Source organism: Promicromonospora xylanilytica (assembly GCF_054782895.1).
Genome location: NZ_BAAGRP010000001.1, coordinates 227775 through 343117, shown reverse-complemented (window position 1 = coordinate 343117; position 115343 = coordinate 227775). Strand labels below are relative to the sequence as shown.

Annotated in this window: 93 protein-coding genes (2 of these 93 cut by a window edge); 48 read left to right on the top strand and 45 right to left on the bottom strand. The window is 73.0% G+C overall.

The genetic code is table 11. The features are described from left to right. The 4 genes from ACYVK7_RS01480 to ACYVK7_RS01465 all read left to right on the top strand — a co-directional run. Positions 1-984, top strand: the 3' portion of a protein-coding gene (locus ACYVK7_RS01480; protein ID WP_460885899.1) for an outer membrane protein assembly factor BamB family protein. It extends 693 nt beyond the left edge of the window; the window shows 984 of its 1677 coding nt (coding positions 694-1677); its start codon lies beyond the left edge, outside the window; the stop codon is at positions 982-984. Between the two features lie 32 nt (positions 985-1016). Next, on the top strand, positions 1017-2669 hold the full coding sequence (locus tag ACYVK7_RS01475; RefSeq protein WP_460885898.1) for an outer membrane protein assembly factor BamB family protein: 1653 nt from the start codon (positions 1017-1019) through the stop codon (positions 2667-2669). A 60-nt stretch (positions 2670-2729) separates the two neighbouring features. Continuing rightward, positions 2730-4418, top strand: coding sequence for a PQQ-binding-like beta-propeller repeat protein (locus tag ACYVK7_RS01470; RefSeq protein WP_460885897.1), 1689 nt, complete (start codon positions 2730-2732; stop codon positions 4416-4418). Positions 4419-4507: 89 nt separating this feature from the next. Then, positions 4508-5293: a deoxyribonuclease IV gene (locus tag ACYVK7_RS01465; protein WP_460885896.1), complete on the top strand. Its 786-nt coding sequence runs from the start codon at positions 4508-4510 to the stop codon at positions 5291-5293. Between the two features lie 3 nt (positions 5294-5296). Here ACYVK7_RS01465 and ACYVK7_RS01460 read toward each other — a convergent pair whose 3' ends face one another. Next, positions 5297-5848 (bottom strand): TetR/AcrR family transcriptional regulator, encoded by a 552-nt coding sequence (locus tag ACYVK7_RS01460; protein ID WP_460885895.1) that lies wholly within the window; start codon positions 5846-5848, stop codon positions 5297-5299. A gap of 139 nt (positions 5849-5987) precedes the next feature. On the opposite strand from ACYVK7_RS01460, the gene ACYVK7_RS01455 reads away from it, so the two are divergent. Beyond that, positions 5988-6548 carry a hypothetical protein gene (locus tag ACYVK7_RS01455; protein ID WP_460885894.1) on the top strand — a complete coding sequence of 187 codons (561 nt, stop codon included), beginning with the start codon at positions 5988-5990 and terminating at the stop codon, positions 6546-6548. A gap of 2 nt (positions 6549-6550) precedes the next feature. Further along, positions 6551-8017, top strand: a complete 1467-nt coding sequence (locus ACYVK7_RS01450; protein WP_460885893.1) for a dihydrolipoyl dehydrogenase family protein — start codon at positions 6551-6553, stop codon at positions 8015-8017. On the opposite strand, the gene ACYVK7_RS01445 is transcribed toward ACYVK7_RS01450, so the two are convergent. Beyond that, complete coding sequence (locus tag ACYVK7_RS01445; RefSeq protein ID WP_460885892.1) at positions 8006-8890, bottom strand: DNA/RNA non-specific endonuclease; 885 nt, start codon at positions 8888-8890, stop codon at positions 8006-8008. The two genes, ACYVK7_RS01450 and ACYVK7_RS01445, sit on opposite strands and share 12 nt — an antisense overlap. 95 nt (positions 8891-8985) lie before the next feature. Between ACYVK7_RS01445 and ACYVK7_RS01440 the strand changes: the two genes are divergently transcribed. Together ACYVK7_RS01440 and ACYVK7_RS01435 are read left to right on the top strand one after the other, a co-directional pair. Further along, positions 8986-11673 (top strand): phosphoenolpyruvate carboxylase, encoded by a 2688-nt coding sequence (locus ACYVK7_RS01440; protein WP_460885891.1) that lies wholly within the window; start codon positions 8986-8988, stop codon positions 11671-11673. 105 nt (positions 11674-11778) lie between these two features. After that, on the top strand, positions 11779-12543 hold the full coding sequence (locus tag ACYVK7_RS01435; RefSeq protein WP_460885890.1) for a sirohydrochlorin chelatase: 765 nt from the start codon (positions 11779-11781) through the stop codon (positions 12541-12543). Positions 12544-12600: 57 nt separating this feature from the next. Here ACYVK7_RS01435 and ACYVK7_RS01430 read toward each other — a convergent pair whose 3' ends face one another. The 8 genes from ACYVK7_RS01430 to ACYVK7_RS01395 form a co-directional block, all read right to left on the bottom strand. Next, entirely contained in the window at positions 12601-13533 is a 933-nt protein-coding gene (locus ACYVK7_RS01430) for a 5'-3' exonuclease (RefSeq protein WP_460885889.1), read from the bottom strand. Between the two features lie 51 nt (positions 13534-13584). Further along, positions 13585-13989: a fluoride efflux transporter FluC gene (locus ACYVK7_RS01425; protein ID WP_460885888.1), complete on the bottom strand. Its 405-nt coding sequence runs from the start codon at positions 13987-13989 to the stop codon at positions 13585-13587. Then, entirely contained in the window at positions 13986-14453 is a 468-nt protein-coding gene (locus tag ACYVK7_RS01420) for a fluoride efflux transporter FluC (RefSeq protein ID WP_460885887.1), read from the bottom strand. The genes ACYVK7_RS01425 and ACYVK7_RS01420 overlap by 4 nt, the downstream gene beginning before the upstream one ends. Before the next feature lie 50 nt (positions 14454-14503). Next, positions 14504-14965, bottom strand: a complete 462-nt coding sequence (locus ACYVK7_RS01415) for a universal stress protein (RefSeq protein WP_460885886.1) — start codon at positions 14963-14965, stop codon at positions 14504-14506. A 24-nt stretch (positions 14966-14989) separates the two neighbouring features. After that, the gene (locus ACYVK7_RS01410; RefSeq protein WP_460885885.1) at positions 14990-16012 is read right to left on the bottom strand and encodes a sigma-70 family RNA polymerase sigma factor; all 1023 of its coding nucleotides are present in this window, start codon (positions 16010-16012) and stop codon (positions 14990-14992) included. Positions 16013-16106: 94 nt separating this feature from the next. Then, positions 16107-18302 (bottom strand): SpoIIE family protein phosphatase, encoded by a 2196-nt coding sequence (locus ACYVK7_RS01405; protein WP_460885884.1) that lies wholly within the window; start codon positions 18300-18302, stop codon positions 16107-16109. A 96-nt stretch (positions 18303-18398) separates the two neighbouring features. Beyond that, the gene (locus ACYVK7_RS01400) at positions 18399-21428 is read right to left on the bottom strand and encodes a helix-turn-helix transcriptional regulator (RefSeq protein ID WP_460885883.1); all 3030 of its coding nucleotides are present in this window, start codon (positions 21426-21428) and stop codon (positions 18399-18401) included. 122 nt (positions 21429-21550) lie between these two features. Then, positions 21551-21796 carry a hypothetical protein gene (locus ACYVK7_RS01395; protein WP_460885882.1) on the bottom strand — a complete coding sequence of 82 codons (246 nt, stop codon included), beginning with the start codon at positions 21794-21796 and terminating at the stop codon, positions 21551-21553. Between the two features lie 296 nt (positions 21797-22092). Here ACYVK7_RS01395 and ACYVK7_RS01390 point away from each other — a divergent pair, with 296 nt between their 5' ends. The 5 genes from ACYVK7_RS01390 (at position 22093) to ACYVK7_RS01370 (ending at position 27097) form a co-directional block, all read left to right on the top strand. Then, positions 22093-22797: a hypothetical protein gene (locus tag ACYVK7_RS01390; RefSeq protein ID WP_460885881.1), complete on the top strand. Its 705-nt coding sequence runs from the start codon at positions 22093-22095 to the stop codon at positions 22795-22797. 152 nt (positions 22798-22949) lie between these two features. Beyond that, a complete protein-coding gene (locus ACYVK7_RS01385; protein WP_460885880.1) occupies positions 22950-23321 on the top strand; it encodes a YciI family protein in 372 nt (123 codons plus the stop codon). Further along, positions 23309-24571, top strand: a complete 1263-nt coding sequence (locus ACYVK7_RS01380; RefSeq protein WP_460885879.1) for an RNA polymerase sigma factor — start codon at positions 23309-23311, stop codon at positions 24569-24571. Before ACYVK7_RS01385 ends, ACYVK7_RS01380 begins: the two co-directional genes overlap by 13 nt. Positions 24572-24693: 122 nt before the next feature. Continuing rightward, positions 24694-24879: a hypothetical protein gene (locus ACYVK7_RS01375; RefSeq protein WP_460885878.1), complete on the top strand. Its 186-nt coding sequence runs from the start codon at positions 24694-24696 to the stop codon at positions 24877-24879. A gap of 256 nt (positions 24880-25135) precedes the next feature. After that, complete coding sequence (locus tag ACYVK7_RS01370) at positions 25136-27097, top strand: penicillin-binding transpeptidase domain-containing protein (protein WP_460885877.1); 1962 nt, start codon at positions 25136-25138, stop codon at positions 27095-27097. A 63-nt stretch (positions 27098-27160) separates the two neighbouring features. On the opposite strand, the gene ACYVK7_RS01365 is transcribed toward ACYVK7_RS01370, so the two are convergent. The 5 genes from ACYVK7_RS01365 to ACYVK7_RS01345 form a co-directional block, all read right to left on the bottom strand. Next, positions 27161-27628 (bottom strand): hypothetical protein, encoded by a 468-nt coding sequence (locus tag ACYVK7_RS01365; RefSeq protein ID WP_460885876.1) that lies wholly within the window; start codon positions 27626-27628, stop codon positions 27161-27163. Between the two features lie 226 nt (positions 27629-27854). Next, positions 27855-28301 carry an SHOCT domain-containing protein gene (locus ACYVK7_RS01360; RefSeq protein ID WP_460885875.1) on the bottom strand — a complete coding sequence of 149 codons (447 nt, stop codon included), beginning with the start codon at positions 28299-28301 and terminating at the stop codon, positions 27855-27857. 100 nt (positions 28302-28401) lie between these two features. Then, entirely contained in the window at positions 28402-29067 is a 666-nt protein-coding gene (locus tag ACYVK7_RS01355; protein ID WP_460885874.1) for a response regulator, read from the bottom strand. Then, the gene (locus tag ACYVK7_RS01350; protein ID WP_460885873.1) at positions 29064-30524 is read right to left on the bottom strand and encodes a sensor histidine kinase; all 1461 of its coding nucleotides are present in this window, start codon (positions 30522-30524) and stop codon (positions 29064-29066) included. Before ACYVK7_RS01350 ends, ACYVK7_RS01355 begins: the two co-directional genes overlap by 4 nt. An 89-nt stretch (positions 30525-30613) precedes the next feature. Further along, a complete protein-coding gene (locus ACYVK7_RS01345; RefSeq protein ID WP_460885872.1) occupies positions 30614-31849 on the bottom strand; it encodes an amidohydrolase in 1236 nt (411 codons plus the stop codon). Positions 31850-31995: 146 nt separating this feature from the next. Here ACYVK7_RS01345 and ACYVK7_RS01340 point away from each other — a divergent pair, with 146 nt between their 5' ends. Beyond that, positions 31996-34068, top strand: coding sequence for an NAD(+) synthase (locus ACYVK7_RS01340; RefSeq protein WP_460885871.1), 2073 nt, complete (start codon positions 31996-31998; stop codon positions 34066-34068). 94 nt (positions 34069-34162) lie between these two features. Next, positions 34163-34912, top strand: a complete 750-nt coding sequence (locus ACYVK7_RS01335; RefSeq protein WP_460885870.1) for a copper resistance CopC family protein — start codon at positions 34163-34165, stop codon at positions 34910-34912. A 10-nt stretch (positions 34913-34922) separates the two neighbouring features. On the opposite strand, the gene ACYVK7_RS01330 is transcribed toward ACYVK7_RS01335, so the two are convergent. Next, positions 34923-36320, bottom strand: coding sequence for an MFS transporter (locus ACYVK7_RS01330; RefSeq protein WP_460885869.1), 1398 nt, complete (start codon positions 36318-36320; stop codon positions 34923-34925). A gap of 275 nt (positions 36321-36595) precedes the next feature. Here ACYVK7_RS01330 and ACYVK7_RS01325 point away from each other — a divergent pair, with 275 nt between their 5' ends. Further along, a complete protein-coding gene (locus ACYVK7_RS01325; protein WP_253872310.1) occupies positions 36596-36877 on the top strand; it encodes an HU family DNA-binding protein in 282 nt (93 codons plus the stop codon). Between the two features lie 70 nt (positions 36878-36947). Here ACYVK7_RS01325 and ACYVK7_RS01320 read toward each other — a convergent pair whose 3' ends face one another. The 3 genes from ACYVK7_RS01320 to ACYVK7_RS01310 all read right to left on the bottom strand — a co-directional run bounded on the left by ACYVK7_RS01320 (position 36948) and on the right by ACYVK7_RS01310 (position 42062). Next, positions 36948-39536: a flippase-like domain-containing protein gene (locus ACYVK7_RS01320; RefSeq protein ID WP_460885868.1), complete on the bottom strand. Its 2589-nt coding sequence runs from the start codon at positions 39534-39536 to the stop codon at positions 36948-36950. Between the two features lie 107 nt (positions 39537-39643). Next, on the bottom strand, positions 39644-40423 hold the full coding sequence (locus tag ACYVK7_RS01315) for a CPBP family intramembrane glutamic endopeptidase (RefSeq protein ID WP_460885867.1): 780 nt from the start codon (positions 40421-40423) through the stop codon (positions 39644-39646). Between the two features lie 130 nt (positions 40424-40553). Next, positions 40554-42062 (bottom strand): S10 family peptidase, encoded by a 1509-nt coding sequence (locus ACYVK7_RS01310; protein ID WP_460885866.1) that lies wholly within the window; start codon positions 42060-42062, stop codon positions 40554-40556. Positions 42063-42175: 113 nt separating this feature from the next. Here ACYVK7_RS01310 and ACYVK7_RS01305 point away from each other — a divergent pair, with 113 nt between their 5' ends. The 4 genes from ACYVK7_RS01305 to ACYVK7_RS01290 are packed head-to-tail and all read left to right on the top strand — an operon-like array spanning position 42176 to position 44853. Next, on the top strand, positions 42176-42874 hold the full coding sequence (locus ACYVK7_RS01305) for a hypothetical protein (protein WP_460885865.1): 699 nt from the start codon (positions 42176-42178) through the stop codon (positions 42872-42874). Further along, entirely contained in the window at positions 42867-43169 is a 303-nt protein-coding gene (locus tag ACYVK7_RS01300) for a transcriptional regulator (RefSeq protein ID WP_460885864.1), read from the top strand. The genes ACYVK7_RS01305 and ACYVK7_RS01300 overlap by 8 nt, the downstream gene beginning before the upstream one ends. Beyond that, positions 43166-44014 (top strand): ABC transporter ATP-binding protein, encoded by an 849-nt coding sequence (locus ACYVK7_RS01295; protein WP_460885863.1) that lies wholly within the window; start codon positions 43166-43168, stop codon positions 44012-44014. The genes ACYVK7_RS01300 and ACYVK7_RS01295 overlap by 4 nt, the downstream gene beginning before the upstream one ends. Then, positions 44011-44853 carry an ABC transporter permease gene (locus ACYVK7_RS01290; RefSeq protein ID WP_460885862.1) on the top strand — a complete coding sequence of 281 codons (843 nt, stop codon included), beginning with the start codon at positions 44011-44013 and terminating at the stop codon, positions 44851-44853. Before ACYVK7_RS01295 ends, ACYVK7_RS01290 begins: the two co-directional genes overlap by 4 nt. A gap of 20 nt (positions 44854-44873) precedes the next feature. Here the strand turns inward: ACYVK7_RS01290 and ACYVK7_RS01285 are convergent, their stop codons facing one another. The 3 genes from ACYVK7_RS01285 to ACYVK7_RS01275 form a co-directional block, all read right to left on the bottom strand. Next, entirely contained in the window at positions 44874-47237 is a 2364-nt protein-coding gene (locus tag ACYVK7_RS01285; protein ID WP_460885969.1) for a heavy metal translocating P-type ATPase, read from the bottom strand. A gap of 141 nt (positions 47238-47378) precedes the next feature. After that, complete coding sequence (locus ACYVK7_RS01280) at positions 47379-47687, bottom strand: heavy-metal-associated domain-containing protein (protein ID WP_460885861.1); 309 nt, start codon at positions 47685-47687, stop codon at positions 47379-47381. Between the two features lie 31 nt (positions 47688-47718). After that, positions 47719-48090: a metal-sensitive transcriptional regulator gene (locus tag ACYVK7_RS01275; RefSeq protein WP_460885860.1), complete on the bottom strand. Its 372-nt coding sequence runs from the start codon at positions 48088-48090 to the stop codon at positions 47719-47721. A 153-nt stretch (positions 48091-48243) separates the two neighbouring features. Here ACYVK7_RS01275 and fdhA point away from each other — a divergent pair, with 153 nt between their 5' ends. After that, positions 48244-49464 (top strand): formaldehyde dehydrogenase, glutathione-independent, encoded by a 1221-nt coding sequence (fdhA, locus tag ACYVK7_RS01270; protein WP_460885859.1) that lies wholly within the window; start codon positions 48244-48246, stop codon positions 49462-49464. Positions 49465-49551: 87 nt separating this feature from the next. Here the strand turns inward: fdhA and hemL are convergent, their stop codons facing one another. The 6 genes from hemL to hemE all read right to left on the bottom strand — a co-directional run bounded on the left by hemL (position 49552) and on the right by hemE (position 56409). Next, the gene (gene hemL, locus ACYVK7_RS01265) at positions 49552-50931 is read right to left on the bottom strand and encodes a glutamate-1-semialdehyde 2,1-aminomutase (RefSeq protein WP_460885858.1); all 1380 of its coding nucleotides are present in this window, start codon (positions 50929-50931) and stop codon (positions 49552-49554) included. Beyond that, positions 50928-51875: a porphobilinogen synthase gene (gene hemB, locus ACYVK7_RS01260; RefSeq protein ID WP_460885968.1), complete on the bottom strand. Its 948-nt coding sequence runs from the start codon at positions 51873-51875 to the stop codon at positions 50928-50930. The genes hemL and hemB overlap by 4 nt, the downstream gene beginning before the upstream one ends. 50 nt (positions 51876-51925) lie before the next feature. Continuing rightward, positions 51926-52756 (bottom strand): uroporphyrinogen-III synthase, encoded by an 831-nt coding sequence (locus ACYVK7_RS01255; protein WP_460885857.1) that lies wholly within the window; start codon positions 52754-52756, stop codon positions 51926-51928. Further along, positions 52753-53799 (bottom strand): hydroxymethylbilane synthase, encoded by a 1047-nt coding sequence (gene hemC, locus ACYVK7_RS01250; RefSeq protein WP_460885856.1) that lies wholly within the window; start codon positions 53797-53799, stop codon positions 52753-52755. Before hemC ends, ACYVK7_RS01255 begins: the two co-directional genes overlap by 4 nt. Before the next feature lie 86 nt (positions 53800-53885). Next, positions 53886-55298, bottom strand: a complete 1413-nt coding sequence (locus ACYVK7_RS01245; protein WP_460885855.1) for a protoporphyrinogen/coproporphyrinogen oxidase — start codon at positions 55296-55298, stop codon at positions 53886-53888. A 25-nt stretch (positions 55299-55323) separates the two neighbouring features. After that, positions 55324-56409, bottom strand: a complete 1086-nt coding sequence (gene hemE, locus ACYVK7_RS01240; protein WP_460885854.1) for a uroporphyrinogen decarboxylase — start codon at positions 56407-56409, stop codon at positions 55324-55326. Between the two features lie 49 nt (positions 56410-56458). Between hemE and ACYVK7_RS01235 the strand changes: the two genes are divergently transcribed. From ACYVK7_RS01235 to ACYVK7_RS01225, 3 genes are all read left to right on the top strand, one after another. Continuing rightward, positions 56459-57913 carry a glutamyl-tRNA reductase gene (locus tag ACYVK7_RS01235; protein WP_460885853.1) on the top strand — a complete coding sequence of 485 codons (1455 nt, stop codon included), beginning with the start codon at positions 56459-56461 and terminating at the stop codon, positions 57911-57913. A 145-nt stretch (positions 57914-58058) separates the two neighbouring features. Next, complete coding sequence (locus ACYVK7_RS01230; RefSeq protein ID WP_460885852.1) at positions 58059-59438, top strand: hypothetical protein; 1380 nt, start codon at positions 58059-58061, stop codon at positions 59436-59438. 248 nt (positions 59439-59686) lie between these two features. Further along, positions 59687-60502 (top strand): hypothetical protein, encoded by an 816-nt coding sequence (locus tag ACYVK7_RS01225; protein ID WP_460885851.1) that lies wholly within the window; start codon positions 59687-59689, stop codon positions 60500-60502. 7 nt (positions 60503-60509) lie between these two features. Here ACYVK7_RS01225 and ACYVK7_RS01220 read toward each other — a convergent pair whose 3' ends face one another. Further along, positions 60510-61817 carry a CoA transferase gene (locus ACYVK7_RS01220; RefSeq protein ID WP_460885850.1) on the bottom strand — a complete coding sequence of 436 codons (1308 nt, stop codon included), beginning with the start codon at positions 61815-61817 and terminating at the stop codon, positions 60510-60512. Positions 61818-61906: 89 nt separating this feature from the next. Here ACYVK7_RS01220 and ACYVK7_RS01215 point away from each other — a divergent pair, with 89 nt between their 5' ends. The 7 genes from ACYVK7_RS01215 to ACYVK7_RS01185 all read left to right on the top strand — a co-directional run bounded on the left by ACYVK7_RS01215 (position 61907) and on the right by ACYVK7_RS01185 (position 72363). Further along, on the top strand, positions 61907-62731 hold the full coding sequence (locus ACYVK7_RS01215; RefSeq protein WP_460885849.1) for a DUF5926 family protein: 825 nt from the start codon (positions 61907-61909) through the stop codon (positions 62729-62731). Positions 62732-62926: 195 nt separating this feature from the next. Then, complete coding sequence (locus tag ACYVK7_RS01210) at positions 62927-63724, top strand: glycosyltransferase family 2 protein (RefSeq protein WP_460885848.1); 798 nt, start codon at positions 62927-62929, stop codon at positions 63722-63724. Positions 63725-63763: 39 nt separating this feature from the next. After that, positions 63764-64882, top strand: a complete 1119-nt coding sequence (locus tag ACYVK7_RS01205) for a diacylglycerol/lipid kinase family protein (RefSeq protein WP_460885847.1) — start codon at positions 63764-63766, stop codon at positions 64880-64882. Between the two features lie 26 nt (positions 64883-64908). Beyond that, complete coding sequence (locus ACYVK7_RS01200) at positions 64909-69240, top strand: hypothetical protein (protein WP_460885846.1); 4332 nt, start codon at positions 64909-64911, stop codon at positions 69238-69240. A 10-nt stretch (positions 69241-69250) separates the two neighbouring features. Further along, a complete protein-coding gene (serS, locus tag ACYVK7_RS01195) occupies positions 69251-70522 on the top strand; it encodes a serine--tRNA ligase (protein WP_460885845.1) in 1272 nt (423 codons plus the stop codon). An 81-nt stretch (positions 70523-70603) separates the two neighbouring features. Continuing rightward, on the top strand, positions 70604-71407 hold the full coding sequence (locus tag ACYVK7_RS01190) for an HAD family hydrolase (protein ID WP_460885844.1): 804 nt from the start codon (positions 70604-70606) through the stop codon (positions 71405-71407). A gap of 104 nt (positions 71408-71511) precedes the next feature. Beyond that, a complete protein-coding gene (locus ACYVK7_RS01185; protein ID WP_460885843.1) occupies positions 71512-72363 on the top strand; it encodes an HAD family hydrolase in 852 nt (283 codons plus the stop codon). Between the two features lie 89 nt (positions 72364-72452). Here the strand turns inward: ACYVK7_RS01185 and map are convergent, their stop codons facing one another. After that, positions 72453-73229, bottom strand: a complete 777-nt coding sequence (gene map / locus ACYVK7_RS01180) for a type I methionyl aminopeptidase (RefSeq protein WP_460885842.1) — start codon at positions 73227-73229, stop codon at positions 72453-72455. Positions 73230-73506: 277 nt separating this feature from the next. On the opposite strand from map, the gene ACYVK7_RS01175 reads away from it, so the two are divergent. From ACYVK7_RS01175 to ACYVK7_RS01165, 3 genes are all read left to right on the top strand, one after another. Further along, on the top strand, positions 73507-74901 hold the full coding sequence (locus tag ACYVK7_RS01175) for an ABC transporter substrate-binding protein (RefSeq protein WP_460885841.1): 1395 nt from the start codon (positions 73507-73509) through the stop codon (positions 74899-74901). A 179-nt stretch (positions 74902-75080) separates the two neighbouring features. Then, positions 75081-76022: a carbohydrate ABC transporter permease gene (locus tag ACYVK7_RS01170; protein WP_460885840.1), complete on the top strand. Its 942-nt coding sequence runs from the start codon at positions 75081-75083 to the stop codon at positions 76020-76022. Further along, positions 76019-76945 carry a carbohydrate ABC transporter permease gene (locus ACYVK7_RS01165; protein ID WP_460885839.1) on the top strand — a complete coding sequence of 309 codons (927 nt, stop codon included), beginning with the start codon at positions 76019-76021 and terminating at the stop codon, positions 76943-76945. The genes ACYVK7_RS01170 and ACYVK7_RS01165 overlap by 4 nt, the downstream gene beginning before the upstream one ends. Positions 76946-77031: 86 nt before the next feature. Here ACYVK7_RS01165 and ACYVK7_RS01160 read toward each other — a convergent pair whose 3' ends face one another. Both ACYVK7_RS01160 and ACYVK7_RS01155 read right to left on the bottom strand, forming a co-directional pair. Then, a complete protein-coding gene (locus tag ACYVK7_RS01160; RefSeq protein ID WP_460885838.1) occupies positions 77032-77583 on the bottom strand; it encodes a methylated-DNA--[protein]-cysteine S-methyltransferase in 552 nt (183 codons plus the stop codon). Positions 77584-77648: 65 nt separating this feature from the next. Beyond that, on the bottom strand, positions 77649-79271 hold the full coding sequence (locus tag ACYVK7_RS01155; RefSeq protein WP_460885837.1) for an AlkA N-terminal domain-containing protein: 1623 nt from the start codon (positions 79269-79271) through the stop codon (positions 77649-77651). Positions 79272-79418: 147 nt separating this feature from the next. On the opposite strand from ACYVK7_RS01155, the gene ACYVK7_RS01150 reads away from it, so the two are divergent. Beyond that, entirely contained in the window at positions 79419-85049 is a 5631-nt protein-coding gene (locus tag ACYVK7_RS01150) for a hypothetical protein (RefSeq protein ID WP_460885836.1), read from the top strand. Positions 85050-85092: 43 nt separating this feature from the next. Here the strand turns inward: ACYVK7_RS01150 and ACYVK7_RS01145 are convergent, their stop codons facing one another. The 7 genes from ACYVK7_RS01145 to ACYVK7_RS01115 form a co-directional block, all read right to left on the bottom strand. After that, positions 85093-86127, bottom strand: coding sequence for an alpha/beta hydrolase (locus tag ACYVK7_RS01145; protein WP_460885835.1), 1035 nt, complete (start codon positions 86125-86127; stop codon positions 85093-85095). Next, the gene (locus ACYVK7_RS01140) at positions 86124-86885 is read right to left on the bottom strand and encodes an LppM family (lipo)protein (RefSeq protein ID WP_460885834.1); all 762 of its coding nucleotides are present in this window, start codon (positions 86883-86885) and stop codon (positions 86124-86126) included. Before ACYVK7_RS01140 ends, ACYVK7_RS01145 begins: the two co-directional genes overlap by 4 nt. A 65-nt stretch (positions 86886-86950) precedes the next feature. Beyond that, positions 86951-87814: an LppM family (lipo)protein gene (locus tag ACYVK7_RS01135; RefSeq protein ID WP_460885833.1), complete on the bottom strand. Its 864-nt coding sequence runs from the start codon at positions 87812-87814 to the stop codon at positions 86951-86953. Between the two features lie 105 nt (positions 87815-87919). After that, positions 87920-89224 (bottom strand): MFS transporter, encoded by a 1305-nt coding sequence (locus tag ACYVK7_RS01130; protein ID WP_460885967.1) that lies wholly within the window; start codon positions 89222-89224, stop codon positions 87920-87922. A gap of 73 nt (positions 89225-89297) precedes the next feature. After that, positions 89298-89948, bottom strand: a complete 651-nt coding sequence (locus ACYVK7_RS01125) for an ArsR/SmtB family transcription factor (protein WP_460885832.1) — start codon at positions 89946-89948, stop codon at positions 89298-89300. Between the two features lie 342 nt (positions 89949-90290). Continuing rightward, the gene (locus tag ACYVK7_RS01120; RefSeq protein WP_460885831.1) at positions 90291-91052 is read right to left on the bottom strand and encodes a sulfite exporter TauE/SafE family protein; all 762 of its coding nucleotides are present in this window, start codon (positions 91050-91052) and stop codon (positions 90291-90293) included. Then, positions 91049-91762 (bottom strand): FadR/GntR family transcriptional regulator, encoded by a 714-nt coding sequence (locus ACYVK7_RS01115; RefSeq protein WP_460885830.1) that lies wholly within the window; start codon positions 91760-91762, stop codon positions 91049-91051. The genes ACYVK7_RS01120 and ACYVK7_RS01115 overlap by 4 nt, the downstream gene beginning before the upstream one ends. 106 nt (positions 91763-91868) lie before the next feature. Here ACYVK7_RS01115 and ACYVK7_RS01110 point away from each other — a divergent pair, with 106 nt between their 5' ends. The 3 genes from ACYVK7_RS01110 to ACYVK7_RS01100 are packed head-to-tail and all read left to right on the top strand — an operon-like array spanning position 91869 to position 95826. Then, positions 91869-93200 carry an SLC13 family permease gene (locus tag ACYVK7_RS01110; protein WP_460885829.1) on the top strand — a complete coding sequence of 444 codons (1332 nt, stop codon included), beginning with the start codon at positions 91869-91871 and terminating at the stop codon, positions 93198-93200. A 5-nt stretch (positions 93201-93205) separates the two neighbouring features. Then, positions 93206-94402: a CaiB/BaiF CoA transferase family protein gene (locus ACYVK7_RS01105; RefSeq protein ID WP_460885828.1), complete on the top strand. Its 1197-nt coding sequence runs from the start codon at positions 93206-93208 to the stop codon at positions 94400-94402. Continuing rightward, positions 94399-95826, top strand: coding sequence for a carboxyl transferase domain-containing protein (locus tag ACYVK7_RS01100; RefSeq protein WP_460885827.1), 1428 nt, complete (start codon positions 94399-94401; stop codon positions 95824-95826). The genes ACYVK7_RS01105 and ACYVK7_RS01100 overlap by 4 nt, the downstream gene beginning before the upstream one ends. 49 nt (positions 95827-95875) lie before the next feature. On the opposite strand, the gene ACYVK7_RS01095 is transcribed toward ACYVK7_RS01100, so the two are convergent. Next, positions 95876-96670 (bottom strand): sulfite exporter TauE/SafE family protein, encoded by a 795-nt coding sequence (locus tag ACYVK7_RS01095; RefSeq protein WP_460885826.1) that lies wholly within the window; start codon positions 96668-96670, stop codon positions 95876-95878. Beyond that, positions 96654-97211, bottom strand: coding sequence for a chloramphenicol phosphotransferase CPT (gene cpt / locus ACYVK7_RS01090; RefSeq protein WP_460885825.1), 558 nt, complete (start codon positions 97209-97211; stop codon positions 96654-96656). Before cpt ends, ACYVK7_RS01095 begins: the two co-directional genes overlap by 17 nt. Before the next feature lie 118 nt (positions 97212-97329). Between cpt and clpB the strand changes: the two genes are divergently transcribed. Continuing rightward, positions 97330-99975 carry an ATP-dependent chaperone ClpB gene (gene clpB, locus ACYVK7_RS01085; protein WP_460885824.1) on the top strand — a complete coding sequence of 882 codons (2646 nt, stop codon included), beginning with the start codon at positions 97330-97332 and terminating at the stop codon, positions 99973-99975. Positions 99976-100298: 323 nt separating this feature from the next. Then, entirely contained in the window at positions 100299-101321 is a 1023-nt protein-coding gene (locus ACYVK7_RS01080) for an ArsR/SmtB family transcription factor (protein ID WP_460885823.1), read from the top strand. Here ACYVK7_RS01080 and ACYVK7_RS01075 read toward each other — a convergent pair. Both ACYVK7_RS01075 and ACYVK7_RS01070 read right to left on the bottom strand, forming a co-directional pair. Further along, a complete protein-coding gene (locus ACYVK7_RS01075) occupies positions 101299-103248 on the bottom strand; it encodes a septum formation family protein (RefSeq protein WP_460885822.1) in 1950 nt (649 codons plus the stop codon). The genes ACYVK7_RS01080 and ACYVK7_RS01075 overlap by 23 nt on opposite strands. Positions 103249-103393: 145 nt before the next feature. After that, positions 103394-104218: an exodeoxyribonuclease III gene (locus ACYVK7_RS01070; RefSeq protein ID WP_460885821.1), complete on the bottom strand. Its 825-nt coding sequence runs from the start codon at positions 104216-104218 to the stop codon at positions 103394-103396. Between the two features lie 318 nt (positions 104219-104536). Here ACYVK7_RS01070 and ACYVK7_RS01065 point away from each other — a divergent pair, with 318 nt between their 5' ends. The 5 genes from ACYVK7_RS01065 (at position 104537) to ACYVK7_RS01045 (ending at position 110900) form a co-directional block, all read left to right on the top strand. Further along, positions 104537-106057, top strand: a complete 1521-nt coding sequence (locus tag ACYVK7_RS01065) for an ABC transporter substrate-binding protein (RefSeq protein WP_460885820.1) — start codon at positions 104537-104539, stop codon at positions 106055-106057. A 25-nt stretch (positions 106058-106082) separates the two neighbouring features. Continuing rightward, a complete protein-coding gene (locus ACYVK7_RS01060) occupies positions 106083-107030 on the top strand; it encodes an ABC transporter permease (protein WP_460885819.1) in 948 nt (315 codons plus the stop codon). Next, positions 107027-109651 carry a dipeptide ABC transporter ATP-binding protein gene (locus ACYVK7_RS01055; protein WP_460885818.1) on the top strand — a complete coding sequence of 875 codons (2625 nt, stop codon included), beginning with the start codon at positions 107027-107029 and terminating at the stop codon, positions 109649-109651. The genes ACYVK7_RS01060 and ACYVK7_RS01055 overlap by 4 nt, the downstream gene beginning before the upstream one ends. A gap of 26 nt (positions 109652-109677) precedes the next feature. Then, the gene (locus tag ACYVK7_RS01050) at positions 109678-110355 is read left to right on the top strand and encodes an alpha/beta fold hydrolase (RefSeq protein WP_460885817.1); all 678 of its coding nucleotides are present in this window, start codon (positions 109678-109680) and stop codon (positions 110353-110355) included. Between the two features lie 125 nt (positions 110356-110480). Further along, the gene (locus ACYVK7_RS01045; RefSeq protein ID WP_460885816.1) at positions 110481-110900 is read left to right on the top strand and encodes a rhodanese-like domain-containing protein; all 420 of its coding nucleotides are present in this window, start codon (positions 110481-110483) and stop codon (positions 110898-110900) included. Between the two features lie 105 nt (positions 110901-111005). On the opposite strand, the gene ACYVK7_RS01040 is transcribed toward ACYVK7_RS01045, so the two are convergent. Beyond that, positions 111006-111755 carry a response regulator gene (locus ACYVK7_RS01040; RefSeq protein ID WP_460885815.1) on the bottom strand — a complete coding sequence of 250 codons (750 nt, stop codon included), beginning with the start codon at positions 111753-111755 and terminating at the stop codon, positions 111006-111008. Further along, positions 111752-113077 carry a sensor histidine kinase gene (locus ACYVK7_RS01035; protein ID WP_460885814.1) on the bottom strand — a complete coding sequence of 442 codons (1326 nt, stop codon included), beginning with the start codon at positions 113075-113077 and terminating at the stop codon, positions 111752-111754. The genes ACYVK7_RS01040 and ACYVK7_RS01035 overlap by 4 nt, the downstream gene beginning before the upstream one ends. Before the next feature lie 194 nt (positions 113078-113271). Here ACYVK7_RS01035 and ACYVK7_RS01030 point away from each other — a divergent pair, with 194 nt between their 5' ends. The 3 genes in view from ACYVK7_RS01030 to ACYVK7_RS01020 are tightly spaced (each overlapping or abutting the next) and all read left to right on the top strand, a layout consistent with a single transcriptional unit that may run on beyond the window. Further along, positions 113272-114273 carry a Bug family tripartite tricarboxylate transporter substrate binding protein gene (locus tag ACYVK7_RS01030; protein WP_460885813.1) on the top strand — a complete coding sequence of 334 codons (1002 nt, stop codon included), beginning with the start codon at positions 113272-113274 and terminating at the stop codon, positions 114271-114273. Continuing rightward, positions 114270-114875, top strand: a complete 606-nt coding sequence (locus ACYVK7_RS01025; RefSeq protein ID WP_460885812.1) for a tripartite tricarboxylate transporter TctB family protein — start codon at positions 114270-114272, stop codon at positions 114873-114875. Before ACYVK7_RS01030 ends, ACYVK7_RS01025 begins: the two co-directional genes overlap by 4 nt. Continuing rightward, positions 114868-115343 carry the beginning of a tripartite tricarboxylate transporter permease gene (locus ACYVK7_RS01020; protein WP_460885811.1) on the top strand. 1027 nt of this gene lie beyond the right edge of the window, so only the first 476 of its 1503 coding nucleotides appear in the window; it begins with the start codon at positions 114868-114870; its stop codon lies off the right edge, out of view. Before ACYVK7_RS01025 ends, ACYVK7_RS01020 begins: the two co-directional genes overlap by 8 nt.

Genomic DNA, 115343 nt, shown 5'->3' with positions numbered 1-115343 from the left:
ATCGACGTGCGAGGCGTCCGGTGCACCGACGAGGGCGAGTGCACCGGGGTCGTGACAGGGGGCAGGGACCTCGTGCTCCGGGCCGAGGACGCGGCGACCGGCGCCGAGCGCTGGAAGGTGACGCTCCCGTTCCGGGCGGCGGACGCCACGCAGTGCGCCCGTACCTTCGGCGGATCCTGGGGCAGCTCGGAGACCCGCCTGGTGTTCAGCGGAGAGATCGCGCCGGACGCCTTCGGCGGCTGGCCGCTGCCCGACCGCATCGACCTGAACGGTTGCGGCATCCAGGCGGGCGTCACGCCGGACGGGGCGGTGCTCGGCACGGAGGCCGAGCCGGGCAGGGGCGGCGTCACCAGTCTCGGCGGGGGCCGGTACGCGGCGGTGACCTTCGAGGGCGTGGCTCGTGCCACCGTGCACGCCGCCGACGGCGAGGTGGTCGGCGAGATCGCCGGCTATCCGCTCGTCCCCCGGGCCGTCGACGAGGCCGAGCCGACGCTGCTGTTCGGGGTGGACGAGCCCGCGCGGCGCCTGCGGGCCTACGGACCGGACGGCGCACCCCGGTGGGACATCTCGCTGCAGTCGGGCGGCCAGGACTTCCTCGCCCAGGTGGGCGAGACGGCCGTGGTCACGACCGGGGCGGGCGGCGTGCGCGGCCTGGACGTCGCCACGGGGGCGGAGAAGTGGGCCTGGGACGGTGCCTCCGGGGGCGACGGCGGGTACTTCGGCAGCGCCTACGTGGCGCAGGCCTTCACCGACGGGGAGTCGGTGCTGCTGCTGATCGAGAGCGACACGGGTGGCGCACGGAGCCTGGTCGCGCTCGACGCGGAGTCCGGAGCCGTGGTCTGGGACCGGCGCGGTGACGGTGCGATCTCCCCGGCCGAGCCGACGGACGGCGGCCCCGTCGAGCAGGGGATCGTCGGCGAGCTGGTCGCTGTGGACGGCCACCTGCTGGAAATCACCCACGTCGGAGTCCGTGGCCTCGGGTGAAGGGGGAGGCCATCCGGCATACCCTCGACCGCATGGCACGCGATCCGGACCAGGGCGGTGCGTTCGTCTTCGACCTGGTCGACGACGGTGCTGCTGATGATCACAAGGCACCCCTCGCCGGTTCCGGCACGGACGGCGGCGAGGCACCGGACGGCGAGGCGGGTGCCGCGGCGTCGGGCCGGCCGGGCGGCCGGGCGCGAGTCCTCGCTCCGGTCGCCGCGCTCCTCGCGGTCGCACTCGGCACGGGGTTCGTCGTCGACGGCCTGCGGGAGGATGCCCGGAGGGAGCGGATGCGCGACGTGCCAGGGGGCATCGTCGACGTGTCGTCGCCGCTCGTGGAGAAGTGGACGTGGGAGGGCCCCGTCGGTTCGGCCCGGGCGATCAGCGAAGGACGGGAGAACGAGGTGGCGCTGGTCGGTGACCTGCTCACGTTCGTGTCCGACGGCGAGCTGGTCGCGCTCGACCCGGCCACGGGCGGCGTGGCCTGGACGGCCCCGCTCGGTGCCGACCCGGACTGCGGGCCGGCGGGTGCAGCGGGCTGGAGCGAGGTCAGCACGTCGACCCTGGTGTGCTTGTCCGGGCCGGCCGAGGACCGGGAGGCCATGGTGGTCGGTCCGGACGGTGTGGTCGCGGCCGGCCGGCCCCTTGCCGGGGCGGACGAGCGCCGGCACGGGCACGCCCGCCCCGGCCCGGACGGCCTGGTGCTCCGGGCGAAGCGGGTGGGACCCGAGCCGGTGGGCGGCCTCGGCGATGCCGACTGCACGACGACGACCGGGGAGTGCGTCGGTTCGGTGGAGGCAGGCCGTGACCTCGAGCTCCGGGCCGAGGACGCCCTGACCGGCGAGGAACGGTGGAGCGTCACCGTGCCGTTCCGCACCACCGAGGCCGGCCACTGCAACAACTGGTCGGGCAGCTCGTGGGACGGGTCGGACGCCATGGCGGGCCTGGACGACATGATCGACGCCGACGCGTTCAGCGCCCACATCACCGGTCGGCTCGTGCAGCTGTACGGCTGCGGCATCGAGGCCGCCGTGACGGCGACGGGGGTGGCACTGGGCCTCGACATCGAGCCGGGCACGGGCGCGGTGAACAGCCTCCGCGCCGGTGGGTACCTGGCGTTCCGGTACGAAGGCGAGATGCGGACCACCCGCTACACGGCCGAGGGCAAGGTGGACCGTGAGCTCGACGGGTACGTGTTCGAGCCGTGGACCGTGGACGAGCCGGGGCCTGGCACGCTCCTCACGGCGGTGGACGGGGAGCGGCTGCGGGCGCTGGAACCGGACGGCACGCCGCGCTGGGAGACCGAGATGCCCACGGGCGCCCAGGGGTTCTTCGCGCAGGTAGCTGCGACGGCGGTCATCGGGACCGGCACGGGGACGGTGTACGGGCTGGACCTGACGACCGGCGAGGAGCTGTGGACCTGGAACGGTTCGGACCGCGGCGACGGACGGACCGACGGCCTGTACGTGATGCGGGGCTTCACCGACGGGCAGTCCGTGCTGCTGGTCACGCAGAGCGGATCAGGCGGTCTCGGCCTGGTGGCGCTCGACCCGCTCTCCGGCGAGGTGGTCTGGGAGCAGGAGGCGTCCACCGACGTCGGCGACGCGGCGTTCGCCGTCGGACTGGTCGCGGTCGACGGGAACCTGCTGGAGATCGCCCCCGACGGTGTGCGCGGGCTGGGCTGAGCGGCCGCGGCTCGTTCGTTTCACGTGAATCGGTGACCGGCTCGGCATACTCTCGGCCGCATGGCACCTGATCCGGAAGAGGACGGCGCACTCGTCTTCGACCTCGTCGACGACGACGCGGGTGCCGGTGCGTCCTCGACCCAGGTGCCGGCTGATGCGGCGGAGGCGACGGGGGCCGGCCCGGGCGGCCTCGAGGACGAGGCACAGGCGGGCGGCGGTCCCCCGGCCGGTGCTGTGCCCGGCGACGGCCTTCGGGCACGTCTTCGCCTGCTGGCTCCGGTCGCGGCGGTGCTGGCGATCGTGCTGGGGACCGGGTACGCGCTGGACGGCGTGCGCGACGCCGCACGGATCGACCGTGTGCGTGGGGTGCACGGCGGGGTGGTGGACGTGTCCTCGCCGCTGACGGAGCAGTGGGCGTGGGACGGCGGAGTCGGTTCCGGCGAGATCGACGGCGAGGGCGGGTTCGCCCAGGTGGCGGTGCTCGGCGGCCTGCTGGTGTTCGTGTCGGACGACGAGCTGCTCGCGCTGGACGCGTCGTCGGGGGCCAGGGCGTGGGCGGTCCCGCTCGGCGAGCAGCCGGAGTGCGGTCCCGCCGGCTACCCGGGGTGGGAGACCACGGTGACCTCGACCGTGGTGTGCGTCCAAGGTGCCGACGCGGACCGCGAGGTCGTGGCGGTGGGCCCCGAGGGCAGGCCGTCACCGCCGCGTGCCCTCGACGCGGAGGACCTCGACCGGTACGGGGCTGCCCGGCCAGGGCCCGGCGGCACCGTGCTGCGGGCTCGGCGAGTCGGCTCCCAGTCCAGGCCGGAGCTCGCGGGCGCCGCGTGCGCGCCGGCGGGCGAGTGCACCGGAACCGTCGACACAGGCCGGTCCATCGGCGTCCGGGCGGAGGACGCCGTCACCGGTGCGGAGCTCTGGACGGTGTCGGTGCCGTTCGTGCCCACACCCGCGGGGGAGTGCGCCGTCCCACCGAACCGGAGGTGGGCCCCGGCGGGGGATCCGACGACCAGTACCGGCCGCGCCGTGGACACCGAGGCGTTCGGCGCCCAGATCACCTCCGTTCGTGTGGACCTGTACGGCTGTGGCGTCAATGCCTCCGTCACACGGGACGGCGTACTGCTCCGCGGCGTGAGCGAGCCGGGAGACGGTCAGGTCGCGAGCCTCACCGGTGGCGGCCACATCGCGTCGTCGTACAGCTCCGAGACGTCGGGCATCCTGTACTCCGCCGCCGGCGACGTCCTCGCGACGGTCCCCGGGCGTCCGTTCGAGGCGAGCGTGGTCGACGGCGCCGGCACGCTGGTCGGCGCGGTGGGGAACGGGTCCCGCCTGCGTGCCTATGAACCTGACGGGACACCGCTCTGGGCAGGGTCCTACGAGTCGAGGTTCGTGTGGTTCGCTGCCGAGGCAGGCGAGACGGCGGTGCTCGTGGACGGCGGCGGAACGGTCCACGGACTCGATGTCGTCACGGGTGACGAGCGGTGGGACTGGATCCCCGCTGAACGTGTCGACGCCACTCCGCTCTCGAACGTGTTCCGGTACCGCGCCTTCACCGACGGGCGGCAGGTGCTCCTGTATCTGTTGGACGAGGAGGTCGGCGCACGACTCGTGTCGCTCGACGCCGTCTCGGGCGACCTCGTCTGGACCGAGGCCATGGTCGACGTCCTGGACGGGTGGCCGGACGCCTCGCTGGTCTCCGTCGACGGCCACCTGCTCGCGGTGACGCCGGGGGGTGTGCGGGGCCTCGGCTGACCGTGCCAGCCGCCCGGCCCCCCGGAACCCCCGGGCGCTGGGCCGCGCCGGCCGCCGTCGTGTCGGTGTGCCGTTCTATGGTGGGGTCCATGGTGAAGATCGGCGCGCACGTGGACCTGACCGACGCGATCGGTGCGGCGAAGACGCTCGGTGCGAACACCGTGCAGGTGTTCCTCAGCGACCCGCAGGCATGGAAGGTTCCCGACCTCCCGTACGAGGGCGGCGCGGAGGCGCTTCGGGCCGACGCGGTGGCCGCTGACCTGGACCTCTACGTGCACGCCCCGTACGTGATCAACGTGGCGTCCACCAACAACCGCATCCGGATCCCGAGCCGCAAGCTGCTGCAGCAGATCATGGACGGTGCCGCCGCGATCGGCGCCAAGGGCGTCGTGGTGCACGGCGGGCACGTGACCGCGAAGGACGAGCCGGCCAAGGGTTTCGACAACTGGCGCAAGGCGATCGACGCCCTGGAGACCGACGTGCCGGTGCTCATCGAGAACACGGCGGGCGGGGACTACTCCATGGCGCGCCGCCTGGACCGGATCGAGGCCCTGTGGGCGGCCGTGACCACGGCGAACGGCGGGGACAACGTGGGGTTCACGCTCGACACCTGCCATGCGTGGGCCGGTGGCATCGACCTCGCCACGGCGGTCGACCAGATCAGGGCGATCACGGGCCGCATCGACCTGGTGCACGCGAACGACTCCCGCGACGTCGCCGGTTCCGGTGCCGACCGGCACATCAACTTCGGCAAGGGCCTGATCCCCGAGGACCTGCTGGTGGGCGTGATCGCGGCAGCCGGAGCTCCCGTCATCTGCGAGACCAAGGGCGACATGGCGCCCGATATCGCCTGGCTGCGCGAGCGCCTGGGCTGATTCTCAGGCAGCGGCGCAGCGAATGACCGCCTGGCAGCTGCGCAGGAACGACGCCGCGATCCTGGCCGGGTCCCCCAGGTAGCCGGCGACCATGACCCCGTCGCGGAGCAGCATCAGGTCGTCGGCGACCGCGGCGGGATCAGCCGGCTCGAGCGGTGCGACCAGCCGCACGAAGGCACTCGCCCACCAGGCGCGGTGGGCGTCGACCACCTTACGGACGGCGCTGTCCGGATCGGGGTACTCAGCGGCGGCGTTGATGAACGGGCAGCCGCGAAAGCCAGGCGTGCAGGCGGCGGCTCCGGTCCCCTCGGCCATCAGACGCAGCGTCGCGTCGACGTCCCCGTCGCCGTGGGCGATGGCGGCGTCGACGCCTTCTCGTTCGAGCTCCGCGCGGCTCTCGAGGTAGGCGACGATCAAGGCGTCCTTGCTCTGGAAGTGACGGTAGAACGTCACCTTCGTGGTCCCGGCGCGGTCGATGACCTTGTCGACGCTCACCGCGCGCAGCCCCTGCGCGTAGAACAGCTCGTTGGCCGCCTCGATCAGACGGTCTCGCACGGACCCTTGCACGGTCGCGATCATACGTGCCCCATCCCCCTTCTTTCCGACTTCCTCTTGCCGACGGAACCGCGTGCTGTGTACTGTCACCTCGGTAGAGTAACTAGTCAGTCTACCTAGACATCTCAAGGGAGATCTCATGTCCATCACCGCGGAATCCTCCGCCGTCGCCACCGCTACCTCGCTCCGGAACCTGTACCTCGTCCGGTTCGGCTTCGCCATCGTCTGGGCGGCCGGGATGTTCGTCGTCGGCAAGAGCCTCGGGCCGGTCACCATCGCGCTGCTCGTGCTCTACCCGCTGTTCGACGTCGCGGCGGCCGTCGTCGACTTCCGGTCCTCGAAGACCGCGCGGCCCACGGTCGGCCTGTACCTCAACATGGCGCTCAGCCTGCTCACGGCCATCGGCCTGGCCGTAGCGGTCACATCGGGGATCCCCGCGGTGCTGCGCGTGTGGGGTGCCTGGGCGATCACCGCGGGCCTCGTGCAGCTCGTCGTCGCGATCCGGCGCTACTCGCTCGGTGGCCAGTGGGCCATGATCCTCAGCGGCGGGATCTCCGTGCTGGCGGGATCGAGCTTCATCGCCATGGCAGGCGGGCCCCGGGCGATGCTCACCTCGGTCGCCGGGTACGCGGTCCTGGGTGGCGTCTTCTTCCTCGTCTCCGCGCTGCGCCTGAACCGCGTCGCCAAGAAGGGCAGCTGACCATGACCGAGAACATCTTCGACGTCGTGGTCATCGGCGCGGGCCCGGTCGGCGAGAACGTCGCCGACGGCGCCGTCCAGGGCGGCCTCACCGCGGCGATCGTGGAGAGCGAGCTCGTCGGCGGCGAGTGCTCCTACTGGGCCTGCATGCCCACCAAGGCGCTCCTGCGTGACGCCGCCGCGCTGCGCGCCGCTCGGAGCCTCCCCGGGGCGGGTGCCGCCGTGACCGGCACGCTGGACGCGGCCGCTGTGCTGGCGCGCCGCGACGCCTTCGCCTCGCACTGGCACGACGACGGCCAGGTCACCTGGCTGGGCCAGGCCGGGATCTCGCTGTTCCGCGGCGTCGGGCGCATCAGTGCCGCCCGCACCGTCCAGGTCGAGGGTCCCGACGGCCACATGACCACGCTCGGGGCGCGGCACGCCGTCGTCATCGCAACCGGCAGCAGCGCTCGCGTCCCGGACGTCCCAGGGCTGGCGGAGGCCGCGCCGTGGACCAGCCGGGAGGCCGCGGCGGCCCAGGCCGTGCCGGAGCGCCTGGCGGTCATCGGCGGCGGCGTCGTGGGAACCGAGATGGCCACCGCGTTCGCGGCGCTCGGCGCGCAGGTGACGCTGGTCGCCCGGGACGGTCTGCTGCCGGGCGTGGAGCCGTTCGCGAGCGACCTGGTGACCGAGGCCCTGAAGGCGAAGGGTGTGGCGCTGCACCTGCACGGCGAGCCCGGCAGCGTCCACCGCGACGCGGCAGGGACGGTGCACGTCACCCTCACCGACGGCACGCCGTTCGACGCCGACGAGGTGCTGATCGCCACCGGCCGCACGCCGAACACGGGTGCGGTCGGGCTGGACCGCGTCGGACTCACGCCCGGGGACTGGCTCCGGGTCGATGATTCCTTGCGCGTGCTGGGCGCCGACGGGACGCCGGTCGGCGACGGCTGGCTCTATGCGGCCGGTGACGTCAACCGCCGTGCTCCCCTGACCCACCAGGGCAAGTACCAGGCCAGGGCGCTGGGAGCCACACTTGTCGCCCGGGCGAGCGGTGCCCCGGTGGACAGCTCGCCGTGGGGCAGGCACGCCACCACCGCCGACGAGCGCGCCGTGCCGCAGGTGATCTTCAGCGACCCGGAGATCGCCACCGTCGGCCACACCGCTGCCTCCGCCCAGGCGGCCGGACTGCGGATCCGTGCGGTCGAGTACGACCTCGGGGCCGTCGCGGGCGCCGCCCTGCACGCCGACGGGTACACCGGACGCGCGGGCATGGTCGTCGACGAGGAGCGGAAGGTCGTCGTGGGCTTCACCGTGGCCGGACCCGACGTCGCGGAGCTACTGCACGCCGCCACGATCGCCGTCGCCGCCGAGGTGCCGATCGACCGGCTGTGGCACGCCGTCCCCGCCTACCCGACCGTGAGCGAGGTCTGGCTCCGTCTCCTGGAGACCTACGGACGTCCGGCTCGCGACCCCGGGTCAGTGGGGTGAGGGGAGGGCGATCTGGTCGGGCGTCCGGATCTCCGACCAGGCACGTGCTCGCGGGAGGCGGTGGATCGTGATGTCGGTGGGCCGGGTGCCCGCCGGCTCGCCCGGCCGGGCCGGAGGCGGCACCGCGAGCACGTCCGCCGCCGGCAGGGGGCCGAGGCCGAGGCGGGTCAGTGCCCCGACGTCGGCCACCGGAACCTGGTAGGTACGGAACGGGCCGAGAGGCGGGATGTCGTCCCGGGCCAGGGCCTGGGCGGTGATCCTGTGGAGCTGGGCGTCGTCGAGCTGGGGGGTCTGGTCCAGCACGAACGCCGTGGACCGCAGCACGCCGCCCGGCCCGACCCACGCGACGACCTTCCAGAACAGGCGCGGGATGTGGACGCCGCGGTAGGGCGGGTCATCGGCGGCGAGGACGGGCCCGGTCTGCACGGCGATGCGGTGGTCGTGGGCGGCGGCGTACGCGAGCACGTGGTCCTCGAGCCCGTTCCACAGCTCCTTGGACTGGTTGAACCTGTTCACCTGCGGTGCGGCGTTCGGGTAGGTGAACGTGTCGAGATTGGCTCGCGCGGCGGTCTCGGCGTCACCCCAGACGGGATCCAGGCGGCGGACGAGGTGACCGCGGTCGAGGGGGTTGCCCGTGTACAGCTCGTTGCCCGCCTGCTCCGCGCTCGAAACCCGGGCATCCAGGCGCCAGCGCCCGGTACGGCGCAGGGCGAGGAGCGCCGCGCCGTCGACCACGCAGGCCGTGGCCACCGCGAGCCGCCGGCCCGGGTCGAGCAGCACCGAGAAGTGGGTGTAATCCAGAACACGTACCTCGACGGGCGGGACGGGGAGAGGGACGGTGAAACCGAGGAACTCTGCGTCGTAGCCGGTCACAGACAGACAGCCAACCAGAGTCGGAGAGGTCATGACCAGACCAACAACCGGACACGATGAACGGACATTGGCAATCTGGTCCTAGGCTCTAGCCCGTGAGTGAATCAACTCAGACCGTTCGCGGCAACGCCCGGCACGAGGTACCCGACCCGCTGCGCGAGGATGTGCGCCTCCTGGGCGGACTTCTCGGCAGAATCCTCCGTGAGGACGGGGGCCAGGATCTGCTGGACGACGTCGAACGCCTCCGTGAGCTGACCATCCGTGCCTACGGCGACCCGTCGCCGCACGCCCTGGACGAGGCCGCCGACGTCGTGGCGTCCTTCTCCGTGGAGCGCGCCGAACAGGTCGCCCGTGCCTTCACCTGCTACTTCCACCTCGCGAACCTCGCCGAGGAGTACCACCGGGTCCGCGTCCTGCGCTCGCGGGAGGCCGCGACGACCACCGGGCCCGCCGTCATCGAGGACACCATCCCGGCGGCGTTCGCCCAGCTCACCGAGGAGGTGGGCCGGGAGGAGGCGCTGCGCAGGCTCGGCGAGCTCGAGTTCCGGCCCGTGCTGACCGCCCACCCGACCGAGGCCCGTCGCCGGGCGATCAGCGGCACCATCCGCCGTCTCTCGGACCTCCTGGCCGAGCGGGACACGCGGCGCCCCGGCGGGGTGACCCTCGCGGAGAACGAGCGACGCCTCCTCGCCGAGATCGACACGATGTGGCGCACCGCGCCCGTGCGGACCAGCAAGCCCTCGGTGCTCGACGAGGTCAAGACGGTCATGGGTGTCTTCGACGCCGTGCTCGTCGACGTCTTCGGCGACGTGTACCGGCGCCTCGACGACTGGCTCCTCGCCGACGACGCGGGCCGTGCCACGCCCGTCGCCAAGCCGTTCGTCAAGCTCGGGACCTGGATCGGCGGCGACCGCGACGGCAACCCGAACGTCACCGCCGAGGTCACGCGGCAGGCGGCCACCCTGGCCGCCGACCACGCGCTGGCGGCGCTGGAGCGGCTGGCGATCGAGACCGGGCGCAAGCTCACGCTCGACGCCGAGGGCACCGTGCCGTCGTCGGACCTCAACGCGCTCTGGCAGCGGATCCGGCAGATGTCCGGCGACGTGGCCCGGCGGGCCGAGGCCGCATCACCGAACGAACCGCACCGCGCCGTCATGCTCGCGCTCGCCGAGCGGATCGCCGCCACCCGGTCGCGCGACGCCGACCTCGCGTACGCGAACGCCGAACAGCTCGAGGCGGACCTGATGGTGGTGCAGGACTCGCTGGTCGCGGCGGGGGCTGCCCGCGCCGCCTACGGCGACCTGCAGCGCCTGGTCTGGCAGGTGCAGACCTTCGGATTCCACCTGGCCGAGCTGGAGGTGCGGCAGCACTCGCAGGTGCACGCCGCGGCGCTCGCCGAGATCCGCGAGTTCGGGGTGGGCGGCGCGCTCAGCGACAAGACCCGCGAGGTGCTCGACACCTATCGTGCCCTCGGCGCCATCCAGCGCAGGTTCGGCGAGCGTGCCGCGCGCCGGTACATCGTGTCGTTCACGCAGGCTCCCGAGCACCTCGCCGCCGTCTACGAGCTGGCGGCGTTCGCCTTCGCCGACGACCCCGAGGCCGGGCCCGTGATCGACGCGGTCCCGCTCTTCGAGACCTTCGCGGACCTGCAGAACTCGGTGCCGATCCTGGACTCGATGCTGGAGCTGCCCGTCGTGCAGAAGCGGCTGGCCGAGAACGGCCGGCGCGTCGAGGTGATGCTCGGCTACTCGGACTCGTCCAAGGACGTCGGCCCCGTCGCGGCGACCCTCGCCCTGCACGACGCGCAGTCGCGGATCGCCGAGTGGGCGCGCAACAACGACCTGAAGCTCACCCTGTTCCACGGCCGCGGCGGTGCGCTCGGCCGCGGTGGTGGCCCCGCCAACCGGGCGGTGCTCGCCCAGCCGCCGCACTCGGTGGACGGCCGGTTCAAGCTGACCGAGCAGGGCGAGGTCATCCTCGCGCGGTACGGAGACCCGGTCATCGCGTCCCGGCACATCGAGCAGGTCGCCGCGGCGACGCTGCTGGCCTCCGCGCCGTCGGTCGAGACCGTCAACGAGGCGGCGACCACGAAGTTCGCCTCGCTCGCCGCCGACCTCGACGCGACGTCCCGTGCCCGGTTCCACGAGCTGGTGAAGGCTGACGGGTTTCCGCAGTGGTTCGCGCAGGTCACGCCCCTGGAGGAGGTGGGGCTGCTGCCGATCGGGTCGCGTCCCGCCAAGCGGGGGCTCTCGGTCAACTCGCTCGACGACCTGCGCGCGATCCCCTGGGTCTTCTCCTGGTCGCAGGCCCGCATCAACCTGGCCGGCTGGTACGGCCTGGGTACGGCGCTCGCCGCCTGCGGTGACGTGGAGCTCCTGCGGGCGGCGCGCAAGGAGTGGCCGCTGTTCGAGACGCTGCTCGACAACGTCGAGATGTCGCTCGCCAAGACCGACGAGCGCATCGCCGCGCAGTACCTCGCGCTGGGTTCGCGCGACGACCTGGCGGAGATGGTGCTCGACGAGCTGAGCCTGACCCGCGAGTGGGTGCTGAAGATCAGCGGCAACGAGTGGCCGCTGGCCTCCAAGCGCGTGCTCGGCCGGGCCGTGCAGCTGCGGTCGCCGTACGTCGACGCCCTCTCGCTGCTGCAGGTGCGCGCGCTGCGTGGCCTGCGCACCGGGTCCGACGGCGGGTCCGCGGTCGACGGCGACTACGCCGGCCGCCTGCAGCACCTGCTGCTGCTCACCGTGAACGGTGTCTCGGCGGGCCTGCAGAACACGGGGTGAGGTGAGCGGCCGGAGCGCTGCGGTGAGTTCGGTCGGTCGACCGACCGCACGGAGGTCGACGGACCGAACTGGCCAAGGGTGGATCCGGTGAACGAGGGAGAGACGATGAGCGCGGCACTGGTCGGTACGTCACACGGGACCGACGATCCCGCTGGTCAAGCTGCCGTACGGGCCGTGCTCGCCGGTATCCGGGCGGCACGTCCCGAGCTCGACGTGCGTGAGGCGTTCGTGGATGTCCAGCAGCCCGAGGTCGGCGACGTGCTGGCGGCCGCGGTGCGTGACGCGGGTAGCGCCGTCGTCGTGCCGCTGCTGCTGTCCACGGGGTACCACGTGCGCCACGACATCGCGCAGGCCGTCGCGGCGGTCAACGCCGCCGGCCCCGGCCCCCGCAGCCCCGGCAGCGTCCCTGTCGCGGTCGCGGCCGAGCCGCTCGGGCCGCACCCGCTGCTCGTCGACATCCTCGCCGACCGGTACGCCGCCGCAGAGGCGGCGCACGGGCCGTTCCGGTCCGACGACGTGGTGGTGCTCGCCGCCGCCGGGTCCTCGGTGGCGGCCGCCGCCACCGCCGTCGAGGAGGTCACGAGCGCGCTGGCGCAGCGTCTGGGGCGCCCCGTGACGCCGTCGTACGGGGCGGGAGCGGAACCGCGCGTGCCCGCCGCAGTGGCCGCGGCGCGTGCCGGAGCCACGCCCGGTGCACGCGTGATCATCGTGTCGTACCTGCTGGCGCCCGGATACTTCCTGGACCGCGTGCTGGAGGCGGGCGCCGACGTGGTGACCGATCCCGTGGCCGGCCAGGCCAGCGCGAAGGACGCCGACCCGCGCCTGGTCCAGGTGGCGCTGGACCGCTACGACGCGGCGGTCAGCGCGTGATCCGCGTGCCGGACGTAGCCACGGCGTGACCGGCGCGCCTGACCCGTCCGTTGACGCTCACGCCCAGCCGAACGCCGTCCGTACCCGCTCGACGCTGGAGCGCAGGCCCCACTGCGCGGTGAGCGCGTCCAGCGCCCCCGGGTCGGCGGGTGCGCTCGGCACCGCGGGATCGAAGGCCGGCAGCGGCACGTCCCGCGCCACCTGCACCACGACCGGAGCGACCTGCAGGTAGGCGTCGGCCTCCTGGAGGCGACGACGCTGCGTGGTGGTCAGTCCCTTGTCGCCCGCGTCGCGCGCCGCGAGGATGCCGGCCAGCGTGCCGTACTGGGCGAGCATCTTGGCGGCGGTCTTCTCGCCGACCCCTGGTACGCCGGGGAGGCCGTCGCTCGGGTCACCCCTGAGCGTGGCCATGTCGGCGTAGGCCTGGCCGGAGGCGACGCCGTACTTCTCGGCAAGCCGCTTCTCGTCCACCACATCGGGGTCGCGGATGCCACGTGCGGGATACAGCACGCGCACCCCGGCGGCGTCGTCGACCAGCTGGAACAGGTCCCGGTCCCCGGTCACGATGTCCACCGGCCCGGTCCGCTGCTCGACAGCACGGGTCGTGAGGGTGCCGATGATGTCGTCCGCCTCATAACCCGGGACGCCCACCCGTGGGATACCGAGCGCCGCGAGCACGTCGGTGATGACGGGGACCTGCGCGCGCAGCACCTCCGGCACCTCCTCGATGCCGGTGGTGCCGGGTACCTCCTGCGCGACGCGGTGCGCCTTGTAGCTCGGGATCGCCTCGACCCGGAAGGCAGGCCGCCAGTCGTCGTCCCAGCACGCGACCATGCGGTCGGGGCCATGGGTCGTGGCGAGCCACGCGATCGTGTCCAGCAGGCCGCGGACCGCGTTCACGGGCATGCCGCTGGGCGCCCGCAGCGAGTCGGGAACGCCGAAGAAGGCACGGAAGTACAACGAGGCGGTGTCGAGGAGCATGAGGCTCATGGGGGAAGCCTGCCACGCGCCACCGACACCCGGCGGCCGGGCGCGAGCAGGTCAGACGAACGCCCCGCCCAGGACCGTGCCCAGCCCGGCCGCCGTGACCGTCAGCGCGAGCGTGCCGAGGGCGTTCGCCAGCGCGAGGCGCATCCGGCCGGACCGGGCCAGGCGTACCGACTCCACGGTTGCCGTGGAGAACGTGGTGAACCCGCCGCACAGGCCGACGGTGAGGGCGATCTGCAGCAGGTGGGCCAGGTCACCCGGCACGCCGCGACCGACGAGCGCGAAGAAGAGCGTCGAGAGCACCCCGATGAGGAACGAGCCCACGACGTTCACCACGAACGTTCCCCAGGGGAACCCGCCGCTGTGCCGGGTGCGGATCTCGCCGTCGACCGTGAACCGGGCGGCGGCGCCGATGCCGCCCCCCACCGCCACCACGAGCAGCTCGACCACCGGGCTCACCGGGCCTTTCGACGCAGGGCGGCACGCGCCGCGATACGGACGCCGCCCAGGCACGCTGCCGTACCGGCGGCGAGCGTGAGCACCACGTACAGCACGGCGAGCCAGCCCGGCCCCAGGGCGAGCAGCTGCTGCGTCTCGAGCGCCAGCGCCGAGTAGGTGGTGAAACCGCCGAGAACGCCGGTGCCGATCCCGAGGCGGATCTTGCGGCGGCGGACCGTCTCGCGGCCCCGCCGGGCGAGGGCCTCCAGGAGATAGCCCAGGGCGAACGCGCCCAGGACGTTGACCACGAACGTGCTGACCGGGAACAGGAGCACCGGGGAGACGGTGCCCGTCGGCGCGACGGAGAGCAGGTTGAGCGGGGCCGTAGCCCAGATGCCGACGAGGTACCGGGCGGCCGAACCGCAGGCACCGCCGAGCGCGACCAGACCGATGTACCGCCAGTCGCGGTGCGGTGCTCGCGTCACCCGGTGTGTCCCCTCGTGCGCGTCCGACAGGTTGTGGAAGAACCTATCGCTCACGGGGCCGACGCCGGTTCCGGCAGCACGACGACGGGGCGCGCCTGGTTGTGGATCAGCCGGCCGGCGACCGTACCGCCCACGACGTTCGTCGCCCAACTGCGCAGACCGGGCCGCCGGGAGCCGACGACGATCATGGCGGCCTCCACCTCGTCGGCCACCCGTCCCAGCTCGGCGGCCGGGTCACCTGCGCCGCGCAGGGCGCACCAGGGCAGGCCGACGTCGGCCATCGCCCTGTTCAGCCCCGCCAGGACGTCGGCCCCGTACGCGTCGGAGGACACCGCGATGTCCGGGTCCACCGACACGGTGAACCCGCGCGAGTCCGAGACGGCGGTCTCGTCCACCCACACGCATACGAGCTCGATCAGGCTTCCACCCAGGGACTGGACGAGCGACGCTGCCCGCCGAGCCAGGTCCGGGTGCTTGTGGTCAACGCCGACCACCACGGATCGCACAGTCACCCTTGTGAGGGTATGGCCAAACGCCTAGTCGAGGTGGCTCGGCAGGCCGAATCGGGAGAACCACTTCTCCGTGTCGAGAAACGTGGTGATGCCCGTGACGTGCGTGCCGTCGTTCTCCAGCACCACGATGCCCCACGCGAAGTGACCGCCCTGGGGGTCGGGCCGGTACTGCGCGAAGCCCGGTGTGCCGTTCACGTGGATGGGCAGGCAGCGCGAGCCCTCGCACCCGAACCCGGGGCCGGTCATCCACGCCTGGATGTTCTCGATGCCTTCCAGCCACATCGCGTACGGCGGCATGTTCATGACCGCGTCCTCGCGGAGCAGGTTGGCCAGGGCCTTCATGTCGTACCGCTCGAACGCCGCCACGTACCGCTCCAGCAGCTCGGCCTCGTCCGCCGACGGCGCGGCCGCGGGCTCGGAGGTGTCCGAGCGGCCAGGTGCCTTGTCGGCGAGCGTGGCGCGCGCACGTTGCAGGGCGCTGTTCACGGAGGCCACCGAGGTGTCGAGCAGCGCGGCCACCTCGGTGGCGGGCCAGCGCAGCACCTCGCGCAGGATGAGTACGGCACGCTGCTTGGCAGGCAGGTGCTGCAGCGCCGCGACGAAGGCGAGTCGCACGGACTCCCGCGCCACGGCTGTGTCGGCAGGATCGCCCGCACCGGGGAGCACGTGCTCGGTCGGGACCGGCTCGACCCACGCATACTCGGGCAGCACCGTCGCCAGGCTCTCCTCCACCGGGTCCACCGCGGCACCGAGGCCCATGGGGCGCTCACGCTTGGCACGGCTGGAGCCCAGCTGGTCGAAGCACACGTTGGTGGCGATCCGGTACAGCCAGGTGCGCAGCGAGGAACGGCCCTCGAACCGCTCGTACGACCGCCACGCGCGCAGCAGGGTCTCCTGCACCGCGTCGTCGGCGTCGAACGCGCCGCCCAGCAGGCGGTAGCAGTAACCGGTGAGCTCGCGACGGTAGACCTCGAGCTGCGCGGAGAGCTCGTCCGCCGCCAGGCTTCCACCGGTGCTGTGCCTAGGTTCTGACGCTGTCTGTGCCATGGATCACACGGTACGCGGCACCACTGACACGCTCCCAGGGTTTCGACCCTGGTCGAAGATGCCGGACCGAAGTTCACCCCGGCCCGACGCACCCTCAGCCCAGGTCGAGCTCGAACCAGACGGTCTTGCCGGTCCGGCGGCTCTCTCGCCGGCCGGCGCGCTCCTGGCCGGTGGCGGGCTCGCCGTGCCGGTCCACCCCCCAGCGGGACGCGAGCCGTTCGAGGAACTGCACGCCACGCCCGCCGAAGTCGGTGACGGTGGGGTCGCGCAGCTCCGGCTGCGCGGTGGACGAGTCCCGCACCCCCACACGCAGGCGCTTCATGTCCACCTCGACGGTGGCCGTGAACGGCGCCTGCCCGTGGTCGACCGCGTTCGTCAGCGCCTCTGACGTCAGCAGCATCACCGTGCGGCGCAGCGGCATCGGCACGCCACAGCTCTCCAGCACGTCGTCGACCCAGATGCGGGCGGGACCCACGTCGCACAGCGACGGGGCGAGCTTGCGTTCCGCAGTGGCCGGCCGGCCGGGGGAGGGCGGCCCGGACGGGGCAGCGGCCCGCACCCGGACGGCGAGCACGGCGACGTCGTCCCGCTGCTCGTCGGAGGAGAGGCGGCGCACCAGGGTGACGGGCAGCGCCGCCGTGGCCGTGTCGCCCAGCGCACCGAGCGTCTTCTGCAGCCGGTTGAGCCACTGGTCGGGGGTGGTCCCGCGCTGCTCGGCGAGCCCGTCGGTGTAGAGCAGGAGCGTGTCACCGGGGTGCAGGGTCGTGACGTGGTCGGTGCGCTTCGCGGTGGGCCGCACGCCCAGCATCATGTCCGGCAGCACCGAGAGGCGCTCCACCGTCCCGTCCTCCCTGAGCACGAGGGGCGGCGGGTGCCCGGCGGTGGACCAGGTGAGCTGGTAGTCCCCCGCGACCCGCTCCAGCCGGGCCACCACGGCGGTCCCGCTGGCGAGCAGCCCCAGGCCGGCGTTCGCCTTGTCGAGCAGGGACAGCAGGGCCGACGGCGACTCGTCATGGCTCCACGCGAACGCCCGCAGCAGCGAGCGGAGCTGGCCCATCTTGGCGGCGGCACGCATGTCGTGGCCGGTCACGTCGCCGATCATGAACATGGTCGCGTCGTCGTCCACGGCCACCGCGTCGTACCAGTCGCCACCGATCTGGTCGGAGCGCGTGGCCGGCGAGTACGTGGCCGCCATGTCGAGGTGCGGCACCTCGGGCAGGCGGCTGAGCATCGCCCGCTGCAGGGTCTTCGCCGACTCGCGACGCTCCTCCAGGAGGCGTGCGCGTTCGAGGGCGTGACCGGTGTAGTGCGCCAGGCCGGTCTGGAGCGCGTACGAGTCCTTGTCCGGCCCGCGATCGCGTTCCCACGCCAGCATGATGACCGCGACGACCACACCGGCCGTCACCACCGGGAGGAACGCCCGGGCGCCGACCCCGGGGTCGCAGAAGTCCCGGGTCGCCGGGAACGCCGAGAACAGCTCGTCGCTCGACCGGAAGAACAGGGGCCGCCCGGTGCGCGCCACCTCGGCCAGGGGGCGGTGGTCGTCCAGCTTGGCCTGTCGCATCCGCTGCGGGAACTGGGGTTCGGCGTGGACGAGCGACCGGTAGGTGATGCCGCGCCCGTCGGCGTCGGCCACGGCGAAAGCGCAGTAGCGCGCGCCGATCCCCGCCGTTCCCACGTCGACGATGACCGACTCCACCTGGTCCATGGTGTTCGCGTTCGCGAAGGCCTCGCTCAGCGAGAGCAGGAACCTGCTGCGGCGGTTGGCCCGGACCGCCGTCTGCTGGATGCGGCGCGCGCGCTCCCGCTCCGCGCGCAGGCGCAGCTCGGCGGTGCAGGCGGCAGCGAGGTCCGCGAGGGAGGCCAGGTCGTCCTCCGACCACTCGCGGGGCTCGCCGACGACGGCGCAGAGCGCGCCGACCGCACGCCCGCGCAGGTCGAAGACGGGGTAGCCGGCGAGAGCGACCAGGCCCATCTCGCGCACGAGATACGTGTCACGCAGCACGGGGTCCAGGCGGGCGTCCGACGACACCACCGGCTCCGCGCGCGTCGCGATCATGGTGGTGAGCGTGCCGGGGTACTCCAGCATTCGCTTGGACTGCAGAGGTTCCGGCATGCCGGAGGCGCCCGGAAGGACCTGGCCCTCGGGGACCATGAAGTACACGACCGCGGCCGGCACCTTGAGGTGACGGCGCACCAGGCGGGCGAAACGGTCAAAGGCCTCGTCGGCGGTCGGCGCACCGAGACCGACGTGCTCAAGGTCCCGCAGCGCCTGGAGGTCCGTCGGCATCTTCTCAGTATTGCGAGAGAAGGGCGCATGCGCGATAGATGTACCGGATGTGTCCCTTTTGCTCCTAGCGGGTAATCTGCGGCCCCCCGGTCATGGTCAGACCTCGAGCAGGCCCCGCTGGTGCGCGAGGCTCACGGCCTCCGCCCGCCCCGAGGCCCCGAGCTTGGCGAGCAGGTTCGACACGTGCACGCTCACCGTCTTGGTGGAGATGAACAGGCGCTCGCCGATCTGTCGGTTCGACAGCCCCTGCGCCACGAGCCCCAGCACCTCCTCCTCGCGCTCCGTGAGGGTCGACACGGTGGCGCGCCGTACCCCCGGCAGGTCGAGCCGCGCTCGCCGGGCCAGGGCACGTACCGCGTCGGCCAGCGGCTCGGCGCCCATGTCCTGCGCCTCGGAGAGCGCCTCGGCCGCCTCGACCTCGGCGGCCTCGCGCTCGCCGGCGCCCAGGAGGGCCTCGGCCCAGCGATACCGCGAGCGTGCGACCTCGTAGCGGTAGCCGAAGTCGAACGCGTTCACGGTGTCCTGCCAGCTCGCGGCGGCGTCCCGCCACAGCGTGCCCGGTTCCGGTTCGGCGCCACCCGCGCCCGCCGGTCCTGGGGCGTGGCCGGCCACGGCGTGCAGCCGGGCGTTCTCGGCGGTCGCGCGCTGGAGCCAGGCGCGGCCCTCGGGTCCGAGCACGCCGCCGCGCGGTCGCCCCCGCTGGGCGGTCTCCCTGGCGATGGCGAGGAGCGAGTCGCCCCGGTCGAGGCGGGCGGCCGCGCGGGCGTCGACGGCAGCGGCGGCGGCGGAACCCGGCGCGCCGGCGCGGCCGGCCGACCGGTCGGACTCCGCCGCGTCCGCCAGGGCGGCGATCGCCAGCGCGGACAACCAGATCCGGCCCAGGAACACCTCGGTCCACACCTCGCCGAGATGGTCCGTGATCCGCACCGCCAGAGCCGCCGCGTCGTCGTACCGGCCCGCCCACGTCAGGGCGTCGACCAGGCAGCCGCCGCCGAGCAGGGCGATCTGACCGTCGCTCCGCCAGTGGTCGAGCAGCGCCTCACCGCGAGCGATCGCGTCCTCGTCGCCCCGGGCTACCGCCGCGTACATCCGGCTCGCGTCCAGGATGTGCTTGGAGGTGGCGGGCACACCGTCGGCGGCGCGTGCCGTGAGATCGCCACGGAAGTAGAGCATGACCTCCCGCAGGATCCGTAGGTTGACGGTGGGCGCGCTCCAGGCCAGGCCGAGCTCCTCCGCCCGGTCGAGCGCGTGCCGCACCCGCTGCTCGGCAGGTTCGAGCTCCCCGGCGTAGAAGCGGTTGGCGGTCGCGCTGTAGAGCGTGCGCATCTCGGTGAGGGCGTCCCCTGCCTCGATGGCGGCCGCGCGGGCCTCGTCGAACAGTGCCGCGGCGCGGTCGGGGTCGGCGACGTCGAGCACCGCGAGCGTCGACAGGGCGGCCGCGAGGGCGCCGGGCTGCCCGACGGCTCGCGCCTCCTCGGCGGCGCGCTCGGCGTGCTCGCGGGCGTCGTCGTCCCGGTCGATGATCATCGAGACGCGGGCGAGCAGGGCATTCGTCCAGATCCGCTCGGGGCTACGCTGCGGAAGCACCTCGAGGGCGGCTCGCAGGTCCGCGATCGCCGCCTCGACCTGCCCTGGTTCCTCGTCCCACGTCGGCAGGTCGAGGTAGCGGTGCACCAGCACGTGCTGCAGGCCGGCCCGCCGCACGGGGTCGTCGACGCCGTCGGCCGCGCGCTGGGTCAGCTTGACCGCGCGCATCGGGTCGCCCGCCCGTGCGGCAGAGTCGCCGGCGAAGAGTGCGACGTCGACCCGGTCGCACCCGAGCCGTTCCTCCGCGTCGGGCACCGACTCCCAGAGGGCCAGCACCTGTTCCCAGTGCCGCAGCTCCTCCTCGGGTGCGAGCAGCCGGCGGGCCCGCAGGGCGGCGTCGCGCGACGCACTCAGCGCCGCGGGCAGGTCGTGTCCCTCGAAGGCGTGGTGCGCGCGCTCGGCCGCGCTGCCGATCGGCATGCCGTCGGGGCCGTCCTGCTCGATCACCGCGAGGTAGGCGCGGTGCACCGCCGAACGCTCACCCGGGAGCAGATCGGCGTAGAGGGCCTCGGCCAGTAGCGCGTGCCGGAACTCCAGGTGGGCCCCCGACACGACGAGGACCTGCTGGGTCACGGCCTCCCGCAGCGCGGCGTCGACGTCCAGCGCGCCCCAGCGGGCGGTGGCGGCCCGCAGCAGCTCCTCCCGCACGCGGCGACCGGCGACCGACGCGATGCGCAGCACCTGCTGCACCTCGGGGTCCAGCCGTTCGAGCCGGGTGCGGAGCACCTCGGTGAGCGTCCAGGGCAGGCTGGCCGAGTCGGGCCCCGCGTCCAGCAGCTCCTCCGCGAAGAACGCGTTGCCCTCGGAGCGCTCGAGCACCTCGGCGAATCCCGTGGCGGCCAGCGGCCGGCCGGCCAGCGCCGTCGTGAACTCGCGCAGCTCGTTCTCGTCGAACGGCCGCAGGTCGATGCGCTCGACGTGCTCCAGCCGGGACAGCTCGGCGAGCAGGGGCCGCAGAGGGTGGCGCCGGTCGACGTCGTCCGACCGGTAGGTCACCACGATCAGGAGGTGCTCCGACCTGGCCCGGGCCGCGAGGAAGCGCAGTACGTCGCGTGTCGACGCGTCGGCCCAGTGGGCGTCCTCGACCACGAGGACGAGCGGCCGCTCGGGCGTGCCGGCCACCGCGAGGCTGCGCGCGATGCCCTCGAAGAGCTGCAGCCGCTCGTCGTGGTCGGCGTCACCGCTCCCGCCGGGCTCCAGGAGCCGCCACAGGGCGGGCCGTTCCGCGACGAGGTCGGACACCCGGGCGGCCGCCTCCGGCCCGGCGGCGCCTGCCTGCAGCTGCGTCAGCGCGTCGGTGAACGGGAGGTACGGGATACCGACCTGACCCAGGTCGACGCAGTGCACGACGACGGCGCTCGCCCCCGCCTGCCCCGACGCCTCGGCGACGTGGCTGATCAGCCGGGTCTTGCCCACACCCGCGTCGCCACCGATCACCACCAGGCCTGGCCGGCCCGCCGAGGCGCGCCCCACCGCCAGCATGAGGGAGGCAACCTGCTCCTGCCGGGAGACCAGAGGGATCGTCGTAGACCGTCGCACCTGACCATCGTGCCACCGGCCACCGACAGTCTCCCCGGCCTTTTGCGCCTCAGTACCGACCTCAGTACCCACGTGGGTACCCGGCCCGGGCCCGGCACCCGCCCCGGGCCCCGTACGCGCCGTCACGCGAACAGGCCGCGGTGGCCGGCGTCGGCCACCGGGCGCATGCCGGCGATGCCCTTCCTGATCTGCTCGGCGCGGTCGGGGCGCGCCCGGTCGGCTGCCCTGCGCGCGGCACGCCGCTCGGCGCGGCGCAGCGAACGCACGTAGCGGTCCGCACCGCTGCTGCCCCTGCGGCCCCAGGCCTTCCGGACCTCGGCCTGCCGGTACTCGATCTCCGCCTCGACGGCGGGTCCCCACATCGACATGATTCCTCCGGATGTCCCCGGCGGGCCGTGCGCCCGTCCGGCTGCTGAGGAAGACACTCGTCCTGAGGTGGGGGTCGCCGGATCGGTCGGTCGGGCAGCCCTGGCGCGCGGGGTACCTCAGAACCTCGTCGCAGGCGTCCCTGAGGTGGTCCCAAGCGGTCTGAGGTACCGCACGGCGGCGGTCTCGAATCGCCACGACGGGCGAGATCCAGGCAGTTCACAGGCGCGCTATTGCGATCTACGTCACACCGGACGCACACTGGAACAAGTAGCGGACCCAATTCGGGGGTGGAATCGTGACCGGAACCGAAGCTGGAACGTACGACATCTTGCCCATGCTGGGTCGCGGGAAGCACCGCAACCCCAAGAAGGGCGCGTGCTTCATGGAGCTCGCATCCTTCCTCGCAGGCGAGAAGTGGAGTGATCACCCCGCCTGTACGCACCCGCTGATCGCGATGCTGGCCCGTGCGGTGAACGACCTCACCGCCGACCACGCCCGCCCGCAGCTCGCGCCACTCATCCCGTCGGTCATCGGCCTCACCAGCACCGATCCACGCTGGGACGTGCGCATCGCACTGCGCGCGGCGCAGACGGCACTCCCCGTGTCCCCCGCCGACCGGCAGCAGACGCTGGCCGTGGCGATCCTCGGGTCCGAGCGCATGCTCGACGTCCTGGAGGACCGTCCATCCGGCACGCTCGCGCCCGAGAGCAAGGACGCGCTCGCGGCGGTGCCGAAGACCGCTGCCTGGGCCGAGCGGTTCTGTGCGGGCACCAGCGTGCGGCCCAAGCGGTTCGTGCGCGACGCCGCGCCGAGCGTGGTGTCCACCGCGGTGCAGGGCATCTCGGAGGCCTTCGTGCCTGACGTCGACGCCCGGCTGCGGGACCTGCTCTCCGCCACGATCGCCGATGCACGCCGCTGGGCGGGCAGCGCGGACGACGAGGCCCGCTCGCTCGACCCGTTGGCGTGGGGCCCGGTGGTGAAGGCGGCACCGACCGCCTGACCTACCAGGCCGAGCAGGGGGAACCGGGTCGGGGCGTACCAGGGGGTCGCCCCGACCCGAGCCGTGTCCGACGAGTTTCACGGTTCTGTCGATCGGGCGCCGTCGAGATCGTCACCCCGGTGTCAGACAGACACCGACCGGAGGACAGAACCATGCGCTACACCATCCTTTTGCACTACCCGGAGATGACCCCGGAAGACCTCGGCGAGGGCGGTTGGGAAGAGGGCGAGCGCGAGTTCGACGCCTACGCCACGGCGCTCGACCAGGCCGGAGTGCTCCTCTCGGCGGAGGTGCTGCAGCCGTCGTCGTCCACCACCACCGTCGCCGTGCGCGACGGTGAGCTGCGAGTCCAGGACGGACCCTTCGCGGAGACGAAGGAGCAGCTGGGCGGCACGTTCGTGATCGACGTGCCCGACCTCGACGCGGCGCTCGCCTGGGCGCAGAAGGCCCCGTCGGTCCAGTGGGGCACCGTGGAGGTGCGCCCGTCGGCCACGCACTTCGAGAACGGGTCGTGGACGCGCTGACCGACCACGACGACGCGCGGGCCGCCGCCGAAGCGGCGGCCCGCACGTCGTACGGCCGGCTGCTGGCGCTGCTCGCCGCACGCGACGGGGACATCCAGCGCGCGGAGGACGCCCTCGCCGAGGCCTTCGAGCGGGCGCTGCGGCACTGGCCGGACGACGGCGTGCCGCACAACCCGGACGGCTGGCTCCTCACCGTGGCCCGCAACCGGCTGCGCGACCTGTACCGCTCCGCCGCGGTGCGCACCGCGGCACCGGCCGCTTCCGGGGCCGAGCCGGTGGCCGCACCCGAAGAGCCCGAGCTCGACGCGATCGGCGACCACCGCCTGGAGCTCCTCTTCGTGTGCGCGCACCCGGCGGTCGAGGCGGGCATCCGTACCCCGCTCATGCTCCAGACCGTGCTGGGCGTCGAGGCGCGGGACATCGCCGCGGCGTTCGCGGTCCCGGCGGCGACGATGGCGCAGCGACTGGTGCGGGCCAAGCGCCGCATCCGGGATGCCCGCATCCCCTTCCGGGTGCCTGACCGCGACGAGGTGCCCGGCCGTCTGCCGCCGGTGCTGGAGGCCGTGTACGGCGCCTACGCGATCGACTGGCGCGGCGCCGCGCCAGAGGTCCGCTCCTCTCTCAGCGGCGACGCGCTCACCCTCGCCCTGCTGCTGGCACACCTCCTGCCGGAGCCGGAGGTCCTGGGGCTGGCAGCGCTGCTCTGCTTCTCGGTGGCACGTGCCGACGCCCGCGAGGTCGACGGCGCCCTCGTGCCGCTCGACGAGCAGGACGTCACGCGGTGGGACACGGCCCTGATCGAGCGCGGGGAGGCGTTGCTCCGGCGTGCGCTCACCGGCAAAGGGCCGACGACGGCTCCCGCCGGACCGCCCGGCCGGTTCCGGCTGGAGGCCGCCGTGCAGTCCGTGCACTGCGCGCGGGCCCGTACGGGGTGGACCGACTGGCCGGCTCTGCTCACCCTGCACCAGGCGCTGCTCCGCGTCGCGCCGACGCTCGGCGGACGGGTGGCGCTCGCCGCGGTGCTCGGGCGGGTGGAGGGCCCGGAGGCCGGGCTCGCCGCGCTGGACGAGATCGCGGGGACGGACCCGGCGTCAGGCAGGTTCCAGCCGTGGTGGGCCACCAGGGCGCACCTCCTGGCGGAGGCAGGCGTCGTCGATGCGGCGCTCGACGCCTACGGCAAGGCTCGTTCGCTCACGACCGACCCGGCGCTGCGGACCTTCCTGGCGGGTCGGGCCGCCTCGGTCGGCTGAGATCTTCACGTCGCTGTCACAAACGGCGAGATCGTCGCTCCCTACCAACGAAACGAGCTCCCGGTACGTCCATGCTCCATGGAGGGCGTCCACCCGAGGGGCCCATGGAACGGGGTTCGACCATGACGACCAGCACAGCAGCGCTCACCGGCAACGACGTGACCGCCATCGAGCGTGACCTGCGACGCATGGAGCTGCTCAACCGGCGGGAGCACATGGTGCGCACCGCCGGTCGTGCGGCACCGATGATCTCGTACCTCAAGCTCGCCACGCGCCCCCGTGACCGCTGGCGGCACCCGGACGCGTGACGTCGAGGGGCGGGGCCGCAGATCCAGGGGGTTCGGCGGCCCCGCTCCATTTCACCCTGGCTTGCCCCGATTCTCCCAAGAGATAACACGTGGCGATCATGCCGACCCCCTTAGGCTCCAAGGCATGAGCGGACACCCTTCACCTCATCTGCCTGCGGACGGTCATGCTCCGGTACCACCTCCGCCAGGTGGGTACGCCACGGTTCCGCCGGTCGAGGGACCGCCACCGGTGCCGCCGGGCGGGGAACCGCCGGCCGTGCCACCGGCCCCGTCGCGGAAGGGCCGCACGGGCGTGATCATCGGCGTCGCCGTCGTGGTTCTGCTCGCGCTCGGTGTCGGTGCCTGGTTCCTGTTCCGCGAGCCTCCCGTACCGGACCCTGAGCCTGCCGCCGAGGAGCTGGCGGCCGCGCTCGAGGCGGGCACGCCGGCGGACTTCCCGCTCGTGCTGGAGACCTCTGCGTCACCGGACGAGCAGTACACCCGCGTGTTCGAGCAGATGCTCGCCGCCGTCGGCGAGGACTCCGGAACGGTCGAGGTCAAGAGCGTCACGCCGATGCGAGAGGGCGACGGCGGCACCGCGACCGCCACCGCGACGCTCGCCTGGACCTGGCCCGTCGCGACGGAAGAGGCCTGGGAGTACGAGACCGTCGCCGAGCTCACCTACCCCGGCCCGTCGGACGGCGAGGCCGGTCAGTGGGAAGCCGTCTGGGAGACCGGAGTGCTGGTCCCCGGGCTGGAGCCGGGCGAGCGGCTGTCCGTCGAGCGCACCGAGCCGGCGCGCGGAGAGATCGTCACGACCACCGGCGAGACGCTCGTGGGGATGACGCCCGTGCATCACGTCGGTATCGACAAGACCCGACCGGGCTGGGAGACGGCCGCGACGGAGCTCGGCGACGTGCTGGGCTTCGACAAGGCGACCACGGACAACGTCGCGGAGCAGGTCCGCTCGGCCGGTGAGAAGGCGTTCGTCGACGTCATCACCATCCGTGAGAACGACCCGGAGTACGACTTCGACGCCGCCATGGCGATCCCCGGTGTGGTCGGGATCCCGGACGAGCTGCCGCTGGCGCGGGAACGCGACTTCGCCAAGGGCGTGCTCGGCTCGGTCGGCGAGGCCACGGCGGAGATCGTCGAGGAGTCGGAGGGCACCATCAAGGCCGGCGACATGGTCGGTCTCTCCGGCCTGCAGGCCGCCCATGACGAGCACCTGCGCGGTGTGCCGGGGCTCGCGGTGACCATCGAGCCCGCGGAGGGCGGCGAGGGCCGCGAGGCGTTCACCATCGAGAAGCAGGACGGCGAGCCGGTGGCGATCACCATCGACCCGGCGACGCAGCTCCGCGCCGAGGCGGCCCTGGCCGACCTCGACGACCTGGCGAGCGCCATCGTCGCGATCAAGCCGTCGACCGGCGAGGTGCTCGCGGCGGCGTCGGGCCCGGGCTCCGAGGGGTACAGCACCGCGACGCTGGGGCAGTACGCGCCCGGGTCGACGTTCAAGATCGCGACGTCGCTCGCCATGCTCCGCTCCGGGATCACGCCGGAGACACCGCTGCCCTGCACCGCGACGATCAACGTGGAGGGCCGCGAGTTCCAGAACGTGCCGGGCTACCCGGAGTCCGCGATGGGCGACGCGGTGCCGTTCCGGACCGTGTTCGCGAACTCGTGCAACACCGGCTTCATCTCGCAGCACCAGAAGATCTCGCAGCAGCAGCTGCACGACGCCGCGGCGTCGCTCGGCCTGGGCGTCGAGCCCGCCGACTTCGGAGCGGCGCTGGCGGTGGGGGACGTCCCGACCGAGGCACCGGCCACCGAGCACGCCGCCTCGATGATCGGTCAGGGCAAGGTGCTGGCCACGCCGCTCGCGATGGCTACCGTCGCGGCCAGCGTCTCCGCTGGGCACACGGTGTCGCCGTGGCTGGTGCAGCCGTCGGGTGAGAAGGCGGAAGAGGCGCCGGCCGGCGATCTGACCGCTGACGAGGCGGCCACCCTGCGCGACCTGATGGGCGGGGTGGTGCAGGAGGGCTCGGCGACGGCGCTGCAGGACGTGCCCGGGATCGTCGGCGCGAAGACGGGCACCGCGCAGTTCGGCGACGGGAGCAAGGCGCACGTCTGGATGCTCGCCATCGCGAACGACCTGGCGGCGGTCGTGTTCATCGAGGAGGGTGAGCTCGGCTCGACGACGGCCGGCCCGGTGATGCACAAGTTCCTCACGGGCAGCTGAACCGCCGGTCGTGCCCGAGCCTGCCGCGATCGGTGCGGCGGGCTCGGCCGGCGGGTTCGCGGATCAGCCCTTGAAGCCGGCTTCCGTGCAGGTGGACTTGTACTCGTCGATGGCCGCCTTGACCGCCGTCGGGCGGGCGATGGAACCGTCGAGCGCCTGGTCGAACGGTGCGCGCACGGCCTCGAGGTGCGCGATGCTGACCTCGTCGGCCTTGCCGATCAGCAGGCCGAGGCTGCTGCTGATGCCGCTGACGACGCCCGTGAGCTCCTCGTCGAGCGGGGCCTGGACGGCCGGCGCGGTGTCCGAGGCGTTCGTGACGATCGTGCCCGTGAAGAACGCGTTGCACGACTCGACGAGGTCGTACTCGCCGGTGCTGACGGGGGCCTCGACGACGGGCGAGGGGGCCTCCTGCGCGACCTCTTCACCCGAGGGGCTGAAGTCGCTGGCCATGTCTTCGAGGGCGGCGCATCCGGACAGCAGTAGTGCACAGGTGACCAGTGCGGCCGTTGCCCAGTTCTTGCTGGTGCTCACGATCTACTTCCCTCACGTCATCGGGTCAGAAAAGTGCGTTCCGTCGCACTCGCCCGCGAGTCTAGCGGCACCGCCGCAACAGGGGGCCAATCGTTGCCGGGTGACTACGGCGCCCGCTCAGAGCCGCCGGACGCGCGCGGGGCGCCCTGGCCACACGAGTGGTCAGGGCGCCCCGCGACTGTCTCGACGGCCGTCGAGCACCCGTCGAGCACCCGTCGAGCGCCTGTCAGCGCCCGTCGTCGGCCGGCGGCTGGTCCTGCGGTGTGGGCGCCGCCGGGGGCGCGTCCGACGCCGTCGGTGCGGCGCTCGGCCCTGTGCCCGGGTGGGCCGTCGGGTAGGGGTCCGCCGAGCGGAGCACGGCGAGCCGGGAGCGGTACTCGGCCTCGTCGATCTCGCCGCGGGCGAACCTGGTGCCGAGCAGCGTCACCGGGTCGGCACCCGCCGCCGCGTGGCCCGCCCAGGGGCCACCCCATCCGCCGCGCGCCCCGCGCCGGGCACGCCGTGCGATCAGGATGATCACTGTCACGAACAGCAGGAACCAGAGCAGCGGGATGATGAAGAAGAACGGGCCGGGTCCGCCCCAGCCGTGGTAGGGCCCGTTGGCGAGGACCTCCGTCGTCGCGGTGAGCATGTCGACCTCCAGCATTCGGTTCGGGCCGGGCGTTCCGGCCACGGCACCAGGCTGCCGCCGTCCGGCGCCGGGGTCGTCGCCCCCGCGTACCTGCCCTCCTACCCCCGTGGTGCCGTGCCGGGGGCGGAGGGCAGGCCGGGTGCTACCCGGCCCAGCCCGGCCGGACGAGACCCGCCTCGTACGCCAGAACCACGAGCTGGGCACGATCCCGTGACCCGGTCTTCATGAGCACCCGCGAGACGTGCGTCTTCACCGTCGACTCGGAGAGGTAGAGCCTGCGCGCGATCTCGTCGTTCGCGAGCCCGCCCGCCACCTCGACGAGCACCTCGCGCTCGCGCGGCGTGAGGTCCGCGAGCGCGGGCACCGGCCGCACCGTGCGCGTCGCCTCGGCGACCTTGGCCAGCAGCCGCCGCGTCACCGTGGGCGACAGGAGCGCGTTGCCCGACGCCGCCACGCGCACCGCTCGCACGAGCTCCGCCGGCTCGGTGTCCTTGACCAGGAACCCCGACGCCCCGGCCCGGATGGCCTCCGTGACGTACTCGTCCAGCTCGAACGTCGTGACGACGACGACGTGCACCCCCGCCGCACGCGGCTCCGCGATGATGCGCCGTGTCGCCTCGAGCCCGTCCAGGCCCGGCATCCGGATGTCCATGAGCACCACCTGGGGCAGGTGGTCAAGGGTGAGGGCCACCGCATCGTCGCCGGTCGCGGCCTGGGCCACGACGCGCATGTCGTCCTCGGAGTCGATCAGCGCGCGGAAGCCACCGCGTACCAGGGCCTGGTCGTCGGCGAGCAGGACGTCGATCATGTGTCTTCTCCGGGTTCGGGTCGGTCGTCCGTCCGTTCGGTGGTCTCCGGACGGGTCGGTCCCACCGCCGGCCGGGGTGCGACGGGGAGCGTGGCCCGGACCTCCCAGCCTGCCCCGTCCGGGCGGGGGCCGGTGGTCAGCGTGCCGCCCGAACCCTCCACGCGCTCGCGCATCCCGAGCAGCCCGTAGCCGGGCCGGCCCGGATCGCCGGACCCCGCGGCCTGCACGCCGTCGTCGGTCACCACCACCTCGACCTCGTCGCCACGGGTGACCCGCAGGGTCACCCGGCGGGCCGACGGCGCGTGCCTGCGCACGTTGGTCAGCGACTCCTGCACCACACGGTGCACGACGCCGGCGACGTGGTCGGGCAGCTCGCCGATGTCGGGTGCCAGCTCGACGGCGACGTCGAGCCCGTCGGCGCGCGCCTGGTCGGCGAGATGCCGCAGTCCGGTGAGGTCCCAGGTCGGGGCGAGGGGGGCGGAGTCGTCCCACTCCATCGGCCTTGCCGCATCGCTGCCGGGGGCCCCGGTCCCGGCCCCGTCGTCGGCCGGCATGCCCGGGGCGGGCGGGCTCGTGCCCTCGCGAACGATGCCCAGCACCGTGCGGACCTCGGCGAGCGCGTCCTTGCTGGTGTCCCGGATGTTGGCCAGGGCCTCCCGCGCCTGCCCCGGGTTCTTCTCCAGCAGGTGCAGTCCCACACCGGCCTGGACGTTGATGGCGGACAGGGAGTGCGCGAGCACGTCGTGCAGCTCGCGGGCGATCCGCAGACGCTCCGAGGCGACGGCGGTGCGCTCGCGCTCGGCGGCGGTGGCCCGGGCAGCGGCCCGCGCCGCCGTCCGCCGCGAGATCCGGTCCCGGGCCGCGCTCGCGATCAGCAGCACGACGGCGAGCCACGCGGCCGCGGCGACCATCGCCTCGATGTTCAGGAACCAGGTGCCGTCGCCGTCCCGCCAGCCGGAGCCCGGTCCCCACTTCTCGTACCGGCGGGGCGGCACGTCGGCCTGGAGCCGTTCGATGCGCGGCGCGACCAGCGTGGTCACCGTGCCGACGGCCCCCGCCAGCAGCGCGGCACCCGACCACGCGATCACGCGGGCGCGGCGCACCTCACCGCTGAGCATGACGCCGGCGAGCACGGCGAGCGGGCCGAGGAAGACGGGCCCCCACGGGTGACCGAGCAGCAGGAAGACGAAGGTGGCCGCGACCGACAGGACGGTGGCGAGCGCAGGACGGCGGGGCAGCAGGAACACCAGCGCCGCCGGCGAGACCAGCAGCAGCAGCGACCCGACCAGGCCGGGTTCCGATGCCCAGGCCTGGCCGCGCGCGGCGCCGATCGAGCCGACGCTGGTGACGACCGCCACCGCCACGGCGACGAACGCACGCGGACGGAGGCGATCGAACGGCCCGGAGGCCGACGGGTCCGTGGTGGTGTCACCCGCAGGTCGGGATGTGCCCAGCATGCTCGAACGCTACGCCGGACGGGCTTCCGCCACGTCGGACCGCGGTGCCGGTGCGTGTCGTACCCGGGTGCCGGCGCCGTGCGGGCCCGTCAGGCGAAGCGGGCCTCCCGCTCGGCCACGCGGCCGGCACCACGCCCGCCGTCGGCGTCCGGGTCCCAGGTGTAGACCTCCGTACCGGTGATGAAGACGCGCTCGGCCCGCGCGGTGGTGTCGAGCGGGTCGCCGGACCAGAGCACGACGTCGCCGTCGAGCCCTTCCTTGATCGCGCCCACCCGGTCGTCCAGGCGGAGGAAGGACGCCGGGTTGGTGGTGATGGCCGCGAGGGCGGTGTCCCAGGGCAGGCCGTCCCGGAGCGCGAACGTCGCCTGGTGCACCAGGAAGTTGATCGGGATGACGGGGTGGTCGGTGGTGATGGCGACGCGGACGCCCGCGTCGGCCATCTTGACCAGGTTGAGGATCGACCGGTCGCGCAGCTCGACCTTGGAGCGCGAGGTGAACATCGGGCCGTAGATGACCGGGATGCCCTTCTCCGCGAGCACGTCGGCCACCTTGTGGCCCTCGGTGCCGTGGTTGATGACCAGCCGGTAGCCGAACTCCTCCGACAGCCGGACCGCCGTGGCGATGTCGTCGGCGCGGTGCGTGTGCTGGTCCCAGGCGAGCTCTCCCGCGAGCACGCGGGCCAGCGTCTCCTTGCCCAGGTCACGCTCGAACGGCTTGCCCTCCGCCGCCGCGGCGTCGCGCTGCGCGGTGTAGTTCTGGGCGTCGACGAACGCCTTGCGGATGACGTTGGCCACCCCGAGACGGGTGGAGGGCAGTTGGTTCCTGTCCCCGTAGACCCGCTTCGGGTTCTCGCCGAGGGCCGACTTGACCGACACCGAGTCGCTGACGACCTGCTCGTCGACGGTGCGGCCGCCCCAGGTCTTGATCGCGACGGTCTGCCCGCCGATCGGGTTGCCGGAGCCCGGCTTGATGACCGCTGTGGTCACACCGCCGGACAGGGCGTCGCGGAAACCTTCCTCGTCCACCTGGATGGCGTCGAGCGCACGCAGCGCGGACCCGTCGGGGCCGGTCATCTCGTTGGTGTCGTTGCCGGCCCAGCCCTCGCCCTCCTCGTGCACGCCGAGATGGCCGTGTGCCTCGACGAACCCCGGCAGGAGCCACCGGCCCTCGGCGTCGATGGTCTCGACGCCGTCGGGTACGGCGACGTCCTGCCCGACGGCGGTGATGACGCCGTCCTCGATGACGACGGTCCCGCGCTCGATGGGTTCGGCGGCGACGGGGACCACACGGGCGTTGGTGATGGCGATGGTGGAGCGAGTTGTCATGGGTACATCATTACTTGAGGTAACGACGGGTCGGTCGCCTGCCGTCGAGCCACAGGGTGCCGGACGCGTCCGCGTGCGATCCGGACGAGCCCATCGGTCCTGGTCTCGACCGCGCACCCGGCGCACGCATCCATAGACTCGAACCCGTGGACTTCTACAACGCCTACGCCCACGGGTTCGCCCGGGTCGCGGCCTGCACCATCCCCGTGGCCGTCGCCGACCCCGCCGCCAACGCCGCGGCGGTCCTCGACGAGGCCCGACGGCTGAACGACGACGGCGTGGCCGTCGCGGTGTTCCCGGAGCTCTGCCTGAGCGGCTACGCGATCGACGACCTGCTCATGCAGGACGTCCTGCTGGAGTCCGTGCTCGAGGCGCTCGCCGACGTGCGGCAGGCGAGCCTCGAGCTCACCACGATGCTCGTGGTGGGGGCTCCCCTCCTCGTGGGCAGCCGCCTGCTCAACGCCGCAGTCGTGGTGCACAGGGGGCGGATCCTCGGTGTGGCGCCCAAGTCCTACCTGCCGAACTACCGCGAGTTCTACGAGAAGCGGCAGTTCGCCCCTGGCGACGAGCACCGCGGCACCCTGAGCCTGCTCGGCGAGGAGGTACCGGTCGGTGCCGACCTGATCTTCCGGGCCGACGACGTCCCCGGCCTCGCCATCCATGTCGAGGTCTGCGAGGACATGTGGGTGCCGGTACCGCCGAGCGCGCTGGCGGCGCTCGCCGGCGCGACGGTGCTGCTGAACCTGTCGGCCAGCCCCGTCACCGTGGCCCGCGCGGAGGACCGCCGGCTGATCGTGCGCAGCGGGAGCTACCGGTGCAACGCCGCCTACGTCTACACGGCGGCGGGTCAGGGTGAGTCCAGCACCGACCTGTCCTGGGACGGACAGACCATGGTCTACGAGGCCGGCGACCTGCTCGGCGAGACCGAGCGGTTCCCCGAGGGCGCGCGCGCCACCGTGGTCGACGTCGACCTGGACCGCCTGCGCCAGGAGCGCCTGCGCCAGGGCACGTTCGACGACAACCGGCGCGGGCTGGGGATGGCCGGCCCCGGACTGAGCGGCGAGGACGGCGAGTTCCGCGAGATCGCCTTCAGCGTGCACCCGCCCCAGGGCGACATCGGCCTGCGCCGCAAGGTGGACCGCTTCCCCTTCGTGCCCGACGACGCGGAGCGCCTGGCCCAGGACTGCTACGAGGCCTACAACATCCAGGTCACCGGGCTCGAGCAGCGCCTGCGGGCCATCGGGCAGCCGAAGATCGTGATCGGCGTCAGCGGCGGCCTCGACTCCACCCACGCGCTGATCGTCGCGGCCAAGGCGATGGACCGGCTCGGCAGGCCGCGGACGGACATCCACGCGTTCACGATGCCGGGCTTCGCCACGGGGGCAGAGACGAAGGACCGGGCCGTCCGGCTCGCCGAGGCGCTGGGCGTGACGTTCCAGGAGCTCGACATCCGGCCGGCGGCGGAGCAGATGCTGCGGGACCTGGACCACCCGTACTCGGACGGCGTCAAGCAGTACGACGTGACGTTCGAGAACGTCCAGGCCGGCCTGCGCTACGACTACCTGTTCCGGCTCGCGAACCACCGCGGCGGGATCGTGCTCGGTACGGGCGACCTCTCGGAGCTGGCGCTCGGCTGGTGCACGTACGGCGTCGGCGACCAGATGTCGCACTACGCGGTGAACACGGGCGTGCCGAAGACGCTGATCCAGCACCTCATCCGGTGGACGGTCGACAGCGGCCAGTTCGCGGCGGAGGCGAGCAGCCCGGTCAACGCCGTGCTGACGGAGATCCTCGAGCAGGAGATCACGCCGGAGCTGATCCCCACCGAGGAGGGCGAGACCCCGCAGTCCACCGAGGCGACCGTCGGGCCGTACGCGTTGCAGGACTTCACGCTGTTCCACGTGCTGCGGCGCGGCTACCGGCCGTCCAAGATCGCCTTCCTGGCCTGGCACGCGTGGCGCGCGCGGGACGCGGGCGAGTGGCCGCCGGGGTTTCCGGCGTCGGGCCGCACGGAGTACGACCTGGCCACGGTCCGGCGCTGGCTCGTCGTGTTCGTGCGGCGGTTCTTCGCGTCGCAGTTCAAGCGGTCGGCCCTGCCGAACGGCCCGAAGGTATCGCCTGGCGGCACGATGTCGCCGCGCGGTGACTGGCGCATGCCGTCCGACGCGGCGGCCACCACGTGGCTGGCCGAGCTGGAGAAGAACGTCCCGGAGGGATGACCCGGTCCTCGCTGCGGGCCCGTTCGTTGCGCTCGTCGCGGACAGGCCGCCACGGGCGGCATCGCCCGCGACGCGGACGAGTATGGTGCCAACCATGCCTGCTGTCTCCGTAGCCCTGGTTCGGCCCGGTAACCGTCGCCTCGCCCGCGTGATCACCGTGTTCGCGGGGGTCCTGACCTTCGCGGCGCTGCTGCTGGTGGCCGGCCCGGCGAGCGCGCACGACCGGCTCCTGTCGTCCGACCCCAAGGACGGCGCCACGCTCGACAAGCCGCCGGCGAGCATCACGCTCACCTTCAGCTCGGTGCCCCTCGACACGGGCATCGAGATCGTCGTCGCCGGCCCCGACGGCACCACCGCGCGGGGCGAGAACATCCAGGTCGACGACGAGGTGGTGACCGCCCAGCTCGCCGACGACCTGCCGGCGGGCGCGTACGACGTCGCATGGCACGTGGTCTCGTCCGACGGCCACCCGATCGACGGCGAGTTCAGCTACGTGGTCGAGGCCGCCGCCGAGCCGGTCGATGAGCCCACCGGTGGATCGACCGGCGACTCCACCGAGGAGCCCGGGATGTCCACGCAGGAGGCCGCCCCCGTCGAGGAGCCCACCAGCGGCGCCGAGGAGTCGGGCCCCGTGTCCGAGCTCGCCGGCGACGGGGACGGCCCCGGCGCGAGCGGGCTGGCCGTGACCGGCGGCATCCTCGCGGCGGTGCTCGTGGTGCTGGGGGTCGTGGTGATGACGCGCCGCAAGATCCTCGAGAACGACAAGCTGCGCCAGGCCAACGAGGCCGACCCCGAGGACCCGGACGCCGACAAGCCCAACGAGAACCACCACCCCAAGGGATGATCCGGAAGGGTCATCGAGCCCGGGCGGCCAGGACCACGGTCACCACGGCGGGTACGAGCAGGACGGCACCCGCCGTGTTGACCGCCTGGAACCCGCCCCAGGCGAGGAGCGGGCCGGCGAGGGCGGCGGAACCCGCGCCGAAGTAGTTCATCAGGGCGTCCGTCGCGCCCTGCAGGGGCAGCTTGACGTGCGGCTCCGCCACGGACGCCAGCACCGCCGACGACGCGATCACGCAGGCCGACCAGCCCAGCCCGAGCAGCACGAGCGCCGCGGCCGTGAGCACCTCGGTGTCGAGTCCTGGTCCGGTGGCACCGTGCCCGGCGTGGGCCCCGGCGTCGGGCACCAGGGTGGCCGCCGTGAAGCCGAGGGCGACCGCGGCGCCCTGCAGCACCATCCCGCCGACGGCGACGCGCAGCGGACCGAACCGGTCGGCCAGCCACCCGAACAGCGGGCTGAACGCGAACATCCCCAGCACGTGCAGGCTGATCACGATGCCCACCAGCCGCAGCGACATGCCGCCGTGCTGCATGTGCACCGGCGTCATCACCATCACCATGATCATCACGCCGTGCGCCACCCCGGTGGTCACCACGGCGAACCGTGCCTGCGGGTGCGCCCACGCCCAGCGCAGCGCGGCGACGGCCCCGGTCCGCCGGGGTTCGGCCCGCGCCGCGTGCCGGTCCCGCCCCTCGGCCTGCCCGACGGCGGTGGTGGCGCTCGCCACGGCCGGGCTGCCCACCGGGTCCCGGTACAGCGCCGCGAGGAGGAGCCCGGCCAGCAGGTAGGCGACGACCGAGAAGAGGTACGGCCCACCCAGGTCCGGTACACCCAGCCCGCTGCCCAGGGCCGCTCCGGGCGCCGCGAGGTTGGGTCCGACGACCGAGCCGACCGTGGTCGACCACAGGACTATCGACATGGTGCGCGCACGAGTGCCCGAGCCCACGTTGTCGGCTGCCGCGTACCGGGACTGCAGGTTGGTCGCGTTCGCCACCCCGTAGAGCGTGAGGCCCAGCAGCAGCACGACGAGCTGCCCCACCACAGCGGCCGTGACGATGAGCAGCGCACCGACGGTGGACAGGCCGTAGCCGAGGGACAGCGCCCAGCGACGCCCGCGGACCTGGGCGAGCGTCGCGAGGGGGATCGAGGCGACGGCGGCCGCGAGCACGCCGACCGCCTGCGCCAGCCCGGCCATGGACGTGCCACCGAGGCTCTCCGCGAGCAGTGCGCCGACGGCGGCACCGGACGCGACGCCGACCCCGGCCAGCAGGTTGCTGAGGACGAGCACGACCAGGTTGCCGCGGGAGCGCGGCACCTCCGGGGAGGTCGGTGCGACGGGCTCGGCGGCCGCACCGGCGGCGTCGACGGCGCCCTCGGCGGTCGCTGGAACCTCGGACGGCGGTTTCTCCACGATTTCCTCTCATTGGCGTAGCACCTACCGGAACGGTAGACCGCTATGGGTTGCGGAAGTCATCGGATAATGCGAGGTGACACTGCCTCAGGAGGCTCTGCACCGTCGTCGTCCACAGGCTCGTACACAGGTTCGTGTCCTCTGAGAGCAGAAAGTTACGCACGACTCGCCGTAGAAGTGCCCGTTCTCCGCGAATTCCTGCCGATCTGCTGGCAGTATGGGGCCTCGTCGTCGGGCGGGTACCGCCGCACGACGTGACCGAAGAAGGGAACCGCATGTCGCTCAACAAGTCCGAGCTCGTCTCGGCCATCGCCAACAAGGCTGAGATCAACAAGACCGAGGCCGAGGCCGCGCTCAACGCCTTCCAGGAGGTTCTGATCGAGTCGCTCGCCAAGGGTGAGGCCGTCAAGGTGACGGGCTTCCTCTCGGCCGAGCGCGTCGAGCGTGCCGCCCGCACGGGTCGTAACCCGCGCACCGGCGAGGAGATCCAGATCCCCGCGAACTTCGGTGTGAAGATCAGCGCCGGCTCGCTGCTGAAGAAGGCCGTCGCGAAGTGACCCTTCGCCGCTGATTTTTCCAGCGACGCGAAGGCCCGGCTCCCTGACGGGGGCCGGGCCTTCGCATGTTCTACAGGTCGCCCTTGCGCTCCAGGTACCGCATGGCTATCCAGCCCATCGGGACCCGGCCCCAGTAGGTGCACAGGCGGTACAGGATGGTCACGGAGAACGCGATGGTCGCCGGCACGCCCGCGGCCGACAGACCGGCCGTCAGGGCGCCCTCCACACCACCCAGGCCACCCGGCGTCGGGATGAGCGCGCCGAGCGCGTTGCCCACGAGGTTGACGAGCGCGATGTCGACCAGGGAGAGCGACTCACCGAACGCCGCCAGGCAGCACCACAGGGCGACGATGTAGCCGAGCGTCATGATGAGGTTCCCGGCCACGCCGAGCGCCAGCCGGCCGGGGTGGCTCAGCATCTGCGCCAGCCGGGGCCACACCTGGCGCAGCCGTGGCCGGATGTATCCCATGCCCCAGCGCCGCACGGGCGGCACCAGGAGCGTCGCGACGACGGCGAGCGCGACGCCCGCGAGCGTGATCAGCACGGCGGGCGACGGCAGCTCGACGAGGGCGCCGGAGCCCGTGAAGATCGACAGGGCGACGAGCAGCAGCACGGTGACGACGAACTGCGACACCTGCACCAGCGCGACGGTGGCGACCGCCATCGACATCGAGACCCCGCGCTGGGTCAGCAGCCGCAGGTTGAGTGCCGCCGGGCCGATCCCCGCCGGTGCGGCCAGGGCGACGAACGATCCGGCGGCAGCCGTGAGCGTGGCCCGTCCGATGGGAACCCGCGCCGGGGAGAACGCGACGAGCGTGAGACCGGCCCCGAGCCAGGTGAGGATGGCGAGTGCGAAGGCCAGCGCGATCCACCACGGGTTCGCCTCGCGCACGGCCTGGGCGATCTCGTCGAAGTTGATGGTCGTGACGATCACGGCGATCGCGACGATCATCAGGGTGGTGGTGAGCACCGTGCGCGCGCTGAACCGGGAGATGCGCTGAGGCTGCACGCTGGCCTCGGGCAGGCGCTCGACGAGGGCGTCACGCAGCTCTCCCAGGAGGCCCTTCGCGCGCCGCACCTCCTCACGGGTGGTCCGCGGCAGGGCGATGGACTGGATCAGCGGCCCGATGGCGGCGATGTCGGCGTCGGGCAGGGCACGGACCGCCGAGGCGACGGCGCGGTGCGGCCCGACCCGCAGCCCGATGAGCGCGAGCATCTGCACGAGATCGAGACGCCGGGACAGCGGCGACGAGGCGATGTCGCCCTGTTCCCAGCCGGTGATCCACACGCGGGCGCCCTCGTCCTCGCCCGGCGTGGGGCCGCGCTGGGTGAGGACGACGTCCTGCGTGAGGGCACGGTGCGTCAGGCCGGCGGCGTGCGCCCGCCCGAGCTGTTCCCAGGCCTCGGCCAGGACGCCGTCGTGCACGTCGGAGTCGGGCAGGTCGCGGAGCGAGACGGCGGGGGAGGCGTGCTCGAGGACGAGCGCTATCGAGTCGCCGAACTCGCCGATCCCCAGGAGCCGCGGGGTGCGGACGCCCGCGGCAGTCGCCGCGTAGGACAGCAGGGCCGTGCGCTCGGCGACCGCCTTGAGCGAGATGGCGGCCCGGCCCTCGATGCCGCGCAGGCGCAGGGCCTGCCACAGCCGGGTGATGAGGCCGACGACCTGGCGGTCGCCGTCGAGGACCACCACGTCGCGCCGCACCCCGTCGGCACTGTCCAGCGCGTACACGCGGTGGTCACCGGCGCGGCTCAGGGCGAGCGCCACGGGATCGTCCGAGGCGTCGTCGTTCCCGGCGCGGCCGGCGTCGTCGCCCGTGGCGCCGTCCTGCCCTGTGGCGGCGTCCGTGTCGGAGGAGCCTGCGGTCCCGGCGCCCGGGTGCACCCGGGTCAGCGAGATGGGCGCGTAGCCGGCGCGGCGTACGGCCGCGACCAGCTCCGCCCCGTAGGCGCGCTCGCTGCGGGTGCCCGACACGTACTGCACGGAGCAGCCGGCGAGCCGGCCGAGCAGCAGCGCGACGAGCACGCCGGGCAGCGATACCTGGCCAGTGATCAGCACGATGAGCAGGGCCGCGAACATGAGGTTCCACGAGATGCGGACGGTGCGACGGCGCGTCGCGGGCCCGGCGACGGTGAGCATCGCGGTCACGGCGACCGCGTACTCCGGGATGGTCAGCACGTATCCCGTGCCGCGTTCCCACACGGACAGGCCCCGCACCAGCTCGTCCGAGCCCAGGTGGTGCACGAGGACCGTCGTCAGGACGCCGAGCAGCAGGCCGAGGACCGCCGCGACGATGGACTCGATGATCTGTCTGCCCAGGCGGCGGATCCCGAGCTCGATCATCACGGCCACCGGCGCGAACAGGCTGACCAGGCCCTGTAGCACCGCGACGGGGACGAACAGGATGGTCGCGAGCAGGTCGTTGAAGCTCCGGACGTCCTCGGTCACGCCCTCCGTGGTGCCGTGTGCGACGACCGACAGGACCATGACGCCCGCGATGCCGAGCGCGCACGCGACCATCCAGACCAGCGCGCGCGGGTGCCGCACCCGCTCCTCCGGGGAGTCGACGACGCGGACGAGGCCGTACCCGGCCGGCGCCGTATGCGGTGCGTCGGACGGTTCGGCACCGGCGTCAGCACGGCCGGTGCGCGAGTTGGACATGCTCCGGATTCTAGGGCCGTTGGCTCTCGCATGACCGGAGGGCGGACGGTGACACCCGTGATGTCCGGGTCAGGTCGCGGATCTCCCCGGCATTCGCCCGCAGATTCTCAGCGGATCCCCAGCGCCTCGCGCCACTCGGCCGGCACGAGGGCGTAGCCGACGAACGCCACCACGTCGAGGAGGGTGTGGGCGATGACCAGGGGGATGACGCGGCGTCGTCCGCCGGCCTGGAAGCGCTGCGAGGTGTAGAACCACGAGAAGACGACCCCCATCACCACGTTCCCCAGGAACGGTCCGATGCCCTGGTACAGGTGGTACGACCCGCGCAGCAGCGAGCTGGCGACGATGAACTTGATCCGGTTCCAGCCGAGCTCCCGCGTCCGCTCGTACAGGTAGCCGACGGCGATCACCTCTTCCACGAGGCCGTTCTGGAACGCGCTGAGCAGCAGCACCGGCACGGTCCACCAGTGGACGTCCAGGGCGCTGGCCTGCACCTCGACGGTGATGCCCAGGGCACGCCCGAGGGCGTAGAACGCGAGGCCGGGTATGCCGATCGCCGCGGCGAGGGCCACGCCCCACCCGAGGTCGCGGCCCGGTCCGGAACCGTCGAGCCCGAGGCTGCGGACGGCGCTGCGGCCCTGCCCGCTGAGCAGGTACAGCGCCAGGGCCACGGGGACGAGGGCGAACCCGATGCTCAGCAGCTGGTACACCAGGTCGAGGTACGGGCGTTCGGACTGGCTCGCGTTGAGCGTTGCGGTCTGCTCCGCGAGCGGTGTACCGGCCGTGAGCCGGGCCGCGATGTTGACGATGGCGTAGACAGCCGACTGGCCCAGGCTGAGCCCGAGCACTATCCACACCTCGGCGGCGACACGACGGTTGGAGGGCACGGCCCGTTTATAGCAGCCGCGGCTGAGAGGGCTCGCGCCCGGCAACGGTCGGCAGAACGTCACGTGATCGGCACCCCGAGGAGCCGACCACCTGACGTTCTGCCGACCAGCGCGGTCCAGCGGAGCAGGGTCAGCGGTTGGACGCGCGCCGGACGAAGTCCGCCAGGTCCGCGGCCTGGGCCCCCCGTGACTCCGGGTGGACGTACATCATGTGTCCCGCCGGGTAGACACGGGTCTCGATGCGGTCGCGGTAGGACGCGGGGATCGCCATCTGGTCGAGGCTGTACTCGATGGCCTCGACGGGAACGCCGCCGTCGTACCGGCCCATGGCGATGTGCACCCGCAGGTGCGGGTTGACGATCATGGCCGTGGCGAGCTTGTCGGCGACGTCGACGGCCTGGCCCTCGAACTCCTTGTACGACCACGGGTGCACCTGGCGGGACAGCGTCTCGTAGACCGCGTCGTGCTCGTACTCGAGCTCGCCCCGCAGGTAGTGGTGCAGCGCGGCGGTGTACGGCCCGGCGATCGCGGTCATGAACGGGTCGTACGGCATCTGCTCGTGGATGTAGTGGTCCGCCGGCCCGGTGAACCGGGTGTCGAGGCGGCCCGTCACCAGGCGGCGCTCGCGGAGCAGCTCCGCGTAGACGCGCGTGTGCTCGAGGCGGAGGTTCGCGCGGTCCACGTAGTCCTCGCTCAGCCCGGTCAGGGAGGCGATCTTCGAGACGGCGGCAGCCCGCTCGTCGTCGGGCACGCGGGCCCCGCGGGCCAGGACGGAGGCGTACGTCTCGGCCCAGTCCCGTGCCTCCGCCACGACGTCGTCAAGGGCCCGCTCGCCGAGGAGCCCGTGGTACTGCGCCGTCGCGGCGTAGAGCGGCAGGAACAGCGCGTGCGGCAGGTTGGAGCGCTCGCCGTCGAACAGCGCCTCCAGGTTCAGGGCCGGGGCCACCAGCATGACGCCGTTGAGGAACATCCCGAAGCGCTGCTGCAGGTACTCGGCCAGTGCGGCGCCGCGCGTCCCGCCGTAGGACTCGCCGATCAGGAACTTGGGGCTCATCCACCGGTCGTGACGGCTCGTCCACAGGCGGATGATCTCGCCGACGGACTCGAGGTCGCCCGTGAACCCGTGGAACGGCTTGGCCTTCTCGCCCTCGGTGGCCCGCGAGTAGCCGGTGGAGACCGGGTCGATGAACACGAGGTCGGAGACGCGCAGCAGGGTCTCCGGGTTGTCGACGAGCCCGTACGGGGGCGGGGTCAGGTCGCCGACGTCGCCCGAGTCGACCCGCCGGGGTCCGAGCAGGCCCAGGTGCAGCCACACCGACGACGAGCCGGGGCCGCCGTTGAACGCGAACGTCACCGGGCGGCGTGTCACGTCGATGGCGCCCGTGTCCGGCGAGGAGTCGAGCGTGTAGTACGTGATCGAGACCTCGGCCTTGGCCTTGCGGCCGTCGTACGTGTCCTCGGTGTGCACCTCCTGGCGCAGCACGATCCGGCCGGTCGTGGCCGTGTAGGTGAGGTCGCCCTGCGGGGTGTGCAGGGTGTGCCTGGTGGTGACGAGGTCGTCGGCGGGTTCCGGCTTCACCGCCGTCCCCGAGGTGTTCGTCGTCGCGGAGTCGGTCTGCGTCTTCTCATCGTCCGTCACGCGGGGAACCTACCTCGCCCGGTGCGGCGACTCCAGGGCGAATGTGCTTGCGCTCCCGGACCGCATCCGGCAAACTGGTTTGCAGTACAAACCAGTTTCGAGAGGCGATCACCATGACGAACGGCCAGACGTCGGGCAGTCCTGAGGTTCCGGGAGACGCGGCGGGGCTCGACCCGGCCGAGACGCTCCGGATGATCCGGCAGCAGCAGGAGGCGGCCCGGGACGCCACGGAGCCCGACGGCCGACTGCTGTTCGGAGCCTGGGGTCTCGCGTGGCTGATCGGATACCTCGCCCTGTGGACGACGGCGCGCGACACGGGCAGCCCGGAACGCTGGGCGGGCTGGGTGCTCGCGGGCTGCATCGTCGGCGCGATGGCCTTCACGATCGTGCACAGCGTCACGCGGACCGCGGGCACCCGCGGGACGAGCGCTCGCACCGGTGCCATGTACGGCTGGACCTGGTTCCTGGCGTTCACGGCGTTCGGCGTCCTGATCGGCGCCATGGGCGACGCAGGTGCCCCGCCGGAGGTGATGGCGATCGCCGCCAACGGGTTCGCGTGCCTCGTGGTCGGCCTCATGTACATCGCGGGCGGGCTCCTCTTCGACGAGAACCGCATGTCCGCCGTCGGCGCGTGGATGCTGGTCACCGCCTGCCTGGCGGCGTTCGCGGGGATGCCGAACACCTACCTCGTGATGGCGGTCGCCGGCGGTGGCGGATTCCTGGCCATGGTCGTGGTGGAGCAGGGGATCCGAGCCCGGCGCAGGTCCCCGCACGTCGCGGGACGGGCGCTGGGCGGTGGGCGGAATGCCTGACGAGCTGGACACGGTCATCCACGCCCCCGCGCGCCTGCGGGTCATGGCGGCGCTCGCCGCGCTGGGCCGCGGCGACGAGGTGGCCTTTCCGAAGCTGCGCAAGCTCCTGGACATGACCGCCGGAAACCTGTCGACCCACCTGCGCAAGCTCGAGGACGCGGGGTACGTGCGGGTCACCAAGACCCACGAGGGCCGGATGCCTGCCACGTACCTCGCCCTCACCGATACCGGCCGCACCGCGTTCGCGGACTACCAGGCGGCACTGATGGACCTACTGAACGGAGCACGCGGATGAACGCGGTAGAGGTCAAGGGGGTGACCCGGCGCTTCGGCGACGTCGTCGCCCTCGACGGGGTCTCGATGGAGGTGGGGCACGGCGAGCTCGTCGGCATGCTCGGCCCGAACGGGGCCGGCAAGTCGACGCTGCTCTCCCTGGTCAGCGGGCAGCGCCGGCCCGACGCCGGGGTCGTGCGCCTCGACGGACGCGACCCGCGCGACCCGCGGGCCCGCACGGTGCTCGGCCTCACCCCGCAGGAGACCGGGCTGCCCGCGACGCTCCGGGTGCGTGAGGTGGTCGACTTCGTGGGCGGCCACTACCCCGACCCGGTCCCGACGGGCGAGCTGCTGGAGCAGTTCGGGCTCGACGACCTGGGCCGGCGGCAGACCGGGTCGCTCTCCGGCGGGCAGAAGCGGCGGCTGGCCGTCGCGATGTCGCTCGTGGGCCGGCCGGGCGTCGTGCTCCTCGACGAGCCGACGACCGGGCTCGACGTGTCCGGTCGCACGGCCCTGTGGGACGCCATCAGGGCCTACCACGCGGGCGGCGGCACGGTGCTGCTCACCTCCCACTACCTGGAGGAGGTGCAGGCCCTGGCGGAACGCGTGGTCGTGATCGACCACGGCAAGGTGCTCGCCGACGACTCCCTCGCGACCGTCCTCGCCCGGGTGGGCGTGCGGCGCGTGCGGCTGACCGACGGCGCCGGGGTGCGGCAGGAGCATCTCGTCCCCGACTCGGACGCCTTCGTGCGTGACCTGGTCACGTCCGGCACCGAGTTCTGCGACCTGGAGATCCAGGGCGCGTCCCTGGAAGAGGCCTTCGGGCAGCTCGTGGGCCACGAGGCCACGGAAGGAGCAGTGCGATGAGCGATGCGACGAGCACGACGACCGCCGGAACCACGAGGCGGCCGGGCACCAGCACACCCTCGGAGCAGGGCGCGGGCGGGCACACGCAGCCGTTCCTCAGGCTGTCCTGGCTGCACCTCAAGTACCAGTTCCTGGAGACCGTCCGGATCCCCATCGCCGTGCTAGGGAACATGCTCTTCCCGTCGCTGTCGATGTTCTTCTTCGTCGTGCCGCAGACGGCTGTCGCGGGCAATCCCCTCTTCGCGACCACCGCCGTCGCGGGCCTCGGGCTGTTCGCGATCTGCTCGGCCAGCCTGTTCACGTACGGGCTGGGGGTGGCCGAGGACCGGCAGCTGCCGTTCTACCCGTTCCTGCGGTCGCTGCCGGCGGGACCCGGCCCGCAGATGGTCGCGCGCGTCCTGAACGGTGGCATCTTCTCGCTGTTCGGCCTGCTGCCCCTGATCCTCATCGGCTGGCTGTTCACCGAGGCCACCGTGACGCCGGGGCAGCTCCTCGCCGGGATCGGGACCATCCTCGCGGTATCCGTGCCGTTCGTGCTGCTCGGCATGGCCATCGGCTACGCGATGTCGGCCAAGGCCGCGCTGCCCGTCGTGCAGATCATCCTGTTCCCGCTGGCCTTCGCGGGCGGCCTGTTCCTGCCGCCCCAGATGTTCCCCGGCTGGCTCGACGCGATCTCCCAGGCGACACCCACGCGCGCCGGCCGCGACCTGCTGGTCGAGGCCACCACGGGGGCGGAGGCCTACGCCATGGCCCTCCCGGTCCTGGCCGGCTGGACCCTGCTGTTCCTGGTGCTGGCCGTGGTGACCTACCGCGCGGACGAGGGCCGCCGCTTCCGCTGACCCGTGTCCACGAGAAGGGGTCAGGTCGTTCGGTCGAGGCGCAGGGAGTTCAGCACCACCAGGACGCTGCTCGCCGCCATCGCCCCGCCCGCGATCATCGGGCTGAGCAGTCCGGCCGCCGCCAGCGGGATCGCCGCGACGTTGTACGCGAACGCCCAGAACAGGTTCTGCTTGATGATCCGCAGGGTCTTCCGGGACAGGCGTACGGCGGTCGCGGCGGCCCGCAGGTCACCGCGGACCAGCGTGATGTCGCTCGCCTCGATCGCGACGTCCGTTCCGGTGCCCATCGACAGACCGAGGTCGGCCGTGGCGAGGGCGGCGGCATCGTTCACACCGTCGCCCACCATGGCCACCGTGCGCCCCTCCGCCTGGAGGCGGGCCACCACGGCGGCCTTGTCCGCGGGCAGCACGCGGGCGATCACGTCGGCCTCTGGAATGCCGACGGTCCGCGCGGTCACCCGGGCAGCGCCGGCGGAGTCCCCGGTCAGCAGGTAGGGGCGCAGGCCGAGCTCCTGGAGCTCGGCCACCGCACGGGCCGACGTCGGCTTGGCCGGGTCGCGCAGCGTGATCACCCCGGCCGCGGTGCCGTTCCAGGCCACGGCCACCGCGGTGGCCCCTGTCTCCTCCTGCTGCTCGACGGCGGCCAGCACGTCCGCGGGGACCGTCACGCCCTGCTCGGCGAGCCAGGCGACACGGCCGACCAGGACCCGGCGGGTGTTCAGGGCGCCGCCGAGGGCCAGACCGGAGTGCGCGCGCCGGACGAGTCCCTCGACGCCGCCGCCGGGGTGCGCGATGAAGCCGGTGACCTCGAGCGGGGTCTCGGCGTCCGGCTCTCCGGCCGCGCGCCCTGCGGCGGTGACCGCCTGTGCGATCGGGTGCTCGCTCAGCGACTCGACGACGGCGGCGTACCGCAGCACGTCGGCCGCGTCGGTGAGGTGGTTGGCGTCGTCCGGGCCCTGCCCGTGGCCCTCGGCCGCCTGCGCCTGTCGCGTCCCGCCGCCCCACACGTCGACCACGCGCATGCGGCCCTCTGTCACCGTGCCGGTCTTGTCGAGCACCACGGTGTCGACGCGCCGCGTGCTCTCGAGCATCTCCGGCCCGCGGATGAGTACGCCGAGCTGCGCGCCGCGCCCCGTGCCGACCAGGATCGCCGTGGGCGTGGCCAGGCCGAGCGCACACGGGCACGCGATGATCAGCACCGCGACGGCGGCGGTGAACGCGGCCTCGACGTCAGCCGTGAGAGTGAGCCAGGCCGCCAGGGTGAGCACGGCCAGGACCAGCACCACCGGCACGAACACCGAGGAGATCCGGTCCGCGAGCCGGGCGACGGGTGCCTTGCCCGTCTGTGCCCGCGCGACGAGCCGCCCGATGCGAGCCAGCATCGTGTCCTCGCCCACGCGCGTGGCGCGCACGAGCAGGTGCCCGGAGGTGCTCACCGTGCCGCCCACGACGTCGTCACCCGGCGACACGTCGACCGGCACCGGTTCGCCGGTGACCAGGGACGTGTCGAGCGCGGTGGCTCCCGCCACCACCGTGCCGTCCGTGGCGACGGTCCCACCCGGGCGCACCGCGAACACGTCGCCGACCTGCAGGGCGGCGACGGGTACCGCGGTGGTCCGCCACCCGCCGCCGGGGAGCCGCATGGGGGTGGCGTCCGGGCCGAGCGTGACGCGTTCCGCGTCCTTGGCGCCCAGATCGATGAGGGCGCGCAGCGCGTCGCCCGCGCGGCGGCGGGACCGGTGCTCCGCGTACCGGCCGGCCAGCAGGAACGTGGTGACCACGGCGCCCACCTCGAAGTACACGCCGGGCCACTGCCCCGCGGCGGCGGGCCGGAACGCGCCGGCGACCAGGACCCACAGCGACCACAGGGTCGCCGCGAGCACACCGATCGACACCAGCGTGTCCATCGTGGAGCTCGCGTGCCGCGCGGCGCGGGCGGCAGCGGTATGGAACGGCCAGGCGCCCCATGTGGCGACGGGCAGCGCCAGCGCGGCGACCACCCACTCGCTGCCCGGGAAGTGCAGACCCGGGACCATCGACAGCAGGAGCACCGGGACGGTCAGCACCACCGAGACCCGCAGCCGGCGCAGCAGGTCGTCGCCGCGGTACCCGGCGGGCGCGCCAGGGTGCTCGCCGGACGGGCCGGCGCCGTCCGGCCCGTCGTCGCCCGCCGGTACGCCGGGTGCGGCCCCGTCCGGCGTCCGACGCCGGGTGACGCGCGCCTCGTACCCCGCCGACTCGACGGCGCCGACCAGGTCCTGGTCGGTGACCTGCGTCGACAGCACCACGTGCGCCGACTCCAGCGGCAGGTTGACGGTCGCGGCGACGCCGTCGAGCCGGTTGAGCCTGCGCTCCACCCGGGCCACGCACGAGGCGCACGTCATCCCGGACACGGCGAGCTCCACCTCGCCGACAGGGTGGCCTGCCTCAGTGGTGGTCACGGTTCTCCTCGGAGCTGGTCGGTATCGCCCAGCGGAGGTCGTCCACAGGCCTGGCGGTGTGCGGGCTGGTGCGGTGCCGAGCGGTCAGGACGGGACGATCGGCAGGGTCCGGTTCGCCTGGCGGGCCGGGGCCTGCGCGGCGGCCTCGGCGGCGACGGCGTCCTCGAGCACGTCGACGCCGGTCACGTCGTAGCCGGCCTCGTCGACGGCCTCGCGCAGCGGCGCCTCGTCGAGGGGCAGGCCGGAGATCACGCGCACCAGCGACTCCTCGCCCGCGTGCAGCTCCACGCTGACGTCCTGGACGTCCGGGACGTCGCGCAGCTCGTTGGTCACGGCAGACACGCAGTGGCCGCAGGTCATCCCGGTCACAGCAAGCGTGGTCACGGTGGTCATGTCATCTCCTCGGATCGCTGCTGGTGGGCGTTCACATGCGGATGAGGCGGGCGATCGCCTCGGAGGCTTCCTTGACCTTGGCGGCGCCGTCGTCGTCGGACGCCTTGGCCGCGTCCACGACGCAGTGTCCCAGGTGGTCCTCGACGAGGGCGAGGCTCACCGCCTGCAGGGCCTTGGTCACCGCGCTGACCTGGGTGAGCACGTCCACGCAGTACACGTCCTCGTCGATCATGCGCGCGATGCCGCGCACCTGACCCTCGATGCGGCGCATACGCTTGAGGTACGCCGGCTTGTCGGACGCGTAGCCGTGGGGCCCGTCGTGCGCGCCGTGGTGGCCGTGCTCCTCGCCCTGGGGCGGGGCAGCGACCACTGCTGCCTCGGTGGTCTCCGTCGCCTGGGTCATACCACTATGACATACCCCTCCGGGGTAAACAGTCAAGTGCGCAGGCCATGCCGTCACCGGCTGGACGCCCCGGGATGCGGTCGGCGCCACCACGCGTAGCGTGACAAGGGACCGACACCCAGCTCAACGACGATCTGGAAGGGGAAGTCCGATATGCCTGAGAACAAGGCCGTCGCGTATCGCGAACCTGGTGTGGTCGAGGTGGTCGACATCGACTACCCGACGTTCGAGCTCCGGGACGGCCCCGGAGTCAACCCGGCCAACGTGGGCCGCAAGGTGCCGCACGGTGTGATCCTGCGGACCGTCGCGACGAACATCTGCGGCTCCGACCAGCACATGGTCCGTGGCCGGACGACAGCACCGCCCGGGCTGATCCTCGGCCACGAGATCACCGGCGAGGTCGTCGAGAAGGGCTCCGACGTCGAGTTCCTGAACGTGGGCGACATCGTCTCCGTGCCGTTCAACATCGCGTGCGGGCGCTGCCGCAACTGCAAGGAGCGCAAGACCGGCATCTGTCTCAACGTGAACCCGGACCGCCCCGGTTCGGCGTACGGGTACGTCGACATGGGGGGCTGGGTCGGCGGGCAGGCCGAGCACGTGCTGGTGCCGTACGCGGACTTCAACGCGCTCAGGTTCCCGGACCGGGACCAGGCGCTCGAGAAGATCATGGACCTGACGATGCTCAGCGACATCTTTCCCACGGGCTTCCACGGGTGTGTGAGCGCGGGGGTGGGCGTGGGGTCGACGGTGTACGTGGCGGGCGCCGGCCCCGTGGGGCTGGCCGCCGCGGCGTCCGCCCACCTGCTGGGTGCCGCCGTTGTCATCGTGGGCGACCTCAACCCGGACCGGCTGGCGCAGGCGCGCTCGTTCGGCTGCGAGACGGTCGACGTCTCCGCCGGGCCGGTCGGCGAGCAGATTGAGCAGATCCTTGGGGAACCGGAGGTGGACTGCGGTGTCGACGCGGTCGGGTTCGAGGCTCGCGGGCACGGTGCCGACGCCGCGACGGAACAGCCTGCCGCGGTGCTCAACAGCCTCATGGAGGTGACCCACGCGGGCGGCTCGCTCGGCATCCCGGGCCTGTACGTCACGGGCGACCCCGGCGCGGCGACCGAGGCGGGAAAGGTCGGCTCGCTGTCCCTGCGGCTGGGGCTGGGCTGGGCCAAGTCGCACACGTTCACGACCGGCCAGTGCCCGGTGATGAAGTACCACCGCGGCCTGATGAAGGCGATCCTCCACGACAAGGTGCAGATCGCGAAGGCCGTCAACGCGAAGGCCATCCCGCTGACCGAGGCGCCGACGGGGTACCAGGCGTTCGACGAGGGCGCCGCGACGAAGTTCGTGCTCAACCCGAACGGCTACATCAAGTCCGAGTAACCCTGCCGCCGAGGTAGTCCTCTGGCGAGGTAGTCACCCAGCGTGTGCTGGATGACTACCTCGCTACCTGACTACCTCGCCAGGTGACTACCTCGGGGTGGTCGTGGCGGTCGCCGCCGCCCTCGCCGCCGCGGGCAGCGCGTCCAGGATGCGGTTCACCGCGGCGTCGTCGTGCGCGGCGGAGACGAACCACGCCTCGAAGACCGACGGCGGGAGATTGACCCCCGACTCCAGCATCGAGTGGAACAGGGCGGTGTACCGGAACGTCTCCTGGGCCTGCGCCTGTGCGTAGTCGCGCACCCCGGAGGCGGCGGCCAGCGGCCCGAAGAACACGGAGAACAGCGAGCCCGCGCGCTGCACGCGGTGCTCCACGCCCGCCGCGCTCAGCGCCTCGCCCACGGCGTCCGAGAGCGTGGCGGCAACCTCGTCCACCCGGGCGTACACGGCGTCGTCGGCCAGGCGGAGGGTCGTGAGACCCGACGCGACCGCGACGGGGTTACCCGACAGCGTGCCCGCCTGGTAGACGGGGCCCAGCGGTGCCAGGTGGTCCATGACCGACGCGGGCCCGCCGAGCGCCGCGACCGGCATGCCGCCACCGACGACCTTGCCGAACGTGAACAGGTCGGGGGTGTAGCCATCGCCCCCGGCGCCGCGGACGGCCTCGTTCTCGAGGCCCCACCAGCCGGACGGGCCCACCCGGAACCCGGTGAGCACCTCGTCCATGACGAACAGCGCGCCGTGCGCCGACGTGATGCGCCGCAGGCCCTCGTTGAAGCCCTCGGCCGGCGGCACCACGCCCATGTTCGCGGGCGACGCCTCGGTGATGACGGCGGCGATCTCCGAGCCGCGCTGCGCGAACGCCGCCTCGACGGCCGCGAGGTCGTTGTAGGGCAGCACCAGCGTCTCGGCGGCGGTGGCCTCGGTGACACCCGCCGAACCCGGCAGCGCGAGCGTCGCCACACCCGAACCGGCCTCGGCCAGCAGCGCGTCCATGTGCCCGTGGTAGCAGCCGGCGAACTTGATGACGAGGGGCCGGCCCGTGATCCCGCGGGCGAGGCGGATCGCCGTCATCGTCGCCTCGGTGCCCGTGGACACGAGGCGGACGCGCTCGGCTGCGGGCACCCGGCGCCGGACCTCCTCCGCGAGGTCGATCTCCGCGACCGTCGGGGCGCCGAACGACAGGCCACGCGCCGCGGCCTCCTGCACGGCGGCGACGACGTCTGGGTGCGCGTGCCCGAGCAGGGCGGGACCCCACGAGCACACCAGGTCCACGTACTCGCGCCCCGCCACGTCCGTGACGTACGGACCGCTGGCCGAGGCGAGGAACCGCGGGTCGCCGCCCACGCTCCGGTACGCGCGCACGGGCGAGTTCACGCCGCCCGGGATGGCGCCCTGCGCGCGCAGGAACGCCGCGTGGTTCGCCTCGGGCGCCCGGCGCAGCCCCTGGCTCTCGATCGCTTCGCTCACTTGATCCACTCCGCAATCTCCAGGGCCCAGTACGTGAGGATCACGTCGGCGCCCGCTCGCTTGATGCTCGTCACCGACTCCAGGACCGCGCGGTCCCTGTCGATCCAGCCGTTCGCGCCGGCCGCCTCGATCATGGCGTACTCGCCCGACACCTGGTACGCCGCGACCGGCACGTCGCTCCGGTCGGCGACGGCCCGCAGCACGTCCAGGTACGAACCGGCGGGCTTCACCATCACGAGGTCGGCGCCCTCGGCGAGATCCAGGTCGGCCTCGCGCAGGCCCTCGCGGCCGTTGGCGTAGTCCATCTGGTACGTCTTGCGGTCCCCCGTGAGCTCCGAGTCCACGGCCTCGCGGAACGGACCGTAGTACGCGCTCGCGTACTTGGCGCTGTAGGCGAGGACGCTCGTGTCGGCGAAGCCAGCATCGTCCAGGGCGTCCCGGATCATCGCCACCTGGCCGTCCATCATGCCCGAGGGCGAGATCACGTCGGCGCCCGCCTTCGCCTGCGCCACCGCCATGGAGCCGTAGCGGGTGAGCGTCGCGTCGTTGTCCACAACCCCTGTGGACGTGAGGACGCCGCAGTGGCCGTGGTCGGTGAACTCGTCGAGGCAGGTGTCCGCCATGAGCACCGGGGTCGCCGCGCCCGGCGCCAGCCCTTCGTCCAGCACCTGCCGCGACGCCCGCAGTGCCCGCTGCAGGATGCCGTCCGGCGCGTCGGCCTGCGACCCGCTGGCGTCCTTGACGGCGGGGATGCCGAACAGCATGACGCCGCCCAGTCCCGCGTCCCGGGCGGCGCGGACCGCGCCGACCAAGGAGTCCTCGGTGTGCTGCACCTGGCCGGGCATGCTGGCCAGCGGTACCGGCTCGGTCAATCCTTCCTTGACGAAGAGCGGCAGCACCAGGTCGGCCGGGTGCAGCCGGGTCTCCGCGACCAGCCGGCGCATGCCCGGTGTGGCGCGCAGACGACGCGGTCGGTACACGATCCCGGTGGAGCTCAAGGTGTCCTGCTTTCTGTTCTGTTCCTGGGTGTCTGACACGCTCGCAGTACGGCATCGGCCAGGGCCTCGTCCGTCGGTTCGGCGGCGACGGCTAGCACCGTGTGCCCGACGTCGCCCGCTACGCGGGCCGACGGCTCCCCGATCGCGACGACCCGCTGCGGGCCCAGCTGCTCCTTGATCTGGCGCGCCACCGAGCCGGAGGTCACCACGACGACGTCGTACGGCCGCCGGAGCTCCGCGGGGAGCTCCCGGGGCACCGTCCGATAGGCCGTCACGACGTCGGCCGCCCAGCCCTTCGCCTCGAGGCCGGCGCGCAGCGTGTCGGACGCGAGGTCGCCGAGCGGGAGCAGCACGCGGGGCCCGCGGCTGCCGGGGAGGAGCGTGCCCCGGGGTGTCGCGACAGGGAAGGTGGCAGCGAGCCCCACGGCGGTCGCGGTCTCCGGCACCAGGTCGACGACTGCGCCGCGGTCGGCGAGCGCACGCCGCGTCGCTGGGCCTACGGCTGCCCACCGGGTCGAGACCAGCACACCTTCCTCGGTCGGGTCGGCACCGGACCGGTCGGCGGACGCCGCGCCGAGCAGCGCGTCCACCGCGTTCACGCTCGTGATCGCCACCCAGTCGTACGCGCCGGAGGCGACCCGCGCGCGGGCCGCGTCGAGCTCGGCAGGGTCCTTGACGGGGGCCCGCTCGATCACGGGCGCCGCCACCGGGTCCAGCCCGCGCCCGCGCAGCAGCGTGAGCAGCCCGGAGGCGCGCTCCGGCGAACGGGCGACCAGGACGGCCGGCGGTCCGGACGGCGTGGCCGCGCGAAGGGCGGGTTCGGTCACGCCTTCTCCGGCACGGTGGTGCTCAGCGGGGCGAGGCGTTCGGCGCCGTCGGCCAGCAGGTGCTCGGCGACGGCGACGCCCAGCGCACGGGCGGCGTCGTCGATGACCTCGGGCGCGACGTCGGGGGAGAGTCGCGTCTCCCCGTTGCGCGACATCTGCTCCGAGCCGTCCACCGCGGCCACCACGGAGCGCAGCCGGAGGACGTTGTCGGACACCGTCGCGTACGCGCCGACCGGCGCGGCGCAGCCGGCCTCCAGCCGGGCGAGGACCGCACGCTCGGCGAGGACCCCGAGCCGGGTCGGGCGGTGATCGAGCAGGTGGACGGCCTCGGCGAGCTCCGGAACGCGGGGCGGCGCGCCGGCGTCGGACGCGATGTCCGCGGTGCGCACCTCCACGGCGAGCGCGCCCTGGCCGGGGGCCGGGGCGACGACGTCGACGCCGAGCGCCTCGCTGATCACGTCGGTGCGGCCCAGCCGCGCGAGGCCCGCGTAGGCGAGGACGACGGCGTCGAGGTCGGCGTCGGGGCCGAGCGCCCGGTCGAGCCGCGTGCCGACGTTGCCGCGGATGTCGACGACCTCGAGGTCCGGACGGGCGGCCCGGATCTGCGCGGCGCGCCGCGGGGAGCCGGTGCCCACCCGCCCGCCGCGCGGCAGCGTCGCCAGGGTGAGCCCGTCGCGGGCGCACAGCGCGTCGCGCGGGTCGGCGCGCTCGGGCGTCACGTAGGTGAGGTCGGGCGCCGGAGTGGTCGGCAGGTCCTTGAGCGAGTGGACGGCGACGTCGCAGCGGCCGTCCAGGAGCGCCTCCCGCAGAGCCGTGACGAAGACACCGGTGCCGCCGAGGCTGGCGAGGCTCCCGGTCTTCACGTCGCCCTCGGTCCTGATGCGGACCAGCTCGACCGGCCGGCCGGTCAGCTCCTCCAGCCGCTTGGCCACGAGCCCGCTCTGGGTGGTGGCCAGGGCGCTCGCGCGCGTGCCGAGGCGGATCGGCACGACGGCGCCCCGGGTGCTTCCTGGGGTGCTGACGGAGTGGGGGGTCGGGGTCACCATCCCAGTCTCCACCCGAACCCCCGCGGGGGCGAAACCCGGCGGCCTATCTCACAACCTTGCTGGCGGGCTGTCAGAACGTTGTGTCAGAAAGCCGGTTCCGCGAGCCGTTCGGCCGTCCTCCGGGCGTGCCCGACGATCGCCGCCAGCCCGGTGCCGGCGATCCAGCCGCCCGTCACGCCAAGGCCCGGTTCGGCCAGCACCGCCGCCTCGTAATCCTTGATCGCGGCGCGGTAGGCCGGTGTCGGTGGCGGCAGCGAACCGTCCCAGCGCTGGTGCAGGCTGTCCCGCACCCGACCGGTCAGGTCGACGCCGAGCAGGGCCGACGCGTCCCGCCCCGCCTCCTCGGCGGTCGGGTCCGGCGTCGGCTCGCCGATGCGGCCGTAGCTGAGCCGCACCACGTGCCACCCGGGCCCGACGGCGTCGCGCACCCGACGAGCGAGCCACGGCCACTTGGCCGTCGCATGCGTCAGTGCCTTGGCCCGGACGGCGCCCGGCGTCCTGCCGGGGGCGACGAGCATCCCTGAACCGCGCGGGGCCGCGTCCAGCTCCGGTGCCTCCAGGAGGAGCGTGACCAGGCGGATGTCGGCGCCACGCTCGGGGACCGGCGGAACGACACCCCCGACGTGCGACGGACCGGCCTCGGCGCGAGTCGCCAGCACCAGCCGGGGCGCTCGCAGCACCGGACCGCCCTCGACGCTCACCAGCCAGTCGGCGCCGCCGCCGGTCTCGCCGGTCGCCTGCTCGCCGCCGGCCATCCGCTCGACGCCGACGGCCCGCGTCTCCAACCGCACGTCCAGCCGCTCGACCAGGGCGTTCACCAGCGCGTGGATCCCGCCGTCGATCCCGCGCACCGCGGACCCGGCAGGAGCCGCAGCGCGCAGCGACGCCACGGCTCGCGAGAGCGAACGGGTGCGCGTGTACGCGTCGAGCAGCCCGGGGGCGACGGCCGCGACGTCGAGCCGGTCGAGCGGGGCCGAGTGCACCCCCGCCGCGACGGGGGTCACCAGGCGGTCCGCCACCCGGGCACCGAGGCGGGACCGGGCGAGCGTCCCGAGATCGGTCGTGTCGACCAGCCGCGCGGGCAGCACGCGGTCGAGCGAGCCGCGCAGCACGCCCGGCCAGCCGATCGCGCGGCGCACGTCCGCGGCCCACGGACGCGAGGGGATCCCCAGGACGCCCGCAGCCGGCAGCGGGAACGCCCGACCGGCGGCGTAACCCCAGGCCGTGAGCCCGGCGGGTGCCTCGACGGCCAGCCCGAGCTCCTCGGCCAGCCGCTCGACGGCGTCGCCCCGCACAGCGAACGACTCGGCTCCGAGGTCGAGCGGCACGCCGGGCAGCGCGGCGAACGAGCCGCCCCGGACCGGTCCGCCCGCGAGCTCCGACGCCTCGAGCACCACGACGCGCAGCCCGCGCGCCGCGAGCGTGTGCGCGGCGACGAGCCCGCCGATCCCGGCCCCGACGACGACCGCGTCGGCCGCCTCGGGCCGGCCGGTCACCGGAGGCGCTCGGACGGCACGAGGGTCACAGCGAGTGCACCAGCTCGACCACGCGGGTCAGGACGGTCGGGTCCGTGTCGGGCGGAACGCCGTGGCCGAGGTTGACCACGTGCGCCTCGGCCTTGCGCCCGCGTGCGACCACGTCCCGCACGTGCGCCTCCAGGATCTCCCAGGGCGCGGCCAGCAGGGCCGGGTCGATGTTGCCCTGCAGCGGGACTCCCGGCAGCAGGGCGGCCGCCTCGTCGAGCGGGGTCCGGTAGTCGACGCCGACGGCGTGGTCCGTGATCCCCGCCGCGACCAGCACGGACCGCATGGCGGGCAGCAGGTGCCCGGTACCGGTGCCGAAGTGGATGCCGGGCACGCCGGTGTCCGCGACATACGCCAGCGCCCGCGTCGACGACGGGGCCACGCGGGACGTGTAGTCCGCGAGCGAGAGCGACCCGGCCCAGGAGTCGAACAGCTGCACGGCGCTCGCCCCCGCCTCGACCTGTGCCCGGAGGAACGCGCCGGTGAGGTCGGCGGTCCAGGTCACCAGCGCGTCCCACGTCGCGGGGTCGGCGTGCATCAGGGTCCGCGCGGCCAGGTGGTCGCGCGACGGCCGGCCCTCCACCAGGTAGGCGGCGAGGGTGAACGGCGCACCACCGAAGCCCAGCAGCGGGGTCTGGCCCAGCTCGGCCACCGTCAGCGCCACCGCCTCCCTGATCGGGTCGAGAGCAGCGGGGTCCAGCGTGCGGGAGGTGAGCCGCGCGACGTCGGCGGCGGTGCGCCAGGGCTGGTCCATCACCGGCCCGACGCCCGGCTTGATGTCGACCCCGACCCCGGCGAGCTTGAGGGGCACCACGATGTCGGAGAAGAAGACCGCCGCGTCCACCCCGTGCCTGCGCACGGGCTGCAGCGTGATCTCCGACGCGAGCTCCGGCCGCAGGCAGGACTCGAGCATGTCGGTGCCCTGGCGCACCTCCCGGTACTCGGGGAGGGAACGACCGGCCTGCCGCATGAACCAGACAGGCGTACGGCCCCCACGTTCACCCCGGAGGGCCTGCACCAGGGGCGCGGCATCGGTCCGCCCGTCAGCGAGCGGATGAGTGGGAGCGATCGTGGTGGACTTCACGCTGCACGATTCTGCCTTGCCGGGCCGGGGTGCATAAAGTTGGAGCACTGTGGTTCTCCTCTCCCTCACCGCCAGCCACCGCGAGCTCGACCTCGATGCGCTGGAACGCCTGTCCACGGGCTCGTCGTCAGTGGGTCGCGTCGTCGTCGGCACGTGCGGCCCCGTCGCGGGTGCCGTGGTGATCTCGACGTGCAACCGCTTCGAGCTCTACCTCGACGTGGACGCGCCGCTCAGCGGCGACAGCGTGCGGCACGCGACGCGGCACGTCGCCGAGCTGGTGGCCCACGCGTCCGGCGTGACAGGGGACGTCGCGGCGCGAAGCTTCACCGTGCGCACCGGGCCGGAGGTCACCGAGCACCTGTTCGCGGTGGCGTCGGGCCTCGACGCCATGGTCGTCGGCGAGCGCGAGATCGCGGGCCAGGTGAAGCGCTCGCTCGCGGTCGCCCGCGAGCAGGAGACCACGTCCAAGACGCTCGAGCTGCTCTTCCAGACGGCGTCTCGCACCTCCAAGCGGGTCGGTACCGACACGGAGCTCGGCGCCGCCGGCCGCTCCGTGGTCGCGCTCGCCCTGGACCTCGCCGAGCGCGAGCTGCCGCCGTGGGACGGCACGCGGGCCGTGCTGATCGGCACCGGCTCGTACGCGGGCGCGTCCGTCGCGGCCCTCCGGGCGCGTGGCTGCGACGACATCCGCGTGTACTCGCAGTCCGGGCGCGCCGAGGCGTTCGCGGAGTCGCACGGCATCGAGCCGGTGGACTCGCTGGTCGACGCCCTGGCTGACGCCGACCTGGTGGTCAGCTGCAGCGGCGCACGTGGCCGCGCGCAGGCCGAGGCGCTGCCCGACCCGGCGCCGCGGGATCCCCGCGCCGGCGAGCTGCGCGGTCTGACGAGCGAGGACGGACCCGAGGCGAGCATCGGCCACGTCCTGGACGCCGCCGCGCTGGTCCGGGCGCGGGAGCGTGCCGCGGACCGCGCCGGCGACGAGCCGGAGCCCCGCCCGCTCGTGATCCTCGACCTCGCGCTGCACCGCGACGTCGACCCGGGTGTGGCCGACGTCGAGGGTGTGCTGCTCTTCGACCTCGCCACCCTGAAGGCCCACGCACCAGCGGTGGCGCACGACGTCGTCGCGCAGGCGCAGGGGATCGTGGACGTCGCCGCGCGACGCTTCGAGGAGACCCGCCTGGGCCGCGAGGCCGACGCCGCAGTGGTGGCTCTCCTGGACGAGGCGGAGGTCCGTGTGGCCGAGGAGGTCGCCGACGCCGTCGACCGGCTCACCGCCGAGCTGGCAGCACGGGGGGAGCCCGCCCCGGACGAGGGCGACACCGACGCGATCTCCCGCGAGGTGCGCAAGCGGGTGCACGCCGAGCTGCACGACAAGATCGTCTCGGTCCGGGCGCGGGCCACCGCCGAGGCACGGGCCGCGGAGGCCGCCCTCGTCGACGACGCCGAGGCCTTGACGAGGCAGGCGTCCGCCCAGCGAGACGCCGGTCGGCCCGGCCGCCGATAACACTTCTGGCGAGAACTGGCGGAACAAGCCGGACGGACCGGCTTTCCATGGCCAATTCGGCCTTCGTTACACGATCGTAACAAGGGTGATTTTATTCACCCGGTGGTGGGGGCTAAGTTCGGGGGCTCAAGGACCGAACGCGCATATGCGCAACGAGATGCTGGAGCACCTTTTGAAGCACGCAGCACCCAAGAAGAAGACCGCATCGGCGGGCGCGCGGACCATCGCGACCGTCGCCATCGCAACGGCGGCCACCGGTATGGCCGCACCGGCCATGGCCGCAGACGCCTCGCCGCTGGACTCCCTTGGTGACGTCGGCGCGACGGCCGATGGCCTCAAGTCGAGCCTGCCCGCCATCTCCTCGACGTCGATCGACCTGGACGAGCTCACGGGCGCCGTCCCCGCGACCGACGCGGTGGCCAAGAAGCTGCCCGCCTCGATCGCCCCCACCACGGCCCTCGCGCCGAACTACGAGCCGGCCCAGTACGTGTCGGGCGCCGTCCAGGGCGCAGCGCCCCAGGCCGTCTCGAACGTCGTGCGCGGCGTGACGAACGGCTCCGCCGTCTCCGGCGTGACCGGCACCGCCCACTCGGCGCTCGCGAACGTGCTCGGCGGCAACGCCGTGGGCACCGCGACCGGCCTGGCCTCCGGCGTCGCCGGCGGCGTGGTCGACAACGCGACCGGCGTGGCGACCGGTGTCGCCGGCGGCGTGGTCAACAACGCGACCGGCACGGTCACCGGCGTCGCGAACGGCGCCGTCGAGAACGCACCCGCCACGGTCGCCGACGTGATCCGCAACGTGCCGAACGTCGTGGGCGGCGTGACCGGCCCGGCCGCCGGCCTGGCCGCCACCCTGCCGGGCGTGCTCGGTGGCGTGGGCAGCCTCGTCAACAGCGTCGTGTCCCAGGTCCCGGGCGTCGTCGCGGGTGTTCCGGGTGTCGTGGCGAAGGTCACGACGCCGGCCGCGGGCGCGGTCGAGACCGTCGTGGGTGACGTCGCCGTCGACGGTGTCGTCAAGCCGGTCACCACCGAGGTCGTCCCGGGCGCCGTCGGCTCCGTCAAGGGCAACGTCGTTCCGGGCGTCAGCTCGACCGTCGACCACGTGAAGGGCTCCACCGTGCCGGGTGCCGTGGGCACCGTGACCGGTGACGTCGTGCCGAGCGTCGTGAACGGTGTGGCCGAGCCGGTCGTCGGGGACGTCGTCCTCGACGGCGTCGTCCAGGGCGTCGTCAAGGACAACGTGGTCGACAACGTCGTGAAGCCGGTCGTCAAGGACACCGTCGTGGACAGCGTCGCGAAGCCGGTCAAGGACGTCGTCGTGGACGGCGTGGCGAAGCCGGTCGTGAAGGACGTCGTCGTGGACGGCGTCGCGAAGCCCGTCGTCGACACCGTGGACAGCACCGTCAAGGGTGTCGCGGGCGGCGCCGTGCAGGGCACCGTCGGTGGCGCCACGGGCGCCGTGGACGGCCTGACCGGCGGTGCCGTGAGCGGTGTCACCGGTGGGCTGCTGGGCGGCCTTTCCTGACCCGAACCCCGAGAGGACCCCAGCCTCCTCGGTCTTGACGTAGCAAGGTGGAGCGCCATTGGCGCTCCACCTTGTTTACGTTTTTCGGCACTTTGTCCAGGTTCCATTGTCTTGCTTGTTGTTATGCAATCGTTACCATGCGTCCGGGTTTCTCCGCTCTACCCCTTTTTCCGTAATTCCGGATCGGGTAGCGTCATCGCGTCCCCCGGTTTCCGGGCCGTTGTAGCCGACCAGCTGGAGCAGCTCCCATGAAGCACGCCGCAGTCAAGCCCTCGTCCGTCGCAAGGTCCACGGCATCCCGCGTCGTGGCGACGATCGCGCTCGCCACCGCGGCGACGGCGGTCGCCAGCCCGGCGATGGCGCACGGCGGCGACGGCTACCGCGGTCACGGCGGCGACGGCGGCCACGGCGGCCACCAGGACTACGACCGGGGCCACCACGGACCTCGCGACTCGTACGAGGCCCCGCGCTCGTACGAGCCGGCAAGCTACTCGGAGCCGGACTACGACATGCCGCGGTACGGCTCCCACAAGCAGGACGACTGCGACCGCGGCGAGAACCACGCCGGTTCCTGGGACGAGGGTGACCGCGAGCGGGTCCGCGAGGCTGTGCGGGAGCACGTGAACGCGGCTGGCACGCCGACACCGGAGCCGGCCCGGGCCGAGACCACGACGCAGGCCGTCGCGACCACGGAGAAGGCCGCCACCGCGGAGGAGGCCGCGCCGGCAGAGGCCGCGGCGCCGGTGGTCGAGAAGGCCGCCGCGCCCGCCGGCGAGGCCGCACCCGTCGTCGCGGAGCCGCTGGTGGCCGTGCAGGCACCCGGGCAGCAGTGGCAGGGTCGTCCGACGGCGGCCGATACCGCGGGCGCCGAGCTCACCGCCTACGTCCCGTCCGACGCGAGTGAGCAGGATGCCGCCGCGCCCACCGAGGCCACCCTCGACGCCCCGGTCCGGCTCGCCACGACCGGCGCCGAGGCCGCTGCCCTCACGGCCGCCGCCGGCGCGCTGGTGATCGGCGGTGCGGGCTCGCTCCTGGTGGCCCGCCGGAGCCACGTCCGCGCCTGAGCCCTGCTCACGGCTGGGGGTGCGTCGCCATCGGGTCGGGCCGCCAGGCGGGGGCGTCGGCGCCCCACGGGTGCGCCGGGTGCCCGTAGTCGTCGTATCCGGGGAGGGCCGGCCGCGCGGTGGTGACGCGCCCGTGCGTCACGGCCCCGTCCGTCGGCCGCGCTGCGGGAGGGTGCAGCGGGTCGCGCCCGGGCAGGTCCAGCAGCCAGGTGGCGGTGCGCGCGAGCGACACCGACACGTCGAGGCCGAAACCTCTCTCCCCGAGAGCGAGCGCGTCGACGATCCCGGCGGCGAGCAGATACCCGGAGGCGTGGTCGAGGGCCTGCGCCGGCAGCGCGCCGGGCGTCCCGTCGTGGCCCTCCAGCAGTGCGATGCCGCTGGCCGCCTGCACGATCGAGTCGAACCCCCGCCGCCGGGCCCACGGCCCGGTGTCACCCCAGGCGGACACCCTGCCGGTGACCACACCGGCCGGCACCCGTAGCCCGAGCGACTCGACGGCGCCGGGCCGGTAGCCGGTGACCAGCACGTCGGCGGCGTCCAGCAGCTCCTGTGCGGTGCGGCGGTCGTGCGCGGCGCGGAGGTTCAGCACGGTGCTGCGCTTGCCCTGCCCCGTGTCGAGGTGCTGCCACTCGATCTCCGCCGGGTCGGGCGGATCGACACGGAGCACGTCCGCCCCGAGCAGTGCGAGCGTGCGCGTGGCCACGGGGCCGGCGATCACGCGGGTCAGGTCGAGCACGCGCACGCCGGTCAGCACGCCGGTCAGCGGCGCGGCAGGGGCGGGCTCAGGGTGCCGCCGTCGGCTCGTGGGCGAACGTCGCCCGGCTCCCGTCGTCCGGTCCGCCCGTGGCACCGTCCCCACCAGCGGGCTCGACGCCGCCGCGCGCCCGGGCTCCGACGCCCGCCACTCCCGCTCGGTGCGGACGCGGGCGACGACCGCCCCGGCGTCGGCCGCCCGGTCCTCGAGCTCCTGCGCCGGCAGCTCCGCGAGGCGGTGGGCGAAGGCGGTCCTGCCGACGTCGCCGGGCAGGCCGGCCAGCGCGGTGAGGCGCGACCGGTGGTGGGGGTAGTTCGCGTGGGTGCGGACCCAGCCGTCCGCGGTGGCGAAGAAGCCGGACAGCTGGGCGAACCCGACGACGGGCTGTCCGTCGAGCGCGAGGAGCCGGTCGGAGGAGAAGGCCGCGGCGAGCCGGGCGAGGTCGGGCGGGGCCGGCTCCGTCCCGTCTCCGCGGGTCCGCGCGGCGGCGCGCTCGACCGCGCGGACGGCGTCGAGCGCGAGATCGAGGACGGGCAGGTGGGCGGCGAGCCAGGGTTCCACGCGTTCATCATGCGCACGCTGACCGACCGCTCCCAAAAACATCACCGGCCGGACAGATTCGCGCCCATGCGCGCGGATACACTCGCCGCATGGCCAAGAACCCCTCCTCCGACTTCGTGCTCCGGCCCTTCGAAGGTCTCCCCGGAGAGACCGACTGGGTCGCGATGCGCGAGATCGTCCCGTCAGCGACCGCGACGGCTCGCACGACCGCCGAGTACGGCTCCCGCGACGTCACGGTGGTGACGTTGCTGCCGGGCGCCTGGACGGCGCTGCACCGTGCCGACGGCGCGATCCTGCTCGCCGTGCAGGGCATCCTCGGTTCGGGGGACGTGAGCCGCGACCTCGCGGCGGCCCTGCTCGAGGTGCTCGAGCTCGAGCCGGGCACAGCCGTCGAGCCGGGCGAGCTGCCGGGTGAGGGCCCGCGCCTCCAGGACGTCCTGGACCTGACCGTCCCGTTCGACGTCACGGTGCACGAGACGTTCGACTTCTGGCTCGATCCGAGCGCCGACGTCACGCCGGAGATCAAGGAGAGCCTCGAGGACGCGGCGGACGGCGCGATCCCGACGGTCAAGGTCTCCTCGGTCGAGTCGGCGTACTGGTGCAGCATGACCCGCGAGTTCCTCCGCTGGGCTCGTCCCGAGCCGGAGGACGACCTCATCGACGCACTCTCTCGCCTGCACGCAAAGCGCGAGTCAGGGCTCGCGGGTGGGAAGTTCGTGGGAGCGTTTCGCGCGTCCGGGCTGGTCGTCCCCGTCTGGGAGCTGCCGAAGGGCACCGAGGCGGCGGATCTGGAGGGCCCGGCGACGGAGCTCGGTGAGAAGCTCGCGAAAGCACTTTCCATCAAGGAGCCGCTTGATGCGAACGAGCGACGCGCAAGAGCAGGTATCGTCTCTCGGCAGGTCACCCTGCGCTAGTCCGGACACCCCGGCCGGGCGTGCGCGAGCGGCCCGGAACGCGTCGGCAGTCACCGAGGATCGCCACGAGTGGTCCAGGTTTCGGCAACTAGCGGACCAAGGGGGTAGGATTCCAGGGGTAAACCTTTGCACTCGCCAAGCAAAGGACTATCCGGCCACCCACCAAGGCAAATCGACGCTTCAGGCAGGACAGGTGTGAACGCTCTCCCGGTCGCGAAGACCACGCGTCCCGGCAATGCTCAGGCAGGCAAGAACGTCCAACGGGTTGCGGCAGTGATCCCGGCGAAGGACGAGGCCGACCGCATTGCCGCCACCGTGCGCTCTGCGCGCGCGATTCCCCATGTCGACCTCGTGCTCGTGGTCGACGACGGCTCCGAGGACGACACGCAGCACGTCGCGCGTGCCGCCGGCGCCGTCGTCGTGCGCCACTCGCACAACCGCGGCAAGGCAGCGGCGATGGAGACGGGCGCCGCGGTCGTGGCCATGCGCGACGCCGACGGCCGCCCCCCGCGCCTCCTCATGTTCATCGACGGCGACCTCGGCGACACGGCCGTGAACACCGCGCCTCTCGTACGCCCCGTCCGCGAGGGCGTGGCCGATCTCGCGATCGCGCTGCTACCGAAGCAGGCCGGCGCGGGCGGACGCGGCGTCGTGGTGGGCGCCGCCCGCAGGGCGATCGAGGCGATGACGGGATGGAGCCCGTCGCAGCCGCTGTCCGGGATGCGCTGCCTCACCCGCGAGGCGTTCGAGGCAGCCACTCCGCTCGCCCGCGGCTGGGGCGTCGAGACCGGCATGACGATCGACCTGCTGCGCAAGGGCTACGTCGCCGTCGAGGTGCCGTGCGACCTCAAGCACCGGGCCTCGGCGAACGACATCAAGGGTCAGATCCACCGCGCGGCCCAGTACCGGGACGTGCTGCTGGCCGTGAACGCCCGCAAGATGCGCGGAGCGGTGGACGCGGTGCGGCACGCGGGCTCGAACGTCCGTAGCTGATGGGCCGATGCCTCAGCTCCTGCCCCGTACCCTGATCCCATGGGGTGGCAGGTCTGGCTCGGGATCGCCGCGATCGTCGTCGCTCTGCTGGCGCTCGCCGTCGCCACCGGAGTCTGGACGCAGCAGGCGCGCATGCGGCGCAGGGACCACCGCACGGCGGCTCCCCAGGCCGTGCAGGCCGCACCGCGGCTCGCGGTGGTCGTGAACCCGTCCAAGCAGGGCGCCGGCGGCCTGCTGGCCCAGGTCCGTGCCCACTGCAGCGCCCAGGGCCTCCCTGAGCCCCTCTGGTACGAGACCACGGTGGACGACCCGGGCAAGGGCCAGGCCCAGCGGGCGCTCGCCGACGGCGCCGACATCGTGATCGCGGCGGGCGGCGACGGAACAGTCCGGGCCGTCGCCGAGGTCATGGTGGAGTCGGACAAGCCGATGGGCGTGCTGCCCGTCGGTACCGGCAACCTCCTGGCCCGTAACCTCGAGCTGCCGCTGACCAGCGTGGTCGGCGCCCTCGACGTGATCGTGCACGGCCGGACCCGCGCGATCGACGTCGGCTGGCTGCGGGTCGCCGAGTTCGCCGACACGCCCCGCAACGGGGACCACCCCAACCAGCCCGACCACGAGCCCGACACGGAGCGCGAGCACATCTTCCTGGTGATCGCGGGTCTCGGCTTCGACGCGGCGATGGTGGCCACCGCCGACGCCGACCTGAAGAAGCGGGTGGGCTGGGTCGCCTACTTCGTCGCCGGACTGTCGCACATGCAGGCCCGGCGCATGCGTGCGCACCTGCAGCTCGACGACAGCCCGCCGGTGGAGGCGCGCGCCCGGTCGATCATGGTCGGCAACTGCGGGATGCTCCCCGGCGGCGTCACCCTGCTGCCCGACGCGGTGCTCGACGACGGCGTGCTCGACGTGGCGGCCGTCGACGTGCGCGGCGGGGTGCTCGGCTGGGCCCAGCTGACCCTCGAGATCGCCATGCAGGGCGTGGGTGTGCGCAACGATCTGCCCGAGAAGCTCGGCCGCATCGACCACACCAAGGCCAGGCGCGCGCGCATCCGGGTGCCGGCGGGTGAAGAGGCACAGGTCGACGGCGACCCCCTGGGGCGGGCCGTCGAGATCGACGTGCACGTCCAGCCGGGCGCGCTGCTGGTCCGTGCACCGTGACCCCGCTGGCCATCTACCCTGGGCGGGTGAATCCCCGTTCCACACGAGCTCTGGCCGTGCCCGCAGTCCTGGTCATGCTCGTGGCGGCGCTGCTCGGTCTGCTGGTTCCGACGGCGGCGTCGGCGGCGCCGAGGGGCGGCCTCGCCGCGGGCGCGGAGCCCGCCGCGGGGTCCGACGCGGCGTCGGCCGCGGAACCCGCCGCCCCGGTCGTGGTGGTGGGCGTGGCCGGGCTGCGCTGGACCGACGTGTCCCGCAGCACCACCCCGAACCTGTGGCACATGATCGGCGGTGGCTCGGTCGCCTCGATCAACGTCCGCACCGCGGCACCGGCCACCTGCCCGCTGGACGCCTGGCTCACCCTCTCGGCGGGCACCCGGACGGTCTCGGCGGGCAGCGCGGAGCGCGCGGACGCCCCCGAGCCCGAGGACGGCCGGCCGCGCGAGGCGCGCGGGGCGACGTCGTGCACACCGGTGCCCCGCACCGTCGGGGCCGTCGGGGCAGAGCCGGCCCCCGCGACCGTGGACGGCTGGGCCCAGCTCCCCGAGCAGGAGGACGAGGAGCCGGAGGAGACAGAGGAACAGGTCATCCCCGCGGAGGTGCCGGCGCCCGGCCTTCTCGGCGAGATGCTCGCGGAGGCGGACACCTGCTCGACGGCGGTCGGGCCCGGTGCGGCCGTGATGCTCGCTCGCGAGGACGGGACGGTCGGGCGGTACGTCCCCTCGATCGACGCGCTGCGGGAGGCAGGGCCCGCGGAGCCCACCGGATCGGGCGAAGGGTCGGGAGAGCCCGCCTGGAGCGACGTTCTCGCCGAGTGCCCGGTGACCGTCGTCGACGCGGGCAGCCTGCCCGAGGGCCCGGAGCGAGCCGACGCGCTCGACGCGCTCGACGGCACCCTCAGCAGCCTGCGGACCGGGCTGCCGGACGGCACCCGGGTGCTCGTCGCAGGTATCGCGGACACCCCGCTCACCCAGCAGGGGCTGCAGGTCGTCGTCGACTGGGTGGTCGACGTGCCGCGCGTGCGGTGGCTGACGTCGGACGCGTCGCGCAGCACCGGTTTCGTCCAGCTCACCGACCTGACCGCTACGGCGGCGGAGGCCGGCGGGGCACTGCCGGACCCGGGGGCGGAGGAGCCCGATCCCGGTCCGGCGGTCCAGGAGCCGACGATCGACGGTATGCCGATCGAGGTGGGCGAGCCGCGCCGGACCACGGTCGCCCGCACCGTCGAGAACCGGCAGTACATCAACGTGCTGGCGGGCACGATCCCCGCGCAGGCGCCCGCGTTCGCCGGCGCGATCGTGCTGTTCCTGCTGGTCGCCGCTCTGGTGCTCCTCCTGCCGCGACGCACGGGAAGGCCGCGCAGGGACCCTGGCCCGTACCGCCGGCGGCTCGCGCTGAGCGCGATGCTCCTCGCCGTCTCGGCCCCCGCCGCGGCGCTCCTGGCGACCCTCACGAGGTGGTGGGTCTGGCCGGCGCCCGAGTTCGGCCTGGCACTCTCCCTGACGGTCGCGACGGTCCTCGTGGCGCTCGCCGTGCGTGGTCTGTCCGGTCTGCTGCCCCCGGCTCCGTGGCGCAACACCGTCGCGGCGGCGGGCGTGACGTGGCTGGTGCTCACCGTCGACGGGGTCACCGGCTTCACGCTGCTGCAGGGCTCGTTGCTGGGCTCCTCGCTGGCCACCGCCGACCGCTTCTACGGCTTCTCCGACGTGGCCTTCCTGCTCTACGCCACCGCCGGGCTCGCGCTCGCCGCCGGTCTCGCGGCCTACGTGGTGCGCGGCCGTGCACCGGCAGGCGCCGACCCGCTGGGCCCGGGCGCGCGTGGTCACGTCACCCAGCGTGCCGCCCGCCCGGTGTGGCTCGCGGCCTGCGTCGTCGCGGCCGTCGCGCTCGTGACGATCGGTGTGGACGCCGCGCCGTTCCTCGGCGACCGCCTCCGCGGGCTGCTGCTGTTCGTGCCCTTCGCACTCGTCGCGCTGCTCGCCGTCCGGTCCGACCTGGTCACCCGGTTCCTCGACGCCCGTGGCTGGCGGCCTTCCGCTGCCCGCGAGGTCTCCGCGTCGCGCACCGGGGACGCGCGGCGGCCCCGGGCCGCCGGCAGGCGCACGGAGCCGGTGCGTGGCGTGCCGTCCGCCGTGCTGGCCCTGTCCGGGGCGCTGCTGCTCAGCCTCCTGTTCGCCGCGGCGGTGCTGCCTGCGCCCGGCGCCGACGCGGCGGGCGAGGAGTCGGGCTCGCTCAGCGCCGCGGACCCCGTCGTGCCGCCGGGTGGCAGTGTCGTGGTGATCGGCACCCAGGGCATGCGCTGGACCGACGTCCAGCCGTCCCTCGACACCGGCACGGCACCCGCACCGACGCTGTACGGCCTCCTGGCCGGAGGCGCGGACGCCGCGGGCCTCACGCTGCCGAACGGCCGTGCGGCGCGCTGCCCGGACAGCGGCTGGCTCAGCCTGTCGGCGGGCAGGCTCGCCGAGGTGGCCGACGAGCGGGACGCGGACAACCACTGGATCTGCGACGAGATCTCCGTGACCCCGGCCACGGGCGACCGGCCCGCCGTCGTGGACCAGTGGGACCGGTTCGTCGAGCTGCAGCGCGGGTCCGGCTACGCCGCGCACCCCGGCACGCTCGGTACGGCGCTCGCCGACGAGTGCGCGACGGCCGTCGGCCCTGGCGCCGCGGTGGCGCTCGCCGAGCGTGACGGCAGCGTGGGGCGGTACTACGACTTCGACACCGCGGTGGCGCAGGGTTCCGGCGCGTGGGACTGCCCGGTCACGTTCGTGGACGCGGGTTCCGCGCTGCTGGACGTCGAGCAGCGGGCGGCGCTGGAGAAGGAGCCGGACGGCAGGGAGCAGGTCGAGGCGCTCCGCGCCGACCTCGTCTCCGACGTCGACCTCGCCGTGTGGCGCGTGCTCGACGCCGCACCCGCGGACACGACCGTGCTGGTCGTCGACGTCGCGACGGTACCGGAGCACGCACTCGAGCTGGGCCTCGCGATGATGCGCCCCTCCGCTGCGAACGAGGGGCTGCCGCGCTACCTGGCGAGCACGGCGACCCGGACCGAGGGGGTGGCGCGCCTGATGGACATCCCGGCCGCGGTGCTCGACGCCGTCGCCGTGGACCTGCCTGCCGACATCGACGCGACGCCGCTGGTCCGCGGCGGCGAGCGTCCGGCCTCGGCCTGGCTCACCGCCGACGAGCTCGCGGACATGACCGCCCGCGACCATGTGCGCCGCGACGCGTACATCTGGCTCGTCGACGTGCCGTTCTGGCTGGGCCTCGCGTTGGCCGCCACGTGCTGGTGGGTGCTGCGCCGGCACAAGGCTCGGGGGCTCGGTGACGTACCCGCCAGGTGGCGCCGCGCCGCCGAGGTCGCGGCCACCGCGCTGGCCGCGCTCCCGGCCGGCGGGTTTCTCGCCTCGCTGACGGGCTGGTGGCGGTTCGACCTGCCGGGCCTCGCCATCGTGGGCGCCACGGCACTCGTGACGGCGGCGGTGAGCGGGCTCAGCCTGCTCGCCCCGCGACGGCCCCTGTGGGCTGCCCCCGGTGTGGTCGCAGGCATCACGTTCGTCGCGCTCACGATGGACGCGTTGTTCGGCACTCCCCTGAACCGGGCGGCGCCGCTCGGGTCGGCCCCGACGTTCGGCGCGCGCTTCTACGGCTTCGGCAACCCCACGTTCTCCGTGTACGCGGTGGCGGCGATCGTGCTGGCGGCGGCGCTCGCCCAGCTTCTCGTGACCCGCGGGCGGCGGGTGCTGGCCGCCATCGCCGTGACCGGGGTGGGCGTGATCGCGATGGCGATCGTCGTGTGGCCGACCCTCGGTGCGGATCTGGGCGGCGGGCTGGTGCTGGTCCCGGCGTTCGTGGTGATCGGCATGGCGGCCTCCGGGCTACGGCTCACCTTCTGGAGGTTCCTGTGGGTGGGCGCGGCCGGTGTCGGTGTGGTGGCGCTGGTCGGGGTCCTGGACTGGCTGCGGCCGCCCGAGGACCGCTCGCACCTCGGTCGGTTCGTCGGCGAGGTGATCGACGGCGAGGCCGTGTCGACGGTGCTGCGCAAGGCCCTGTACGCGCTGAACTCGATCACCGGCGGACCCGCGGTCTGGACCACGGTGCTCGTGCTCGTGCTGGTCGGGCTGGCCCTGTACGGCCCGGCGGCGTGGCGGGAGCGGCTGACCCCGGGCTGGCTCCTGCGCGCGCAGGAGCGCTGGCAGTTCCTGCGCCCGGCCCTGGTCGCGATGTGGGCGGTGGCCGTCCTGGGCTCCCTGGTGAACGACTTCGGCCTCCGGATCGCGATGATCGCGCTCATCCCGGCCGTGCCGCTCCTCACGATGGTCGCGCTGCGCACCACACCGCCAGGACAGCCCCGATAGGCTCACCCCCGTGATCGATCTCCGACTTCTGCGCGACAACCCAGACGTCGTCCGCGCGAGCCAGGTGGCCCGCGGCGACGACCCCGACCTCGTGGACGTGGCACTCGACGCCGACGCGCGCCGGCGCTCCTCCCTGGCGGAGTTCGAGAGCCTGCGCGCCGAGCAGAAGTCCCTGGGCAAGAAGGTGGCTCAGGCCACGGGCGACGAGAAGCAGGCGCTGCTGGCGCACACCAAGCAGCTCGCCCAGGACGTCAAGAGCCACCAGGCCGCCGCGACGGAGGCCGAGCAGGAGCTCGACCGCGTGCTGTACTCGATCTCGAACGTGATCGAGGGCGCGCCCGCGGGCGGCGAGGACGACTACATCGAGCTCAAGCAGGTGGGCGAACGCCGCGACTTCGCGGCAGAGGGCTTCGAGCCGAAGGACCACCTGGAGCTGGGCGAGGGCCTGCGCGCCATCGACACCAAGCGCGGCGCCAAGGTCTCCGGGGCGCGGTTCTACTTCCTCACCGGGATCGGTGCCCGCCTGGAGCTGGCGCTGCTCAACATGGCGATGGACCAGGCGGTGCAGGAGGGCTTCACGCCCATGATCACGCCGACCCTCGTCAAGCCGGAGACCATGCGGGGTACGGGCTTCCTCGGCGCCCACGCCGACGAGGTCTACCGCCTCGAGAAGGACGACCTGTACCTGGTCGGCACCTCCGAGGTGGCCCTCGCCGGCTACCACAGCGACGAGATCGTCGACCTGTCCGACGGGCCCATGCGTTATGCCGGCTGGAGCGCCTGCTATCGCCGCGAGGCCGGTTCGGCGGGCCGCGACACGCGCGGGATCATCCGCGTGCACCAGTTCCACAAGGTCGAGATGTTCAGCTACTGCGCCCCGGAGGACGCGGAGGCGGAGCACCAGCGGCTGCTGGGCTGGGAAGAGGCCATGATGGCCAAGGTCGAGCTGCCCTACCGCGTCATCGACACGGCCGCGGGAGACCTGGGGTCGTCGGCGGCGCGGAAGTTCGACTGCGAGGCGTGGCTGCCGACGCAGGAGCGCTGGCTGGAGCTGACCTCGACGTCGAACTGCACCACGTTCCAGGCGCGCCGCCTCGGTGTGCGCGAGCGGACCGAGGACGGCTCGACGCGGAACGTCGCGACCCTGAACGGCACGCTCGGCACGACGCGCTGGATCGTCGCCCTCCTGGAGAACCACCAGCAGCCGGACGGCTCGGTGTACGTCCCGGAGGCCCTCCGCCCCTACCTGGGCGGTCAGGAGCTCCTGGAACCCCTCAGGTAACCAGGGGTGCTCACCTGACATTCGGGCGATCTCGGGCTGGTGGTCGATCCGTGTTCATGTGCGGGTCGGTAGGCTGCCCGTGTGCCCAGCAACATCGATCGCAAGCTCGTAGCCCTCGACATCGACGGCACGCTCGTCACCTATGACGGAGTGCTCTCCGATGCCGCCCGAGACGCTGTGGCCGCGGTCCGGGCAGCAGGGCACCACGTGGTGCTGGCCTCGGGCAGGTCGCTGATCGCGATGACGCCCATCGCGACCGACCTGAAGATCGAGGAGGCATGGATCGTCGCGTCGAACGGGGCGGTCACCGCGCGCCTCGATGCGGCGGCCCCGACGGGTTACACCCTGGAGCGGGTCGAGACGTTCGACCCGCAGCCCGTGCTGCGCATGCTCAAGCAGGAACTTCCGCACGCGCGCTACGCGGTCGAGGATGTGGGCGTAGGCTTCCGCATGACCGAGCTCTTCCCGGACGGGGAGCTCAACGGGGAGCACCGGGTGGTCGACTTCGAGGAGCTCTGGGCAGGCCACGTCACGCGCGTGGTGGTGCGCAGCCCTGGTGAGACCAGCGCGGAGTTCCACGAGATCGCCGCACGACTCGGGTTCGACGACGTCACCTACGCCGTCGGCTGGTCCGCCTGGATGGATATCGCGCCGCACGGCGTGACGAAGGCGTCCGCCCTGGAGGACGTGCGCAAGGAGCTCGGCATCGCGGCCGAGGACACCGTCGCCGTGGGCGACGGCAGCAACGACATCGACATGCTGCGCTGGGCCGGGCGAGGTGTGGCCATGGGCCACGCCTCTCAGACGGTGCGGTCCGCGGCGGACGAAGTGACCGGCTCGATCGACGACGACGGTGTTGTAGAAGTGCTCAGATCCCTGCTTTGAGGGTAAAAATAGCCAACGGGTGACGCCGTGGGTGAAAATCTATCCGTGCAAAGGTATGGATCGCCCGCCGAATGCCTGTACATTTGGGCGCGATCCGTCGACGGGTGACGGCGCTCACAGTGCCATGGGGGTACGTGATGATCCTGGACGACCAACCGGTGTCCATGCGAGTGCGCAACGACGCGCCTCATCTGGTCGCCCTCGACATCGACGGGACCCTGCTGGTCACCGGTCAGCGCGTGCCCGAGCAGACGGTTCTCGCGGTGCAGCTCGTGCGCGGCCGGAAGCATCACGTGGTCCTGGCGTCGGGTCGGTCGTTGACGGGGATCCTGCCGGTGGCCAAGGAGCTGGGCATCACCGACGGCTGGGTGGTCGCCTCGAACGGCGCCGTGACGGCGCGTCTGTGCGACACCTGCACCAACGGCTACATGCTGGAGGACGTGCTCACGTTCGACGTCGGGCCGGTGGCCCAGATGGCGCTGAGCCGCTTCCCGGACGTGCAGATCGGCGTCGAGGAGATCGGCGTGGGCTACCGCGTGAACCGGACGTTCGAGCCCCACGAGGTCAACGGTGCCCAGCGGGTCGTGGCGGTCGACGGGCTGGGCGCGCTGCCCGCATCGCGTGCGATCCTGCGGGGCACGGGCGTCCTGGACCTGCTCGAGCCGCTGCGCCGGCACGGCGTCACCGCCACGCAGGCGTCGGCGGACTGGATCGACGTGACGCCGCGGCACCTGAGCAAGGCGACGTCGCTGGAGAACATCCGCACCGCGCTCGGCGTGCCGCAGCACAACACCTTCGCCGTCGGTGACGGCCTGAACGACATCGAGATGCTGAGCTGGGCCGCCCGCGCCGTCGCGATGGGGCACGCGCCCGACGCGGTGAAGGCGATCGCGAACGAGACCGTCGGCGACATCGCGCAGCACGGCGTGATCCAGGCGCTGAAGACCCTCCTCTGACCCCCCGCCGAGGTAGTCACGTGGCGAGGTAGTCATGCAGCAGCGGCGTACGTGACTACCTCGCCAGATGACTACCTCGGCAGGGGGCGTCAGCGGGCCGTCAGGATCAGCGGGCCGTCCTCGGTGATCGCGATCGTGTGCTCCGAGTGGGCGCCGCGGGACCCGTCCACCGAGCGCAGCGTCCAGCCGTCGGCGTCCGTGTAGATCTCGTCGGTGGTCTCGAGGAACCACGGCTCGACGGCGATGACCAGGCCCGGCTTGAGCGGGAAGCCCCGGCCGGCGCGCCCGTTGTTCGGCACGTGCGGGTCGCCGTGCATGGTTCGTCCCACGCCGTGCCCGCCGAAGTCGGTGTTGATCGAGTACCCGGCGGCGTGCGCCACCTCCGCGATCGCCGCCGAGATGTCGCCGACCTTCTTGCCCGGCTGGGCGGCCGCGATGCCGGCGTCGAGCGCGACCTCGGTCGTGCGGATCAGCTTCGCGTCCGCCTCGGCGCGCTCCGGGGCGGACGTCCCCACCACGAACGACAGCGCGGAGTCGGAGACCCAGCCGTCGACGGACGCGGCGAAGTCGATGGACAGCAGGTCGCCGTCCTGGAGCTTGTAGTCGAACGGCAGGCCGTGCAGCACGCCGTCGTTCACCGAGGTGCAGAGGGTCTTGCCGAAGGGCATGGCGCCGAACGACGGGTGGTAGTCGATGTAGCACGACTCCGCGCCGCGGTCGCGGATCATCTTGTGCGCGACCTCGTCGAGCTCGAGCAGGTTCACCCCCACCCCGGCGGCGGCACGCACGGCGAGCAGCACGTCCGCGACGAAGCGTCCCGCCGGGCGCATCTCCTCGATCTCACGGGGCGTCCTCAGCTCGATCATGTCCGTCCTTCCGTAGGGGCACCAGTGATCTGGCGGCATAAGCCTACGTCCCGCCACCCACGGACGATCCGGTACCTTGCGTGCGGACAACCCGGGGTTTCACCCGCCTTGGGCCGCCCGGGTGATTGCAACGGTTTCGTAATGCAAGGCGATGCTGTATGGGCTTGCATTGGACCGTGAACCACGGTTGCGTTGAGGGAGGGCAACCTGGCAGTCGGCCGGGCCGTACCCGCACGTCAGAGGGTCATGGGCCCACGAAGCAGTGGAGGAGCACGAGATGACTATCCGGATGGCTTCCCGGCGTCGCACAGTCGCCCTTGCGGCGGCCGGCGCGAGCCTGGCACTGATCCTGTCGGCCTGTGCTGACACCGGCGACGGCGGGGGTGACGGCGGGGACGGCGGCGGCTCGGCCGAAGGCGGCTTCGAGATCGACTGCGCCGCGTACGAGGAGTTCGGTGACCTCGAGGGCACGACGGTCACGGTGTACACGACGATCGTCGAGCCGGAGGCGGAGACGCAGAGGGCCTCCTACAAGCCCTTCGAGAACTGCACGGGCGCCACGATCGAGTACGAGGCGTCGCGTGAGATGGAGGCCCAGCTCCCCGTCCGCGTCCAGGCGGGCAACCCGCCGGACATCGCGATCCTGCCGCAGCCCGGCCTGCTGAACACCCTGGTAACGCAGTACGACGCCGTGCTCCCTGCCCCGGAGCAGGTCGAGGCGAACGTCGACGAGTTCTGGTCCGAGGACTGGAAGGAGTACGGCACCGTCGACGGCACGTTCTACGCGGCCCCGCTGGGCTCGAACGTGAAGTCCTACGTCTGGTACTCGCCCTCGATGTTCGAGGAGGCGGGTTACGAGGTCCCGGAGACCTGGGACGACATGATGGCTCTCACCGAGGAGATCGCCGCCACCGACGCCATCCCGTGGTGCGCCGGCGTCGAGTCCGGTGACGCGACCGGCTGGCCGGGTACCGACTGGATCGAGGACGTGGTGCTCCGCACCGCCGGGCCCGAGGTCTACGACCAGTGGTACTCGCACGAGATCCCGTTCAACGACCCGCAGATCGTCGAGGCGTGGGACACGGCGGGCGAGATCCTCAAGAACCCGGACTACGTGAACGGCGGCCTGGGCGGCGTCGACTCGATCGCCACGGCACCCTGGACGGACGCGGGCTTCCCGATCCTCGAGGGCAGCTGCTGGATGCACCGTGCCGCGAACTTCTACCAGACGCAGTGGCCCGAGGGCACGGAGGTCGCGCCCGACGGTGACGTCTACGCGTTCTACCTGCCGTCCATGAGTGCGGACGAGCGCCCGACCCTGGTGGCCGGCGAGTTCATCGGTGCCTTCGCGGATCGTCCCGAGGTCGTCGCCTTCCAGACCTACCTGTCGAGCTCGGACTGGGCCAACGCCAAGGCGGCGGCGACGCCGGCCGGCGGCTGGGTGAGCGCGAACAACGGGCTGGACCAGGAGCTGCTCGCCACGGAGTTCGACAAGCTGTCCGCGGAGATCCTGGCCGACCCGGCGACGGTCGCTCGCTTCGACGCGTCCGACCTGATGCCGTCCGAGGTCGGCACGGGTTCGTTCTGGGCAGGCATCACCGAGTGGTTCGCCTCGGATGCCAGCAGCCAGGAGGTCACGGACACCATCGAGAACTCCTGGCCCAAGAACTGACCCACAGTTCTCGGCCCTGAGCGACGCGTGGAGGCGCGGGACTTCGGTCCCGCGCCTCTGTGGGCCCCGGGCCGGGGGCTCGGCCCGGCCATGACGACCGGAGCCGACAACCAGGATCTGGAGGATCCATGGACTGGCTTCTGAATGCCGGGGATGACCCGGTACACAAGTTCTTGCTGATGATCATCTCGATCGCGCTGTTCATCGCGGTGATGGCCCTGATCCTCTTCGTGGTGGACCGGCGACGGAACCCGTCGAAGTGGTTCGTCGCAGGTGGGTTCGTCCTGCCGGCGCTGATCCTCCTCACGCTCGGTCTGCTCTACCCGGCCGCAGGGACCATCGTGAACTCGTTCCAGAACCGGAACGGTTCCGAGTTCATCGGCTTCGACAACTACGTCAGGGCCTTCAGCGAGCCGGCGTTCCTGCTCGTCCTCGGGAACACCGCCCTCTGGGTCCTGGTCGCACCGGCCCTGGCCACGTTCATCGGCCTGGTCTACGCGGTGGTGGTGGACCACAGCCGCTTCGAGAAGTTCGCGAAGGCCCTCGTGTTCCTGCCCATGGCCATCTCCATGGTCGGCGCGAGCATCATCTGGCGCTTCGTCTACGAGTTCAAGCCGGACCAGCCGGGCATCGAGCAGACCGGTCTGCTGAACCAGCTCATCGTCTGGATGGGCGGCTCACCCGTCCAGTTCCTGCTGGAGCGGCCGGGCAACACCTTCCTGCTCATGGTGGTGCTCATCTGGATCCAGACCGGGTTCTCGATGACCCTGCTCTCCGCGTCGATCCGCGCGATCCCCACGGACATCGTCGAGGCGGCGCGACTGGACGGGCTGTCGGGCTGGGGCATGTTCTGGCGCATCACCATCCCGAGCATCCGCCCGGCGCTGGTCGTCGTGCTGACCACCATCGCGATGACGACCCTCAAGGTCTTCGACATCGTCCGCACCATGACCGCGGGCCGGTACGGCACCTCGGTCGTGGCGAACGAGTTCTACGAGCAGAGCTTCCGGCAGAACAACGCCGGATTCGGTGCCGCGCTCGCCGTCCTGCTGTTCGTCATCGTCATCCCGGTGATCATCTACAACGTGCGCCAGATGCGCCTGGCTGAGGAGGTCCGATGAGTACCACACAGCCGGCCGTGGCTCCCCAGGCCACCCCGACGCCGTCGACCGTCAACGAGCGGGCGCGCACGGCGAAGAAGAGGCTCACCTCTCCGTGGGCGAGCGCGATCGCCGTCATCATCGCGATCATCTGGACGGTGCCGACCTTCGGGCTGCTGGTCACGTCCTTCCGACCAGAGCTCGACATCCGGCGCAGCGGCTGGTGGACGGTCTTCGGTGACGCGTTCGCGGGCGAGGGCGTGTTCACGCTGCGCAACTACGAGTCGGCGTTGTTCGACAGCTCGACCAACCTGATCGACTACTTCGTCAACTCGTTCGTGATCACGCTGCCCGCGGTGTTCATCCCGATCACCCTGGCCCTGCTCGCGGCCTACGCGTTCGCGTGGATCGACTTCAAGGGGCGCGACATCCTGTTCGTCGCGGTGTTCGCCCTGCAGATCGTCCCCATCCAGATCACGCTCATCCCGCTGCTGTCCGCGTACGTGGACACCGGGGTCAACGGCACGTTCTGGCCCATCTGGCTGTCGCACTCGATGTTCGCGCTGCCGCTGGCGATCTTCCTGCTGCACAACTTCATGCGGGACATCCCGTCCTCGCTCGTCGAGGCGGCCCGGGTGGACGGCGCGGGGCACGTGAAGATCTTCTTCTCGGTGATCCTTCCCCTGCTCACGCCGGCCATCGCGGCGTTCGGCATCTTCCAGTTCCTGTGGGTGTGGAACGACCTGCTGGTCGCGCTCGTCATGGGCGGCAACAACACGTTCCCGCTGACGGTGCGCGTGGCCGAGATGGCGGGCTCGCGCGGCGGCGACTGGCACGTGCTGTCGGCCGGTGCGTTCATCTCCATCGTGGTGCCGCTGATCGTGTTCCTGGCACTGCAGCGCTACTTCGTGCGTGGCCTGCTGGCCGGTTCCGTGAAGGGCTGACCCTCATCACGCCGAGGTAGTCCTGTGGCGAGGTAGTCGGGTGGCGAAGTAGTACTACTTCGCCACCCGACTACCTCGCCACAGGACTACCTCGGCGAAGTGGACTCCCGGGTCAGCAGGCTCTCCTTGACCGGCAGGCCGTAGCGGAATCCGCCCAGGGAGCCGTCGGTGCGCAGGATGCGGTGGCACGGCACGAACAGCGCCGCCGCGTTCATCGCGCACGCACCGGCCGCCGCCCGCACGGCGGCCGGCCGCCCGGCCCGGAGCGCGTACTCGCTGTACGTCAGGCGCTCCCCGGCCTTCACCTCACGCAGCACGTCCCACGCGTGCGTGCGGAACGGCCCGCTCGCCTGGCGTACGGGTACCCGGCCGGGTGCCCCGTGATCGCCGTCGTAGTAGGCGCGCACCGCGTCGGCCGCCTCGGCGAGCACGCCGGCCGGCCGGCCGCCGGTCATGGACGCTTCGGCCGACGGCCGGAGGGTCGGGTGGACGAGGCCGAGGAGCGCGTCGAGGTCGGCGGTCCAGCCGGCGGCGAGCACGGCCTCCGGTGCCTCTCCCGAGGCGCCCTGCGTGGCCGGCCCGGCGCCGACGAGAATGCTGAACGGGCCGTCCGGGGTGGTGAGGGTCGTGGCGTTCATGCTGGTCCTTTCGTGAGGTGGGTCGTCGTGCGCGCCGGCGTCGAGGGGCAGGCGCGCCGGCCAGGTCAGGCGGAGCGCCAGAGATGCATGGCGGCGTACGAGCGCCAGGGCGCCCACGCCGCGCCGCGTCGGGCGAGCTCCTTGAACTGGTGGGGTCGTGGCACCGCCGCGGAGACCAGGCCCAGGTTGCGGGCGCCGGCGAGCAGGGCGACGTCGCCGTCCATGAGCACGTCGGGGTCGCCGAGCACCCGCAGCGCGACGTACCCGGCGGTCCAGGGGCCGATGCCCGGCCGGGACACCAGGCGCCGACGCAGGTCGTCGGGGTCGTCGCCGACGCTCAGGGCGAGAGTGCCGTCCGCGAGGTCGCGGCCCGCGTCGAGCACGGTCGCGAGGGTGCGGGCAGGCAGGCGGAGGTAGGCCTCGGCGCCCTGTCGGCCGTCACGGAGAGCCGTGCCGGCCACCTGGGCGGGTTCGGGAAAGAGCCGGGTGAGCCCCTCGAACGCGGAGGTGTAGGGCGTGCCGACCCCCTTGGCGAGGCGGGACAGGTGGGTGCGCGCCGCGGCGACGCTGATCTGCTGGCCCACGATCGCGCGGACCAGCAGCTCCGCCGGGTCCAGCGTGCCGGGCACCCGGATCCCCGGGACCGCGGCGACCGACGGCGCGAGCTCCGGGTCGGCGGCGAGGGCGGAGTCGACGGCCACGGGGTCGGCGTCGAGGTCCAGCAGCCGCCGCACGCGGGCGACGGCGACCGGGGCGTCGGCCAGGTCGGCGAGCTCGAGGTCCAGGTCGACCCGGCCGCCGCCGGGCCGGGGCACCCGGACCTCGAACGCACCCGGGCCGTGCGGCAGGGTGACCGTCCTGGCGTACCGGAGGGGCGACACGACGCCGGGGGCGGCGGCGCTCACGTCAGCCGACTCGACGCCCTCGATCGCGCGGACCGCCAGGAACTCGAGCACGCCCTGCGCGTCGAACGGCTCCCGGACGGGCAGTGTGAGGGAGATCCGCACGCGCGCGGGGTCCGGAAGGTCGGCGCACGCGACCGGCTCGGGCCGACCTCGCTGGGCACCCCCGGTACCGGCGCTACCCCCGGTATCAGCGCCACCGGCGCGTCGTGCCTTCGCCCGGAGCTCCGACGGGGTGGTGCCGAATACCTCGGCCACGGTGTCGTTGAACTGCCGGATCGAACCGAACCCGGCGGCGAAGGCGACGTCGGCGAGCCGCAGGGAGGTGCCGACCAGGAGCGCGCGCGCCGTCTGGGCGCGCTGGGCCCGGGCGAGCGCGAGCGGCCCGGCGCCCAGCTCGCCGACGAGCAGCCGGTGCAGCTGCCGCTCGGAATAGCCCAGGCGGGTCGCCAGGCCCGAGACGCCCTCGCGGTCGACCACGCCGTCCGCGACGAGGCGCATCGCGCGGCCCGTCAGGTCGCGCCGCAGGTCCCAGGCGGGGGTGCCGGGAGCGGCCTCGGGCAGGCAGCGCTTGCACGCGCGGAACCCCGCCTCGTGCGCGGCAGCCGACGTCAGGTAGAACGAGACGTTCTCCGCCTTCGGCGTGCGCGCGGGGCAGGACGGCCGGCAGTAGATACCGGTGGTCCGGACCGCCGTGTAGAACTGCCCGTCGAAGCGGGAGTCACGCGCGGTGATGGCGCGGTAGCGCTCGGTGAACGCGGGATCGCGGAGCTCGACGTCGGTCATAGCCACCATCCTGCGCCCCGTCACGGCTAGCCGACTAGCGGGATTCGGACACGGCGGTGATCGTGCCGACGGTGCGCACAGGATCTCTCCTTCCTCACCCTGTGGATACATGGCGCTCGCGACACAGGCTCCGCCAGGATGGCGGGCATGCCAGCGACCTGGGCCGGCGACGTCGTCGCCCGCCTCACCGACACCACGAGGTGTCCCGCCTGCGGGGAACACCTCGCAGCCACCGTCTGTGCCGCCTGCGGGCTCGACGTCTCCGGGCGGCGCGCGCAGGACGTGTGGCGCCTGTCCGTCGCTGCCGCGGACGCCCTCCGGGAGCGGGAGGCGGTCCTCGGGGCGATGCGGCGGGCCCAGGTGGTGGTGGACCGCGGCGTGCCGGCTCCCCGGACGCCGGCACCCGCGCCGGCGACGGCACCGTCCACTCCCGGGTCTCCCGCGTTCGCGCCGCCGGCCGGGCGCGCGGAGACGGCACCCCTGCCGGTCCCGGAGCCCGTCCGCGAGCCCGTCCGCGAGCCGGCCCGGCAGCCCGTACCGACGGCGCCGCCTCGGCCGGCCGTCCAGCCGCCCGCCCCGCGCGAGGAGAAGGCGCCGGCGCGACGCCCGTCCGGGCCCGGCGTCTCCCTGCAGCCGATCCTCGCGGGCGCGGGCGCAACGCTGCTGGCGGTGTCGGCGGTGGTGTTCGTGTTCTTCACGTTCGGCGACAACCTTCTGCTCCGCGCTGTCGTCACCGGGATCGTCACGGTCGCGGCGGTGACGGTCGGCGCCCTCCTGCGCCGGTCCGGGCTGCGCACGACGAGCGAGGCGGTCGCCGCGCTCGCGGTGGTCCTGGCCTGGGTGGACGTCGAGCTGGGTCTGCAGGCGGGCCTGCTCGGGCAGCTCGACCCGGCGACGGCGCGTGCCGTGGTGCTCGCCGTGCTCGCTCCCGCGTTCGTCGCGATCGGGTCCTGGCTGCGGGTGCGGTCCTGGATGTCGGCGGGGCTGCTGTCGGCTCCGGTCGTCCCGGTGCTGGTGGCCGCGGGCCTGCCCTGGTCGGGGTGGTCCGTGTGGTGGTGGGTGCTCGCGCTGCTGCTGGTCGGGGGAGTCGCATGGGCGGCGATGCGGACGGCGCTCAGGGTCGAGCGGCGGTCCGGGAACGGGCTCGGTCCCGAGATCTTCGTGCTGCGGATCCTGCGCGCGGCCGGCCCGCCGCTGGCCCTGTTCACCGCGCTCGGCGCCCAGGCGGTGCCGTCGGCGGTCGAGGGTTCCACGGCGGTCCTGTGGTCCGGCGTGGTGGTGTGCTCGCTGGCGCTCGGGTCCTGGCTGCGGGTGCGGTCCTGGACGTCGGCGGGCCTGGTGGCGGCTCCGGTCGTGCCGCTGGTGGTCGTGCTCGGCCTGCCGACTGCCGCGGGGTCGGTGTGGTGGTGGGTGCTCGCCCTGGTCGCGGCCGCGGTCGTGGCGTGGACGGCGCTGCGGCTGCTCTCCGTGTTCGCCCGCCGGCTCGGCGGTTCCGTGACGTTCGAGCTCGAGACCGGGGTGCTGGAGGTGCTGCGCGCCGCCGGGCCGCCGCTCGCGCTGCTCGTCTCGCTCGGCGCCCAGGAGACGCCGCCGCTGACGCGGGCCGGTGTGACGGCCATGCTGTGGTCCGGCGTCGTCCTGTGCACGGTGCTGCTGGGCTACCGCCTCCGGGTGCGCCCCTGGCTGTCGACGGCGCTGCTCGCCGCACCGGTGGTGCCGGTGCTGGTGGTGCTCGCCGCGCCAGCTTCGGCATGGACCATGTGGTGGTGGGTGGTCGCGCTGGTGCTGGTCGCGCTCGTCGGCTGGGCGGCCGGACGCGCCGCGCCGATGCTCGCGGAGCGGTGCGCCACGTCGTTCGCCGTCGAGGCGGGGGCACTGCGCGTGGTCCGTGCGGCAGGCTTCCCGCTCGCCCTGGCGGCGTCCTGCGTGGCGGGTCCCGTGCTCTCCCTCACGGGTATTGGCGCGACCACGCTGCTGTGGTCGGCCCTGGTGGCGCTCTCCGCGGCGCTCGGGTACCGGCTCCGGGTGCGCTCCTGGTTGTCCGCCGCGGTGCTCGCCGCGCCGGCCGTGCCGGTGCTCGTGGCACTGAGCCTGCCCGGGTCGGTGTGGTCGGCGTGGTGGTGGGTGCTCGCGCTCGTGCTCGTCGCGGTGATGGCCTGGACGGCGATGCGGCTGCTCCCGATGTTCGACCGGCGGCTCGCTGCCCCTGGCGAACCGGTGTTCGCCGTCGAGGCGGGCATCCTGCGGGTGGTGCGCGCGGCAGGGCTGCCGGCCGCGCTCGCGGCGTCGGCCCTCGCGGTGTTCTCCGCGCCCGTCGCGCCGTTGTCCCGCGAGGGGACCACCGCCGTCCTGTGGTCCGCGGTGGTGGTCAGCGGCGTGGTGCTCGGTCACGCGCTGCGGGTCAGGGCGTGGTCGTCCGCCGGCGTGCTCGCGGCACCCGCCATCCCGTTGCTGCTGCTCAGCACCGCGGAGCTGCCCGGTGGCTCCTGGCTGCCCGCCATGGCAGTCCTCGCCACCGCGCTCACCACGCTCCTCGCGCGCGCCGTCGGGATGGTCTCCCGGTCCCGGATCGGATCCCGGCTGCGCGCCGAGACGCGTGTGCTCGACGTGGTGGCGTTGGTCGCGGTGCCGGTCGCCCTGCTCCTGTCGTTCGGGGTCCGGCAGCCGGACGCGCTGCCTGGCCTGGGCGGCACGGCGGCGCTCGTCGCCCTGTCCGCCGTCACCGTCGCGGCACTGCGGAGGGCCACCCACCACCGGCACTGGACGGTCTTCGGCGGTGTGCTCGCCGTGGCCGCCGGCGGCCTCCTGGGCGGTGTCGGGGAACAGTCGGCGACGGGCTGGGTCCCGTTCGGCGCGGCCAGCGTGTGGACGGCGCTCGCGCTCCTGACCGCGCCGCGCCTGCTGGCGGCGACGGGCCTTGGTTCCGTTCGCGGGGCGCTGCACCCGGCGACCCGGGACCACCTGCTGTTGAGCGGGTGGATCGCCGTCGCGGCCTCGGCCGTACCGGCGCTTGCGCTCGTCCCGGTGCGCGTGACTGACGCCTGGGTCGCGGCCTGGTCGGCGCCGGGCACCGGGTGGGCGGTGCCGACCGGGGCCCTGGTCGGCACCGCACCGGCCGGCGCGGTGGCGGGGGACACAGAGGCGCTGGTGAGCCTGAACCTGCCCTGGGCCCATCTGGGGACCGTCGCGCTCGCGGTCGTCACCCTGCTCGCGGCCAGGCTCGCCCGACGCGGGCGTCGGGTAGAGGCCGTCCTGGCTCCCCTGGTCGTGCTGCTGGCCGCCGTCGGTATCGCGCTCGACCCGCGCCTGCTCACTGTCGCCTCGCTGGCCGCCCTGACGCTGCTCGCGTTCGCGCTCGTCGCGGCGACGGCCGACCGGTCGGCCGCGTGGCGCGGCCTGCGCCCCGCCGTCACGCTCGTCCAGACGGCGGTCACGTCGTTGGTCCGCGCGTCGGGGCGCCTGCGCGCTCTCGGCGGGACCAGGGTCACCGGCGCCGACCTGCGGATCGCCCGTGCCACGGCGCTCACCGGTGCCGGCACGCTGATCGGCCTGCTGCTCGTCCTCTCCTGGGCGTCGCGCCCCACCGCCGCGGTGGGTGCCCTCGTCGTCTGCGCGCTGCTGCTGTCGCTGCGCGGGGTGCTGCGGCCGGTGACCCACCCGTGGCTGGTGGGCGCCGCGTACGTCTACCCGCTGGTGGTGCTCGGCGTCGTGCTCGCGTGGCTCGACCTGTCCGCCGTCGCCGCGATCTGCACGGTCTCCGCGGTCGCGTCCCTGGTGACGATCGCGGTCACCCTCGGGGCACGTACCTCGCGAGCCGAGTGGTACGTGGTGCTCGGTGTGACCGCCGGCCCGTTCGCGGCGGGTGTGGTCACGGTGGTGTTCGAACGCACCTGGTGGTCGGCGGGCGCCGCCGCGGCCATGCTGGCCCTCGAGCTGGTGCTGCTGCTCACCGCCCGTGCCGGCCTGTCCGGCCTGGTCCGGTCGGGAGCTGCCTTCCTCCTGCTGCCCACGGCGTCCGTCATGGTCACCAGCGCGGGCGCCATGGTCCTCGAGGTCTCGGGCTCGCCGTACGTGCTGCCGACCACCGCGCTGTTCGTCTCGGCGGTCGCCGGTGGCGCCGCCCGCGTGGCGGAACGGATCACCGCGCGGGTGCCCGACGGCGGACCGGAGCTGGCGGCAGGTGTGCACCGGAGCCTGGAGCGGTCCGCGCTGCTCACGGGTGCCATCACTATCCTGCTGGCCTATGCCCGGCCGGCGGCGGGCCCGGACGTCGCGGTCGCCGTGCTGCTGCTCCTCATGGCGGGTACCGCGCTCGTCGCCCGCGAACCGGGACGGCGGCGCCTCTGGCTGCTGGTCGCTGCACTGGGCTTCGCCGCACTGTGGACGGCGCTGGCCGGCGGCGACGTGGCGCTGATCGAGGCGTACACGCTTCCGCCGGCCCTGGTCGCGATCGCGGTGGGCGTGCTCCTCGCCTGGCGTCTCGGCCACGTGGCGGTCGCCCCCGCGGGCGGCACGACGCAGGATGGCGGTGGCGCGCCGAGCACGGGCCGTCAGCGGGTCACGCCGGTGACACATGCCTGGCGCCTCGCCGCGGCCGGCGCGGCGCTCGCCGTGGCGCCGAGCCTTCTGGTCCACCTGACCCGCACCGAGCCCGCAGACTGGCGAGCGTTCGCGCTGGTGGGCGGTGCGGTGCTCGCGCTGGCGGCCGCCTACGCCCTCGGGCTGGCGGCCGTGCGGGAACGGTTCGCCGTGCTGCGCGAGCCCTGGACGTACCCGGCGCGCCGCGGTCTGGCCGCCGTGGCGGCGCTGGCGGCACTCAGCGGCGTCGTCGAGTCCCTCCAGGTCGCGCGCGAACCGGTGTCCTGGCTCGGGTTCGACCGGCCCGTCTCGCCGACGCTGCCCCGCCTGAGCTGGTACGACGGCGCGCCGCTCGGGGTCCCGGTCGGTGCGGGGTGGGTGTTCGCCGTCGGACTCGGGTGGGCGCTCCTCGCCGGAACGCTGCTGATCGCCGCGGCCGTGGTGGCGCGGCGGTCGGCCGGGGGACGGACGGCACCGTGGCTCGACCGCTGGGGCATGGCGCCGGGCCTGGTGCTCGGTACGTTCGGCGCGGTGGCGAACGCCCGACCGGTCTGGGGCTCGATCGTGACGCTCCTCGTGCTGGAGCTCGTCCTGCTCGGCGTGCTCGTCCTGGTCACGCGGCGAGCGGGCAGAGCGGGAGCCGGCGCACCGCCGTGGCTGGTCTGGCTGTGTGCCGCGGCCGTGGCGATCGCCGCCTGGTCGCCACGTGAGCTGCGGGTCGAGGCGTTCTCGGTGATGCTGGGCGTCGGCCTGATCTGGTCCGGCGCGGTGGCCCTGCGCCGCTGGGTGGCGGCGGGCGAGCCGGACGGCGCCACGGGAACCCTCATGACCTGGCCGGTCGGCTATCGCGGGTCCTGGCGCACCGTCGGGTGGGGTATCGCGGCACTCGTCGGCCCCTCGGTGCTGTCCACCGTGACCGACCCGCTGACGATCCGGGCGTCCTGGGTGGTGCTGGCTGCGCTGGCCGCCGTCCTCGTGGGGTCACGGCTGCGTCTGTCGGCTCCGTTCTGGATCGGTGTCTGGACCCTGGCCGTCGAGGTCGTCGTCGTGTTCGCCAAGCTCGGGGTCGGCGTCTCGCCGTTGCCGTGGATCCTCACCCTCGTGCCCGCCGCGGTCGTCCTGCTCATCATCGCGACGCTCGACGAGCGGCGGACCGCGGCCTCGGGCGGTACGGCGGCGTACCTCCGCGACCTGCGCTGATGTCAGCCGCACCGCCCGGCCGCGCCGCCCGGGCGGCGCAACCTCAGACCTTCGCGTCCAGCCAGTCCAGCACCGTGGACAGGTACTTCTCCCGCGCCGGACGCGGGGACAGCGCCAGGTCGTGGGCGCCACCCTCGATGACGGCCAGGTCGACGGAGGCGCCCACCCGCGGCGCGCGGGCATGCATGTGCGCGACGTCGAGGATCGCGTCCGTGCTGAGCATGACCGCGGCGGCCCCGCCGTCGGGCCCGGTCGCGTCACTGGTGCACAGCAGGGCGGGGCACCGCACGGTCAGCCCGCGCGCCAGCCTGCGGTGGCCGCGCCGGATCGAGGCCAGCCATCCTGCCCGGACCGGGAACCCGGCGTACGGCTTCCAGCGCAGGTCGTACTCCCACTCGCCGCCCGTGGCGCGGTGCAGGGCACGGCCGTAGTCCTCGTCAAGATGAGCCAGGACGGTGCGCGGCGCGACCCGCCCGAGCGCGTACACGAGCTGGGTCACCAGGGTCCGGTCCGACCAGCTGCCCCGCAGGTCGAACCAGGGGCTGTTCAGCACCAGCGCCGTCACGAGGTCCGGGCGCGCGTGCGCGTACATCGAGGTGATGAGCCCGCCCATCGAGTGCCCCATCAGCACCAGTCCGCTGTGGCCGTCCGCGGCGATCGCCTCGGCCGCCGCGTCCAGGTCCTGCTGGTAGAGCCGCAGGCTGCCGACCATGTTGGCGTCGCCGCCCGCCGCCGTCCACGCCTCGATGGAGCGCCCGTAGCCGCGCAGGTCGATCGCGTAGAACGGGTAGCCCCACTCCGCGACGGCCTCGGCGAGGTGCCGTTGGAAGAAGTAGTCCGTGTAGCCGTGCACGTACAGCACGGGAGGGCGCCCCGGGCCGGGGACGTCCTGGGGCGTGTAGCGGACCAGGGTCGCCTCGGCGCCGTCGTCCGCCAGGGGACGTCGTCGCCGGGCCGCGGGAGCACGGAGCGCCCCGGACGGCCCCGGCAGTCGCAGGGTGCGCGCTTCGAAGCCGTCGCCCAGCACGTCGTCGGCCCACTCGTTCCCGCTGTCGTCCATGTCGCTCCTGTGCGTCATGCCTGCTTCTGGTCGGGCTGCCGTCCGCGCTGCCGTCGGCTGACGATATAGGTAAGGAGCCCGCCGAAGAGGAGTACCACGAACGTGGCGAGGGTGATCGGCGCGCCCCAGTCCGAGATGATGCCCTCGGCCGGGTGCGGCGCCGGGCTGGGCGTGCCCACGGTGCTCGGCATGTCGTCGGTGCCCTCCACGGGGATCAGCCCGCGCGCCGACAGCCGTGTGGCCTGCTCGGTGTCCGGGCGCCAGGTGACGGTGTACCCGTCGATCTCGCCGTTGGCCTCCGTGACCGGGCCGGGAAAGGTGAGCGCGACGGTGGCGTCGACGGAGCCGAGGGCGCCGTCGGGCAGGTTCTCGATGCCCTCCACGCGCTCCGCCAGGTCGAGCACGCCGGTGACCACGTACTCGCCGCCGTCACGGGTGACCTGGACGTCGCCGTCACTGAGCGCGGCCAGCGTCGCGACGGGCTCGTCGTCGAACACGTAGCGGGAACCGGTGTAGCCGTCCTCGGCGTACGGCTCCTCGGCCACGGAGTCCGGGACGTCGCCCAGCACCTCGTCCCGGTACTCGGCCCAGACATCGGCGGGGTCGCCGCCGAACAGCCCGGCGGCATCGTCGGAGACGGCGACGACCAGGGTGCCGTCGGCGGTGTCGTGGTCGGTGAGGGTGGCCCGCAGGTCGAGGCGGACGCACCCGGTCAGCGCCAGGACGACGAGCACCGCGCCGACGACGGCGCGCGCCGTGCCGTGCGGGACACGCACGCCGGCCGGGTCTCTTCGTGTCCCCTCAGGTTTCACCCGGCCAGTCTGCCCGATCCCGATCCCGGTCAGTACCCCGGCGGGAAGCTCGGAGGCAGGCCCGGCTCCGGAGGCGTCGCCTGCTCCTGCGGGTGCGGCCGCGCGGGGCCGTACGGGGCCGGCTGTGCGGCGGCCCCCGGCGGGAAGGTTTCGCCGGCGGGCCCGTCCGGCCGACGGTCCCGCACCCGCAGCATGGCCTGCCACACGATGACGCCGATGAGCAGCAGGATGACCAGTCCGCTCAGGCCGAGCACCAGGATCATCCATTCCGGGACGACGGGGAGGGTCACCACCTCGGCGGCACCTGCCGCCTCGTCGGCGGACCTCTCGACGGGGGCGACGGCGGACCCTCGCGCTCGGATGTCGACGGACTCGCCCACCGTCGGCTCCCAGCGCACCGTCGTGCCGTCGACGGTGCCGTTCGAGTCCTTCACGCTGCCGGGGAACGTGATGTCGACGGTGACGCTCAGGTTGTCGACGGACGCCCCACCGCGGCTCCCGAGCCCCTCCTCGGTGAGGTCGAGCGTGCCGGACACCACGTAGTCGGAGCCCTTGCGGACCACCTTGATGGGCCAGCCCACCCGGGCGCCGACCCCGTCGATCGCCGTCCGGGGGTAGACGTACCGCGTGCCGGTGTAGCCCTCCTGCTGAAAGTCCTCGGTCCGGTCCGCATCCTTCGCGGGGTCCTCCTGGCCCTCGGTCAGGGCGTCGATGACGTCGTCGGGGGACTGCCCGGTCTGGTCCAGGTACTTGTCCTCGACGGCGAGCACCACGCTCGACACCGCGCCGTCGTCCGGCTTCAGCTCCACCTCGACACCCATGCGCACGCACCCGGACAGAGCCAGGGTCAGTACGGCGAGGGTGGCGGCTGCCACGGCGCGAGAGCGGGTCACCGAGACAGCATGCCGGTCACCCCCCGGTATCGAAAAGCCTGATTGAGGGGAGTTGTCCCCATGGTCGGGACGGCCGGTAGCAGGTAGCGGCCTGCCGGGCCGTCGTCAGGCGGTGGGTGCCGAGACGGCCGCGGTGGTCGTCGTGGCGGCCAGCGTCCGCTCCCGGCGCAGCGCGGGCAGGAAGCACGCGGCACCCAGCGTGCTGAACGCTCCGGCGATGATCATCGCCGTCGACGTGGACAGCATGTCCGCGGTCCAGCCGAGGACCGGGCCGGCCACGGAGAACGACGCGAACGCGATCATCGAGGCCATCGAGAGCACCGTCGTGCGGTTCCGGGACTCGGCCTCGCGGTGCAGCAGCGCCTGGTACGCGGGCCCGCAGGCGCCGTGCAGGCCGTACGTCACGAGATAGGCGGCGACGAGCCCGACCGGGCCGAGGGCCAGGCCCATCCACACGGCTCCGAGCCCGTTGAGCAGCCGGGCGATGATGGCAGTACGGGCCACGCCGATGCGGGGCGTGGCCAGGCCGGTCAGGGCGGCACCGGCTGCGAACACCGCCCAGCCCGCCGCGGCGGCCGGCCCGGCCACCGTGGCACCGGCCGCGGTACCGCCCAGCATCTCGGAGAGCCGGATCGGCTGGAACGTCTCGAACACCACCATGCCGACGCTCCAGAACACCTCGACGAGGAGCAGCCAGCGCAGCACCCGGTTGTCGCGGGCGAGGCGCAGCCCGTCGCGGATGACACCGGGCGCCTGGCGCGCGGACTCGAGCACCCGGCTCCTCCCGCTGCCCGACGGCGGCAGGGCCGGCGCCGCGCCGGGGCCGGCGGTGGCGGACTCGTCGACCACGGGGGCAGCGGTCCTCGGCATCTCCCGGACCAGCACCGTCACGGCGACGAGGTGCGCCGTCGCGAGGGCGGCGTACACCGCGTAGGGCAGCGTCAGCGCGGACCACCCGCCGAACGGGTGCCACCAGACGAGCCCGCCCGAGACGAGGGCGCCCGCGGCGATCGAGACGCCCAGCACGGTGCTGTGCGCCGCCAGTGGCCGGTCGACGTCAGCGCCGGGCTCCGTGGCGTGCACGGTGTCGACGAACCAGGCCTCCAGCGGCCCGGAGTCGAGTGCCCTGAAGGCACCGGTGACCGCTGCCGCCAGGGCGAACGTCCAGAAGGTCTGCGCGGTGAGGAACAGCCACGCGGCCGCGACCTGGAGCACGGCCGCGGCGATGAGCAGGGGACGGCGCCCGAGAGCGTCGGCGAGCCCACTGGTGGGCAGCTCCAGGAGGAAGACGGTGAGTCCCGTGATGGACAGCGCCGTCAGTGCCTGCGTGACTGTGAGCCCGCGCTCCAGCGGGAGGAGGGTCGTCACGGTGATGACCAGCCCGACGGGGAACCACCGGGTCGCCGTCAGCAGCAGGAAGACCTGCCGGGCCCTCGTGGGNGCAGCAGGAAGACCTGCCGGGCCCTCGTGGGCGTCAGCGGGGTCATGGCCGGTCCGATCCCGCGGCGCCGTCGGGGTCCGTGCCCGTCTCGGCGGTGTCCTGGGCCGGGGGCGCGGCCGCTCCGGGTACGTCGTCCGGCTCCAGCGGGAACGCGGCCGCCCAGAAGGTCACCCGGCGCGCCCCCGGCCCGGCGCCCGCCTCGCGGTAGCGCTCGAGCACCTCGTCGATCTCCTCGTGCATGGCCTTGAGCTGCGCGGCGTCCACGGTCACCCAGGCGTCGCCCATACCCGTCACGTCCTGCCACTCACGTGGCCAGGACTCCGCGACATCGAGCCAGTGGGCGAAGTCCGTGCTGAACAGGCGCAGGTAGTCGCGCTCCAGCCAGCCGAGCGCCGTGGCGGCGTCCTCGTCCGCGGCGAGCTCCGAGCGCTCCCAGCTGTGCGACTTCGTGGCGGCACGCCACAGACGCTGCTTGCCGGTGCCCTCGCCGGTGTCCGCGACCAGGCCGACGGACTCGAGCTTGCGCAGGTGATAGCTGGTGGCACCGGTGTTGGTGCTCAGCTCCGTCGCGAGCGAGGTCGCCGTGGCCGGGCCCCCGCGCCGCAACGCGCTGAGCAGGCGCGAGCGCAGCGGGTGGGCGAGGACCTTGACGGCCTCAGGGGTGAGCCGGAAGTTGTCCTGGGGAGTGTCCATGCGTGCACAATAAGCATGCACAGGGTGTGTGCACAATAGGTATGCACAAATGTTGTGCTCGTGCTCGTGCTCGTGCTCGTGCGCGGCCGGGAAGTTGGGGGTCGTCCGGCGTCGAACCGCAACCCGCGAGCCCGGCGGTCGGTCGTCCGGCGTCGAACCGCAAGGTGATCGTCACGGGAGCCGCCGAGACGCAACCTCCGCGTCGATCGGAGGGCTGGTGGACGTGTTCGCCTCGGTTCGGCGCGCTGGGCAATGGTCAGCTTGCGGTTCGGCGCCGACCGGTTGCGCGTTGGACGTGGACCTTGCGGTTCGGCACGATCAACGTCCCGACGCGCGACCTGGTCAGAGCAGCATGAACAGCGCCGTCCCCACGCCGGCGATCACCACGAGCACGCGGAAGACGACCGGCGACATCCTGCGTCCCAGGCGTGCTCCGACGTAGCCGCCCACCACGGAACCGGCGGCCAGCAGGCCGATCGCCGGCCAGCTCAGGTCGGCGACGACGACGAAGATGACCGTGGCCACCACGTTCGCGGCCAGCACGGCCAGGGTCTTGAGCGCGTTCACGATCCGCACGGGAAAGTCGGTGCCGAGCCCGAGCACCGCGGCCATCATGACGCCGGACCCGGCCCCGAAGTAGCCGCCGTACGTGCCCGTGAGCACGGCGAGCAGCACGGTCGCCGGCGACATCTCGTGGCGCAGCCTCGTGGGCTCGTTCCGGGTGCGGCGCAGCCACCGGCTGATCCACGGCTGCGCGCCGACGAGCAGGCAGGAGAGCAGGATCAGCCAGGGCACCACTGCCTCGAACACGCCGGGCGGGAGTGCCAGCAGCAGGATCGCCCCGCCGACGGATCCGATCCCGCAGGCGGCGAGCACGACCGCGACCGTGCGGGGGTGCTCGCGCAGCTCCTGGCGGTATCCGATCGCACCGCTCAGTGCTCCCGGCACGAGGCCGACCGTGTTCGACGCGTTCGCGACGACCGGCGGCAGGCCGACGGCGAGCAGCACGGGAAAGCTCAGGAGCGAGGCGACGCCGACCGTCGAGGTGAGGATCCCCGCGCCGAGCCCCGCACCGAGAACGGCGAGCTGCTCCCAGCCGGTCACGACTCCCCGTCCCGCAGGAGGGCCACGTCGCTGACCATCTCGACGTGGGCGTGCATCGCGTCGGCGGCGGCCTCCGGGTCGCCGGCCCGGATGGCGTCCGCGATGGCGCGGTGCCCGTTGAGGGAGTTACGGGGGCGGCCGGGCTGCGAGAGCGACTCGATCCTGCTCTCCCGGATCAGGCTCGAGATCTCCCGCATGGTCTGCGCCAGGAGGTCGGAGTGCGCGGCGGCGGTGACCGCCCCGTGGAACTGCTCGTCGGCCTCCACGCCACGGTCCCCGTGCGTGATGGCCTCCTCCATCGTGTCGAGTGCGGCATCGATCGCCCGGAGGTCGTCCTCGGTGCGGCGCTGCGCGGCGAGGGCGGCGATCTTGGTCTCGAGCGCGTCCCGGATGTCGATGATCTCGGGCATCCGGTCGGCGTGCGCACGGATCGCCTCGACGATGCGGCTCTCGCTGTGCTTGCCGGTCAGCACCGTGCCGTCCCCGTGCCGCACCACGACCACACCGACCACCTCGAGCGCGACGAGCGCCTGGCTCAGGGTCGCGCGGCTGACGCCGAGCCGCGAGGCGAGCTCGCGCTCGGGTGGCAGCCGGTCGCCGGCTTTCAGGCCGTTCTGCCGGATCCAGGAGGTGATCTGCTCCGCCACCTGTTCGTAGAGGCGGGTGCGGGCCAGCGGGTTCGGCAGTTCGGCGGATGCCTTGGGGGTCACCCCGTGAGAATACTTGACAGATGGCGCACTGGCCTATTGGCTAGGCCACTGATCCATCGTGCCTCGTCGGTCAAAGGTGTCCGCCACGATGGGAAGAGGAGTACTCATGGGTCCTGAGTGGATCGCGATCATCGCGCTCGTCGCGTTGTTCGTCGTCGGGACAGTCCTACCGATCAACATGGGCGCGCTCGCCTATGTCGCGGCGTGGATCGTCGGCGTGTTCGCACTGGGCATGGACGACGGCGAGGTGCTCGGCGGGATCAGCGCCAGCCTCGTGCTGACGCTCATCGGCGTCACGTATCTGTTCGCCATAGCCAAGAACAACGGCACGGTCGACCTCATCGTCGCGCAATCGATCAAGATGGTCGGTGGCCGCGTGGCCCTGATCCCCTGGATCATGTTCGCCGTCACCGCGGTACTGACAGCCATCGGCGCGGCCAGCCCGGCGGCGTGCGCCATCATCGGCCCGGTGGCGCTCGGCTTCGCCCGTCGCTACAAGATCAACCCGCTCATGATGGGCATGTTCGTGGTGCACGGCGCCCAGGGCGGCGGGTTCTCCCCGATCAGCATCTACGGCACCATCACCAACTCGATCATGGCCGACGTCGGCTACGAGGGCACCGAGATGGCCGTCTTCATCGCGTCGCTCGGGTTCAACCTGGCGATGGCCGTCATCCTGTTCCTCGCGCTCGGCGGTCGTCGCCTGATGAACGAGCGGGTCGACCCGGCCGACGCCGGCGAGCACGCCGCGGATCGCGCCGGCGACGAGCTGACCACGGGCGGCCGGCCCGCTCCCGCAGGTGGCCCGGGTGGCGTCGCCACCGTCACGCGGAGCGTCGGCGTGCGCCGCGACCACGTGCTGACGCTGCTCGCCTTCGCGGCCGTCGCGGTGACGGCACTCGCCTTCGACATGGACATCGGGTTCGTCTCCATCACGGCGGCCGTCGCCCTCGCCATGCTCTCCCCGAGCCAGAACAAGGGCGCCGTCAAGCAGATCGCATGGCCCACCGTGCTGCTGGTGGCGGGTGTGACGACCTACGCGACGGTCTTCACCGAGGCGGGCGCGCCCGAGTACATCGGCCTCTGGGCAGCGGGTCTCGGCATCGTCACCATCGGTGCCCTGGTGCTCTGCTACGTCGGCGGCGTCGTCTCGGCGTTCGCCTCCTCCACGGCCCTGCTGCCGGTCATCATCCCGATCGCGGTACCGCTCATCGCGACCGGCGGCGTCAGCGCCTGGTCCATGGCGGCGGCCCTCGCCGTCTCGTCGACGATCGTCGACGTCAGCCCCTTCTCGACGAACGGAGCCCTGATGCTCGCCAACCGCCCCGACACCATCTCGGAGCAGGCGTACTACAAGCAGATCCTCGGCTACGCGGGCATCGTCACGCTCGTGGGGCCGCTGCTGGTGTGGGCGATCCTCGTCCTGCCGGGCTGGTGAGCGCCATGACCGGACCGCTGGCCGACGTCGTCGTCGTCGACCTCTCCAGGGCCCTCGCCGGGCCGCACGCCACCATGATGCTGGGCGACCTCGGCGCCCGCGTCATCAAGGTGGAGGTGCCCGACCGGGGCGACGACACGCGGGGCTGGGGGCCGCCGTTCGTGGGCGAGGAGGGTGCGCGCGAGTCGACGTACTTCCTGTCCGCGAACCGGAACAAGGAGTCGATAGCCCTCGACCTCAAGTCCGACGAGGGCCGGGCCACCCTGCTGGCGCTCGTCGACCGTGCCGACGTGCTCGTGGAGAACTTCCGGACCGGTGTGCTCGACCGGCTCGGCCTCGGTCTCGAGAGCCTGCTCGAGCGCAACCCGCGCCTGGTGGTGCTCTCGATCACCGGGTTCGGGCACGACGGTCCGGAGGGCGGCCGCGCCGGGTACGACCAGATCGCCCAGGGCGAGGCCGGCCTGATGTCGCTGACCGGGTCCGGTCCGGACGACCCGCAGCGCGTCGGCGTGCCGATCGGCGACCTGCTCGCCGGGATCTACGGTGCGTACGGCGTGCTCGCGGCACTGCACGAGCGGCACGACACCGGCGTGGGACAGGTCGTCCGGACGTCGCTCCTGGCGGCGGTCACCGGAGTGCACGCGTTCCAGGGCACACGGTGGACCGTCGCGGGGGAGGTGGGGCACGCGCAGGGCAACCACCACCCTTCCATCGCGCCGTACGGCCTGTTCCGCTGCCGTGACGGCGCCGTCCAGATCGCCGTCGGGTCCGAGGTGCTGTGGCAGCGGTTCTGCCTGGCCTTCGGGCTCGACGCCGACGCGGAGGGCCTGCGGAGCAACGCCGAGCGGGTGGCCCACCGCGACCAGGTCGTCGAGCTGGTCGAGGCGGCCTTCGCCGACCTCGACGCCGACGTGCTGCTGAGCCGGCTCGCCGACGCCGGGATCCCGGCGGGTCGGGTGCGTACCCTCGACGAGGTGTACGCGTGGGAGCAGACGGCGAGCCAGGGCCTCCTCGTCGACGTGCAGCACACCAGCCTCGGCGCGGTGACGCTGCCCGGCCCGCCGCTGCGGTTCTTCGACCCGTCCGGCGACGAGGTCACCCGGCGCGACCACCAGGCACCCCCGGTCCTGGACGAGCACGCCACCCGGATCCGGGCCTGGCTCGACGAGCCGGTGCCGGGTGAGCCGAGAGCAGGGTCATGACCCGCCGGTGGACCGCGCGTGAGCTGCTCGACCTGGTGCTCGACCCGGGCAGCTTCGAGTCCTGGGACGAACCGGTCGACACGTCCGGGCACCCGGCCCCGTACCGAGCGGTGCTCGCCGCGGCGGCCGAGAAGGCGGGCACCGACGAGTCGGTGCTCACCGGCCGTGGCCACGTCCGCGGACGCCCCGTCGTGGTCGTCGTCAACGAGTTCCGGTTCCTCGGCGGCTCCATCGGCCGGGCCGCCGCGCGGCGCATCACCGCCGCCGTGCGGCGGGCCACCGCGGAACGGCTGCCCCTCCTCGCCACGACGGCGTCGGGCGGCACCAGGATGCAGGAAGGCACCCCCGCGTTCCTCCGCATGGTCGAGATCTCCCGCGCCGTCATGGACCACCGCGACGCCGGTCTGCCCTACCTCGTGTACCTGCGGCACCCCACCACCGGCGGCGTCTACGCGTCGTGGGGCTCGCTCGCGCACCTCACCGTGGCGGAACCCGGCGCACTCGTCGGGTTCCTCGGGCCGCGCGTCGTCGAGGCGCTGACCGGCGCAGCGCTGCCCGAAGGCGTCCAGTCCGCCGAGAACCTCGCCGCCAAGGGGGTGCTCGACGGCGTCGTCGCACCGGAGAACCTGCCGGCGCTGGTCGATCGAACGCTCGCGGTGCTGGTGGACCCGCCGTCGGCGCCGGCGCTCCCCCGCCGGCGGGGAGAGCCCTCCGGGACGACGTCGGCGTGGGACTCCGTGCTGCGGACCCGGGCCGACGGCCGGGTCGGGGTGCGGGACGTGCTCCGGTACGGCGCGTCGGGCACGGTCCGGCTCTCCGGCACGGACGAGGGCGAGCGCGACGAGTCGATGCTGGTGGCGCTCACGCGACTGGACGGGCAGCCCTGCGTGGTGGTCGGCCAGGACCGGACCCGGCAGTCCGACCGGACGCCGATGGGTCCCGCCGCGCTGCGGGTGGCGCGGCGCGCGATGGGACTCGCCGAGGAGCTGCGGCTGCCCCTGGTCGCCGTGATCGACACCCCCGGCGCCGAGCTCTCGCAGTCCGCTGAGGAAGGTGCCATCGCCGGCGAGATCGCGCGCTGCATGGCGGCGCTCACCCAGATGACCGTGCCCACGCTGTCGGTGATCCTCGGCCAGGGCTGCGGCGGCGGGGCGCTCGCGCTGCTGCCCGCGCGGACCGTGATCGCCGCGGAGCACGCCTGGCTGTCGCCGCTGCCGCCCGAGGGCGCGAGCGTCATCGTGCACGGGGACATGGTGCACGCGGCGGAGCTGGCCGAGGCGCAGCACGTGCGCGCGGTCGACCTGCTCGCCGAGGGCGCGGTGCAGCGCGTGGTCCCTGAGCACGGCGACGACACGGTGCGGGACGTGGCCGTGGCGGTCGCGGCGGAGTGCGCGGCGGTGCTGAGCACGGTACCTGGCAGATGATCGGCAGAACGTCGGGTGGTCGGAGGACGTCGAGACCTATCGGGCGGCCCTATCGCTTCTGGAGGGCCTTGCGCACCTGCTGCGCCAGGGCGAACACGAGCAGCACGGCGAAGGCTATCGACGCGACGTCGTCGGGCAGGGCGACGGACAGGCTCGCGCCGCCGAAGGAGAAGACCGACGCCACCAGCCCGATGATCGCCGCCGTGCGCAGGTGGACCAGGCGGTTGCGTGCGTTGACCCAGGTCCCGGAGACGGCGGTCGGGATCATGGCGACCAGCGACGTGCCCTTGGCCAGGGCCGGCGCGAAGTCGAACAGGGCGGACAGGCCTGGCACGGCGAGCTGTCCTCCACCGATGCCCAGCAGCCCGGACGCGATGCCCATGACCAGGCCCAGGCCCACCATCCCTGCCCCGTCGAGCAGGCTGGGGACGCCCTGTGCGCTGTCCACGGACGGCGGTTCCCCGAACGCGTCCAGCACCGACCGCACGATCCCCGCGACGAGCACCCCGACGAAGAGCCAGCGCAGCAGGGTCTCCGGGACGCGGGCGAGCAGCCGTGCTCCGACCACGGCGCCGGTCACGGCACCGACGACGAGCAGCCCCGCCGCGATCAGGTCGACGGCGTCGTGCGTCAGGTAGGGGATCGAGCCGACGATCGCCGCCGGGAGGATCGCCGCGAGCGAGTAGGCGCTGGCCCGGCGCTGCGTCAGCCCGCCGAGCGAGGTCAGGAGCGGCACCATCACGATGCCGCCGCCCAGGCCGAACAGGCCTGAGAAGGCCCCGCCGACGATCCCGACGACGGCGGCGCGGGGTGGAGTCAGGGAGTCGTCAGTCTGGTCGGTCACCCCGCGATGATCTCAGGTGCGCCGCGATGGTCCGCGCGCAGTCCTCCGGCCCGGTGCTCGTGGTGTCGACCTCCAGGTCGTAGGCGACATCCTCGTGGACCACGTCCGCCTGCTTCGCTGCCATGCCCGCCACGCGGTCGCCGCGCGCGGCCTCGCGGCGCCCGGCCTCCGCGGCGGAGCAGCGCACGCCGACCCAGAGCGTCGGCACGTCGCCGAGGGCGTCCAGCCAGCGCTGCTGGGACCGGGCGCCACCGAGGAAGACGTCGTCAACCACCAGGTGCGCACCCGCGCGGGCCATGGCGACGAGCCCGGTGATCCAGGCGTCCTGCAGCGCCATGAACTCCTCGCCGACGTCGACGCCGCCGTCGTCCGCGAACCCGATGCCGTCGCCGCCGGACGTCAGGCGGGTCGGCATCGCGTCCACGAGGGTGTCGATGCTGAGCGACAGCCACGCGTCCGGGAGACCGGCCTGGAGGCTGCGCGCTATCGCGGACTTCCCGGAGCTCGATCCGCCGTTGAGAACGATGACCTGGGTGTTCATGCGAGAACGGTACGAGTGTGGGTGGCGGGCGCTACAGTGAATTCCAAGGTTGAGTGGAATAGACTCAACTTTGACCCCGTTTCATCTCGTACAGACTTCAGCATCCCTGGGAGGCCTCATGGACACCAAGTTCACGACCATGTCGCAGCAGGCGATCGGCGACGCCATCCAGTCGGCGTCGGCGGCCGGCAACCCGCAGCTCGAGCCGGTCCACCTGCTCGCCTCGCTGCTCCAGCAGGAGCGCGGCGTGGCCACGGGCCTGCTCGACGCGGTCGGTGCGAACGCGCAGGCGATCGGCCAGCAGGTGCGCGCGGCTCTGATCGCGCTGCCCCAGGCCAGCGGGGCGAGCACCGCCCAGCCGAGCGCGAGCCGGGCGATGGCGACGGTCCTGGACCTGGCGGCGAAGGAGGCGCAGGGGCTGGGCGACGAGTACGTCTCCACGGAGCACCTGCTCATCGCGATAGCGGCCGGCCAGTCCGCAGCGGCTCGCACCCTGTCCGACGCCGGGGCGACCGCCGACGCCCTGCGTGCGGCGCTGCCCGCCGTCCGGGGATCCGGCCGGGTCACCAGCCCCAACCCCGAAGGCACGTACAAGGCACTGGAGCAGTACGGCACCGACCTGACGCAGCGTGCCAGGGACGGCAAGCTGGACCCGGTGATCGGTCGCGACTCCGAGATCCGCCGCGTGATCCAGGTGCTGAGCCGCCGCACCAAGAACAACCCCGTGCTCATCGGTGAGCCCGGCGTCGGCAAGACCGCCGTCGTCGAGGGGCTGGCCCAGCGGGTCGTCGCGGGCGACGTGCCGGAGTCCCTGAAGGACAAGCGGCTGGTCGCGCTGGACCTGGCCTCGATGGTGGCGGGAGCGAAGTACCGCGGTGAGTTCGAGGAGCGCCTCAAGGCGGTCCTCGAGGAGATCACCGCGTCGGACGGCGAGGTGGTCACCTTCATCGACGAGCTGCACACCGTGGTCGGTGCGGGGGCCGGCGGTGAGGGCGCGATGGACGCGGGCAACATGCTCAAGCCGATGCTCGCGCGCGGCGAGCTGCGCATGGTGGGCGCGACCACGCTCGACGAGTACCGGGAGCACATCGAGAAGGACCCCGCCCTGGAACGCCGCTTCCAGCAGGTCTTCGTGGGCGAGCCGTCGGTCGAGGACACGGTCGCGATCCTGCGCGGGCTCAAGGAACGCTACGAGGCGCACCACAAGGTGACCATCGCCGACTCGGCGCTCGTCGCCGCCGCCTCGCTCTCCGACCGGTACATCTCCGGACGGCAGCTCCCCGACAAGGCGATCGACCTGGTCGACGAGGCCGCGTCCCGGCTGCGCATGGAGCTCGACTCCTCCCCCGTGGAGATCGACGAGCTGCAGCGCGCCGTCACTCGCCTGGAGATGGAAGAGGTGGTGCTCTCCGAGTCGGAGGACGCCGCCTCCGAGGAGCGCCTGCAGCGTCTCCGGGCCGACCTCGCGGACCGTCGCGAGGCGCTCGCCGCACTCACCGCACGCTGGGAGTCCGAGAAGGCGGGGCACAACCGCGTCGGTGACCTGCGAGCGCGCCTCGACGAGCTGCGGACCGACGCCGAGCGCAAGCTGCGCGAGGGCGACCTCGAGGGTGCCGCACGCATCCGGTACGGCGACATCCCTGTGGTCGAGAAGGAGCTCGTCGCGGCAGAGGAGGCGGAGGCGACGAGCCAGGGCTCGGCGGGTTCGACCGCCGGCGACCCGCTCGTCGCACCGGCAGAGACCGCGCCGATGATCGCCGACAAGGTGGGCGCGGACGAGATCGCCGAGGTGGTCGCGGCCTGGACCGGCATCCCGGCGGGGCGCATGCTGCAGGGCGAGTCGGAGAAGCTCCTGCACATGGAGGAGGTCCTCGGCGCGCGCCTCATCGGGCAGCGGACCGCGGTGGCCGCGGTGTCCGACGCCGTGCGCCGCACCAGGGCCGGCGTCTCGGACCCGGACCGGCCCACCGGCTCCTTCCTGTTCCTCGGCCCCACCGGCGTGGGCAAGACGGAGCTCGCCAAGGCGCTCGCCGACTTCCTGTTCGACGACGAGCGCGCCATGGTGCGCATCGACATGTCCGAGTACGGCGAGAAGCACTCCGTCGCCCGGCTCGTGGGCGCGCCTCCGGGCTACGTCGGGTACGAGGAGGGCGGTCAGCTCACGGAGGCGGTCCGGCGGCGGCCCTACTCGGTGGTGCTGCTGGACGAGGTGGAGAAGGCGCACCCCGAGGTCTTCGACGTGCTGCTCCAGGTGCTCGACGACGGCCGCCTCACCGACGGCCAGGGCCGCACCGTCGACTTCCGCAACACGATCCTCGTCCTGACGTCGAACCTCGGCTCGCAGTTCCTCGTGGAACCGATGCTGTCGGACGAGGAGCGGCGCGAGTCCGTGATGACGGCCGTGCGGGCGTCGTTCAAGCCCGAGTTCCTCAACCGGCTCGATGACGTGGTCGTCTTCGACGCGCTGACTCTGGCCGAGCTCGGCAGCATCGTCGAGCTGCAGGTCGGCGCCTTCGCGAAGCGGCTGGAGGACCGGCGCATCACCCTCGATGTCACGGAGGCAGCCCGGGAGTGGCTCGCGCTGGAGGGTTTCGACCCGGCGTACGGCGCCCGTCCGCTGCGTCGTCTGGTGCAGCGCGAGATCGGCGACCGCCTGGCGCGGCTGCTGCTCGCCGGTGAGGTGTCCGACGGCGACACCGTGGTCGTGGACAGGGCGGACGGCGGCGACGGCCTGGCTCTCGACCGCAAGGCGCTGACCGTGTGATCGAGCGGTCTGCGTGTACGTCGATCGGCGTACACGGGATTACGCAGATCGGTCGATGTGGAGCATGGCATCCGCCTGCGATCCTGGGGGCACGAGGGAACGACCGTGCGATCGGTTCCGGCGAGTGACCGCCGGACACCGCCGTGTGATGGTGTTGTGAAGGTGAGAGCCCGACCGCCCAGAACCAGAAATCTCGCGCGTCCCTCTGTGTGTGCGGGGTGAGACCGTGCGCGGTGTGCCGCGCACGGTCCCCGCACGGTCAAGGCGCGCGGGGGGCGAGCCGACGGGGGCCACCGGAAGGGCAGACGGTCAGGGAGGGCCTGATGCTGCGGTTCCACTTCACTTCGGATGATCTAGCCCGGGTCCGGATCGCTCCGGGCCCGGACCCTCTGTGGGAGGTGCTGCTCAGCGCCCACGTGGTGAACCAGCGTCCGGGCAGCATGCTGTTCGGGCCGTGGCGGCAGCGGGTGCTGTCCGGGATGGGGCCCGCAGCCCGGATGCTGCTGCGGCTGACGCCACCGCGCGGGTACTCGCCGGACTTCCTCACGCCGGTGACGGGCACCGACGACTTCGAGTCCGGGCTCGACGCGGTGCTGTCCACCCCGCGGAAGCGGCTGAGCAACGACATCGCGCTGCTGGCGCGCGGGCACAAGCCGCAGCTCTGGATGCGCGACCTCGCCGACGGTTCCGCACCGGCGGTGCGCGGGCTCGGCGTCGCTCTGCGCGCCTACTACGAGCACGCGGTGGCGCCGTACTGGAGCGGCATCCGCGCCGCGGTCGACGTCGACCGCGCGACCCGGACCCGTGCGTGGATGGAGGGCGGCACGGAGCTGGCGCTCCGCACCCTGCACCCTTCGATCCGGTGGCAGCACCCGGTCCTCACGGTCGCGACCGTCGCCGAACGGGACGTGCACCTCGCCGGGCGTGGCCTGCTGATCATCCCGTCGTACTTCTGCGTGCGGGTCCCGATCACCCTGGCGGACGCCGAGCTGCCGCCCGTGCTGATCTACCCGATCGTGCGCGAACCCGTAGGGCCCGAGCGCAGCGTGGAGTCCCGGCTCGACGGCGGACGTCAGCTCACCGCACTCCTCGGCCGCACCAGGGCCGCGGTGCTGCGCGTGCTCGGCACCGGGGCCACGACCAGCGAGATCGCGCACCGGCTGGCGATCTCACCCGCGTCGGCGTCGGAGCACGCGACGGTGCTGCGCAACGCGGGCCTCATCACCAGCGGGCGTGAACGCAACACCGTGATCCACGCCCTGACCCCGCTGGGTCAGACTCTGCTCGAGGGCTGCGCCGGACGGACACCGGCGACTGTGCCGGTCACTGCAGCAGATCCTGCGTGATCGGCTCGGCGGTGGTCGCGAGGCACAGGCCGACCCGGTCACCGTCGTCCCACGACTCCGCGCTGGGACCCCAGACCACATAGCTCACGGAGTCGGCGAGAGGGCTCGTCCGCGCGATAGGGCCGAGCTGCTTGGTGCCGCACACCTGGGCCACCCGCTTGTCGACCTCGTCCCGACCCGGCCAGACGGCGGCGTCGGCGAAGTCGGTGCGGCCCACCACCTGGGCGGTGTGCGAGGCGTCGCAAGGAACGGCGAGCACCTGGGAGACCTCGCCGTCCTCGGGGATCGACTCGACGCACGACCCGAGCACCAGCTGCAGCGGGTGCACCTCCCGGGGTTCCGCGATCATCGCCTCGATGGGTTCCCACTGCTGCTTGCTCACCACGTTCGCGATGATGGTGACGACGACCACCACGGCGACGACAGCCGCGGCCGCGCCGCCGATCAAGGTGATCCGGCGACGCTTGGCGGTCTCCTCAGCCGGCGTCGGCGGGTGCCAGCCGGCGTAGGAGGCCTCGGGGGCGTAGCCGTGCACGGCTGGGAATGTCTGCGCGGAGCTGTTGCGGGCCGCGGGGAACGGCGACGGCGGTTGCTGCGGCCCGGAGCCCTGTCCCGGCGGGTGGGGCTGGTACTGCGGCGCCGTTCCGGGGGAGGGGAACGGGCTGGGCGGAGCGGCAGGGACCGGGGCGAACGCGGCGGGCGGCGCGAAGAGCTCCGCCTGCTCGGCGCGCGACTCGTCGGCCGCGGGCTCCGCCGCGGCGTCCTCCGCTCCGGGTGCCCCGGCGGGCGCCGCGGCGGCCGTGTCCTCGGCAGGGGCCTGGCCCTCGGCCTCGTGGTCCTTGGCGGCTTCGTGGTCCTCGGCGGCTTCCGCCTCGCCGGTCTCTGTCTTGCTGGTCTCTGTCTTGCCGGTCTCTGTCTTGCTGGCTTCTGCCTCGCCGGCTTCGGCCTCGCCTGCGACCGTGCGGGGCCCGAGCGCCTTCTTGTGCGCCGCCGTGATGGCGGCGAACGAGAGCGCCTTGAAGTCGAGCGGCTCGTCGCTGCCGGGTGCCTTGCCGGCGCTGGTGCTGGGCGCGTCGCTGGTGCTGGTTGCGTCGCCGGTGCCGGATTCTTCCGCTTCGCTGGTGCCGTCCGCCGCGGACGCCTCAGCGGCCGGTGACGGGGTCGCGGGCTTCGCGTCCTGGGCGGGTGGAGCCGGCTCGGCGGGTGCGGGCGGCTGCGCTGCCGGCGGCACGATGCTGATCTCTTCCGTCGGTGCCGCGGAGGGCTTCGGCCGGTTCGGCACTTCCGGAGCGGCCGGTGGCGTCGGGGACTCGACTGCCGCCTCCGCGTTCGCGGGCGCCTCCTCGTCCGGCGCGGCGGGCGCCCCGGGTGCGGGCGTCGTGGCTTCGGCGGGCGCCGCTGCCTCGGCGGGCGTTGCGTCCGGCGTCGCCGCCGTGGTGGTCGGCTCGACGGCCGCGTCGACAGGTTCCACCTGCGTGGTTGCCGTGACGGGCTCGCTCTGCGCGACCGGCTCGGCTTCCGCGGCGGTCCCTGCGGTGGGTGCGACGGCGTCCGGCTCCGGGCCGGCCTGCGGTGCGGGCTCCGGGGAGCCTGGTGTGGCGCCCGCCGTCGGCTCCTCAGCAGCCTCCACAGCAGCGTCCTCAGCCGTCGCCTCGTCGGCTGCCGCGGCCTCCGCCTCAGCGGCTCCTGCGGTGTCCGGGGGGGCGTCGTCGTTCGGCGGCACGCTTCCGCCGTCCGGACCGTCGTCCGGACCGCCGTCCGGCCGCTCGGGCTCCTCCGCGCCGGAGGCGGACTCGCCGCCTGCCTCGGCCGTGTCGGGTGCGGTGCCCGGCTCCGCCTCGACCGCGGACGCCGTCTCGACAGGATCCGTGGCGGGGACCATGTCGACTTCGGTGGCGGCCGGGGACTGGTCGGGCGTCGACGTCATGCAGGTTAACTTACCGACATTCGGCAACGACCCTGGCACCGGGACGACACCGATGACCAGTGGGCTCCATTTATGGACAATTTCACCCGCTGATTTCCCCATCATGGGTGGAACCTCAAGGCGCCCTGACCCGTACAGCGAGGTGTCAGTCGGTCAGGTCGACGATTACGGGCACGTGGTCCGAGGCGCCCTTTCCCTTGCGCTCGTCCCGGTCGATGACGGCCCCGGACGCCCGGCCGGCGAGCGCGGGCGACGCCCAGCAGAAGTCGATCCGCAGCCCCTTGTTCCGGGGGAAGGCGAGCTGCTGATAGTCCCAGTAGGTGTAGGTGTGCTCCGCGGGGAGGAACTTCCGTGTCAGCTCGGTGTACCCGGCGTCACCGAATGCGTCGAACGCGGCCCGCTCCGGCGGGGACACGTGGGTCTTGCCCTCGAACGCCGTGGCGTCGTACACGTCGGTGTCGAGCGGGATCACGTTCCAGTCGCCCATGAGCGCGACGGCGTCCCCCTGGCTCGCCCAGGTCTGTGCCGAGGCACGCAGGGCCTCCAGCCAGGCGAGCTTGTACGTGTAGTGGGGGTCGCCGAGCGCGCGGCCATGGGGTACGTACAGGCTCCACACCCGGACGCCGCCGCAGGTCGCGCCGATCGCCCGCGCCTCGATCGGCGGCACGACGTCGAGCAGCGGGTCCTGGTCGTCCTCGATGACCGCCTTCGCGAACCCCGGCTGTCCCGGGAACTGGGTGGTGACGTCGGCCAGGCCGACCCTCGACACGATCGCCACACCGTTCCACTGCGAGAGCCCGAAGTGCGCCACCTCGTACCCGGCGGCCTCGAACGCGGCCGCAGGGAACTGGTCGTCCCGGCACTTGGTCTCCTGGACCGCCAGCACGTCGGCGTCGGACCGGTCGAGAAAGGCGAGCACGCGGTCGACCCGCGTGCGGATGGAGTTGACGTTCCAGGTGACGAGGCGCACGTGGTCAGCGTACGTGGGGCAACAGGATGTCCGACTGTCCGCTGCCACATCCCCGACTTCGGTCCCTTGCACGGCACAGAGAATGACTTCGGTCGCTTGCTCTGAGATCGGTCAATCAAACGACCGATCTCAGAGCAACCGACCGAAGTCAGAACGGCCGCCGTGCAAGCGACCGAAGTCAGAACCGCTGCCGTGCAACCGACCGAAGTCAGAACGGCCGCCGTGCAAGTGGCCGGCGCCAGGAAGGCGCAGCTGTGATTCCCGCCGCACTTCTCGGGCCCTGGCAACCGTGAGGTTCACCCCGACTACCCTTGCTTCGTGCAGATCCTCACCAGGCGCCGCGCCGCCGGCACCGTCGCCGTACTGACCTCCGTGGCGCTCCTCGGGGCGTGCACCGCCGGCAGCTCCTCCGGTGAGGAGAACGGCGCGCGGACCGACGTCGTCGTCGGCCTGACCGGGGAACCGACCAACCTCGACTTCACGACCACGTCCGGCTCGGCCATCCCGCAGCTGCTGATGAACAACGTGTACGAGGGCCTCGTGACCATCGACCAGGAAGGCGACGTCCAGCCCCAGCTCGCCAGGTCCTGGGAGGTCAACGGCGACCGCACCGTCTACACCTTCACGCTGCACGACGGCGTCACGTTCTCCGACGGCACACGGTTCACCGCGGACGACGTCGTGGCCTCGATCGACCGGGTCAAGGAGGACTGGACGCTGAGCCTCAAGTCCAAGATGGACGTGGTGGAGCGCGCCGAGGCGAAGAGCGACACCGAGGTCGCGGTGACCCTGGAGCGCCCGAGCAACGCGTGGCTGTTCGACATGGGCACGTCCGTCGGCGCCATGTTCCCCGACGACCTGTCCGCCGACCTGGCCACCGAGGCCGTCGGCACCGGCCCCTACACGGTCGAGGAGGTCGCGACCGGTGAGCACATCACGCTCGCCGCCCGTGACGACTACTGGGGCGATCCGCCCGCGATCACCGACGTCACCGTGCGCTACTTCGCGGACGCCAACGCCCAGGCCAACGCCGTCCGCGCCGGCGACATCGACATGGCGTACAACCTGCAGACCCCCGACCTGCTGGCCGGGCTCGAGCAGGACGAGGACCTGCAGGTCATCGACGGCACGTCGACCGGCGAGGTCCTGCTCGCACTGAACAACGCCGAGCCGCCCTTCGACGACCTCAGGGTCCGCCGTGCCGTCATGCACGCGATCGACCGGCAGGCCGTGCTCGACACGGCGTGGGCGGGCCACGGCCAGCTCATCGGCTCGATGGTGCCGCCCACCGACCCGTACTACCAGGACCTGACCGGCGCCTACCCCTACGACCCCGACCAGGCCAGGGAGCTGCTGAAGGAGGCAGGCGCCGAGGACCTCAGCATCACGTTCGACGTCCCGACCCGCCCCTACGCCGAGGCCGTGGCCCAGGTCGTCGTGTCCCAGCTCCAGGACGTCGGCATCGACGCGACCATCGTGCCCGCGGAGTTTCCCGCCGTCTGGCTCGACAAGGTGTTCACCAAGCACGACTACCAGATGTCCGTGATCCTCCACACCGAGGCCAGGGACCTGCTGACGATCTTCGGCGACCCCGACTACTACATCGGCTACGACAACCCGGAGCTCGCCCAGCTCGCCGAGGAGGCGGACCGGGGCAGCCCCGACACGTACGTCGCGGGCATGCAGCAGGTCGCAAGGATGATCGTCGACGACGCGGCGAGCGACCCGCTGTTCCTGTTCCCCAACACGGTGGTGGCGGACGCCCGCCTGACGGGCATCGCCGCGAACGCCACCACGGAGTCCATGGACCTCACCGGCCTGCGCTGGTCGGACGGCTGACGCGGCGGGACGCCGGAGACAACCCGTGGCCAGACATCTCGCCTCGCACCTCGCCCAGCTCGTCGCCACGCTCCTCGTGGCGACAGCGGCGATCTTCGTGCTGCTGCGGGTGCTGCCCGGCGACCCGGCGGTCGTCGCGCTCGGGATCGAGGCGTCGCCGGAGGCGCTCGCGGCCTGGCGCGCCGAGCACGGCACGGACGGGCCGCTGCTCGCCCAGTACCTCGAGTGGGTCGGCGGCCTGGTCACCGGGGACCTCGGCACCAGCTACGTGACGGCGCAGGACCTGACGCCGCTGGTCGCGGACCGGGTCCAGGTCACCGGCATCCTCGTGCTCCTCGGCATGCTGATCGCTCTCGTCGTGGCGGTGCCGGTGGGCACGCTCGCCGCCGTCTGGCACCGTAGCGCCGGCGGTGTGACGCTCTCCGCGGTGAGCCAGGTGGGTGTGGCCGTACCGAACTTCCTCGTGGGTGTGCTGCTCGTGGCCCTGTTCGCGGTGCGGCTGGGCTGGCTGCCCTCCGGCGGCTGGACGGCGCCCGCCGACGGGCTCGGGGAGTTCTGGCGGCACGTGCTGCTGCCCGCCGTCGCGCTGGGGTCCGTGCAGGCCGCGATCATCACCCGGTACGTGCGCAGCGCCGTGCTGGAGATCATGCGTGAGGACTTCCTGCGCACCGCGCGCGCCAAAGGCCTCACGTTCACGGGCGCACTCGTCAAGCACGGGCTGCGGAACGCCGGCGTGCCGATCGTGACCGTCGTGGGCGTGCAGATCGCGTCGATGCTGATCGGCGCCGTCGTGATCGAGCGCGTGTTCGCCGTGCCCGGTCTCGGGAGTCTGCTGCTGGACTCGGTGGGCAACCGCGACCTGCTCGCCGTGCAGTCGATCGTCGCGGTGCTCGTGGTGCTGGTGGTGCTGCTGAACTTCCTGGTCGACCTCGCCTACACCCTGCTGGACCCGCGGCTCAGGAGGGCCTCATGAGCGACCCGGCCACGGCCGCCGTCGGCCCGCCGCTGCCCGACCTCGGACCGGCCGCCGAACCTCGCCGCCCCGGCAGGCACCCCCAGCTCGTGATCGGTGCGGTGCTGGTGGGCCTGGTCGTGGTCACGGCGCTGGTGTCGCTGGCCTGGACGCCGTACGACCCGGAGCACGCCGGTGCCGACCGGCTCCTGCCGCCGGGTGCCGAGCACTGGCTGGGCACCGACCGGTTCGGCCGTGACGTGTTCTCGCAGGTGATGGCCGGCGCGCGGATCACCCTGCTGGTGGGGGTCGTCGCGGTCGGGATCGCCGCGGTGGTGGGCGTACCGCTCGGCGTGCTCGCGGGGATGCGCGGCGGGCGCCTCGGCGCGCTCCTGATGCGGGGCAGCGACATCCTGCTCGCCTTCCCCGGCCTCCTGCTCGCGATCGTGCTGGGTGCCGTCTACGGCGCGGGCACGGTGACGGCGATGGTCGCGCTCGGTATCGGCTCGATCCCCGCCTTCGCGCGCGTGGCTCGCAGCGGGACCCTCCAGGTCATGCGGTCCGACTACGTGCTCGCCGCCCGCGCGGCGAACCGCGGGGAGGCCGCGACGGCGGCACGGCACGTGCTGCCCAACATCGCCGGCACGGTGCTGGTGCAGTGCTCGGTGAACTTCGCGATCGCCGTGCTCGCGGAGGCGGGCCTGTCGTTCCTCGGCCTGGGCACGCCCCCGCCCACGCCGTCCTGGGGCCGCATGCTCCAGGAGTCGCAGCAGTTCCTCGGCGTCGCCGACCACCTCGCGATCGTGCCCGGCGTCGCCATCGCGGTGGCCGTGCTCGGCTTCAACCTGCTCGGCGACGGGCTGCGCGACGTGCTCGACCCGAGACTCTCGGCGGCCTCCCCGGCCGAGCGGAACCGGCCGGCCGGGTCCGGGCCGGTGGGCGAGGCGGCCGGGGCGGCGCCCGACGTGTCCCTCGCCCTCGACGTCCAGGACCTGAGCGTCCGGACCGCCGGCGGCCGCACCCTCCTGTCCGACGTGTCCCTCCGCGTCGCCAGGGGCGAGCGGGTGGGCCTGATCGGCGAGTCCGGGTCGGGCAAGACGATGACGGCCCTCGCGACGCTCGGTTTGCTGCCCGACGGGGTGGCGGCGACCGGGCACGTAGCCCTCGACGGGGTGCCGGGGAACCTCCTGGACCGGGGCGAGCGCGCGCTGGCGCGGCTGCGCGGCACGGCGGTCTCGATGGTGTTCCAGGAGCCGATGACCGCACTCAACCCGCTGATGCGGGTGGGCAGGCAAGTCGCCGAGACGATGACGGTGCACGGCGTCGCGCACCCGGTCGCCGCGTCCCGGGCCGCTGAGCTGCTCGCGGAGGTGGGCCTGCCGGACGGCGCCGACCGGCGGTACCCGCACGAGCTGTCGGGCGGGCAGCGGCAGCGGGTGGTGCTCGCGATGGCGCTGGCCAACGACCCCGCCGTGCTGGTGGCGGACGAGCCGACCACCGCCCTCGACGTCACCGTGCAGCGCCAGGTGCTCGATCTCATGCTGCGACTGGTCCAGGACCGGGGTGCCGGTCTCCTGTTCATCACGCACGACCTCGCCGTGGTGTCCCAGGTGTGCGAGCGGGTGGTGGTGCTGCTCGACGGCGTGGTGGTCGAGGAGGGGCCCGTCGCCGAGGTCTTCGCACGCCCTCGGCACGAGTACACGAGGCGCCTGCTCGCGGCGTCGACGCTCGAGCCGCGCGCCGCGACCGGGTCGGCGGAGACCGTGTCGGCGCAGACCGGGCCGGTCGAGGCGACCGGGCCGGCCGCCGTCCGGGACCCGGCGCTCATCCAGGTCGAGGAGGTCACCAGGACCTATCTGCGCCGAGGCCAGACCGTGCACGCGCTGCGGGGCGTCTCCCTGGAGGTCCGGGCCGGGCAGCGGTTCGGCATCGTGGGGGAGTCCGGCTCGGGCAAGTCGACGCTGCTGCGGATCGTGTCGGGTCTGGACCGCGCGACGTCCGGCCGGGTCGTCAGCGCGGGCGTGGACCTGAGCGCGCCGCCCCGGGGCGCGTTCGGACGGGACACGGGCCGGCCGACGCCGACGGCGGACCTGGGCGACCTCCGTGCGGCCCTGCAGCTCGTGTTCCAGGACCCGTACGGCTCGCTCGACCCGCGGATGACCGTCGGCGACATCGTGGCCGAGCCGCTCCTGAACCCCGCGAACGTGCGCGAGGGAGGCCCACGGACCGCGCTCGCCCGGCGCGACGCCGTGCGGGAGATGCTGGACGCCGTCGGCCTGCCGCTCGACGCGACGGAGCGGTATCCGCACCAGTTCTCGGGCGGGCAGCGCCAGCGCATCGCCATCGCGCGTGCCCTGGTGTGCCGGCCGCGCATCCTCGTGGCGGACGAACCGGTCAGCGCCCTCGACGTCTCCGTGCGCCGCCAGGTGCTGGACCTGCTCGCGAGCCTCGCCGACGAGCACGACCTGACGCTGCTGCTCGTGTCGCACGACCTGGGCGTGGTGCGGCACGTCTGTGACCACGTCGCCGTGATGCGCGACGGCCTGATCGTGGAGCAGGGGACCACGGCCCAGGTCTACGACGACCCGCGCCACGAGTACACCCGCCGCCTCCGCGAGGCGACGCCTGTGCTGACGTTCTGACCGCGCGGTGTAACCTCCTGCGCGACATGAGCGAGCAGATGACCAGCGACGACAGTGATCTCCCGGGACTCGACGCTGCCGCCCGGCGCGTGGTCGGATCCACCGGCAAGGCGCCCCTCCGCGTGATCTTCGTGCCTGGTCTCGGCGACCGGCTGCCACCCCTGGTGCACCTCCAGCGCGAGGCCCTGCGTACCTGGCGTGCCCTCGGTGTGCGCACCACCATGTTCCGGATCCGCTGGTCCTCGGACGCCTCGTTCCAGGAGCGGCTGGACCGCCTGGACGAGATGGTCGAGCGGTACGAGCAGCGGGGCGAGCGGGTCGCCCTCATGGGTGCGTCCGCCGGGGCGGGCGCGGTGCTCGCGGCGTACGCCCGACGCCGCTCGATCGTCGCCGTCGTGATCATCGCCGGAAAGTTCCTCGAGCCCGAGGACATCATCAAGCCGGTACTCCTGCGCAACGCGGCCTTCGCGCAGTCGCTGTCCACGGTGCCCAAGCTCCTGGAGGAGCTCGGCCCGGAGGACCGCGCGAGGATCCTCAGCCTGCGGTCGGCCCGGGACGGCGTGGTCGACGACGAGGACACGCTGCTCGAGGGTGCGGTGAACGAGACGATGCGGGTGGTGGGTCACGTCATCGCTATCGGATACGCGCTGATGTTCCGGGCACGGCGGGTGGTGCGGTTCCTGCGGGAGGCCGTGACCGACTGACGAGCCGGGCGGCCGGAGGCGATCGAGCGGCACGCACGGTCGGCGTAGCGCGCCTTACGCACTCTTCAGCGAACGTGGGGCTCTGACCTCTTGCCGCGGGCGACGCCCCTCAGCACACTCGGCCTATGACAACCTCCCAGGACACGTCCGCCGCCGTCGCGCACTTCACCGAGCGGCTGAGCTTCGAGACCGACGTCGCCGACGTCCACGCCGACCTGGCCGCGGGCGTCCGGTTCACGCTCGTCGACGCGCGCTCCCAGGAGTCGTGGGACCAGGGACACATCCCCGGTGCGGTGCACCTGCCCGGCGGCAAGGTCAGGCTGCGGGCCGAGCAGCTCGTCGACCGGGACCTGCCCGTGGTGACCTACTGCTGGGGCCCGGGCTGCAACGCGGCGACCAAGGCGGCACTGGAGTTCGCGAAGCTCGGCTACCAGGTCAAGGAGATGCTCGGTGGCTTCGAGTACTGGGTGCGCGAGGGCTTCGCGTACGAGACGGCGACGGGCCAGGTCCAGCCGAGCCCGGACCCGCTGAGCTCCCCGGTCTGACGGGCGCGGTTCGGAAGGTCCGCTTCCAGAATGCGATCTGGCATGGCTCGCACGCCGGATCCATGCCAGATCGCATTCTGGAAGCGGACCTTGCGGGGCCGTGGTCTAGCTCGGCCGGTAGCGGTTCTCCGGGCGACCCGTCGCGCCGTAGCGCGGGCTGACCTGGGCGTGTCCCTCGGCGACCAGGTGCTCCAGGTACCGGCGTGCACTGACCCGCGACATCCCGACGGCCTCCGCGACCTCGGCCGCCGACGCGTCCCGAGGCGCTGCCCCGTCCCGAGGCGCCGCCGACGCGTCCCCCGCCCCGTCCCCGTTCCCCGCCTCCGCGGCGCACAGCCGGCCCAGCGCCTCCTGAACCAGGGTGCGGCTCCGCTCGGAGAGCCCCTTGGGCGGCAGGGCCGTCGCCTGCCGCGGGCCGGCGAGAAGCTGGTCCACCTCGTCCTGGCCCAACGTGTCCTGCGCCCGCCGCACGTCCTCACGGCGCTGCCACACCTCGTCGAGCCGCTCGCGCAGCGTGGTGGCGGTGAACGGCTTGACCAGGTAGGCGGCGACGCCCCCGGCCATGGCCTGGCGCACGCTGTCGAGCTCGCGGGCCGCTGTGGTGGCGACGACGTCGACGGGCGGGCCGGGCAGCATCCGCAGCCGGCGGAGCACGTCCAGCCCGCTGATGTCCGGCAGGTGCAGGTCGAGCAGCACCAGGTCCGGGCGCAGCGCGGCCGCCAGTCGCAGCGCGTCCTTGCCGTTCCTGGCCTCGCCCACCACCACGAACCGGGGGTGGCTCTCCACGAAGCCCCGGTGCACCACGGCGACCTCCGGGTCGTCCTCGACGATGAGCGTCCGTGCCCGTTCTGTCATGACGTCGCCTCCCCCGCTGCCACGGTAGCCCGTGGGCGTCCGGCCGACGCCGACACGGGCAGGTCGACGGTCATCCGCGCCCCGCCGAGGTCGCTGGTGCCGATCACCACCTCGCCGTCGTGCCGGTCGACGACGCGCCGGACGAGGGACAGGCCGATGCCGCGGCTGTGCTCCCGGTCGCCGGGCACCTTGGTGGAGAACCCCGCCTTGAACACCTGGTGATGCTGGTGGGCGGGTACGCCGGGGCCGTCGTCGTCGACCCGCAGGTGCAGGCGGGCGCCGTCGGAGCGGAGCAGCACGCGGACGTGCCCGTCCGGGCTCGTCGCGTCGACCGCGTTGTCGATCAGGTTGCCGAGCGCGATGAGGGCGTCGGTGTGCAGCGCCGAGGCCTCGGGGCCGGCCGGGGCGTCGAGCGCGGATTCGTCGGCCACGTCGAGCGTCACGCCGCGCTCGCGCGCGGTGACCGCCTTGACCAGGAGCAGCGCGGCGATCTCGGGAGACCGCACGCCGGGCGCGACGGCCGACGCGGCAAGCAGACCGCCGTAGCCCGATCGCTCGATGAACGCGACGGCCTCCTCGGTACGGCCGAGCTCCAGCAGCCCCGAGATCACGTGCACGGTGTTGGCGAACTCGTGCGACTGGGAGCGCAGGGCGTCGGTGAGGCCCCGGGTCTCCAGGAGGCCCGCGATGTCCTCCGGCTCGAGCAGGTAGATCCGGCGGCGTACCAGGCGGGTCACCCAGGCCGCGCAGAGCACGCCGACCGCCGCGGCGGCCGCGAGCGCACCGAGCAGCCAGCCAAGGTCGTCGGTCAGGTCGGCGCGCAGCTGGGACTCGAGGATCCCGACGCTGGCGGTGCCGATGACGGGCGCGGGCGAGGCGTCGTCGGCCGCGTCCCCGTAGACGGGCACCTTGACGCGCCACGAGGTGCCGAGCGTGCCGGTCTGCGTGCCGGTCCACACCCGCCCCGACAGGGGCACCGACGGGTCGGTGGAGACGGGCCGCCCGATCTGCTCGGGGTCGGGGTGGGAGTAGCGCACGCCGGCGTCGTCGGTGACCACCACATAGGTGACCTCCGACGCCTCACGGATCACCTCGGCGATCGGCTGGATCGTGGCGGAGGGGTCGGCGTCGTCGAACGCGTCCTGGATGGCGGGCAGCCGCGCCACCGACTGTGCCACGCCTGCCATGCGGTCCACGTAGGCCTCGCGGAGCTGCCGTTCCTGCAGGGCGGAGGCCACGAAGCCGGTGGTGCACACGAGCACGAGCACGATCACGACCTGCAGCACCAGCAGCTGCCCCCGGAGCGTCATCGCTCTTCTCACGGAGGCCAGTGTGCCCCGGTCGGCGGCCGGTGCGGTAGCCGGGAGCCGTGACCGAAACGACCACAACCTTCGTTGCGACCAGAACGGGGCCCGGCGGGCCGGCGCTCCCTACGCTCACGCCGAGGTGGGACGGGATCCGGCGACGTGGCCGAGACGGATGCCCACGTCTGCCGCATTCACTCAAAGGAGAAGGCATGCGCACCATGCGAACCGGGGCTGTCCCCGTCGGAATCGCCCTGACCCTGGCCCTGGCGGGCTGCTCGGCCCTGGAGGCAGGCGGTGGTGGCGGTGACGCCGCCATCGACGAGCTCAGCATCGTGGTCCCGGCGGGGCCGGGCGGCGGCTGGGACCAGACCGGCCGCGCCATGCAGGCCGGCATGCAGGACGAAGGGCTGGTCGGCACCGCCACCGTGACCAACGTCGACGGCGCGGGCGGCACCGTCGGTCTGGCGAACATCGCCAACTCCACCGACCCGAACACTCTCCTCGTGATGGGGCTGGTGATGGTGGGCGCCGTCGAGACCAACCAGTCCCAGGCCCGGATCGAGCAGACCACCCCGATCGCACGCCTCACCGAGGAGCAGGAGGTCGTCGTGGTCCCGGCGGAGTCGCCGTACCAGACCATCGACGACCTGGTCGCCGACATCGAGAAGAACGGCAAGAAGGTCTCCATCACCGGCGGGTCGGCGGGTGGCACCGACCACATCCTCGCCGGGATGCTGCTCAAGGCCGCCGGCATGCCGTCGAGCAACATCGAGTCCAAGCTCAACTACATCGCCTACTCCGGCGGCGGCGAGTCCCTGGCGGCGCTGCTCGGCAACAACGTGAGCGCGGGCATCTCGGGGGTCAGCGAGTACGCGGAGCAGGTCGAGGCGGGGGAGCTGCGGGCGCTCGCGGTCTCCGGCGAGGAGCGCGTCGACGCCCTGCCGGACACCCCGACGCTCACCGAGGCGGGGTATGACGTCGTCCTCACCAACTGGCGCGGTGTGGTCGCGCCGGGCAACATCGACGACGCCGACCGGGAGGCGCTGACCACCGCCGTCACCGAGCTCGCGGAGTCCGACGCCTGGCAGGCCACGCTCGAGGAGAAGGACTGGGACGACGCGTTCCTCGCCGGCGAGGAGTTCGACACCTACCTCGAGGGCAACATCGCGGAGTCGCTGGCGGTGCTCAAGGACATCGGGCTCGTCCGGTGACGCCCGACGGCGCGGCGCCGGAGGCGCCTACCGATCCGGGCGAGCCGACGGCGGAGGCAGGACCTCCGCCGTCGGACGCCGCGCCGCCGGCACCCGCCGAGCCGCCGCGCCGCAGGTGGGGCGAGCTGGTGCTGGCCCTCGCCACCACGGCGCTCGGTGCGTACGTGCTGGTGGCCGCGGGGAGCATCACGGTGCCGGGCTCGGCCAACACGCTGGGTCCGCGAGCCTTCCCCTACCTGGTGGGCGGCATGCTCCTGGTCGCGGGGATCGTGCTGGTCGTCCTGATCCTGAGCGGCCGGGCCGGTGAGGAGGAGGGCGGCGAGGACGTCGACCCCACCGTCCGCGCCGACTGGCTGACCGTCGTGCTCCTCGTGGCCACCCTGGTGGTCCACGTGTTCGCCATCAACGTCGTCGGGTGGCCGTTCGCCGCCGCGATCCTGTTCGGTGGCGCAGCCGTCGTCCTGGGTGCCCGCCCGTGGTGGCGCGCGGCCCTGATCGGGCTCGTGCTGGGCCTGGTCGTCCAAGTGCTGTTCGGCGGGGTGCTGGGGCTGTCGCTCCCGCCCGGCCCGCTCCTGGAAGGGGTGCCGTTCCTCCGTGGATAACTTCTCCGCACTGCTCGAGGGCTTCGCCACCGTGCTGCATCCCGCGTACCTGCTGTACGCGCTGTTCGGGGTGTTCATCGGGACGGCGGTCGGCGTGCTGCCCGGCATCGGCCCGGCGATGACCATCGCCCTGCTGCTGCCGCTCACGTACTCGCTGGAGCCGACGGCGGCGATCATCGTCTTCGCCGGCATCTACTACGGCGGCATGTACGGCGGGTCGACGACGTCGATCCTGCTCAACACGCCCGGCGAGTCGGCGTCGATCGTGACTGCGATCGAGGGCAACAAGATGGCGCGTGCCGGCCGGGGCGCCGCCGCGCTCGCCACCGCCGCCATCGGCTCGTTCGTCGCGGGCACGCTCGCCACGGTGGCGCTCACCTTCCTGGCGCCCGTCGTCGCCCGCTGGGCGGTCCAGCTCGGTGAGCCGGACTACTTCGCGCTCATGGTGGTCGCGTTCATCACCGTCGG

Coding starts and splice junctions, on each gene's coding strand:
- ACYVK7_RS01475 (WP_460885898.1), top strand. CDS start 1,017: ATGGCACGCGATCCGGACCAGGGCGGTGCGTTCGTCTTCGACCTGGTC.
- ACYVK7_RS01470 (WP_460885897.1), top strand. CDS start 2,730: ATGGCACCTGATCCGGAAGAGGACGGCGCACTCGTCTTCGACCTCGTC.
- ACYVK7_RS01465 (WP_460885896.1), top strand. CDS start 4,508: ATGGTGAAGATCGGCGCGCACGTGGACCTGACCGACGCGATCGGTGCG.
- ACYVK7_RS01455 (WP_460885894.1), top strand. CDS start 5,988: ATGTCCATCACCGCGGAATCCTCCGCCGTCGCCACCGCTACCTCGCTC.
- ACYVK7_RS01450 (WP_460885893.1), top strand. CDS start 6,551: ATGACCGAGAACATCTTCGACGTCGTGGTCATCGGCGCGGGCCCGGTC.
- ACYVK7_RS01435 (WP_460885890.1), top strand. CDS start 11,779: ATGAGCGCGGCACTGGTCGGTACGTCACACGGGACCGACGATCCCGCT.
- ACYVK7_RS01430 (WP_460885889.1), bottom strand. CDS start 13,533: ATGAGCCTCATGCTCCTCGACACCGCCTCGTTGTACTTCCGTGCCTTC.
- ACYVK7_RS01410 (WP_460885885.1), bottom strand. CDS start 16,012: ATGGCACAGACAGCGTCAGAACCTAGGCACAGCACCGGTGGAAGCCTG.
- ACYVK7_RS01405 (WP_460885884.1), bottom strand. CDS start 18,302: ATGCCGACGGACCTCCAGGCGCTGCGGGACCTTGAGCACGTCGGTCTC.
- ACYVK7_RS01395 (WP_460885882.1), bottom strand. CDS start 21,796: ATGTCGATGTGGGGACCCGCCGTCGAGGCGGAGATCGAGTACCGGCAG.
- ACYVK7_RS01385 (WP_460885880.1), top strand. CDS start 22,950: ATGCGCTACACCATCCTTTTGCACTACCCGGAGATGACCCCGGAAGAC.
- ACYVK7_RS01375 (WP_460885878.1), top strand. CDS start 24,694: ATGACGACCAGCACAGCAGCGCTCACCGGCAACGACGTGACCGCCATC.
- ACYVK7_RS01355 (WP_460885874.1), bottom strand. CDS start 29,067: ATGATCGACGTCCTGCTCGCCGACGACCAGGCCCTGGTACGCGGTGGC.
- ACYVK7_RS01350 (WP_460885873.1), bottom strand. CDS start 30,524: ATGCTGGGCACATCCCGACCTGCGGGTGACACCACCACGGACCCGTCG.
- ACYVK7_RS01345 (WP_460885872.1), bottom strand. CDS start 31,849: ATGACAACTCGCTCCACCATCGCCATCACCAACGCCCGTGTGGTCCCC.
- ACYVK7_RS01335 (WP_460885870.1), top strand. CDS start 34,163: ATGCCTGCTGTCTCCGTAGCCCTGGTTCGGCCCGGTAACCGTCGCCTC.
- ACYVK7_RS01325 (WP_253872310.1), top strand. CDS start 36,596: ATGTCGCTCAACAAGTCCGAGCTCGTCTCGGCCATCGCCAACAAGGCT.
- ACYVK7_RS01320 (WP_460885868.1), bottom strand. CDS start 39,536: ATGTCCAACTCGCGCACCGGCCGTGCTGACGCCGGTGCCGAACCGTCC.
- ACYVK7_RS01305 (WP_460885865.1), top strand. CDS start 42,176: ATGACGAACGGCCAGACGTCGGGCAGTCCTGAGGTTCCGGGAGACGCG.
- ACYVK7_RS01300 (WP_460885864.1), top strand. CDS start 42,867: ATGCCTGACGAGCTGGACACGGTCATCCACGCCCCCGCGCGCCTGCGG.
- ACYVK7_RS01295 (WP_460885863.1), top strand. CDS start 43,166: ATGAACGCGGTAGAGGTCAAGGGGGTGACCCGGCGCTTCGGCGACGTC.
- ACYVK7_RS01290 (WP_460885862.1), top strand. CDS start 44,011: ATGAGCGATGCGACGAGCACGACGACCGCCGGAACCACGAGGCGGCCG.
- ACYVK7_RS01285 (WP_460885969.1), bottom strand. CDS start 47,237: ATGACGTGCGCCTCGTGCGTGGCCCGGGTGGAGCGCAGGCTCAACCGG.
- ACYVK7_RS01280 (WP_460885861.1), bottom strand. CDS start 47,687: ATGACCACCGTGACCACGCTTGCTGTGACCGGGATGACCTGCGGCCAC.
- ACYVK7_RS01275 (WP_460885860.1), bottom strand. CDS start 48,090: ATGACCCAGGCGACGGAGACCACCGAGGCAGCAGTGGTCGCTGCCCCG.
- fdhA (WP_460885859.1), top strand. CDS start 48,244: ATGCCTGAGAACAAGGCCGTCGCGTATCGCGAACCTGGTGTGGTCGAG.
- hemB (WP_460885968.1), bottom strand. CDS start 51,875: ATGCGCCGGCTGGTCGCGGAGACCCGGCTGCACCCGGCCGACCTGGTG.
- ACYVK7_RS01230 (WP_460885852.1), top strand. CDS start 58,059: ATGCGCAACGAGATGCTGGAGCACCTTTTGAAGCACGCAGCACCCAAG.
- ACYVK7_RS01225 (WP_460885851.1), top strand. CDS start 59,687: ATGAAGCACGCCGCAGTCAAGCCCTCGTCCGTCGCAAGGTCCACGGCA.
- ACYVK7_RS01215 (WP_460885849.1), top strand. CDS start 61,907: ATGGCCAAGAACCCCTCCTCCGACTTCGTGCTCCGGCCCTTCGAAGGT.
- ACYVK7_RS01205 (WP_460885847.1), top strand. CDS start 63,764: ATGGGGTGGCAGGTCTGGCTCGGGATCGCCGCGATCGTCGTCGCTCTG.
- map (WP_460885842.1), bottom strand. CDS start 73,229: ATGATCGAGCTGAGGACGCCCCGTGAGATCGAGGAGATGCGCCCGGCG.
- ACYVK7_RS01175 (WP_460885841.1), top strand. CDS start 73,507: ATGACTATCCGGATGGCTTCCCGGCGTCGCACAGTCGCCCTTGCGGCG.
- ACYVK7_RS01170 (WP_460885840.1), top strand. CDS start 75,081: ATGATCATCTCGATCGCGCTGTTCATCGCGGTGATGGCCCTGATCCTC.
- ACYVK7_RS01165 (WP_460885839.1), top strand. CDS start 76,019: ATGAGTACCACACAGCCGGCCGTGGCTCCCCAGGCCACCCCGACGCCG.
- ACYVK7_RS01160 (WP_460885838.1), bottom strand. CDS start 77,583: ATGAACGCCACGACCCTCACCACCCCGGACGGCCCGTTCAGCATTCTC.
- ACYVK7_RS01155 (WP_460885837.1), bottom strand. CDS start 79,271: ATGACCGACGTCGAGCTCCGCGATCCCGCGTTCACCGAGCGCTACCGC.
- ACYVK7_RS01150 (WP_460885836.1), top strand. CDS start 79,419: ATGCCAGCGACCTGGGCCGGCGACGTCGTCGCCCGCCTCACCGACACC.
- ACYVK7_RS01145 (WP_460885835.1), bottom strand. CDS start 86,127: ATGACGCACAGGAGCGACATGGACGACAGCGGGAACGAGTGGGCCGAC.
- ACYVK7_RS01125 (WP_460885832.1), bottom strand. CDS start 89,948: ATGGACACTCCCCAGGACAACTTCCGGCTCACCCCTGAGGCCGTCAAG.
- ACYVK7_RS01110 (WP_460885829.1), top strand. CDS start 91,869: ATGGGTCCTGAGTGGATCGCGATCATCGCGCTCGTCGCGTTGTTCGTC.
- ACYVK7_RS01105 (WP_460885828.1), top strand. CDS start 93,206: ATGACCGGACCGCTGGCCGACGTCGTCGTCGTCGACCTCTCCAGGGCC.
- ACYVK7_RS01100 (WP_460885827.1), top strand. CDS start 94,399: ATGACCCGCCGGTGGACCGCGCGTGAGCTGCTCGACCTGGTGCTCGAC.
- cpt (WP_460885825.1), bottom strand. CDS start 97,211: ATGAACACCCAGGTCATCGTTCTCAACGGCGGATCGAGCTCCGGGAAG.
- clpB (WP_460885824.1), top strand. CDS start 97,330: ATGGACACCAAGTTCACGACCATGTCGCAGCAGGCGATCGGCGACGCC.
- ACYVK7_RS01080 (WP_460885823.1), top strand. CDS start 100,299: ATGCTGCGGTTCCACTTCACTTCGGATGATCTAGCCCGGGTCCGGATC.
- ACYVK7_RS01075 (WP_460885822.1), bottom strand. CDS start 103,248: ATGACGTCGACGCCCGACCAGTCCCCGGCCGCCACCGAAGTCGACATG.
- ACYVK7_RS01055 (WP_460885818.1), top strand. CDS start 107,027: ATGAGCGACCCGGCCACGGCCGCCGTCGGCCCGCCGCTGCCCGACCTC.
- ACYVK7_RS01050 (WP_460885817.1), top strand. CDS start 109,678: ATGAGCGAGCAGATGACCAGCGACGACAGTGATCTCCCGGGACTCGAC.
- ACYVK7_RS01045 (WP_460885816.1), top strand. CDS start 110,481: ATGACAACCTCCCAGGACACGTCCGCCGCCGTCGCGCACTTCACCGAG.
- ACYVK7_RS01040 (WP_460885815.1), bottom strand. CDS start 111,755: ATGACAGAACGGGCACGGACGCTCATCGTCGAGGACGACCCGGAGGTC.
- ACYVK7_RS01030 (WP_460885813.1), top strand. CDS start 113,272: ATGCGCACCATGCGAACCGGGGCTGTCCCCGTCGGAATCGCCCTGACC.